Origin of the sequence: Marinifilum sp. RC60d5 (assembly GCF_052400665.1) — a bacterium.
Classification (GTDB): Bacteria; Bacteroidota; Bacteroidia; order Bacteroidales; family Marinifilaceae; genus JBQTGK01.
Genome location: NZ_JBQTGK010000003.1, coordinates 335,735 through 451,077, shown reverse-complemented (window position 1 = coordinate 451,077; position 115,343 = coordinate 335,735). Strand labels below are relative to the sequence as shown.

The following is a 115,343-nucleotide window of genomic DNA, read 5'->3' as shown; positions in this document are numbered from 1 at the left end:
GGAAAAATAAAACAGAAGTTTACGTTAGAGATAGTGGCAGAGGAATTCCTGAAAACCAAATCCCTAAACTCTTTAAATTAAATAATGGCAAATCTACACCTGGAACAAAAGGAGAAAATGGCAATGGTCTAGGTTTAATTTTATGTAAAGACTTTATTGAACGTCATAATGGAGAAATTTGGGTGGAAAGCGAAGAAAATATAGGTTCAACTTTTAGCTTTTCTATTCCTTGTAAAGAAGATTCAAAAAGCCTTAAAATGGTAGATTCTAAGGAAATCACAAACGATAAATTAAAGACCATGGCAAACTAATATTCCTTTTTATTAGGAAGTATCCTTTTACCATAAGTTTAAAGCTTTTTTTAAACTTAGCAATTAATCTGTTATTTTTTAGATAATAATTACTATTTTTGCGCCCTGAAAAATAGCAAATAAAGGATAACTTATATGATATCGGTTTCAAACTTATCAATTCAATTCGGAAAAAAACCTCTTTTCCAGGATGTAAATATTAAATTCACCCCAGGTAACTGTTATGGTGTTATTGGTGCTAATGGTGCTGGTAAATCAACATTCCTAAAAATTTTATCAGGAGATCTTGATTCAACAACTGGTAAAGTTATGATGGAACCAGGTGAGCGTATGGCTGTTTTAAAACAGGATCACTTCGAGTTTGATGAGCATACTGTTTTAGATACCGTAATAATGGGTCACGCAGAATTGTGGGCAATTATGCAGGAAAAAAATGAAATCTATGCAAAGCCAGATTTTTCAGAAGCTGATGGTATTAAAGCATCAGAATTGGAAGAGAAATTTGCCGAAATGGATGGTTGGAATGCCGAAAGTGATGCCGCCGAATTATTAAGTGGTTTAGGCATTAAAGAAGCAATTCACTTTAAATCAATGAAAGATTTAAGTGGTAAGGAAAAAGTACGTGTCTTACTTGCTCAGGCATTGTTTGGTAATCCAGACAACCTACTTCTGGATGAACCTACCAATGATCTTGACCTTGAAACTGTAATGTGGTTGGAAAATTATTTATCCAACTTTAACAATACTGTAATTGTTGTTTCTCACGACCGTCACTTCCTCGATTCTGTTTGTACTGATATTGTTGATATCGACTTTGGAAAAATTAAAATGTTCTCAGGTAACTATACTTTCTGGTACGAATCAAGTCAGTTAGCTGCTCGTCAACAAGCTCAACAAAACAAAAAAGCCGAAGAAAAGAAAAAAGAACTTCAGGAATTTATTGCTCGATTTAGTGCCAATGTTGCTAAATCTAAGCAAACCACATCCAGAAAAAAAATGATTGATAAGTTGAATATTGAAGATATTCAACCATCAACTCGTCGTTACCCAGGCATTATATTCCAACAGGAACGTGAAGCTGGCGATAAGATTTTCTCTTGCATGGACTTAAGTAAAAGCGCCGATGGAGATCTTCTTTTTAAAGACGTAGAATTTACCATCGAAAAAGGAGAAAAAGTAATATTCCTTTCGAAAGATCCTCGAGCAATGACTTCATTATTCGACATTATTTATGGCGAAGATAAAGCAGACAGTGGATCTTATGAATGGGGAGTTACCATTACACCTGCATATTTACCTCTTGATAACAGCAGTTTCTTTCAAGAACCAATTACTCTTATCGATTGGTTAGCACAATATTCCAGCGATACCAGTGAAGTTTATCTTCGTGGATATTTAGGTAAAATGCTTTTCTCTGGTGAGGATATATACAAAAAAGCTAACGTATTATCCGGAGGCGAAAAAGTTCGTTGTATGGTATCACGAATGATGTTGAAAGATGCAAATCTTTTGATTTTAGACACTCCTACCAACCACTTGGACCTGGAATCTATTCAATCGTTCAACAACTCACTAATAAACTTTGGTGGTACTGTATTAATGTCGTCTCATGACCACGAGTTCATTCAAACTGTAAGTACTCGAATTATCGAATTGACTCCAAACGGTATTATCGATAAATTAATGGCTTACGACGAATACATTCACAGCGAAAAAATTAAAGAACAACGCGAAAAAATGTATAAACTTTAGTCTATATAAACCTTCAATATCTTCTCCCCCTTGCGTTCGCGCCTGGGGGATTATTTTTAGACTTAAAAAAGCAATAACAATACAATTAATATTTTTAATTGATAATTATTAATTGATTACTATCTTTGTGCTACTACCTAGACAACCCATCATCTGTATTTTTCAAAATACATTAAAAAACACAACTTTATGATTCCAAAAATTAAACGTGCTACAATTGTAGTATTAGATAGCGCAGGTGTTGGTTATTTACCTGATGCTGAAGAATTTGGTGATGTAGGCTCAAATACCTTCGGAAATATCGCAAAACATTGCGGGGGTATGAATTTACCAAACATGCAAAAACTAGGATTAGGTAATATTACCGAAATAGAAGGTGTTGCACCTATTACAAATGCCAATGGCGCTTACGGTAAAGCTGCCGAAGCATCAAAAGGTAAAGATACAACTACTGGTCATTGGGAAATTGCTGGGGTAAAACTAGAAAAAGCATTTCCTACCTATACACATGGTTTCTCAGACGAAACTATTCGTTTGTTCGAAGAAAGAACAGGCAGAAAAGTAATGGCTAACAAACCAGCTTCGGGAACTGCTATTCTTGATGAATATGGCGAAGAACAAATGAAAACAGGCAATTGGATTGTATACACATCAGCCGATCCTGTGTTTCAAATTGCTGCTCACGAAGAAATAATTCCATTAGAAGAACTATACAAAGCATGTGAAATTGCTTTAGAAATTTGCTCACAACACGAACCTGTAGCACGTGTAATTGCTCGCCCTTATTTAGGAAGCGGCGAAGGAAATTTTGCACGTACTGCCAACCGTCACGATTATTCTGTTACACCACCTGCTCCTACTGTTTTAGATCGATTATCTAAAAATGGTTTAGATGTTATTGGTGTTGGCAAAACTAAGGATATTTTTGCCGGTCAAGGAATTACCGACTCTAGAGGTACTAACAAAGATAATGTTGACGGAATTAAAAAAACACTTGCAGCCTTAAAAGAAGACTCAAAAGGTTTAATTTTTACCAATTTGGTCGATTTTGATATGGTTTACGGCCATCGCAGAAATCCAGAAGGATACAAAGCTGCTTTGGAAGAGTTTGATCAATATCTTCCTCAAATTCAGGAAAATTTAAATGATGATGAGATCTTAATCCTTACTGCCGATCATGGTTGCGATCCAACATATAAAGGAACCGATCATACTCGCGAATATATACCAATAATGGTTTATGGCAAAAATATTAAACAAAATGTAAATATAGGAACAAGAACCTCTTTTACCGATATTGCAGCTACAGTAGAAGAGTTATTATTAGGAAATAAGAAAGAAGGTAGTTTTGCCAAAGAATTATACAATTAAAATTTTACTCAATTCATCAAATATAAAACGTGCCGCTTCAATTCAGAAGTGGCACGTTTTTTTTTACTTAATCTTTTATTTGCTTAATAATTTTAACAAATGCCCATATCAATAATTGACCTAAACCTGTTGTAAGAAAAGCCAATCCTTTCTCATCCGTTTTTTTACTTGCAATTGGATAAAATTCTGCATAATTGTACAAACCAAAATCAATACTTGCATTTTCAACTGCTTGTCCATTTTCATCAAGCGTTTTTACAACTATTTTTTTAACATCGGCATAATTTTCAACCACATTAATTTCTGCAAAATTCTCCGACCGTTTCACAACTTCATTATTCCCCCGATAATCTCCAAATACTTTGGTATGTACTAACATTGCACGTCGGGTAGGTTCAGTAAACCAACCCATATTTAAATCTGGTTCAGGTTCGCAAGCTCCCAGATATAACCATTTTCCATCGATCCAAACCTCAACCCAGACATGCTTATCATCATTATGAGCCCAACTTAGCGTATATACTTGTCAGGCCGGGATTCCAACAGCACGCAGAACCGTAACTGTAAATGTAGATACCTCTCCACATCGTCTCCACGATGTTCGTACTAAGCTTAGTGGTCCACTAGTTCAAATATCGGTAGGTATATAATTCACCTTTTCATGACACCAATGATTAACCTCTAAAGCTGCCTGTTTCATTGTCATTCCCTACAAACGAGGTTTCAATTCTTTTAGAAAAACAATTCTTGCCGAATCTAAATTTTCGTTGTTTACACGATAAGGCAACACAAAATGGCGAAACAATTCATCTGGCACTTTTTCACCCCACGCAAAAGTCTATCGCGCTGCAAACGAAGCTCTCACCTGCTTAAAAAAAACTCACCATCGTAATCAGCTAAATCACACAGTGGCATGTAAGCACACAAAAATTGCATAGCCTCTTTTCTTTAAGACCCAAATCCTACTTGAATACGTCAAATAACTAATGAGATCTGTTTTTTTTGCAAATTCCGTTCTATACTCGAAACGTTTTGAAACTTTAAACCGATAATTCGCGTCCTGAATAAAATGCGCATCTTTACAGCCAAAGAGAATACTAAGGCTAAAGAGAAGAAAAAGTAACTTCTTTATAGGTATATTTGTTAGTTAATGGTCCTCGGCTTTTAGGATAGATACAATCTTACGAATTTTTTGTGAATCGGCCTCGTAATATTCAAATTCTGGAATACTTTCCTCTCCTCCCATATTAATATTAGGATTGTGATATGACATTTTTCTATTCACTAAACTTTTTGCAGAACAGTGAAACTCTTTTGCTTTCATTATATCTAATAAAGACTGAATATTAGAATGATTTACTCCGCTACCAGGCATGATAATAATTCTATCTTTTGCTATTTCTACCAAGTCCTTCAATAAATTAGCGCCTTCATTGGCAGTTTGCATTCCTCCAGATGTAAGAATGCGATCGGCTCCAAGTTCTATTAATTATTCTAAAGCAAGAATATGATTTTCTACCATCCCAATGCCCTGTGAAAAGTAAAACTCAATGGCTTTGCAAGCTCAATCAGTTCTTTTGTTCTATCAATATCAATTCTACCATCTAGCAACAATAAGCCAGATACAATTCCATCAACACCAATACTCTTACAAATTTCAATATCCCGTTTCATACATTCAAACTCAATATTGGAATAGTAAAAATCAGAACCTCTGGGCCTGGTTATAACATTTAATGGAATTTTTAGTACCTTTTGGCAAATTATATTGCAACATACGAAGGAGTAATTCCTCCCTCATAAGCAGCTGTGCAGAATTCTATGCGATCGGCTCCCTCCTTTTCTGCTATTATTACCGATTGCACTATATAACAACATATTTCCAACAATACTTTACTCATTCTTTTATTAAATGTTAAATCCATTTTAAAAGTATCTACTTAAATCAGAATTAACAAAAATTTAATAGGAGGAAAAAACCAAGTTCATATTATTCTCTTAAAACCGTTTTGTAAATTTGAATTTCTCGATAATTTAAGGATATTTGCATCTGTATTTATCTAAAATATTTAGCAAAATTCAAATAAATGAAAGATAAAGTTCTTAAACTGGCAAAAGAAAAAAACGCTGTTATATTAGCTCATTATTACCAAACTCCCGACATACAGGAAATAGCAGATTTTAAAGGAGATAGCTTAGCTCTGGCTCAGAAAGCTACTGAAATAGATGCAGATATTATTTTATTTGCGGGAGTTCATTTTATGGCAGAGACTGCAAAAATACTGAATCCAGACACTAAAGTACTTTTGCCTGATTTAGATGCAGGATGTTCTTTGGCAGAATCATGCCTAGCCAGTGATTTTGCAAAATTTAAAGCTAAATATCCCGATCACATGGTGATTTCATATATTAATTGTTCGGCAGAAATTAAAACCCTCTCCGACTTAATATGTACCTCTGGAAATGCAGTACAATTAGTAGAAGCATTACCCAAAGATCAGAAAATTATTTTTGCACCTGATAAAAACCTAGGTCGATATATTAACGAAGTTACGGGTAGAAATATGGTGCTTTGGGATGGTACTTGCGAAGTTCATGATATTCTTTCATCAGAAAAAATCATGAAAATGAAAGTTGAAAACCCAGATGCTATACTAATTGCTCATCCCGAATGTGCTCAACCGGTTTTAATTCTTGCCGATTTTGTAGGTTCTACAACTGCCATGCTTAATTTTACAAAAAATAACGATGCAAAAAAGTTTATTGTAGCTACCGAAACAGGAATACTTCATCAAATGAAAAAAGATTCTCCAGACAAAGAATTTTTAATTGTTCCTGCCGACGAAACCTGCTCTTGTAACGATTGTGCTTACATGAAATTAAACACAATGGAAAAGATATATATGGCTCTTAAAAACGAACAGCCGGAAATTATTCTACCCAATAATATAATGGAAAATGCAAAAGCTCCTATTGTTAGAATGCTCGACATGTCGAAACAATTAAAACTATAGAGATTTTAATATTTATAAGGAAGCCAATTGACACGCATTCTCGAAATGCAACTCTTCCAAAGCTTTGTACAAAACTGCAAATGATGAACTAATCCAAATTATTGAAACAAAAACACCTACAATCATACAAATTAGGCCGAGAATAAAAATTAGAAAAGACAAAATTCCCATTCCAAAAATTGTCCAGAAATAACCTTTACTAAGATAATAACTAAGCTTAATAGCCTGTAAAGGGTCTACATTTTTATCCATAACTAAATAAGGAACAAATATTAATTTACAGGCAAGATAAATACCAGGAATAATAAAAAATAGAAAACCTAAGCCTACAATTCCTATTACTAATAAATGACTTAGAACTACGAGCAAAAATTTTCTGAATCCGAAAAGCAATTCCTCAAACTGTGGCTTATTTCTTCGTGCTGCCTGCAAAAAAGTCCAATCTACACCATAATTTACAGGAGTAACAATAAGCATATAATACGCAAAACCAAATAATCCCAAAAATGTATTCCCAAAAGAAATTGCTCCATCGTTCTGATCGAAAATATGATCATAACCCATTGGAATATCGATTAATGCTGCAAAAAAAACCGCGAGTAATAATAGTGAAAAATTATTTTTTAAGATAAGCCAGCCTTCCTGAAAACAACCTGCAATTGTAGGATAAACTTTAAGCACCATATCTTCTTTAGAGAAATCAACTTTCATACTGCTAATCTTATTTATCGTGTAATAGTAAATCTTATTCGATAAATATAATCCTTTTTATCAACTAGTAAAAATATTCTTACAATACTTAAAGTGCTCATTTTTAATTAGCTTATGCTAAGATTATTATTAATTTTCAAAAAAAAGAAAAAATAGAATAGGGTATTTTCATTTTTAAGCATCTTATGAATAGAAAGTGGAAATTTTACAAGTCTTATTTTATAAAAATTATAATAATAACTAAAATATATTGCCATGAAAACAAAATTCACATACAAACTAACAATTCTGATTTCGGCATTTTTACTTATATCAACATGCAGTTTTGCAGCCGAAGGAAATATCAGAAAGAAAAAAGAAAAAAACAAAGTGCAACAAGTTATTGACACTTTAAAATACAATGTTTATAAAGGAAAAATACAAGATAAAAAGAGCAAAGAGCCATTAATTTTTGCTACAATATCTGTTAAAGGGCTAAATATTGCCACAGTTTCGAATAACGAAGGCAAATTTTTATTGAAAATTGAAAAAGGACTTCCGGTAAATACTATTGAGGTAAGTTATATTGGATACAAAAATCTTAATGTACCAATTAGCACTCTTAAACCTAAAAAAAATATTTTAGCATTAGAATCTGCTTTTGTACCATTAGAGGAAATCAATATATACCCTCTGGATCCTGAACTTTTAGTTCGAGGAATATTAAAAAAAGTAGGTGAAAACTATTCTACAAGTCCAAATATGATGAAAGGTTTTTACCGTGAAACCATTCGAAAAAACAGAACTTATGTTGCAATATCCGAAGCTGTTGTAAACATACATAAAGCTGGATATAAACAAGCACGAAGAGATCAGGTACAAATTTTTAAAGGTAGAAAAAGTCAGGATGTTAAAAAAATGGATACCCTGCTATTTAAATTGCAAGGTGGCCCAACTACTGCTCTGTTATTAGATGTTATTAAAAATCCGTACAATTTATTCGCCGATGATTTTATAGAGAGCTACAATTTTAGCCTTAACTCCATTACAAGAATAAACGAAAAAATTCATTATGTAATAGAATTTGAACAAAAAAAGGAAATTGATATACCATTATACTACGGAATGCTTTATGTGGAAGCTGATAACCTGGCCTTATCAAGTGCAAAATTTAGTCTTAATTTATCCGATCCTGAAGAAGCCAGTAGCCTATTCATAAAAAGAAAACCAATAGGAGTAAAAGTAAACCCAACCTCGGCCGATTATCTTGTTAACTATTACGAAGATAATGGTAAATGGTACTTTAATTATGCTCGTGGAGAAATTAATTTTAAATGTAATTGGAAACGTAAATTATTTAATACCAACTACTCAGCCATGGCCGAAATTGCTATCACCGACCGAACAGAAGATGAGATTATAAAATTTAAACCTGCTGATAAATTTAAATCTAATCAGGTATTAATTGAGGAAGTAAATAATTTTGCAGATAAAAATTTCTGGGGAGCACATAACACAATCGAACCAGACCAGTCGATAGAATCGGCAATAAGAAAACTAAAACGCAAAGCAAAATAATAAAATTGCTTAACATTAGTTAAAATAATTAATTAGAATCAAAAAAACCTACTGTAAATTAATAGGGGAAATATAATTTCAATTGGTTTTTTTGATTCTTATCTACCACAAATCTTATTTAGCAATAAAGTAGAACTAAACTGAAGGGTTTAAAGCTAAAAATTCTATCTTAGAAAGAGTAAACTTTTTAAATAGGAATAACAAAGAATGTCAGAAAAAACAGATATATTATTACATAAAATTAAAAAGGGCGATTTAAACGAATTTGAAAAACTCTTTAAGCTTTATTACCCATTGCTTTGCTTTTATGCACTTAAATTTGTTCAAGATACTGATCTGGCAAAAGAAATTGTTCAGGATTTATTTTGTAAGATATGGGAAGATCGCGAAAGACTAAATATACACACCTCCTTTAAGGCATATCTTTATCGGTCAACATACTTAAACTGTTTACAATATTTGCGAAAAAGAAATTCAAAAAAACAGTACGAAGAGCACATAAAAAATAAGTCTGCAAACTATCATGTTAATAAGGAAATTGAAGAAAAAGAAATACAAATAATAATACAGGAAACACTTTTAAGCCTACCTGATCGCTGCAGTATTATTTTTAAAATGAGCAGGTTCGATGGTTTTAAATATCAAGAAATTGCAGACAAATTATCCATTTCGATAAAAACAGTAGAATCGAATATGGGAAAAGCGCTGAAAGAATTTCGTAAAAATTTAAAAGATTACCTTAGTATAATTGTACTATAAAATGACAAAGGAAACATCACATAACATCGAGTGGGAGAACATTTCAAAGTATTTAAACGGAGAAATGAACAAGGACGAAAAAATTTCGTTTGAGAAACTAATTGATTCAAATTCGGAATACGCAAAAATTGTAGCTGCTTCCGAAAAAGATCTAGACTTAGTAGAGCAGGTGTATAAAATAAGCAATGATTTTGATACTGAGAATGCATGGCATAAAGTAAAATCCAGAATAGAGCACAAACAATTGATCGAAAAAAAATCTACTCCAAACATCAAACTAAATAAATTGATGCAAATAGCTGCCATGCTGGCAATTGTAATTGGATTCAGTATATTTTCGTACAAAGGCTATCATAAATATTTTTCTACCCAAATAACTTTTGTATCTGAATTTCAGGAAAGTGGACAAAAAATCATTCTCCCCGATGGATCGAGCGTAAGCTTAAATGGAAAATCTAAGTTAACTTATCCCAGAAAATTTACAAATAAAGAACGCAAAGTAAGTTTAAGCGGCGAAGCATTTTTCGATATTGTAAAAAACCCGTCTAAACCATTCATTATTATCGCGGAAAATGCTGAAATTAAAGTATTAGGAACCTCTTTTAATGTAGTTGCTAAAGAAAATAAAGTAGAAGTACTTGTAGAATCAGGAAAAGTTCAATTCAAAGGAATTCAAAACCCTACAAATTCCTTAGTACTCGAAAAAGGTGATTTTGGTATTTTATCAGAAAATCATCTTCAAAAATCCATCCTCAAAGATGAAAATTATTTATCCTGGAAAACACATAGAATGATTTTTAAGGAAATGGAATTAAAAGAAGTTGCTAAGGTTATTGAGAGAACTTACCGCGTTAGCATAAAATTTGACAACGACAGCATTGCTAAAAATCATATCAATACAGCCTTTGATAACGATCCTCTAAATCGGGTTTTAAATAATATTTGTCTTTCCTACAATTTGATTTATAAAAAAAATGGAAACCAAATCATCATTAAATCAAGAAATTAAGCAACAATTAATATGTATCAATACTCTACAAAAATAAAATTAGTACAAGCAATTAAATATTTTTTGCTTGTAGCTTTTTTGTGTTTGATACATTTAAATTTAACAGCTCAAAATACAATTCTCAATAAAAAACTTAGCCTTAACTATTCCAACATAAGCATTGATGATGCCCTTGATAGTATTGCCAAAAAAAGTAGTTGCTATTTTACTTACAACTCAGACCTTTTTAAATCGCGTAATCACATTAATTTAGTTACTAAAAATCAGGAACTAAATGATATTTTACGAATAATAATTCCAGACTCTACTCTTAATTTTCATGCAGATGGTCCTCATATTGTTATTGTTCCAGTTAAATACGATTCTGCAAAAAATATTTCACAAACTATAATTCCTTATATCTCTTACCGAAATATTTCTGGTAAAATAGCAGCCTTACCGAACAAAAAAGCACTGCCTTACGCAAGTGTTGGCATTAGAGGAAAACATATTGGAACAATTAGCAATCAGGATGGAGAATTTTCACTAACAATTTCGTCGGATCATATTACAGATACTCTGGTATTTTCTTATGTAGGATATAAAAATACAGAAATCCCCATTTCTAAAATTACAAACGAGCCTATTCAAATATCTCTTAAAGAGGATTTTATTTCACTTCAGGAAGTTATTATCCGTAATAACGATCCACTTGCTTTACTTCACGCTGCAGTAAATAAAATATCCGAGAATTATCCTCAAAGGCCTACAAATTTAACATCCTTTTATCGAGAATCAGTTTTAAAAAACAGCAGGTATATGATATATCTGGAATCAGTTCTTGATATTTATAAAACCTCCTATTCAAATAAAAATTTAAAAGACAGAGTTAAGCTTTTTAAGAGTAGAAAAATTTACGATGTAACACGGTTAGATACCATTTCGTTTAAGCTAAAAGGAGGAATTCAAGCATGCATGCAATTAGATATTGCCAAAAATTTACCAGAATTTCTCGATCCGGAATTTATGAAGTTCTTTCATTATCGATTGGCCGACATTAGTACCTTCAACAACAACTCAGTATACATTATTGAATTTGAGCCAAAGCCAAATTTAGAGACTCCAATGTTTAAAGGAAAAATATTTATTGAAACCAATAATTTAGCAATTATACGTGCAGAATTTGGATACGAACGCAATCGATTAAGTGAATTGAGAAACCAATTTATTGTAAAGGGCAATGCCAAAACCAAAGTAAAACCTCTTATTGTAAACTATGTAATTGGTTACCGAAAAATTAATGAAAAATATTATTTTAACCATGCTTTGGGAAATTTAAAATTTAAGGTAAAAAACAAGAAAAAATTCTTCTCTAATAATTTCTCTACCTCTTTCGAAATGGCTACGACTAATATGCGTGAGCAAAATGTAGTAAAATTTAAATATCGGGAAACCATTCATCCAAGTACCATTTTCTCTAATCATAAAAGTACTTACGACCCAAACTTTTGGGGTGATAAAAACTACATTCAACCTGAGGAGAATATTAAAGATGCATTAAAAAGAATTAGTAACAGTATGCAGCAAATAGCCTTAGGAGAATTAGAAGAAAAATAAATATTAAAAGATTATTTAATGTATATTTCCAGCTAATAAATATTTTTTACAATGAGTTGGATATGCCCAAAATGTAAAAGAGTTCTGCCTGGACCCAATCAGTATCATTCCTGTTATGTTACAACTAAAGAAAACCACACTACTCGAATGAGCACTACAACATTGGAAACATTTGAACTACTACTCTCCTATTTAAATAGCTTCGAAAACATAGAAATTATCTATCTTAAAACTTGTATCCAATTTAAAATCGAAGCTACATTTTTATCAGTTTATCCAAGAAAAAACTATTTAAATCTAGAGTATCAGTTAAATAAAGAAGATGATCAGTTTCCTGTTCATAAATGCATCAGAATTTCTAAAAACAGAGTCTTGCATCGCCTAACCATTGCCGAATGTAAAGATATAGATGAACAACTTAAAATATGGATTAAGGATGCTTATTGGACAATAAGAAAAAAATAATTCTCTATTTTTGCATTCCATTACCATTATACATTACTTTATTGATATTGTCTTTTTATGAGCAAATCATTGAAAAATATCTTTCAAAATACAATTGGGATCCTTATTGGAGGATTATTCTTATTTCTAACCCTAAGGGAAAAACCATTAGCTCCTGTTTGGGAAAGTCTGGCTAATGCCGATTACTTTTTTATTCTACTTAGTTTCTTATGTTTATTCATGGTATTTTACCTAAGAGCATTGCGCTGGAAACTATTATTAGAAGAATCAGGCGAAAAACCTAAGTCCGATAAGGTCTTAACTTCTATTCTTATCGGATATTTTGTAAATAGTTTTACCCCAAAATTTGGTGAAGTATTACGTTGCACATCCTTACAAAAAAACTCTGGCATCCCTATTTCTAAATCTTTAGGAAGCTTAATGGCCGAAAGGGCTTACGATCTTTTAATTCTGGGAATAGGAGTTTTTACCTTATTTTGGATTGAATTGGATCGCCTACAAAGCATTCTAAATTCTACAATTGGTGGAATATCATACATTTACGGATATCGTTACCTTTATGTATTTCCTATTGTAATATTATTATTAGGTATATTATTTATTATTAGCCTTAAAAAACTTAAACGCTCTGAAAAACCAATTCTCAAAAAAATTGTTGGTTTCCTTCATACCATGTTCGAGTCGCTTAAAAGCGGATTACTTTTACAAAAAAGGGTAAAATTTATTACTCTTACCCTGTTAATTTGGATAAGCCTTGTCTTGCTAAATTACATTTACCTTTTGTGCCTGCCCGATACTTCCTCCTATTCAATATCCTTTGCAGTTGTAATATTATTTATTGGTGGACTGGGATGGGCATTACCCAGCCCGGGAGGAATTGGCACCACCCATTTCTTTTTATTACAGTTATTTTTAGCCTTTCAGCTAGATCCCAATGCAGGTATTAGTTTTGGTATTTTATCGAACGGACTTACGTTTATTGGTACAATAGGCTTGGGCGGGTATGGATATTTCAGATATTGGATTGAAATGAAAAAGGAGAAAAAATAAATCCTTTCTAATTAGGTGAATTTAACTCATTTTTTACAATTATCTTTGCGACAACAAATCAAGTGAAAAATCATGAAATTTAATCAATATAGCTTTTCTCCGGATATCAAGAAAAACCTTGAATCTCTCGGATTTAAAAGACCTACAGACATTCAGTACAAAGCCATTCCGCCAATTGTTAGAGGTGAAGATGTGCTGGCTATTGCACAAACCGGGACAGGAAAAACCGCAGCTTTCGCCATTCCTATTATCGATAAAATCCATAAAAGTAAAAAAAGCAAACGCAGCGTCGATATTAAGTGTGTGGTAATGGTTCCCACAAGAGAATTAGCCATTCAAATTACAGAAGTATTTCAGGAAATTGCAAAACACACAAAAGTAAATTGCATAAGCCTCTTTGGAGGAGTAGATCAAGATCCACAAATCGAAAAACTTCGCAATGGAGTTGATATTTTAATTTCTACTCCAGGTAGAATGTTTGATTTAAGTAGTCAGGGATATATTCATCTGGATAGAGTTGAAACTTTAGTTTTAGACGAGGCCGACCACATGCTGGATCTTGGATTTATTAAGGACATTCAAGATTTAATTAGATACTTACCTAAAAACAGACAAACTCTGTTTTTTTCTGCTACCATTACACCAAAAATTAAAAAACTAGCCTATTCGCTGGTACGAAAAGCAATTCGCATACAAATTTCACCTAAAGATCCTGTTTCCAGAAATGTAGAACATTCTTTAGTTTATGTAAATATGGACGATAAACGTTTCTTTTTGGAACGGATGGCCAAAGAACATGAAGAAAATAAAATTCTTGTATTTGTAAGAACAAAGGTACGTGCCGAAAGAGTACACAAAGCAATGGAACGTGTTGGAATTAAAACTCAGACCATTCATGGTGATCGTGAGCAAAAAGATCGCCTTGTTGCCATGAAAGCTTTTAAATCGGGCGAGGTGAAAATTCTTATTGCTACCGACGTTAGTGCACGTGGTATCGATATACCCAATGTAGACTATGTTGTGAATTACGATTTACCAGATGTTCCCGAAAACTATGTACACAGAGTGGGTAGAACAGGACGTGGAATTCAAAAAGGAATCGCCATCTCTTTCTGCTGTAAGGATACGGAAAAAGAATTGCTTGATGATATACATGAATTCTTAGGAGGCGAAATTCAGGTAATGGATATTGATCACAACGAATACTCTGCTACCATCGATTTCTCTGAAGATTACTCCAAAAGTTTAAAAGAACTAATGGATGAAGCTGAAAACTTCTTGGAAAATCCTAAAAAGAAAAAATCTAAAAAAAGAAAAAAATAACACTCAAAAACCTCAAACAAATTTAAGTTTGAGGTTTTTCTTTTTGCATTTTGCCAAAAAGAAAAATATATTCGTTACACACTATAAAAATACATTCCTATGCAATCTTTTATCTCTCCCGACAATAACATTGTATTGTTTTTTGTGATTACAGGAGCTGCAGCCTTTGGTATTTATTCTGAACACAAGAAATGGTTCGGTAAATTATCAGGGATTTTAGTTACCATGATTTCTATGTCCTTATTGGCAATGACAGGAGTTGTTCCTGTAGCCTCAAACCCAAATATTAAAGTAGAAGTATACGAACTTGTATTTTCCTATTTTATTCCTATTTCTATTCCAATGCTACTGTTTAGCTCTAACATTGTAAAAATTGTTAGAGAAAGTGGCAAACTATTAATTGCCTATATTCTGGGTGCAATTGGAATTGTTATTGGCTGTTTTATTGCATTCGGATTAATCGGATTAGGACCCGATTCAGGAAAAACAGCCGGCGTAATTGCAGCCACATTAATTGGTGGAAGTGTTAACTTTATTGCCGCTGCCGAAGCCCTTAATTTTAGTACAAATCCATTATTTACAGCTACCATTGCTGTCGATAATTTTGTATCTAACCTGTACACCTTATTTTTATTCTTAACTCCTACTCTCCTTTTTTTATCGAGATTTTTCGTTAAGCCTAAAAAAGAAAATCAGGTTGAGGAAGTGAAAAATGACAGCAAGACTTTTCCTATAAGCATAGAACGCATTGCTGTATCAGTATTTATAGCCGCTTTAATTGCAGGAATAGGAAGCCTTATTGCTCCTTTTCTACAAAATTTATTTCAAACCGATATTAATTTAAACATTCTAATTATTACACTTCTGGCAGTTTTAGCTGCCAATTTCTTCCCAAAACTACTACGCCCTCTTGAAGATACCGCATTCTCGCTTGGTTTATGGATGATGTATGTGTTTTTAGCAGTAATTGGAGCGGCGACCAATATTCAGCAAATATTTACTATAGGCCCTGCTGTTTTAGGTTTTTATCTTACAATAATGGTCTTCCATTTTGTATTTTTACTGGCCTTAGCCAAACTATTTAAATTAGATGTTTATGAAGTTGTTATTTCGTCGGCAGCAAATATTATGGGTCCATCTGTTGCGGCACCAATGGCTGCATCAATGGGACAAAAAAAATTGGTAACACCCGGAATTTTAGTTGGAATATTAGGATATGTAATTGGAACTTTTATTGGCGTATCAATTGCCTTATATCTTTCATAAATATTATAACTCCTTATTAGTTAAGGCTTTGCAAAATGCAAAGCCTTTTTTTATAATATATCTTACTTCGTTTTAATAAAAATAATAAACAAATTTACTTGCACTCTTTAATTACCAATACGAATGCATTCAGCTTAATAATGGCATTACCACCCTGCATACTCCAGTAGGATATAAATTCCTCGATACTAAACAAAATGAATATATTTTAAACAAATTATGGGGCAATCCACCAAGCAAAGTATTGGGTTTACTAATACCTAAAAACAATAATCCTTTAGATGACAGTTGAAATTACCTATTCAGAAGAAGGCTATATAAAAGATAATAACAACGAAAACATTGACTAAGAGAAGCTTTTGGAAGAAATGAAAGAAAAAACACAAAAATTAAATCCAGAATGAAAAAAACAAGGATATCCCGCAATAGAAATAATTAAATGGGCAACGCCACCCTATTACGATAAAAAAAATAATAAACTACATTGGGCTAAAAAATTAAAATTTGATAATTACAAAACCAATACTTTAAATTACAACATAAGAATTCTAGGAAGAAAAGAATTTTTTAATCTTAATGCAATTGGAAACATTAATATTTTGCCTAAATTACAGCAAAATGCAAATAACATTATTACTTCTATTAAATTTAACAAAAGGTATAAGTACAACGAATTTCATCCTGAAGCAGATAAAATAGCAGCTAGTGGGTAAAGCTCTTCCTAAAAGGATATTTTTGAATCAATAACAAAATTTTGGAAAATAATAGTAATTGGAGCTATCGGAATAATAGTAACTCTTAAAAAAAATATCTTTTCGTCGAAAAATAAAAACCAAATAAACAACATAAAATCTTTGATCATATTGTGAAAAAAAGCGAAATTATCGACCTGAGTCTAAAACTATTTGGAATTAATGTAATTATTACTGCTCTGTTATACTTTAAAGATATACACTATCTAAAAAGTATGTTCACTCCGTATAATTCTTCTTCAATAGATTATTTATCTATTATTTTATTTTTTGCAGGAGCACTTATCACTTTTCTTATTGGTTATGTTTTAATTTTTAAATCTTCTTCTATCACAAAAAGAATAATTAAAGAGGATACTATTATTAATTTAAACTTCGATACCAATTACAAGAATATTTTAGATGTAAGTTTGGTTATTATTGGTATTTCTATCCTGATTTTTCAACTATCAAATTTTATCTCAACAATCATTCGAGCTGCAGATTACTTTATAGACAGCACCAACATTAATCATTATATGGCTCATGATATTTCTATACTATTACAATACATTCTAGGATATATTTTAATTACAAATTCAAGAAATATTTCAAGATGGATTATAAAAATCAATCAAAAAAACACAAAACCTGTCAGCTAGGTTAATAAACACTTACAAATAAAAACCGAAGCCCTTAAACTTCGGTTTTCTTGTATCCGGATAATTCTAGTTTGATAAAATTTGTATTTTTTTCGAAATACAATACGTGTAACAAAAGTTTTAATTGTCTATTTATAGGAAAGGGTTTAAATTTCCTTTCTACATGATAAAAACAGCACTATTCATTTAAGGTCGATTTATTAAATGACACACACACAAGAGAACAATTCAGTAGAATTGCTTACAGAAAAAAGAATTGAAGAACTATTTAAAGAACATTATTCTGTTTTAACAGCCTATGCTCACAAATTTCTATCGGATCTGGATGATTCACGTGAAATTGTACAAAATGTTTTTGTTAATCTAATTGATAACAAAAATTCTGTAAAGATTCATACATCAGCAAAAGCTCATTTATACACCTGTGTTCGAAATGCTTGCTTAAATAGCATAAAACAGAAAAACACACATGCCCGACATCATGATAGTATCAGATATTTAAATTCGGATATTGGTATTGGAGCCGATAAAATACTGGAGCAAACAGAATTGGAGTACCAACTATATAAGGCTATTGATAAATTACCAGAACAATGTCAGCGTATTTTTAAAATGAATCGATTTAATGGATACACCAATCAGGAAATTGCCAATAAATTAGAAATATCGAAACGTACAGTTGAAACACAAATAAGCAAAGCATTAAAAATATTGCGCAATAAAATTGGTCCCATGTTAGCTAGCTTACTCATTTTATGGCTACTAAAAGAATTATGAGTTTTTTTTAAATTCTTAAGTACGTGTAACAGTAAAATTATTTGTCTTACTAACAGAAAAACGAAATGAAAGAAAAAAAACAACATATAAACGAACAAATATTAGTAAGCATTTTAAATCAAAAAGCTTCGGAAGATGAATTGAAAACATTCCAAAAATGGATGAATGCTAATCCTGAAAACAAAGAATCTTTTAAAAAAATGCAAAAAATTTGGGAAAAGAGTAAAAAAATAGAGGTCTTTAATCAAATTGATGTTGAAGCAGATTGGAAATCTGTAAAAGCCAAAAGTAACTCTTCTGTAACAACCAGAAAACTCAGTGTTTTTATGAGATATGCTGCTTCGATTATAATTTTACTTTCCCTGAGCTATATTTTCCTATATCAAACCACTCCAGGATTTGGGAAACTAGCTCAACAAAAAACGGAAATGCAGAAAGAAGAAGTGCTTTTAGCTGATGGCACACAGGTATATCTTAATAAGAAAAGTAAATTGGTATATCCAAATCAGTTTGATTCAAAAATACGAAATGTAAAATTGGAAGGTGAAGCCTACTTTCAGGTAAAAAAGAATCCTTCCAAACCATTTATAATTACTTCGGGAAATGCGATTATTAAAGTACTTGGTACCGCCTTTAATGTTCGCAACGATGAGAATGGAAGAACCATTGTTACTGTTAATTCAGGAAAAGTAAGTCTTACCAATCAAAAAACGAAAAAACTTGTTTACCTAACGAAAGGTGAAAAAGGAATTATACACGATTCAGTTATTAGCGAATCGGTAAACGATGAAGCTAATTTTGATGCCTGGAAGACTGGAGTTCTTAGATTCAGAAAAACACCATTGCCTTTAGTATTAAAATATATTGAAAACTATTATGGTATTAAAATCACTAATAAATGCGAGCGAATTAATACACTTAATTTTAACAGTACATTTAATAATGAAGGTATTGATAATGTTATAACTGAACTAGAACTACAACTAAATGTAAAAACAGTTAAAAGAGGTAAACATCTCATCATTTCTGAGAGAACAAACTAAATCTCATAAAGAAATAATGAAAAATAAAATTACACTTATATCTATTATTTTACTACTTGGCACTTCATTCGCAAATGCTCAAAAAACAGTAGTTAAAGCCAATTTACTTAGTCCTTTGGTGCGCACCGGATCTTTCTTTGTCGAACATCAGCTAAACGAAAATAGCAGTTTACAACTAGGACTATTATACACTGGAAAAACCTGGGATGATACTAAAATAAGAGGTTGGGGAATTACGCCCGAATATAGATTTTACCTTTCCGATTCGCCTGCTCCCGAAGGATTTTTTCTTGCTCCTTATGCCCGCTATTTACATTTTAATTTAGAAAATGAAGTTAAGGATAAAGCAAAAATGAATGGATTAGGAGCTGGTCTGATTATTGGTCAACAATATATATTTAAAGAACGGGTTAGTTTTGAATGGTTTTTTGGCCCAAGCTATACCAATATTAATTTAGATGTTGATTCGGATACAAAAGACGATTTTGAAACTGGCAGCTGGGATGGTTTTACCCTAAGAGCTGGCATCACCCTAGGCATCGCATTTTAAACAATCATAAAACATATTTAATAAACATTTATTATCCATTAGTTCGGGTTAACACCCAACTTATGCCTGTAAATAAAATTACCTATTAAGAATAATAAAAAAGTAAACATGAAAAAGTTATTAATTATTGCAGCTATTACATTTGGATTTCTCTCAACTTCAAACGCTCAAAAAATAGAGTATAAAGTAATTACCTCGATAGAATCAATTGTTCCTATGGGAATTGGACGTTCAAGAATTATTGAAGAAAAAGATCCTATCGAGGCTGAAAATTTCACTACCGAAAGAACCGATGGAAAAAAAAGTAAGCAAAAAGCCGTAAAAAGAGCAGATGCCAAAGTAAATCTTTTTTCAGAAACAAAATTGCTAAATTTCTATAGTATTGCAGGTATCAATTTCCAAAATATTGCTTCAAACGATGCACTATTATCCTCAAAAATTAATCAACTCACAAGTCAGGGTTGGGAGTTGGCTTTTGTAACAAGCGGTGTTGAAAGTGATAGTGGCAAAGGAGATGGTAAAGGAATTTTTATTACTCGATATATTTTTAAAAAACAGTCTGAAATCTAATCTATTTTAACCACCATTATTAACTTTAATTAAAATTAAGGAAGCCATTTGGCTTCCTTTTGTTGTTTATGATAACAATATGTAAATTTACACTCAAAACCAATCACATTTACTAATATATGGTAAAACATATTTTCACTCTATCCCTTTTAATCATCTCTTTTTCATCGTATTGCCAAAACATTAACTTGCAACAAGAAATAAAGCTTCCAAAATGCAATTTTTTGTTATCGGAATTGTTAGAGGAAATTACAAAACAGAGCAATGCCCAATTTAGTTTCACCAGCGAATTAAATACCAATAAATACATTCAACTTTCCGATTCTGTTGCTACAATTAAAAGTATTTTAAATCAATCGGTGAATAATACAACTTTTAAAATTCAATCAAAAGGATACAAAATATTTATTGTTTCTATCCCACCAAGCAAAAGAAAATACCGAATTAGCGGATACATTAGCGATGAAGAATCTGGCGAAATGCTAATAAATGCCACAATTGCAAATTTGAGTAACTTTACTGGAACAGTGAGTAATAACTTTGGCTTTTACAGTTTAAGCCTTAAAAACAACACCCATTTATTACAGTTTTCGTTTGTAGGTTACGAAGAAGTTTTACTGGATATTGAATTGCAACGGGATACAAGTATTAACATTGCTTTAAAACCTAAAACAATATTGCAGGAAGTTCAGGTAACAGCTACTAATAAAGCCAACAACATTAATCACTTATTTGTTAGTGCCAACACCATGCAGGGTAAAACTATGAAACAAACAGGTGTTTTTGGTGAGAATGATTTATTTCAAAATTTACTTCACCTTCCCGGAGTCCAAAATAGCAACGAAGGCTTAGGTGGATTAAATATACGCAATGGCTCTTCCGATCAAAACCTTATCCTTTTAGATGATGTTCCTGTTTACTATTCTTCTCACCTAATGGGATTATATTCAGTTTTTAATCAGGATGCCATTAAACAAGTAAAATTAATTAAAGGTGGATTTCCAGCTCACTATGGAGGTAGAGTTTCTTCTGTTTTAGATATCAGAATGAAAGATGGAAATACAAAGAAATTGGAAGGAAGTTATAGCTTAGGATTACTTACAGCAAAATTCAACCTCAATGGTCCAATTAATAAAGAAAAAACAACATTTAATTTATCTCTTAGAAGAACATATCTTGATCTGCTGGTGAATGGAATTTTAGAAATAGCAGATAGCGATGTTAAAGCAGGATACTATTTTGGGGATCTAAACTGGAAAATTGTACATCGATTTTCACAACGCGATAAACTGTATTTTAGCTCCTACTGGGGAGGAGATTTGGCCACGGTAAAAAATACCGAAGATATTTCATCTAATATTAGAGAAAAATCGAATAATAAACTGGGTTGGGGTAATTTCACAAACTCTCTGCGCTGGAATCATGTTTACAACAACCACTTATTTGGAAACACAAGTTTAATTCTAAGTAAATACACATTTTTACTCAAAAATAAACGAAACGAAAAAACCAATGTTTCTGATTATAAAGAAAATTACAATTACGAATTTAAATCAGGGATTAGAGATTTCTCGTTTAAAACCGAATTTGATTTTATTCCCGACTATAAACACTATATGAAATTTGGCTTGGAAGCGTCCTTGCATCATACAAAACCAGGCAGCGAATTTCTAAAAAATACAAGTCTTAGTAATACTAATATCTCAACCAATGAACTTATAAAATCGAAAGAAATAAATTTATTTGGAGAGTGTCAAATTAGGTTTGGTAAGAAATTATTGGTTAATATGGGAACTCGCTGGAGTAGTTTCATTGTTGAAAACACCTATTACTCTACTCTCGAACCCAGATTAAATTCACAATACTTTATTAATCCAAGATGGTCATTCACAGCTAGTTTTTCACAAATGACTCAGTATCTTCATTTGCTTAGAACAAGTACATTAAATTTACCAACAGACCTGTGGTTTCCTGTTACAAAAAAAATAAAACCCATCGATTCTTTTCAGTACACAGTCGGCTCACATTATGCCTTTAATAAATCTATTAAATTAAACATAGAATTTTACCACAAATTAAGCCGTAACTTACTAGATCTTAAAGAAACATCCTATTTACAGAATATCAGTGATGATTGGGAAAATAGGGTTGAAAATGGCAAAGGATGGAGTAATGGAATGGAAATCGGCTTAAGCAAAAGTCAAGGAAAAACAAATGGAAACATATCCTATACACTTTCCCGATCGAGAGTAAAATACAATGAAATAAATGGTGGAAAATCGTACGCTTCACCATACGATCGCCGTCATAATTTTTCAATTCAAGTCAATCAATTTATTAGTAAAAGAACCAAATGCTCGGCATACTGGACTTATGGAACAGGTGTACCTGCTACATTGTCTACATCTTATATTTCAACACTTTCTCCTTACAATCCTGCTGTAAGCCAAAGTAGACCAGTCTATTCAGAGAGAAACTCTTATCGACTTCCAGATTATCATAGACTAGATTTCTCAATTAGTTTCATTAAACAGAAAAAACATGGCGTACGATCTTGGGATATAAGCATTTATAATTTTTACAATCGAAAAAACACAAGCTATATGTATGTATCTGAAAGCGATTCATTTAACGATGATTATAAGCTAAAAAAAGTAAACCTCTTTTCGTTTATTCCAAGCATTAGTTATTCTTATAAATTTTAAATCTTTAAACATGAATTGTTTTAAATATCTAATTTGTTTATTCCTCTTTGTTTTGCTCTATTCTTGCGAAGAAGAAGAAAATGTACCACAAACCAAAGAAAAACCAATGTTAGCTTTAAATTCATTAATTGGAGTTGATAGTTCAATCCATGTTAATCTTACTATGAGTACTGATTTATATGAAGAAAGCCATTCTATTACAGACGCAATCATTACTCTTTATAAAAACAAACAGAGTTTAGGCCAATTAAATCACAAAAGTAATGGCAACTACGAATATCCAAACTATCACTTGGAAGGTCAGACAAACTATGAAATATCCGTTATTCATCCTGATTTTGCTGAAATAAAGGCCAGTACCATTTCTCCGGAAAAAGTTATCATTGATAAAGTTGAACAAATCAATAATTATAAAGATGGAAAAACTACTTTCACTCTAAACTTCTCAGACGATCCAACAAAAAACGACTACTATATGCTACTTGTAAAAGGTGTATCAGCAGATTTTAGTCAATTGCTCAACTATTATAGCAATGATATTGTATTTGAAGGAAACTTAGCTGTAAATGAAACTGATTTTGAACAAAACATGCTAGCAGGAAGTCGAAGTTTCTCTGATGAAAACTCTAAAAGTTCACAACTTACTATTTCTTTCTACTTATTAAATGATGAAATTTCCACTGATATTTCTGAATATAGAATTGAATTGTACCACCTCTCAAAAGATTACTACAATTATGAAAGGTCGTATGTAGCTATTGAAAACAGAGACAATTTACCATTTTATAATAAAACAAGACTTTACTCAAATATTGAAGGAGCTTTTGGAATTTTTAGCAGCTATTCCTTAGATCTTAAAACAATTTCGAAACAATAAAATAATGATATTGAAAGTTATTGAATCAGATCAATAAAATATCTAATAAAATCATTTATTTTTAATGATTCAAAATCAAATACGCTCCAATGTCAAGATATATAACATTCTTATTAATTCTATTTTTTACCTACACAACTCCCCTATTGGCACAACAAACCTACAAATGGGTAAGTGTAAAAAAAGGCGAAGGTCTTAATGCTTTTCTACTTCGAAACCAATTAAAACCTAAGCAATACACTCTTAAGTTTAAAGAGCTAAACAAAAATAGATTTACAAAATCAGGACATCTTATTGCTGGTAAAAAATACAAGGTCCCTTTGCTCTATCCAAATCACAAAATTTCTTTATTAGGATCTAAACATGAGAATATTAAACAAGTAGATAATGTACTAAGTGGAGCAGTAATTCATTTGTTGGCAGGTCATGGTGGACCCGATCCGGGTGCTGTTGGAAAAGTATCTGGGAATAAAATATGTGAAGATGAATATGCCTATGATATAGTTTTACGAATGGGCAAAGAATTAATTGCACATGGAGCAAAAGTTCATTTTATTATTCAGGATAAAAACGATGGAATTCGCGATGCTGCTTATTTAAAACCCGATAAAGATGAGTATTGCTTTCCTAATTTAGTTATTCCAAAAAAACAAACTCCCCGTCTAAGACAAAGAGCTGCAGCGGTAAATATGCTGGCAAAAAAAGAGAAAGCTGGAACTTATCAACGATTAATTGTACTGCACCTCGATTCCAGAAGCAAAAGCAATAGAACTGATGTCTATTTTTATCATCATGCAAGCAGCAAAAAAGGCAAAAAACTTGCGCTCACATTGCAAAATAAAATGAAGGCAAAATATGCCAAATATCAACCCAATAGAAAATATACAGGAACTATCGGAGCCAGAAGACTGTACGTTTTAAAAACTACAATTTCGCCATCGGTATTTGTCGAACTAGGCAATATTAATAATTATCGTGATCAGATAAGGTTTACCAAGGCTGGTAACAGACAAGCATTAGCAGAGTGGCTTTGCGAGGGAATTATTGATGATTATAAATCGAATAAGAAAAAGTAAGAAAAGAAAAGCACAATTTAAATTTTAATTATCTAATACATTTAAGCATAACACTTGTGCGTAAATTTTAAAACAGCGGGTTCAACGCAATTATGAAAATCTTCATACGATAGCATCAATAGCTCGGTATGAGTTCCTGCGTTAAAAACTATATCATCATCTTCTACTAAACTTTCAGACACGTAAACCTCTAAATCGTATAAATTACCAAATGGAGGCATTGCTCCTACTTCACAAGCAGGAAAAATATCTTTAAACTCTTGTTCATGCGCTAGCTCTACCTTTTTACATCCCAACATTTGTTTCATCAAATCAAAATCAATTAAATAAGAGGCAGGCAATACTGCCATTCCCATTCTTCCATCAATCTTAATCATTACTGTTTTTGCCAACATCTTACCCGGTACATGGGCCGATGCAGCAATCTGCTGAGCCGTGTAGGCTGATGAATGCCGAATCGTTACATATTTTATGTGTCTTTCATCTAAAAACTCTTTTAACTTACGAATAGGCATAACTTTTTGTTCTATGGTTTAAATTTGATTTGTACAGTAAGGCGTATAACCTTTAACCGGATTTTCCGATTGAGAGTTTTGTTTCCTTTTCTTCCTTTTCCGTTAAAAACAATACTTTAATATAAAATACAAAAAAAGCGGGAAATAACGAAAATTAAAGTCTAGCTAAAACGATGAAAAAGCCATATAATAGCCTAAATGTTACAAATTAACATTTAAATACGAAGATTTTCGTAATAACACTTTGAAGTACGAAAAGTTTCGTATACTTTTATCTACGAAATTAATCGTAGTTAAGAATTCACCACAAAATGCCAAAGAAGATTAAGCCAACCGACGCAGAACTTGAAATTTTACAGGTTTTATGGACTTATGGTCCGTCTACAGTTCGTTTTGTTAACGAAAAATTAAAGTCAGGAAGAGATGTAGGTTACACTACCACCCTAAAAGTGATGCAAATTATGACGGATAAAAATATGCTGCAACGTGATAAAAAGTCGCGAACACATATTTATGAGGCTATTGTGGAAGAAAGTGAAACAAAAAATCAATTAATTGATAAATTCATCTCTACTCTGTTCCACGGTTCTACTTCGGGAATGGTACTTCAGGCTTTAGGAAACAAGAAATGTAGTTCCGAAGAGCTTGATAAAATTCGTGAATTAATAGACAATATTGAAAATACAAATTCAAAACAGAGCGATGAATAATATAGAACTTCAACAATTAGTAATCGCAACAGGATGGACATTATTACACTCTGTTTGGCAAATAGCAATATATGGACTTATTATTTATTTGATATTCAGATTTGTATCAAAAGACAATGCTAAAACAAGATACGCAATATCTGCATTAGGTTTATTATGTATTTTTCTAAGTTCGCTAATCACATTTATTCATTATACCTATAAAACAGTACCCATTAGTGATACAGGCACAGTCATTTCATCAGATTTACTGCTGCGCTTGTTAAATTCAACTAACAATTCGGATGTTTGGAGTTTAAAAAATATAAAAATCGACAACTATATTCCTCTGCTGGTAAACGTATGGATTATTGGCGTTTGCGCATTATCCTTACAAATGACAGTTAGTTATTTAAAAACGCTAAAAATGAAAAAGTATTTGGCTTATCCTGTTTGCACAAAAACCAGGGTAATTGCTGAACAATTGATCAGAAAATTCAAATTAAAAAATAAAATTATTTTTAAGGAATCAGGTTATGTTCAGGTTCCTTCCCTTATCGGATATTTTAAGCCCGTTGTATTATTGCCGGTTTCCATGTTAAGTGGAATTCCCCATAATCAGCTGGAAATTATTATAGCTCATGAGTTGGCGCATATTAAACGTCACGATTATTTATTTCAGTTTATTCAAGGTATTCTTGAATTACTATTTTTTTATCATCCTGTTGTTTGGTGGCTATCTTCAGTGGTTAATACCGAAAGAGAACACTTATGTGATGATCTTGCGGTAAAGATTTGTGGTGAATCACTTACCCTAATTAAAGCATTAAATAATATGGAAGCAATTAGAAAAAAAAGGTTTGAATTGGTATTGGGTTTATCTGGTAAAAAAGATAATATTTTAAATCGTGTACAAAGAATTCTTCGCCCAAAAACAAAGCAATCTACACAGTTAGAAAAGTATCTTTTAAGCGGGTTATTTGTTTTTCTTTTTACAGGATTAATCTTTATTTCCAATTTCGCAGTATCAGGAAACCTATTTCCTGGAAAACAATTCTATTCCAATATCAATATAATCGATATGGAAAACTCACAAGCAAATTCGCCAAAAAGTACGCTTGCAATTCTAAACAATCGTAAAATTAAAAATGAATTTAATGATACAATTGTAAATCAATCAGAAATTAAATTAGATGTTGATATAAACACGCACGAAGATCGTTATCACAGTGATGTAGAAACAAACAAATCTAAAGATTCTTTAGATTTCAACGAAAATGTAAAAATTAAAGTCGATGAGATTATTAATGAGCAAATAAAAATCATTCAAAAAGCTCAAAAAGAAAGCAAAGAAAATGAGTTAGAACTGGAAAAAAGTTTAAAAACAATTAACTCGCAGGAATACCGGGAACAATTAGAAAATCAGTTAAAAGGAAATACTGATTCTGACCATATCTCTCCAAATATTTTTATTAAATCTGACCTAAGCGAAAAACATCCTATTATTATTGTGGATGGAAAAAAACAAGCTTATTCATATTTAGAAAATGTAAATCCCGATAACATATCAAGTATAAATGTTATAAAAGATAAATCGGCAAAGCTTAAATATGGCGATGAAAGCAAACATGGCGTAATCGAAATAATTACTAAATCATCAAGCTCGATAAATGAAAAATCTGCTAACAATGAGATAATAGTTGTAGGATATGGAAACATTAAAGATTCTATCGATTTTTCTCAAAAAAAAATAAGGAAATCTACTACGAAAATGCCCCTTTGTGTTATTAATGGAGAAAAACAATCGTATGTTTACCTTAAATCTATAGATCCAAATACAATATCAGAGATTACGGTTTTAAAAGATAAAAGTGCAATTGATATTTATGGTAAGGAAGCTGCAAATGGAGTAATTATAGTCACATTAAAACCTGATAATGAAACTGAAATAAGCAAATCAACAACAAAAATAGTAGTTGGTATGCCTGGTTCCAATAAAAAATCAAATTCCGATATTTTAAAGTGGAGTCATAAATCAATATCAGACTCTACTCATCAAATTTTTATTGTTAATGATAAAGATTTAGCCAACAAAACTTTGGATACAAGTAATGAAAATAATATTGATCGATTTTTTATGTATAAAGGGAAGTATACTCAAAAAATAAATGACGAAGATGAAGATATTTTTATAGAATCGAAAGATGATGATTCTCGAGAGTTTAGCACCAAAATCTGGCACAATAAAACAGAGAATCCTTTGCTTATTCTCGATGGCAAAAAAACTGATTTAAAATCTATGGATAACATGGACCCTGAATTAATTAAAAGCATAAATATTCTTAAAGATAAATCGGCAACTGCCATATATGGTAAAGAAGGAGAAAATGGAGTTATATTGATAAGATCTAAAAATGAAAAAACAGATATTATTAAGATTAAAGGTAAAGCCGGAAAAAATGCTCCTATTTATATCTTAAACGGCAAAAATATAAGTGAAAAAAAACTCAAAAAAATCGATAAAGACGATATTGAATCAGTAAATGTATATAAAGGAAAAATGGCAATTGAAAAATATGGCAAAAAAGCTAAAAATGGAGTAATTGTAATTACAATGAAAAAATAAATCGAGCCCTCCGATTAGAAAATGCCATATCTTAAGATATGGCATTTTCTATTTCAGACTTATTGATTTGCAAGCAGAGCAACAAATTTGTATCTTGATAAGAACCAAAATAAAATTAAAAACAATTGCCTATGCTTTACATTTGCACCATATTTATCATATATATTATAATTTGGTTTACTGCTAAATTTAATTCCCATCTGAGACAATTTACGAAAAATCAGCATTTACGTTTTTCATTTGGAATTGCAGCAATTCTTATTGGTGTCTTACATATTATGCTCCCCTCGTTTTTTAGCTACTTATTCTCCTCTATCTTTAAATCGACATATAATATAATAACCATCTCAGGATTTATTCAAATTATATGCGGTGTTGGTTTATTAATCAGGCGTGTACATCGCGAAGCAGCTATTTTTTTAATGATTTTGCTAGTCTTGTTTATTCCACTAAGTATTATCATGTTAACAAAATATATTCACGGTCCCCTCGGTCCGGAATATGAACCCGTTCTTGGTTATATAAGAATTCTTGCTTATCTATTTTTAATTTGGGTTTTATTTAAAGCATGTGACATGTCGCCCCGAAAAGGCCTGCAAGATAAACGTTTCGACATGGATATTTAATCCGGTATTTAAATCATATTTTTCTCAAGTTATATCAATCTAAATTTCAATCACATGAGCTACTACATAAGCCTTAGAACAAATTATAAATTCAACGAAGCTATAGAGCTTATTACAAAAGCTTTACAAACAGAAGGATTTGGTATATTAACTGAAATTGATGTAAAATCAACCCTAAAAGAAAAGCTAGATGTTGATTTTAAAAACTATCGTATTCTTGGTGCTTGCAATCCTACCTTTGCATACAAAGCTTTTCAGGTTGAAGATAAAATTGGCATAATGATGCCTTGTAATGTAACAGTTATTGAACAAGATAACGGATATGTAGATATTTCTGTTATGGATCCTACCATTGCTTTTGATGTAATAGAAAATGAAAATCTTCAGCCATTTGCCAACGAAATAAAAAAAAGATTAGAACGAAGTTTAGCCTATCTAAAAGAATAAATAACAGAAAAAATAATTAGCTTAAAATAATGATTAATAGGAATTTCCTTTTTCATCTACCATAGGCACAAAGCGAACAGATATTACATTTTGCTTGTTAATTTTTCCATTTTTCTTTTTTAGCAATACTAACTTTTTTACTTTATTTAAACCAACAGGAATTACCATACGGCCACCCTCTGCCAACTGCTCTATTAATGGCTCTGGAATTTCTCTTGGCGAACAAGTAACAATAATTGCATCGAAGGGAGCTTTGGCAGGCCAACCCAAATAACCATCACCCCATTTAACATGCACATTTTTATAACCAATAGAATCTAAGATATGAGCAGCACGATCTTGCAATGGTTTTATAATCTCAATACTATAAACCTGTCCGCATAACTCTCCCAAAATCGCAGCCTGATAACCCGATCCAGTGCCAACCTCTAAAATTTTCTCATGCTTATCAGTATCTATTAATTGTGACATTAAACCCACAATATAGGGTTGAGAAATGGTTTGATTATAACCAATAGGTAAAGGCCTATCTTTATAGGCATAAGCCTGCAAATCAAGAGGAACAAATAAATGTCGTTCAACCTTTTTCATTGCCTTTATTATATCAACATCTGTTATTCCTCTCGATGTAATCTGTTCAGCAATCATGTTTATGCGATTTTGCTCAAAATCCATATTTTTATTTTTCTGCCTCTGAGTAAATACAAAACCCAATAATATCACCCATAAACCGATGGTCAATTTTGCACCCATAAAAACATCTTGGTTTTTTATAAAGTTACGATATTATTATATAAAAGGCAGATAAAATATAACTTGCTAAATTTCCTGTAGAAAAGAAAAAATACTCAATACTGTCAATTAGCAATTAAATTTATTAATTTCAATTTACTGTAACACATTATTAATTTCTCCTGATTATGAATAGAGCGATATTTTTTTTTCTCTGCATTTTTATAAATGTCCAATTAATAGGTCAGAATGTAAATATTACCGAACTATCAAAAACAATATCAATAGATAATATTAAACAGGATTTAACAGAGCTTGCATCGGCAAAAATGGAAGGCCGTGAAACAGGTAAAATGGGTCAAAAAAGGGCTGCCGAGTATATCTACAAAGCCTTTAAACAAGCCAATATTTCAAATTTAGAATTAAATTCAGATAGCTTAAGCTATTTTCAGAATTTCAAAGTATATAAGGTACTTGTTCCATGTGCTAAAATCATATTTAACAATAAAATCTATAAAAATTATGAGCATTTTATGCTATCCGGATTTTCTGATTATCACAACGAAAAATTAAAACTCGAATTTATAGGAACTGCACAAGATAGCAGCTATATAGGTAAAGATTTTTCGAATAAGGCTGTTCTTTTTGTGACAAGAAATTTATATGCTGGAGCAATGAAATCGAACGATATAATAAGAGAAACAGGAAGCAAAATAATCTTTTTCTGCAATCCCGAAAATCCACATCAAATACAAAGTATAATAAAAAGACAACAAGCTGCTCTTTCCAATAGGTTAAAATTAAATCCGGATAAATTCCCTGTTAATAACCCCTTCGATTCGATTAAAAATCCTAAACATTATTCGATGTATAATAATGTTAGAAGTACACTACAAGGACCTATTGATGCAAAAATGGCTTCAGAAATACTCCAAATTAAATTAAAAGATCTAAAAAAATGTGCCATTAAAAACATTAATTGTGATAAGGCTGCTTCTGAGATTTCTATTGAGTTAAAATTTGCAGAACAATTTTCAAAAATACCTACCGAAAATGTATTAGCCTGCATTCCAGGCAATAACAAAAAAGATGAATTTATTGTAATATCAGCTCATTACGATCATTTGGGTATCAAAGGTAATAAAATTTATTTTGGAGCCAATGATAATGCCTCCGGAACAGCTGCATTAATTGAAATTGCCAGAAAAATTAAAGAAGCTGTTGACATGGGATTTAAACTTGATAAAAGTATCGTTTTTGCTGCTTTTACGGGAGAAGAAAAAGGTTTACTTGGCTCTAAATATTTTGTGGCTACAAACACAATTCCCATTCAAAAAATTAAAGCCAATTTAAATATCGATATGCTCGGACGAAAATCTGAAGAGCATACCGATAACAATTCAATTTATCTTTTAGGAACTAATGATTTAAATCCCAGATTCAAAAAGATATCCGATAGTATTAACGCTACTTATCCACGCTTAAATCTGGATTATAAGTTTGACACCCCCAACAATTTTCTATATTCTGCATCAGATCAGGCATCCTTTGTAAAACAGAACATTCCAGCTATTTTTTACTTTAATGGCATGCATAATGATTATCACAAAACAAGTGATACTGCCGATAAAATTAATTATGAATCGATAAAAAAAGCTTGTAGCCTTATCTTTCGAACAGCCTTAGAACTGGCAGGTGAAAAATAAAAAGACTGCGTTTATATTCTCCTTTAAAGGGAAATTTCAATTGTTTATTATTAAATATTAAACAAAAAACATAACATAAATTCTTTTTTTACGTATGTTTGTATTGTTCATGAATGAATTTTATAAACCCATAATTATGAATATTAAAAAATCTTATAATTTTTTTTGTATTTTATTGATTTTCACAGGAATAATATCCTGCTCAGAAAGCGAAAAGCATACCGGTTTTATTGATCAGAACCAGGAATTACTAGTCGGATTAAGCGAAGTAATAGGTTACGATCACACCTATAATTACGATTTTAATATATTACAGGAAAGGGAGAAAGTACAGTTTTATATTCCCACAAATTTATCCGAAGGTTTAAATAGGATTCCAAACGAAATGAAAGAGAAATTTAGTTTAATTTCAACATCAGATCTTCCTTTTGTTCCTGCTACAATAGAATCGAATATTGTTACGTCGTGGAATGCATTTAACAAACTGGTTTTTCAAATTCAATTTTCTTATTTAGAAAATGATGAAGGCTACGATACAAACTTTCAGGATTTTTTTATTGTATCCATTACTCAATACCCCGAAAATCCTTTCGAAAACATGACGGAAGATGATCTGGCCAATTTAGATGAAGATTTAGAAAAAAGAAAATATGAGATTCTCGAACTCACCGATGAATTATCATTGTATTACCTTCCAAAATCGATTGATAATTTTTGGCCAAGAATGTTCGATTATTACAACTATAACGAAGATGAAAAACGCATCTATAAAGAGTCTACCGGTTCGTATCAATACTATGCCTGGTACAATGGTTTAATTTTTAAGATAGGTTGTAATATGGATGTTGATTCTGTGAATCCGGAACCTCTGGTTCGAAAAATAATACTAGGAAATTAAACAAAAAAGACAGCAATAGCTGTCTTTTTTGTTTATACTAATTTTTCATCGATCGTAGAATATAAACTGCTTCTTTCTTGAAACTCTCATAATCTTCTTGCCGAGTATCTAATATAAATTCAATTCCAATTCCTTTTTGAATGGAATGGACTATAATTACTCTATGTTTATCTTTATTATCGTCTAAATAAGTTCCCAAATAGCCCATCGAATTTGGCAATGAAAATAAATTTTGCTCTCTGGTAATTACTTTATTAATATCAACCGATAAGCTTCTTCTGCGAAAAGAGGAATAATCTACCAAACTACTCTCCTTTCCTACAAACTCCAGGGAAAGAATACTGTTAGGAGTAAAACCTGTTTTTATTGCTTTGCTGGTCCCTCTTCTTGCAAAAGTAAAATTCATTTGACCTTCTTCCTTAAACTGATCTGTTAAGCACCAATATCCTTTGGGAAAATTTAGAGTAATATCAGGCCCTGCAATAAAAAAGCTTTCTCTGTAAACTTCCGAGGCTAACTCTTCTCCTTTCTCATTCCAATATCGCCATTTTCCAATTTTATATCCTTTTTTAAAGATTCCTTCCTGCGATATTTTACCATTGGTATGATAATATACTGCTGGACCATTTAAACTATCATTTTTAAAATTTACTGAATAACTGGTAATCCCATTATCAAAATATTCTAAATATGCTCCGTTAGCAATGTGATTTATTGCATTAAATTCGCGAATTAAATTCCCCGATTCGTTCCACTCTTTAATTGCTCCATTCTGAACACCTTTAAGATATTTAAATTGCCTTTTTTTACTACCTGTTAAATAATATTCGATACAATCTCCATTCTCTATGGCCGAATTCTGAAAACCTTCCTCGTACAATCTATTCCAGTCAATACTATCTGCCACGGCAACATAATTTGTTTCGGATAAAATCGTTCCATTTAACTGATAATCTTTAACTCGAAACTGTCCATCTTTCACCGGAAAAATCATACTGTAATATGTAGCATTCTCTTTATCAACCGAAAGCCATTTTTCGTTCAAATAAACAGTTTTCTGCGCTGAAAGCGACAAAGGAAACAGAAACAATAAAAAAATATAGGATACTTTCATGTTATGATTTTTTGTAATGGTAACAATAATTATTCCTAAAGTTGTATTTTATTTAGGATTCTTTCGTGCTTTCTCATGAAATTTTAAATGAGATAAACCATTTATAATTCCATTATCAGTACAATAATTCCAAAAAGTATCGAATCCATGCTCTACACCATGTAAAACTTCAAATTCATGATCCAATTCGATCTTATTTAAATATTCATGCAAGTCGAATATACATTTTCTATTTTTAGTTTGCACAAAACTATCTTCTGTACCAATTTCTAATCTTAAAACTTTAGCTTCTTTTCTAAGATCTGTTAAATTTTCTTTAGCCAGCAAACAATTCTCTGCTAAAGTATAATCGCTAACATATCCCATTGCCACAACCGAAGCAAACATTCCCGGCTTTTTCAGATAGTAATGAATAGCTCCACCAGCTCCGCGAGAATGTCCTTCCAATGAAATACTATTAAATTTCACTCCTGCCCTAAAATTTTGCTGACAAAAACCTACAAATTCACCAGACGAATCACCAAGCAGTAACTCTTGATTTTCCTTAGTATGCCATTGCACATTATCCCTATTGTTATCACCACGTACCCCAGCAATTACAAGTGGTTCTATCTTTCCTTCCAATATCCAACTATTCAATTGTTGGGCATCCACATACTTATTAAAAGTAGTTTCGTCGCCTCCCATACCATGCATAAATAAAACAAGAGGATACTCTTTAGAATAATCCCAGTTGGGAGGCAAATAAACAAAAAATGGAACCCAGGATCTGCTCTTGCTCTTAAATATCGAAAAACTTATTTTACCTTCACAATTCTTATAACTAGTAAGTAATTTTATATTATCAAAGGATACACTCATTTTAATTATCATTAATTTAAGGCTCATAAAAATTCCAATAAACACTAATAATCTAACGGAATACAATCAGTTTTACAAAACTAAAAATTATCCTTCAAAAAAACTTTACAACAAATCAATTCTAATGTTATTTTCAATAAGTCTGAAATACTGATTCTTCCATAATTTTAAATATCTATCATTAATTATCTCGATACTGATATAAAGATTATTGATTAATATAATTTGCGCTTTAGTCAAATCAATTCTACATTTGTATTAGTTCAAAAACAAAGAAAAATAAACTTAAAAAAATAAATAAGATGCAAACTCTAGTTGGAAAAAAAGCACCGTCGTTTCATGCTAATGCTGTTATTAATGGAAACCAAATTATAGAAGGTTTTTCATTGGATCAATTTGTAGGTAAACAAGAAGTTGTTTTCTTCTTTTATCCTCTTGATTTTACTTTCGTTTGTCCAACAGAATTAATTGCTTTTCAAGATAAACTTGCTGATTTTGAAAAAAGAAATGTAGCGGTTGTTGGTTGTTCTGTAGACTCAGAATACTCGCATTTTGCATGGTTAAATACCGAAAAAAATAAAGGTGGAATTCAAGGTGTTACTTACCCATTAGTTTCCGACCTTTCAAAAACAATTTCAGAAAACTATGGTGTTTTAGCATCCGAGTATGATTATGATGCAGAAGGAAATGCTACCTCAACCGGAGCTCCTGTTGCGTACCGTGGATTATTCCTTATCGATAAAAATGGAATTGTTCGTCATAGCGTAATTAACGATCTTCCATTAGGTCGAAATGTTGATGAAGCGATTCGCATGGTGGATGCATTGCACCACTTCGAAGAAAATGGAGAAGTTTGTCCAGCAAATTGGACACAGGGAAAAGATGCCATGAAAGCTACTGCCGAAGGTGTTGCTGAATATTTAAGTAAATAAAAATTACAAAAAATAAATTATAATAAACTTTAAAAATATAACAGATGAGAATTAATAAATATCAAGATATTAACACCATTGACGGAGAAGCTAAAAAAGATTATATCGACAGACACTCAGCATTCATTCACTGTGATGAGACTGCCAAAAAAGGTGAAAAATTTAAGGTGAAAGTAAAAATTGGTGATGCTTATGCGCATCCTGATGATTTTGACCACTATGTTGCCTGGGTTCAACTTTGGGATGGTGAAAAAATGTTAACTCAAGCTAATTTTTCTACTGGAATTTTGGGTGGTGAAGCAAATCAGGCTGAGGTAGATTTTTATGTTGTACCAAGTCGTAAAATGAAATTAACCGCTACAGCTTTTTGTACAAAGCACGGTCTTTGGCACTCTGATGAAAAATTAGTGGAAATTTCAGAATAATAAGTTTAAAAATTAGAAGAGAAGCCATTGGGAATGCACTTCTCTCTTTTATTTCATACAAAATGCCGCGAAAGTAATTTTCGCGGCATTTCTTTTTATTAGCATCTATTTATTGTTCTGTTTTTTTAGATATTTATCCAGAAAACTTACAATTTGTCCATATCCCTTTATTTCATTCTCTTTTTTCCTAAATCCGTGTCCTTCATCATCGAAAACAATATATTCTACCGGCACATTATTTTTTTTAACTGCTTCAACTATTTCATCCGATTCAGCTTTTAAAACACGCACATCATTTGCTCCTTGCAACACCATTAATGGTTTATTTACTTTATCTGCAAAAAACAATGGCGATTTATTATAAAGTGCTACCGAATCAATCGTTGTTGGGTCGCCCATTTCGGCATACAATGCTTTACGAAACGATTCCCAATAAGGAGGTATTGATTTAAGTGTTCGCAACCAATTGGTTACACCAAAAATATTAACCCCTACTTTAAACTCTTCGGGAGCATAAGTTAAAGCAGCCATTGTCATATACCCGCCATAAGAACCACCAATAATTCCTATTTTTTCTTCATCGACCACACCTGTACCAATCAAAAACTTCTTTGCCCAAATACAATCTTTTAAATCAACATCACCATGTTTTTTATCATCCATCGCAAAAAATTGCTTACCATAACCACTGCTACCACGATTATTAACAGCTAAAACAGCATATCCCTGATTTACCATGTACTGAATTAAAGAAAAATAGCCAACACGAGATTGTCCACCTGGTCCGCCATGAACCCAAACAAGTGCAGGTACTTTATTTTCTTTTGATGCAAGAATTGGCTGGTAATAAATTGCAGGAATCTGCAATCCATCATAAGATTGATACCTAACAACTTTAGCATTCACTAAATTTTTAGGATTAATTTCAGGATTTAAGGTTTCTGTTAATTTTTTAGCTTCCTTATCACCCATATCGAATACATATATGTTATTTGGCGATACTGACGTGCCTACTACTAAACGCACTCTCTGCTCATCTTTAGTAAGGCTTACCGATTTAATATCTCCCCCTTTTATTATAGGAAGTTCAACTTCATTCCCGCTTAGTTTTTCGATCACTTTAACCACAGTTTTTCCATCCTGATTGATTCCAATTATGCGATAATTTTCCAAATAACTATCATAAGCATACCAGATATCCCAATCGGTTTTGTAAACCATCTCTTTCTCGCCAGTTTCAATATTATATTTGCTTAGATAAACAAAATCAGAATCTTCGTTACACAGATAATACAAAAACTTATGATCTAAACTAAAAAACTGTGGCATATACTTAGCATCACCGACATGCTTAGAGATGTGTGTTTTCTTTCCTCTTTTAAGATCGTATAAATACATCTCATTATTATTGCTTGTAATACTCTGAGTAAGCGCTAAATATCTATTGTTTTTACTTTTAGATACTACATCGAATCCATCGTTATTTGCATATAATAATTTTGCTTTAGGTGCATCTGCTAATATCAACTTAACACGTAACTGATACAAATCCATATACTTAGAATTCCTTTTATTACACTGATAATAAAGCGACTCCTCATCACGATCCCAACCAAAAAAACTTGCTTTAGCACCTTCATAAGGAGTTAAATCGGTAATATTTCCGTCCTCGTCTCTCATATAAATGTGACTATTCTCATTTCCACCCCTATCAGCCGAAAACAAAACCTTATCGCTATTTGGTAAATAAGAAATTGCAAAAAAAGATTCCTTTTCCGAAGAAGTAAGCTGTTTAGCTGGCGATCCATCTACAGGAATTTCAAATAAATTGTAAATACCTGTTTCATTACTACTTACAAGTAATTTAGATTTATCACTTGAAAATGAACCACCACTAACACTTTTATTCTTATAAAACTGCTGTATTGAATAGGATGGTATTGTAATGTTTTTCTTGGACGGCTGACATGCAGCAAGCACAAACAAAAAAATAATCAAAATAAAATGATTACGTGTCATAATGCTGTTTAATAAAGGTTAGAATTACTTTATGAATTAAACATGGAGAGTGGTGTCACTCATAAAGTTAAGATTTTGAGCCTGTTTTGCAAAATCTATCAACAAAATTAGAATCAGTATTTTATTATTAATACTGATTATTTAAAAGATCACTTTTACAAAAACAGCTCTTAATTCTTCGAAAACCTATATATTTGCCAGATCTTTAAAAATCATTTTATACTTATCGAGATGTTATGTCCTTTCTCGATAATAGAAACAAAAATTATATGAAAGATTCTGTTGTTATTTTATGTGGTGGTGGTCCGGCTCCAGGAATCAATACCGTTATTAGTAGTGTTGGAAAAGTATTCTTAAGAAATGGATATAGAGTAATTGGATTGCACGAAGGCTACAAAGGCCTATTTTCTGAAGACAGAAATATGGAAGATCTTGACTTTGCTACACTTGATAATATATTTACAAAAGGTGGTTCTTATTTAAAAATGAGTCGTTTTAAACCTACCGATAAAGATTTTTCGACTAAATTCTTTGTTGAAAATAATGTAAAACTTTTAGTAACAGTAGGAGGAGATGATACAGCTTCTACCGCTAACAGAATCAGTAAATATCTTGGCGACAACAATGTAAATATCTCAAATATTCATGTTCCTAAAACCATTGATAATGATTTACCATTACCAGAAGGAACACCTACTTTCGGATTTCATTCGGCTAAAGACGAAGGTGTAAAAATTGCAACTACTGTTTACGAAGATGCCAGAACATCTCAAAATTGGTTTGTGCTAGCCGCAATGGGACGCGAAGCCGGTCATTTGGCTTTTGGAATTGGTTCTGCCTGTCATTTTCCAATGATTATTATCCCTGAGATGTTTAACAAAACAAATATCTCAGCCGATAAAATTGCACAATTGGTTATTTCATCAATAATTAAACGCAGAATATTAGGCTTAAACTATGGTGCTGCAGTTATTAGCGAAGGTGTTTTCCATTTTATGAGCGATGAAGAAATTAAAAGTACTGGTGTTAACTTCACCTACGATGCTCATGGTCATCCTGAATTATTTAACGTAAGTAAGTCGCACGTTTTCAACATGTTGATTCAGCGTAAAATAAAATCATACAATTTAAATATTGGGACTCGTCCGGTTGAATTAGGATTTGGATTGCGTTGCTGTCGACCAATTGGTTTCGATTTAAATCTTTGTACCCTACTTGGAGATGGTGTTTACACCTTATTTAAGCAAGGGCATTCCAAATGTATGGTTACTGTTGATCCTAAAGGCGATGCTTCTCCACTGTTCCTGAAAGATGTGGAAGATAAAAATGGAAAAGTGAGACCTCGTTTGGTTGATGTAAATAGTCAGAAAGTTCAGTCTATCGTAAATTACAATCTTCATTATTTAACTGAAGATGATTTGGAAGCCGCTCGAAAATATCTACCGGATGCAGAAAACTATTTATTTAAGAAAATACTAAACTGGTAATAATAGAATAGTTATTTCTATAAAACATAATTAAGCAGTCAGAAATAGTTTTGACTGCTTTTTTATTAACTGCTAAAATATGAATAAGCTAAAAAAAGAATCTTTTGTAAATATTATATATTACTATAAAATTTCTATTTTTGTATTTCACACCTCAGTTCTAACGGACAATTCGTTAATTTTAAAATATCAATGGAAAACTTAAAAGTTTTTCTTTTAATTGTAAGAATATGTCTGAAAATAATACAAATGCTTTTTTGCTTTTTACCTGTCCCGATAAAAATGGAATAGTTGCTAAAATAACTCAGTTTATATACGAACATGGTGGCAATATTATCGATTTAGATGAACATGTAAACCAAAATCAGAAGTTTTTTTCGCTTCGTGTGGTTTGGAATATGTCAAATTTTAAAATTCCAGTTTCGCAATTACATGAAACTTTTGAACCTTTGGCAAAAGAGTTTAATGCTCACTGGAAAATTGAATTTTCAGGTAAAAAACAACGAGTTGCTATTTTTGTATCGAAATACGACCACTGCCTTCAGGAAATTCTTTGGCGGTATAATATGAATGAATATGATATTGAGATTCCTCTTATTATTTCGAATCATCCCGATTTGGCACAAATAGCCGAAGCTTATAAAATTCCATATCATGTGTTCCCAATTACCAAAGAAAATAAAGCCGAACAGGAAACCAAAGAAATTGCTCTGCTAAAAGAATACGATATCGATTTAGTAGTATTAGCGCGTTACATGCAGGTGCTTTCTCCTACCTTTATCGATGCTTATAAAAACAAAATTATCAATATTCACCACTCTTTCCTACCGGGATTTGTAGGCGGAAATCCTTATAAGCAAGCTTACGAGCGAGGAGTGAAAATGATAGGTGCCACCAGTCATTTTGTAACTGAAGATCTTGACGAAGGACCAATTATAGAACAGGATATTATGCGTATAACGCACAAAGATACAATTAAAGCCTTAATCCGTAAAGGAAGAGATTTAGAGAGAATTGTACTGGCCAGAGCATTGACCTACCAATCCGAACATAGGATTATTGTTGATGGTACACGAACAATTGTATTCGATTAACTTTATTCCTAAAAACTTTTCTCAACTGATTCTATCATTTAAAGTGACAGGATTAGTTGATATATTTTTAGCTAAAATAAAGGGTGAAGAATAATTTATTACACCTTACACTCAGAAAATTAATTAATATCCTACTCTAAATGAGAGCAAAAAATTATTTTCTCAAACTAAACACTTGCCTGCACATTAGTTCATCCTCATAAATAATCTCAAATATCCATTCGCCCAACTGCATTTCCCAGTCAAACTCAAATGTGTAGAAATCATTGCCTAACTCATTGCTGTAACAATCTTTTGCCTCTGTTGTCTCTATAAATTGTTCTTTGCTTATTGGATTCACCAACTTTGGATGCCTAATTCTACACACAAAATCAACGAGTTCTACTATTTTAGAATCATTTTCGAACTGATAGCTTATTCCAAAACTCATTCCTACTCTGGGATAAATAATATCGGTGGTTTTCAAAAACTCCATATCATCAGAATGCAAAAAATATCCTGTCGCACTATCCGGAACAAGATCTTTCTTCGTCTCTCCAATCGGCCTGCATATTCCGTAATCAACTATTTTTATTTTCATTATTATTGTTATAATTTCTTAACAACCCTATTCTATTAATATAAAATTATTAATTGGTATTTTTATTTTAAGTAAAGATACTTATGCCGTTTATTTTCAATTTAATTAACAAAATAATTTTCTAGTTTACTATCCATTTCCTTCGATAAGGCAAGCGCTTCCTTTATTAATTCATCAGGATAGTTATTAATTTGTAATATTTTAATTGCATTTCTATTTTTTAACTTCCCCTCTTTTAATAAATAATCAAAATCGACATATTTATTATTTACAAGTTCACTAAAATGATACAGTTCGTATTCTTGTTGCAATAAATCAGTCAACTCTATATCGTGGGTTGAAACAAATACAATATTATTATTTTTTGCCAAGGCTGATAAAACTGATTTTCCAGCAGATATACGCTCAACAGTATTTGTCCCTTTAAATATTTCATCAAGCAAAAATAAATTTATATTATTATCCGAAGCTTTATCAATCATTTCTTTAATACTCAATACTTCTTCGAAATAATAACTCTTATCGTTCATTAAGTCATCACTAATACGAATAGCAGAATAAATACGAGTACGCGGAATTATTATCGAATCGGCAAAGCAAGTATTTAAAGTTTGTCCTGTAAGTATATTAATACCAATGGTTCTGATAAAAGTGGTCTTACCCGACATATTTGAACCTGTTAACAATATCGATTTATCATTTACTTTGATATTGTTTGCAACACAATCGACAATTAACGGATGATATATTTTTTCTGTATCAATCACATTATTAAGCTCATCAATTTTAGGAATGCAGCATGGCCTGCACCCTTTTCGTAAGGAAGCAATTGAAATTAGACTATCAATATTTCCTACAAAAGAAAATATCGCGTCAATATCCTTTCGCTTTGTTTCTAAACGTTTAATCACAGCAAATAACAAAAGTGGCTCTATTAAAAATAGGATTTTAAACAACTCCAGAATCGACCAAAATATCACTTGAAAATCACCCTGAATATTAGAATCTAACTTGAAAAAGCGCATCCTATTTTTTATTTTATCCATTGATTTAAAAGCATCAGGTAAATCTGAATTTAAACAACTTAATTCTTTATATTGATACAACTTTTTTGCAACATCAAATAAAATCAATAATTGAGGAATAGAGTCGATATACTGAGATAAATTTCTCTTATTCCATAAGTGAAAACAAATATTAATTACAAAAATAAGCAGAAGAACAAAAGCTAATTGTGGATTAAAGGGTAATAAAATAAGCGAAAAAATACTGGCGAAAGAAAGCATTTGCATTACACCAAACCACTTTGGTAGCTTTAAAGTCTGCTCCTGAAACAATGCTCGTATGTAATATGCTTCTCGCTGATTCAATTTTTCTAAAAGCACCTGAATTTTAATTCGAAAATCAACATCATTCGTAAATTGTGAAATTAATTCTTCTTCTAAAACCAGATTATCGGAATTATCTGGTATTACTCTTAGTTTATTATATAAAAATTGTTGTCCGGGTTTTGAATTTGTCCGATCTACAAACATCATTAACTCCTCAAAATCGATGTCATTACAAGTTTTTTCGGATAATACTTGCAAACAATTGGAATGATTTTTATTCTGAAAATAAGTTTTAATTAGTTCAAAATTATAGGTGGTATCTTTTATTTTACCAAAAGCATTTAATAACCGCTGCCTTTGTTTTTCATTCTTTTTAAAAATCATTTTTCTACTTTAATAACTATATCAGATGGGTAAAGTTTGAATAAATTAAATCTTAATTACATAAATTTCACTGGGTATTCCTGGCAGACTCCTTGGCCAACTGATGACAGAAATCTTGTTTCTCATTACCCGAATGTCCTTTTATCCATCTAAACTCAATAATTTTCCCATCGCAGAGGGCATTAATTTGTTTCCAGTATTTTGCAAATTTTACTTCTTGGCCGTAAGCAGTTTGCCAATTATTATGCTTCCAAAAATGAACCCATTGCACAAGTCCTCTTATTACAAAACGACTATCGGTATTCACTTGTATTTTGTTTACACTTTTTAACTGTTGTAAACCTTCCATTACTCCAAGCAATTCCATCATGTTACTACTTCCCTCATTAAATGTCTGCTTATATATTTGCTGTTTTCCATCTGGTGTTTCAATAAAGCCAGCATAAGCCGATTGTCTGGTTTCACAAGTATGCGAACCATCGGCGTATATTTTATGAATATTCTTCGTTCCAGTTTTACTAGTAGTAATATCCAGTTTTTCATTACGCCTGTCAACACGAATGTAATTTCTGTAATCAATATCGTTTAGAAAATTAAAATTTTCTATAAAAACACAACTCACTCTCTGATTAACAGTTAACTTACCTTTAATAGCCGATCGCATTACTTTTTCAAACTGAAATTGAATTTTCCGAATAATCTCAGTAAAATGATTTTCTTCATCAAAAACAATATTGCCCTTATCGGCACAATAAATTAAGCTAACACTCTCGTGCTTATCAGACAGCAAACATTTAATTTTAGAAGCATTAATAGCTTTTATCTCTAAAGTAATTTTAAGTATTTTCAATTTATTCATAATATTATAATGCAATTTAGTTCTTATTCACGAATCATTCGTCTTATACAGAATTAAAATGCGAACAAATACTTATTTTATATAAATAATTTAGGTTACGCCTTATCTATTTTCAGATATTACAAAAGTCAATATCTAAGTAAGTTACTAAATTGGATGTGAATTTTTATTAACAATAAAAAACAAAACCCATTAAAATAAAAATTAAATCTCACTATAAATCAAACAATTATATTGAAAGTCTGTAATAAAAAAGTATCTTTGCGATCTATGGAATTAAAAGTAAGTAAACTTCATAACAAAAGGAATACCAGAATCTACAGCTTTAATTTTCTTATTTTCAGAAATCTGTCCGATAAATTCCTTCCTCCATCTTATAATTAACTCACATACCTAAATATCCGTTTTAATACGGACAATTAATTACATGTAGTCAGTATTCTGCATGTCATATTCATTTAATTTACATTTATGTTTTATTTAAAAACGTGGCTGGGAGTTTGTTTCCTTATTGCCACTATTTCAGTACAAGCGCAAGAAAAACCAAGTGTTGAAATCGGAGGTGCTTTACGATTTAATTACAATTATTCAAGTTGGAAAGATGCACAAAAAACGCGTGGTGGCGATTTTGGCTACGATGTTTTCCGATTAAATGCTAAAGCTAAATACAAAGGTTTAAAATTAAATGCCGAATACCGATTTTATTCCGAAGATTTTGGAGGCTATATGTTAAAACAAGGCTGGATTGCTTATGATTTTAATAAAAATAACGAATTGCAATTCGGTTTAACTCAAGTTCCTTTTGGAATTACAAAATACAATTCAAACTCATGGTTTTTTAGTTTAAATTATTATGTTGGCTTAGAAGACGACCATGATATGGGTCTTAAATTTACTCACTTAGGTGAAAAATGGGATTATAATATAGCCTTCTTTAAAAATGCTGAAGAATTGCGTTTTGGAGGAAATTCGGATGTTTCCAATAGCCGCTATTCTTACGATGTTGGTTCAATTAACTTGGGTGGTGATGATAAATTGAATCTTAGAAATAAAGAGGTAAATCAATTGAATGGAAATTTATCTTACAAAATTAATAATGACAATGCCAAGCATCGCATAGGAGTATCAGCACAGTATGGAGGTTTGTTTAATTTAGATACTGAAAAAAACGGTGATCGTTACGCTCTTGCAGCTTATTACGAATTAAAAGCTGGTAAATTTGGTGTAAAAGCACAATTTGCCAATTATAAATACAATCCGGAAAATCCAGATGGTGAACGCGATGATGTTGTTGCTATGACCGCTTATGGTGCTCCTTATTTGGTAGCTGCCGAGGCAAGCATATACACTCTTGGCTTAAGTTACTCTATACCTCTTGAATGGGGACCTGTATCAAATGTTGTTATATACAACGATTTTGGATACATAAATAAAGCCAAAAGTAATTTTGAAAGCTCTATGATGAATGTTACAGGTGCTATGTTTACTGCCGGTAATATTTATACCTATTTTGATTTTGCTGCCGGAAAAAATCAGCCATGGTTAGGATCAGAATGGACCAATGCTTTGGCAGAAGGAACTCCTGATGCCGACTGGGAAATGCGTTTTAATGTTAATGTAGGCTATTACTTTTAATCTCTAAAACTGCCCGAGGCACGCCTCGGGCAAATAAAAACATTATAAATGTTCATAATGTTTTACAAAAGTATGTTCTAACCAAATACTTAAGAGGTGTTCCTCTTAAAAACGCATATCTCACAAAAAAGAGAGATACCTTTAAATACTTCCTGGGTCTGCCCAGGTTGTTTATTAGAAAAATGAGACGCTATGGCGGATAAAAGAAAAATAAAAATTAAGGTTGAGGACTTAACCTTAATTTTCGGGAAACGCAAACAAGAAGCTCTTACCCTGCTCGAAAAAGGAATTTCAAAAGAAGAAATTTTAAAAAAAACAAAATGCACTGTTGGGGTCAACAAGGTTAACTTTGAAATTAAGGAAGGTGAAATTTTTGTAATCATGGGTCTATCTGGTAGTGGAAAATCTACTTTAATCCGATGTTTAAATCGCCTTAACGAACCTACAGCGGGCAAAGTTATTTTCAATGAACATGATATTACTCGTGAATCGAATAAAGAATTATTGGAAACCAGACGAACAGAAATGAGTATGGTATTTCAAAAATTTGGTCTTTTACCACACAGAACGATTCTCGAAAATGCAGCTTTTGGATTAGAGATTAGAGGAGAAGAAAAGCTGGAAAGAGAAGGAAAAGCTCTAATAGCACTCGAAACAGTAGGTTTAAAAGGATACGAACATCAATTTCCATCGGCAATGTCGGGAGGAATGCAGCAAAGAGTAGGTTTAGCTCGTGCCTTAGCAAACGATCCGGAAGTATTGCTTATGGACGAAGCATTTTCGGCACTCGATCCGCTTATTAAATCGGATATGCAAGACGAGTTGCTGGAAATACAAAATAAGCTCAAAAAAACAATCGTATTTATTACTCACGATTTAGATGAAGCCATAAAAATTGGTGATCGCATTGCTATTATGAAAGATGGTGTTGTTGACCAAATTGGAACCGCCGAAGAAATTCTAACATCGCCAGCAACAGAATATGTTGAAGCATTTGTGCATAAAGTAGATCGTAAAACTATTATTACAGCCGAAACTCTTATGTTTAAAAAGAATACGCTGGTGCAAATACCCAAAGATGGTCCCAAAGGAGCCATTCGTAAAATGCGCACAATTGGAACCGATGTTCTTCCTGTAGAGGACGAAAATAAAGTTTTTCTAGGTTATGTTTGGTTGCAGGATCTTTTAAAACTAGAAAAGGAAAAAGAACTTTCAATTGAGAAAGCGCTTAAAACAAATGTACCTAGTGTATATAAATCCTATTCAGTAGAAGATATGTTACCTCTTATTACCGGGGTTAAATATCCTTTAGCAGTAATAGGAGAAGAAACAGGTAAACTACTTGGTTTAGTATCTCAAACCTCGTTAATTATTGAAGCTACACGATTTGGCAAAAAAGAAATAAGCGAACTAAAAGAACGAGCAAACGAAATGTAATATGGAAAAATTAATTGATCTTGGCACATATATAGAATCGGGCATTAATAAACTGGAAGAAAATTTTTCCGGATTATGGGAAGCTATTGATGAAGCAATTTCGTGGACCGTTAATAGTATGAACGACCTACTGCTTGGTATTCCTTTTTATATCATTATAATACTAGTAAGCTTTGGGGCTTATTATGCCAATGCCGGAAAAAATACATTTAAAATTGAAGGATTAAAAAAAGGAAGTGCACTAGCAGCATTTGTAATTTTTGGTTTATTATTGGTTTACGCAATGGATTATTGGGAAGAATCTATACAAACAACCACCTTGGTTATTGTTTCGACCCTAATTGCACTTTTGTTTGGTATTCCATTGGGTATTGTAGCAGCCCGAAGCAAAGTTGCCGATGTAATTATTCGCCCTATACTTGATTTAATGCAAACAATGCCAGCCTTTGTTTATCTTATTCCAGCTATTTTCTTTTTTAGTGTAGGTAATACTCCAGGAGTTGTAGCTACTGTAATTTTCTCTCTTCCTCCTGCCGTACGTTTAACTAGTTTAGGAATTAGAAACGTTCCCGAAGATGTAATTGAGGCGGGAAGAGCATTTGGAGCAACCGAAAAACAAATACTATTTAAAATTCAATTACCTTTAGCTATGCCAACTATTCTGGCAGGAATTAATCAGGTTATATTACTGGCTTTATCAATGGTGGTAATTGCATCGATGGTAGGAGCTAAAGGCTTGGGTAGTATTGTTTATCAGGGAATTCAACAAAATGATATTGCAAAAGGTTTTGAGTCAGGATTAGGCATTGTGATATTGGCAATAATTCTAGACAGAATAACACAAGCTATTGCAAAAAAATAAATTTAATCAATAAATATAATTATGATGAAATTAAAAAACTTAGCAATTTTATTATTTGTTGCAGCATTAACTATTTCGCTTAGTTCTTGCAACAACAGCGGAAATAAAAAAGCAAAGAGTGAAACTAAAAAAGAAGTTAACATCTTTTATCCGAATTGGACAGAAGGAATTGCGTTTACCTATCTGGCGAAAGCAGCATTAGAAGCAAATGGTTATGCTGTTGAGTTAACTAATTTAGCACCAGGTATGATTTATGGAGAATTATCAAAAGATAACTCAAAAGGTGATGTATTTCTTGATGCATGGCTACCAAATACGCATAAAGACTATTGGACTAATTATGGTGATAAACTTGTAAAGTTAGGCGAATCGTTTAGCGAGGGAACCACAGGATTGGTAGTTCCTGCCTATGTTACCATTAATTCTATTGAAGAATTAAATGCCAATAAAGATAAATTTAATGGAAAAATTATTGGTATTGGTGCTGGCGCAGGTATTCATACCAATACTCTAAAAGCAATTGATGCTTATGGCTTAGATTTAGAACAAGTTACATCAAGTGGTCCAGCAATGGTGGCAAGTCTTGAAAAAGCAATTAAAAAACAAGAATGGACTGTAGTAACAGGATGGAAACCTCATTTTAAATGGGCTAAAAACGATTTAAAATATTTAGAAGATCCTAAAGGTATCTACCCAAAAGATGTTTGTACAATTATCTCGCGAAGAGGATTTGACAAAGACCAACCTGAGGCAGCAAGATTTTTCAAAAATTTTAATCTTAAAGAAGCACAATTATACGCATTAATGACAGCTATTGCTGATAAAGGCGAAGAAGCAGGTGCTACACAATGGTATACAGCTAACAAAGTAATGATTGATGCATGGATGAAATAATCCGGAGATACAAGCATTAAATTATAGGTAAAAAGGAGCCAGATTGTAATAATCCGGCTCCTTTTCTATGTTTGGGACATATCAGTATTCTTATTGAATTCCCATATCTGAATTTTACTATTTTCTTTAAAAAAGACTACAAAAAAGCCAACTCAATTTCTTGAGTTGGCTTATATTATTATATACACTATTCATTCGAATACCTGTATCTGTATTAAATACCTACCAAATTTGGGCTCTTTGTTCTTCGTTACGATACAAAGGATCGGTTTCAGATATATTGAATGCTTCGTAAAACTCAGGAATATTAAATAATCCACCGTTTACTCGATACTCTCCCGGAGAATGAACATCTTCTTTAATCAACTTTCTTAAATATTTATCTCTAACATTACCACGCCACACCTTAGCATAAGCAAGAAAGAAACGCTGCATGTGGTTAAAACCATCAACATCAGCAGGTTCTTTTCCATTTAAAGCCATTTTATAAGCTTCTAATGATATTGTTAGTCCACCATAATCAGCAATATTCTCCCCTAAGGTCAATTTACCATCAACGTGTAAATCATCAAAAACCTGAAAACCATTAAACTGATCGACTAATTTTTGAGCTCTTGCATTAAACTTATCAACATCTTCAGGAGCCCACCAGTCTCTCATGTTACCCTCTTTATCGAATCTACGACCATTATCATCAAATCCGTGAGTCATTTCATGACCAATTACAACACCAATGGCACCGTAGTTTACAGCATCATCACCATTCATATAGAAAAATGGAGGTTGAAGTATTGCTGCTGGAAAAACAACTTCATTTAATAATGGGTGATAGTAAGCATTTACAGTTTGCGGAGTCATTCCCCATTTTTTAGTATCAACAGGTTCTCCTAATTTGGCAACATTTTTCTCAAAACCAAAACGAGCTGCATTCCAAAGATTCTCAACATAAGAATTTGTGCCAACTACCAATTTAGAATAATCTTCCCATTTTTCAGGATATCCGATTTTTACACCAAAAGCATCAAGCTTAGCCAATGCTTCTTTTCTTGTTTCATCGCTCATCCATTCTAGTTTCTCAATTCTTCCGCGCAAAGCAACTTTTAAGTTGTTTACCAACTTATCCATTCTCTCTTTTGCTTCTGGTGGAAAATATTTCTCAACATATAATTGTCCAACAGCTTCACCTAAAACCGAACTTGTAACTCTAGACATACGTCTCCAACGCTCCTGTTGCTCGGTTGCTCCTGTTAGTACTGTTGTATAAAAAGCAAAATTTTGTTTCTCCAATTCAGATCCAACTGCAGCAGCGGCATCATCTAAAACTTTCCATTTTAAATACAATTGAATATCACTCATTTTCTCTTCAACCAACATTTTATTCAATTCGGCCATATAACGAGGATGAGTCGTAATAACATATTCCTTAATATCGGCACCCATTTCTTTAAAATAAGTTCCCCAGGCAAAATTTGGATATTCCTTCTCTAAAACTTCAACTGTTTTAGGGTTGTACATTGCAGGATAGTTTCTATTCTCAAGGCGAGTATTAAATTTTTCGGCCATGCGAGTCTCAAATCTCATAATTCTATCTGCACTCTTCTTCGCTACTCCTGCATCATCACCAATTAGTTCAAACATTTTCGCAACATGCTTCACAAATTCTTTACGGATATTTTCGCTGGTTTCATTATCAGCAACATAATAATCACGATCCGATAAAGACAAACCGGCTTCTCCCAAATACATTCTATTTACAGAGGTATTTTTCATATCCTGCTCAACTCCTGCGCTAAAAAAAGCACTTACACCCATTTTATGCAGGTGAATTAATTCTTTCAACAAATCATCAGAATTAGTAAGAGCAGCAATTTTTTCGAACTCTGGCAATAATGGTTTAATACCAACTTCATCAATTTTTTCCACATCCATTGCGGTGGCATAAAAATCCTGAATTTTCTTTAAGTTACTACCCTCTTCTGCATTATCGCTTGTAGCAGCTTCCTCTAATATAGAATGAACAGCCTCGTTAGCACTTTCTCCTAAAATATCAAAAGCTCCATATCTACTTTTATCTGCAGGAATAGGAGTATTTTTCATCCATGTTCCATTAGAATATTCAAAAAAATTGTCTCCTGGTTTTACGGATAAATTCATATCCTCTTTTTTAATCACACCAGTTCCTTTAGGCGCCTGCTGAGAGCATCCCGAAGCAATGGTCAAAGCCAAACCAAGACCTAAAATACCACTTGTTAGTTTTTTCATGTTTAGTTATTATAAGTATTTATAAATTCACTTAATGAGTACGAAAATAGTAAAAACCTTAAAAAACCATCTATTTATTCGATAAGCACACAAAATCTCAAGATAAGTAAGCTTTGATTATCTCATCGAAAGAGATATGTTTTGAATAGGAAAACCAAACAATAATAAATTTAAACTACTTCTGATTGTCGAAATTATACGTCAGTTTTAACATTACGGATGGTTTATCTCTGTAATTATCCACAAAAATAAAGTTATTGCCTTTAGTTGTGTATTTGTATTTTATGCTATTAAATACATTTTTAACTGATAGTAAGATCTGCCACCGATCATCCTTCATCGTTTTTTTTAAGGCCATATTTGAAAAAACATAAGCTTCACGCTCCGATTGTGCAGATACATAAGGACTCTTATATTTCAAATCCCATTTAAAGGTGAAATTATTAGGTAGTGTAATAATGTTATTCAATCTGGAATCGACTTTTAAATGTTCCTCTTTTGAATTTTGATTTTCGTAGTCAACATCTAATCGATAATGATACATACTTGTTGAAAGGTTTATATTCCACCAGGAAGATAAATCTACACCCCCCATAAATCCGCATCCTATACTTAATGATTTTCCAATATTGTCTTTCGAAGAAACACTTACATAATCCGATTCTAATCGATAATATTCCTGTATTACATCAGATGTTTGATGCACAAACAATTCAAGTCCAATAAAATCTTTATTCCATGATTTTTTATAATTCAGTTCGAACGAATTGGAATAAGATGGCATTAAATTTTCATTTCCTTCCGCATAAGAATAGCTATCTTCATAGGTTCTAAAGGGCGCCAAAGGCCAGTAGTTGGGTCTTTGGATACGTCGCGAATAACTAACTCCAATTTGATGTTCATCAGTAAAATTATATAACAAATAAACACTTGGAAAGAAATCATAAAAATTTTTACTCGAAGGTTTCTCAATTCTTTCTCCTTGTTGATTGGTATATTCGTAATCCGATTGTCGATAAGTCGATTCGGCTCGGACACCCAACTTATATTCAAACTTTCCGATCTTACTTTTAAAAGTAGCAAAGCCTGCATAAACATCTCTCTTGTACACCACCTCCTGATCTATCGGATCATTATAAATAGAAGTAATCACATCCTTCAAATTGTATGTTCCATTTGTAACTGTCATTTTTGGAATATGATCCGTATCTACCTGTCCTCCAATTTCAAAAGAGGAATTTTTACTCAGGATATTTGCATAACATAATTTTAAACTCACAAAAGTTTCGTTATTTTCCGTATCCTGTGAGCCTATTTTTTCAATTCTTTCATCATATATTTTTGTATCAATTACCTGCCCTATATATTGATGCAAATAGGTAGAATAATCGGCATAAAAAGACAATAAATGATCTTTATTTTTTGTAAAACTGTGCTGGTATTCAAATGTTGTACCCAGATATTGATATTCACTCTTGTTTCTATTTATCAAATCATACGCTTCATATTCAATTTCATTTCCATCCTGTAAAGTTTGTTCCATAAAATGTCCATTCGCTTTATGATCATTACCTAACAATAATGGATTTACATTAATGTTGAAATCAACGCAATCTTTATCTGTAACATCATAATTAAACCCAAATTCGAGGTATCCATTACTTGCTGATTGTTTTCGATCTACATGATAGTCAACCATAAATTGCTGATCCTCATAATTGTAGATTTTACTGCCTTCAACCTCTATATCACTCCAGTAATATTTACTGGCATTCCCATTAATATACCATCCCCCTTTTTCCGATTGCTTATCAATGGATAATGAAAAATTTCTGGAATCATTGGTAGATATCTGAGCACTAGTTGTAATCGCATAACCTTCCAATCGATTCTTTTTTAAGATAATTTGAATAATTCCTGCTGTTCCTTCAGCATCATACTTTGCAGATGGATTTGTAATAACTTCAATTTTATCAATTTTAGATGCATCGAGTTGTTGCATTTTTTCCACTCCATTTCTTACTGGATGTCCGTTAATAAATACTTTAAAACTACCATCGCCACGGTAGGTTAATTCTCCCTCAAAACTAAGTTCTAAAGATGGAACATTCTCCAAAAGGTCTAAGGCAACACTTGCTTCAGGAAAACTGGAAGCATTTATCACCTTACGATCTACTTTATAACAAAGAGGCGATTTAATAGACTTTACACTTACCTCATTTAAATTTTCACTTAATACTTTTAAGCCTACTGCTCCAATATTTAAAGTTCCTTTAGACACAATTACATCCTTAAATTCAATAGATTGATAGCCTATAAAACTCAATGCTAAATTATATTTTCCTCTTTGTATTTTTTCAATTGCAAATTTTCCTTTATCATTCGTAACTGCTCCTAACAAAATAGTGGAATCACTTAATGAAGTTAAAATTGCGTTAGCATAAGGAAGTGGGCTTAAATTTTCCTCATCAATTATTTTTCCAATAATTTTATAATCCTGAGCATAAATATCTTGCATAAATAAAAGGAAAATTATTAGTAGCACGATGCTTTTCATTTCAATTTAGGGTTTAATTGTTTTTTTAAACCACAGGCTTTTCCGAATTGTCTATCTCTTATCTTTTTCTGATATTTGGCGATTCTTAGGCCTGCAATTTTTTAATTACAAAATCAAGACGAATGATTCCTTTAAAAAGTTACAGGTCAAAATAATAACTTATTATAGATATAGAATCTACTAAATTTTCATTGCATGCATAATGTAAATACGACAAAAGGAAAAATAATTTTAGGCATGAGTGGAGGAACCGATTCATCGGTAACAGCTATGTTATTAAAAGAGCAAGGTTATGAAGTTATAGGAGTTACCTTATGGTTTTATACTCACAGTCACTCTTACGCAGCTAATGATTCTTATCCTGAATTTATTCATGAAGCTAAAAAGCTAGCAAAAGAACTAAATTTGGAACACCATATTATTGATGCACGTAAAGAATTTAGAGATACCATTATACAATTCTTTTTAGATGAATACATGGCTGGTAGAACTCCAAGTCCTTGCATTCAGTGTAATCCGAATTTAAAATGGAAATTGCTATGTGCTAAGGCCGATGAATTAAATTGTGAATATGTAGCCACAGGTCACTATATTAAAATCGTAAAAGAGGACAATTACTATTACATAAAAAAAGGAAAAGATTTGGTTAAAGATCAATCCTATTTTTTATGGAATTTAAAACAGAATATATTATGTAGAACCCTTACTCCGCTTGGTGAATATACAAAAGATGAAGTTCGTAAGCTTGCAAAATCATTTGGTTTTGCAAGAGTGGCTACAAAACCGGAAAGTATGGGAATTTGTTTTATGAACAGAATGGATTACCGCGAATTTCTTCAGGAAATGATTCCTGATATCAACAAGAAAATTGGGAAAGGAAAACTTGTAAATACACAAGGAGAAGAAATAGGCACTCACGATGGATATCCTTATTATACTGTTGGCCAAAAACGAGGCTTATCGTTAAAAGAAAAATCGGGCTTAATGGTTAGTAAAATCGATAAAAAAAATAATATTCTTACTTTAGAAAAAAAAGATGATTTAAATAAACTACACATTAATGTTTCTAACTATTATTTTCATAATATTAAGGATATTAATACCAATAATATCACCACTTTGGTTCGAGGCTTAGGCAGAAATCCTAAAGGTTTTTCAAAAATTACAATTATAAACGAAACAGAACTTATCGTAAATTTAGAAAATCCTGCATGGGCAATTGCTCCTGGGCAACCTGTTGCATTTTATATTGAAGACAAACTTATTGGCGGGGGATTCGCCGAAAACAATAAATAATATCTTAAACAAATGGATCAGTCAAGCCCCAACAAAGCAGAAATGAACGAGGCATTAATAAAATTAATTCAGATGAGAATGCCCTTTGGAAAATATAAAGGACGTTATTTAATCGATTTACCAGAAACTTATTTGGTATGGTTTAGAGAGAAAGGTTTTCCTCCTGGAAAATTAGGCGAAATGATGGCTTCTATGTATGAAATAAAATTAAATGGACTGGAAGGTATGCTTCGCCCTTTATGTAAAAAATATCAATAGTAAAATTGATATTTAATATTATGCCAGCTTGCTTATTTTCATCAGTTTTTCCATATCTAAAATAGTTACATTAGCATCAGTCACACTTATTATTTTATCGTTCTCGAAGCTTGTCATTTGTTTGGAAACACTTTCCCGACTAGCTCCTATCATAGATGCAATTTCCTTTCGATTTAAAGGCAAGTTAAACTCTTCTGAATCGAAAATAATTTGTGAAAAATATAACAAAGCATCAGCAACTTTACCAAATATTTTCTTGCGATCCTGATCAATAAAATAAGAGTATGAATTTAAAGTAGTATTACAAATCATAGATAGAATTTCGTATCCAAAACGACCATTTTCTTTGATAAGTTGAGAAAATACCGACCATTCTATATAACAGGCGTGCACAGGAGTAAGAGCTTTGTAATAAAAATGATTTGCCGAATCGTTAAACATAGAATATAAGCCCAAATAAGTGTCTTCTTTTACAATTTGTAATATATATTCCTTATTATTTTCTGTTTTTGTAAATTGTTTAACAAGACCTTCACGCAAATAAATAATATGCGATTTCGATGATGATTCTGTTAATATCTCATCGCCTTTATCAAAGGTAACTTCAGTACAACTCCGGCCCAGTTGTTTTATCTCGTGAGTCATAAGGTTCTTTACCGCACAAGATTTATCATCACAAATTTGACAATTAGGATGTATTTTATTTACAGGTTTTAATTGCATAACAGCATAAATATAATATAAATACAGCACATAAAATCACTCAATTTTAGTCTTTCAACCTTAGAATATATTGGTTAATAAAAATATTATCTACATCTTACTGATTACGTAAAGTGACAGGACAAAAATAGCAATTAAAAACACTAGTATTTTAAGAATATATGATGAATGATAATTCACTAAAAATTTTAATTATACTTCAAAATATACTTATGAGCCTAATATCTTTCAAAAAAAAAGCTATACATATTGTATAGCTTTTCTATAACCATTAAAATTTAAGCTTATAAGCCCAAATTCTTATTTTTTATAACTTCATCCTGAAGTTTTCTGGCTAATTTCTGTTCGCGAACCAATGCATTTTTTCGATGCGTATCGAATTCTTCTCGAACTTCTTTCAGTGTATTTTTAGTTTCTACCGTTACGGAATTACTTCTTTTAAATAGCAAGAAACAAATAGCAGCTAAAATAAGCGACACAAAAATAATAGCCCACATAATGGTATTGTATGTCCCTTTGGGTAGCTCAACACCTAAAAACTTCATACTGTCTTTCGATTTTACTGTAGCATCCAATTGACTTTGAAGACTCTTCATATCATCTTTCAGCTTTGTAATCTCAGTATTTTGATTATTCAATAATGTTTTCGAATCTTTCAATTTAGTTCTGAAGAATATTAGCGAATCCTGCACGTTTGATCCAAACTTTCGAATAACAGGGTTCTTTATTACCTCATAATCTTGCCAATTATTCGATCTTTTTATCATGTAATCAAATTGACTTTTAATGGTTCCCTTATCAAGAGATATTTTCACCTCCCTCTTAGCTCTTGAAGATTTTTGTGCAGAATCTTGTTGGGAATTTTGTTTAGTATCCTGAGCACTTAAACTTAAAGACAAAAAAAAGATTAAAATAAAAGAAAGAATTGACTTGTGCATGTTTATTGATTTTCTAAAATTATTATTTACTAATTACAAAGGAAACGATAATTTGTTTCTAAAATTGTTAAGGAGATAAATTTCCTTAAACATTTTTTTAAGCAGAATTGCGACTAGCATTTATGTTACCATAAAGCGACCGTATAACTAACTTCTGCAATATACTGTATTTTGTATGCTTTGTTTCATTATTTTGTTCTAATGCACGAATTTTTATCAATGCATATTGTTGAATTGTAATTAATGGTAACACCATCTCTTCTCTTAGTTTTATAGAGTCTTTTAAAACCAACGACTTCTCTAATAATTGAGACTGATTTGATACTTTCACTAACATTTCTATACTCAATTGATATTCATCGTAAATCCATTTCCAAAATGTCCCAAATTCACTATCTCTTTTCATGTATTGGGTTAACTTAAAGTGAGATTTACTAATAGATTGCATACTATTTTCGACCAGAGTCCTAAAAAATAAAGATTTTTTGTATAATTTTTGGCAAGCTTCAAACTCCCCCTCTTCCTCAATTCTTTTTAATGAACTTCCTACTCCAAAAAATCCAGGAACATTTTGTTTCATCTGACTCCAGGCTCCAACAAAAGGAATTGCACGTAAATCTTCAAAGTTCAGTTTATCAGATTGGCTTCGCTTTCCTGGCCGACTTCCAATATTTGCTTTCCCATAATATTTAAGCACACTCATTTTTTCCAGATAAGGTACAAACTTATCTGAAGTTTTAAAACGCTCATATTCCTCTAGACTGTAGCCAGACAATTTTTCCATTATCTGTCTGTCCTGTTTATTTAATTGTTTACTCTCATCGTTAAACAGACGATTTTCGAGACCTGCCGAAATCAATCGCTCCTGATAAAATTTTGCAGAATCCTCGGTTCCGAATTTTGAGCTGATTGTTTGTCCCTGAATGGTAACCTGAATATCTTGATTCTCGATATTATTACTTAATGACGAATAGAATTTATGGGTATTTCCACCACCTCGGGCCGGTGGTCCTCCTCGACCATCGAAAAAGGCTACTGTGATTCCCATTTCTCTGGAAAGTTTAGTGATATTTTCTTTTGCCTTATAAATATTCCAATTGGCAGAAAAGTATCCTCCATCTTTAGTACCATCCGAAAAACCTAGCATTATGGTTTGTTTATTATTCCTGCTCAACAAATGCTTTGCATACTCTGGATTCTCATACAGTTTCCGCATTGTTTTATCGGCTTGTTCTAAATCATCAATGGTTTCAAACAATGGAATTATATCCATCGGTACTTGATTTTGCCAGGCAAGCATTTTACTCATCGCAAAAACACGTGCAACATCGTCGGCAGCTCGACAATTACTAATTATAAATCGATTACAGGCAGCCTCGCCGTTACGTGATTGAATTTTCTTTATACTCTGAAATATATTTAAAGTATCACTAAGAACATTATCATCGGTTTTAAAGCCAGATACTTTAGTTTTAAGCTTTGTAAGTTCCTCAAAAGTAAACTTGATATTCGCATGTTTTAGTTCCGGTGCAGTTTCGCACAATAAATCAAATGCTTTTTTAATAATTCGGCTATCCTGCCTTATATCAATACAAGCAAAATGAGTTCCGAACAGTTTTATTTTATTTCGAAAATCTCTCAATAAATCAACAAAAAATCCATCGTGATCCTTTAAAAGTAATTGCTCTATCTCACTTAAGGAATCAAGTATTTCTTTTTCGTGAAGTTGTTTAGAAGAATCGGTAGTATTTAGGGATTCTAAAATTTTTTCTTCTAGATCCAGAACTAATTCATATACTCCTTTAAAGCTCAATCGTCTTCTTAAAACCCGAATATCCTTGTGATAATTAGAAAACAATATGTATCGTAAACGATCTGCCACAGCCAATGTTGTATCGGTATTCACAAAAGGATTTCCATCACGATCGCCACCAGGCCAGAACCCAAAGGAAATTACGTTTCCGGTATGCTGTTCCGGATCATCAACCTCTTTCATTAACTTTGAATAAAGATCTGATGCCGAATGATAAAATATATTCTCTAAGTACCATGTTAAACTTTTGGCTTCATCGTAAGGCGTTGGTTTTTCTTTTTTAAAGAAAGGAGTTTTTCCCAACTGTGTTAACAATAATTTAATTCGCAATAAATCGTTTACCTGTATGGCTTCAATTAAATCATTAATAATTGCTAATACAGCACTTGGATAAAACTGTGTAGGATGCGCTGTTAATACAATACGAACACCTATACTTTTTAAAGCCTCACTCATTTTCGACCTGCTTTGTTCTCCCGAAAGTCGGTTTCTGATAGCTTCCAATTTTCCTCTTCCCTCGGGATCATAAAGTTTCAGAAAAGCAGCATCTTCTAATGCATCCAAAAGCACAACTTGTCGTTCTATATAACTAATTACCCGAAACATAAAATCGGTCTGCTCTTTTTCTGTCGTAAACTCGGTTTGTTTCGAAAAAAACTGATCCAGAATCTCGACAGGAGACTTGCCCTCATTCAGGCCTTTGGCACATTCATCTTTAAGTAAAGGAATTAAAATTCCTGTATCATGAATTTTCTCCAATGGCAAAGTAAGAAATATGCTGTTGTATAATTTGTATTTTAGCTCAACTTCGTTTTGAAATTTTTCTGATCGCATAAAAACTAATTTTTATCCTTATTGAGAATAAAGATACTTGTAAGCCTTTAGATAATAAAATGTAAATACAATTAAATATCAATTACCATAAGAATATAATTAAAAATTATATTTCTAATGCTTTCTACATCTCAGCTTTGCTATTACTGGCAGATGATCAGAAGGATAACGCATATCTATTTTATCATCAATTATTCTATTGTTTTTTACAGCAAATTTATCATGGGTAAATATGTAATCGATACGGTCGGTATCTTTTTACGTGTGCTTAAATACATTAAACGTTCCCATAGTCGCATTTTTTTACTCTTAATAGTAGTATCAAACATCTCGGCAAATAGATATTTAATCACCTTATTATCAATATATAAATTCAGATTCTAAACTCTCGGTGAAACGAATATTTAATGATATTACCAATAAATCGTACATATTGCAAGCTCCTGTATTAAAAAAGATGTGTATGACTAAAACCTGCAACTGTAGAATCGAGCCAAAAATAGCAAGTTATTCTATCCCATCCAGATAATCCGTTATCGGGACTCAGCTAAACCATACCAAATAGAGCAGCTGCACCGGGATAGGTATTTTCTGGTCCATCGGTTCCTACAATTGGGTTTACATATTGAGATAAATTCTTTTGCTTTTTACTTGCTTATCACTACAACCAAAAAGACCAATCATCTCCAAACAAACGGCTAATAATCTCATAATAATTACTAATTTAATTTCTGCATATTTAAAAGCAGAAACAATAAATTAAAATTTGGTTTTTGGTGATAATTTGGATCAAAAGATGATTGACTAGAGGTTTATGTGGGGAAAAACAAAAAGGACCGGCAAAGCCGATCCTTTAGATTATCCATTATCTTAAACCAATAAAACCCACCAACTTATCTATTAATTAAATGATAATGGATAAAATATGTAACTACTAACTAACAATTTTATTTTTTCCAAAGTTTTTGCATGTCTTCCAAAGACCTTCCTTTGGTTTCGGGTACTATTTTCCATACAAATAGTGCAGATAAAATTCCCATTGCACCATAAATCCAATATGAAAATCCATGATTGAACATACCGGTTAACCACGAATTATCATTCATCATTGGGAATGTCCATGAAACTGCCATATTTGCCATCCACTGAGCAGCAACTGCCAACGACATTGCACTACGAATAGAGTTCGGAAATATTTCAGAAAGTAGAACCCAGGTAACTGGTCCCCACGACATTGCAAAGAATGCAACATATCCTAACATGGCAAACAGAGCAACTAAGCCTAATTGATCCATATAAAAAGCGGTACCCAAAGCAAACATACAAATTCCCATTCCTACACCACCAATAATCATCAATGGCTTACGACCAAATTTGTCTACAGTAAATATGGCAAGTACGGTAAATATCAAATTGATTGCTCCAACCAAAATGGTCTGAAGTAAAGAAGAATCTGTATCATTACCCATATTTCTGAAAATTTCAGCGGCATAATACAAAACCACATTAATACCTACAAATTGTTGAAATACAGATAGCAAAATTCCTATTACTATAATCAAACCTCCAAAAGATAACCATGGAGCATTATTTTCTTTCAATGACTCCTTAATTTCAGCCAATAGCTGAGAAGCTTTACTAGTTCCTACTATTTTATTCAATATCCCTTCAGCTTCCTTTTCGCGCGATTTCATAATTAAATATCGTGGCGATTCAGGAACAAAATACAACATCACTAAAAAGAGAATAGCTGGGATAGTTTCAGATGCAAACATGTATCTCCATCCTGTTTCATTCAACCAATTAATATCTCCGGTTTGGGAAATGGCGTAATTCACAAAATAAACCACCAACATACCAAACACAATTGCAAACTGGTTAGCAGAAACCAATGTTCCACGATATTTTGCAGGTGCAATTTCGGCAATATACATAGGTGAAAGCATAGATGCGATTCCTACTCCAATACCACCTATAATACGATAAAAGATAAAAGCACTAATGGTACTGGTTCCGAAAAAGTTCAATATCTCAGGAATTGAAGACCCAACTGCTGAAATTGTAAATAGAACTGCGGCTAAAATCAATCCTCTTTTTCTTCCTAGTTTCTGACTAATAGAACCACATATTGAACCTCCAATAACACAACCAATTATAGCACTTGAAATTGTGAATCCATTAATCGAATTCAAGGTATTTTCGGTAAGTTCGTTTACGGATACCCAAAATTGAGTATACCAAATTACAGCGCCTATAAGAACGATTAATGCACTATAAATAATTCCCTTTTGTTTTCCATACATGCGAAACATGAAACTTGAAACCAAGGAGGAAACAATTATAAAACAAAGAGAAATAATAATCTTATATTCTCCCAGAACTTGTAATGCAAGTGCACTATCAGATTCTAATGGAGTAACAAAAAATACTTTGAGGGCTTCAGTAGCACCACTAATTACGGCAGTATCGTAACCAAACAGCAATCCCCCTAGTGTAGCCACTAAAGTAATTCCTATTATAAACAATAAGCTCCCTTTTGATTGGGTTTGAGTCATGGGTTTGGAATTGAATTAAAAGTGAACTCCTGCAGAATAATCTGCAGGAATTTGTATTAAGTTTTAAATATACCAATTTATTAACTGTTCTAACATTTCTTGTTTTCCACTAATTTGAGCTGGCTCTCCAACTTCTTTAGCAATCTTTCTAAGATCTTCTAGAGAAAGATCACCATTAGCAAAAGCTTTTCCGTTGCCAGATGCAAAAGAGGCATAACGATCTTTTTTCAATTGTAGATACTGAGATTCTGTTCTGATTTTATCAGCAATAACCAAAGCACGAGCAAATACATCCATACCACCAATGTGTGCCATAAAAATATCATCTAAATCTGTTGAATTACGTCTGGTTTTTGCATCAAAGTTGATACCTCCGTCAGTGAATCCATCATTCTCAAGAATTGGCAACATAGCCTCAACAGTTTCGTAAATACTAGTTGGGAATTCATCTGTATCCCATCCATTTTGGTAATCTCCTTTATTAGCGTCAATGCTTCCTAACATATTATTATCAACGCAAGTTTGTAATTCATGCGCAAAAGTATGTCCTGCTAAAGTTGCGTGATTTACCTCAACATTAATTTTAAAATCATCGGCCAAACCGTATTTATTTAAAAATCCCATTACAGTTGCTGAATCGAAATCATACTGATGTTTAGATGGTTCCATTGGCTTAGGCTCAATTAAGAAAGTTCCTGTAAAACCATTCTTACGACCATAATCGCGAGCCATAGTTAGGAATTGTGCCATGTGATCCAACTCTTCTTTCATGTTTGTATTCAAAAGAGACATGTAACCTTCACGACCTCCCCAAAACACATAACCTGTTCCACCTAAAGCTATTGTTGCATCTAATGCATTCTTAACCTGAGTACCAGCATTTGCCACTACATTAAAATCTGGATTTGTAGAAGCACCATTCATATAACGAGGGTTAGAGAATACATTTGCAGTACCCCATAACAATTTAACTCCCGAATCGGCTTGCTTTTGCTTGGCATAATCAACCATGGTAGTTAATCTCTTCTCGATTTCAAAAACAGAAGCATCACCTACCACATCGGTATCATGAAAACAATAAAAAGGAGCTCCCAACTTAGTAATGAACTCAAAGGCAGCATCCATTTTAGATTTTGCAGCGTCAATAGCATTGGCTTCTGTTCCCCAAGGGAATTTTTGTGATCCTGGTCCGAATGGATCTCCACCATCGCCACAGAATGTGTGCCAGTATGCTACCGCAAAACGCAAATGCTCTTTCATTGTTTTACCTGCAACAACACGATTTTCATCGTACCATCTAAATGCTAAAGGATTTTTTGATTCTGGTCCTTCGTAAGCAATCTTTCCAATTCCTGGAAAATACTCTTTGTCTCCTTTTAAAATAGTCATGATGTTCTATCTTATTAAATTATAATTGTTTTTTTGCTATCTCTATAAATTCTTTTGCAATTCTTTGGTCCAACGCGCATAAGCTTCCTGCATTTCTTCACGAAGATTTTCATCTGGTTTAATGGTACTTATTTTTTCTAAACCTGAAAAAGCCTCTTCCAATGATGAATAAATGGCAGCTCCATATCCAGCTCCACGCGCTGCTCCCAATGCTCCATCGGTATCGTACAATTCAATGGTTGCTCCCGAAACAGTAGATAAGGTTTTTCTGAACAACGGACTCAGGAACATGTTTGCATGTCCGGCACGAATTACCTTAGCCTTCACTCCAATTTCCTTCATTACTTCCATTCCATAAAAAAAAGAAAATGCTATTCCTTCCTGAGCTGCTCTATAAATATGAGCATCGGTATGTCGGTTTAAATTTAAATTGGAAATTTGAGCACCAACTTCGCGATTGTTTAAAACTCGCTCGGCTCCATTTCCAAAAGGAAGAATTGTAATTCCATCAGATCCAACAGGAATCTCCATGGCCTTTTCGTTCATTTCAGCATAACTTAGTCCTTTTGCAACATTATGGTTTAACCAGGAATTCATAATTCCTGTTCCATTAATGCAAAGTAAGATTCCTAATCGCTTATCTTTTTCGGTATGATTTACATGAGCAAAAGAGTTAACTCTCGAAAACGGATCGTATTTAACCTCATCGCTTACCCCATAAACTACACCCGAAGTTCCTGCTGTTGTTGCAACTTCTCCTGGTTTTAGCACATTTAAAGATAATGCATTGTTAGGCTGATCTCCTGCACGATAAGAAACTATTGCTGAGCTTGAAAATCCTAATTCCTCAGCCATCTCAGGAAGAACTTGTCCCTGATTCGAGAAAGTATCTACAATATTTGGAAGTAAATCCTTATTAAATCCGTAAACATTAAGCACCTCTTCGGAAATTGTATTGTTCTTAAAATCCCAAAAGATACCTTCTGATAATCCGGAAACGGTAGTGCAAATCTTACCAGTTAATTTCATAGCAATGAAATCTCCTGGCAGCATAATTTTATAAATTTTTGAATAAGTCTCTGGTTCATTTTTCTTTACCCAAGCCAATTTACTCGCTGTAAAATTTCCTGGCGAATTCAATAAATGAGAAAGACATTTATCTTTACCCATTTCAGAAAAAGCCTCATCGCCTACTGAAACAGCTCGGCTATCACACCAAATAATTGAAGAGCGTACAGGTTCTGAATCTTTATCGACACAAACCAAACCATGCATTTGATAGGAAATACCAATGGCTTTTACCTCTTCCTTATCAACATTTGCAGTTTTCATTACGCTTTTAATGGCCAGCTTTAAGTTTTCCCACCACATTTGTGGATCCTGTTCTGCCCAACCTAACTCGTGAGCTGTAATTGCCATTTCTTTTTTTGGAAAAAAATCAGTTGCAAGACATTTGCTAGTCTCAGCATCTAATAAGGATGCTTTAACTGATGAACTTCCTATATCTAATCCGAGTAAATACATTTTATTGTTTTTTATTCCGTTCTGCTCTGTTCTGTTCTGAGGCAAATATATAAATGTTTTTTAAATAAAAAAACATAGCATGAAAAATTATAGAGAACTTCTTTCGATTAAACTTGTAGAAATACAGCAAGACTCAACATTAGAGCTTGTTATAAATTCTGCCATTTTTTTTCCCATTAAATAAAAATCGGTAGAAAGAACAGTAATTCCTTTATCGATATACTTTTTCATGGGAGTTTCGTTATATGATATTAGGCCAATATCCTTACCAAATTCTAATTTTTTTTCTCTCGCTTTATCCAAAATCTTAACCATAGCCCTATCGCTAACCGATAAATAGACAGTATTCTTTTTAACATCTATTGCATCAGAATCAGTTATAATTGAATGCTTTATTCCGTTGACTTTACAAAATCGAAGGAAAAATTCAACCGTTTCATAAGGATGATAGGTATAATCGGGATAAACAAAACAAAAATGTTTATATTTCTTAATTTTCTTCACTCCCGTTTGTAAGGCATTCTGCACAGATTGGCCAAAATCCTGAAAAATTTGCAAATGCTGGTCCTCAGCATTTATGTTCCAATCGACAATTAATACCTTTTTTGGATCAAGTTGTTTTAGAGTAGCAGCAATTTCTGAATTATCGAAACTCATAATTATATATTTGCTGTATTTACCTGCACTCTCACGAACAAGGTTTTTAAAAACTTCGATATTATAATGGTGAAAATGCAAGTCAACAGTCACATTATCAGGAAGGCTTTTCCGGAAACTATCGTACAAAACCTCTTTGTAAGCTTTAAAAGTGTCTAAAAACAAGAATACTCTGGTAATTTCACCAGCCACAAAATATCCTTTATTAGGAACCGATTCTATTACATTCCTCTTTTTTAACTCTGCGTAAGCTTTAAAAACTGTATCACGCGAAAGCGAACACTCCTTGCACATCTGATTTACCGATGGTAAAACATCACCAGGCTTTAGTATTTTTTGACTGATAGCATCCTGAAACGCCTGTATTAACTGTTGGAATTTCGGTACTGGGCAAGTACTATCGGGAGTAAAATTAAAAGCCTTCATGCACAATATTAATTACGTGTTCTGTTCTGTTATGGCTCAAATGTATAAATAATATTTTAATCATTAATAAGAGAACAAATAAATTAGTAAATTGAAATACTTAATCAGAAAATACACAATAAGAATACAAATCACAAAATACATGTAAATGAAAAAACGCGTAACTGGAATAGGTGGCATCTTTTTCAAATCTAAAGATCCAAAAGCAAGCAGAGAATGGTATCATAAACATTTAGGCATTCAGTGTCCAGATGAATATGGAGGAATGTTTGAGTGGAGAAAAACAAGTAATCCGGAAGAAACAGGATTTACAGTTTGGTCTCCATTTGAAGAAAAAACAGAATACTTTCAGCCTTCGAAAAAGGATTTCATGTTTAATTACAGAGTAGAAAATCTGGAAGAACTACTAAAAGTACTAAAAGAAGAGGGCGTTGAGATTGTTGGAGAAATGCAGGAATTTGAATATGGAAAATTCGGATGGATTCTTGATCCTGAAGGAAATAAGGTGGAACTTTGGGAGCCAATCGAAGATTCTTTTAGCGATATGTACAAAGGAAAATCTACCTCAGAATAATTAAAAAACAAATGAATCTACCAATTGTTAACTTTTTAAATACACTTAGTATTCCTGAGCATGACCTCACCTACTCTATTGTTTGTTCACGCTATCGAAACAAATGGGTTTTTGTTCGTCATCGCTTAAGAAAAACATGGGAAATGCCTGCCGGACATATTGAAAATAATGAAAGTGCATTACAAGCAGCCCGCCGCGAACTATATGAAGAAACTGGAGCTACTGAATTTTCGCTACGCTTAATTGCCGACTACTCCTGCAATTGGCAAAATGAAGTGAAGTATGGACGCATTTTCTTCGCTAATATTCTACATTTGGGAAATTTACCTGAATCTGAAATTGCAGAAATTCGTTTTTTCAGAAACTTACCTGAGGATTTAACTTATCCGGATATTCAGAATGTGATATTTGAGAAAGTAAACAAATATAGGCAGCAAAACATTAAGCTTTAAAAACTAAAACGCAAAAATTATTATCCAAGCTTTGCGTTTTCTTTTTTAAACTTTGCGATCTTCGCGTAATTTTTAATTCTTTAATTATGTCGCAAATTCACTTCCACTCCGATTTCTACCAAACCATTAAAAATGGTAGTAAAAGACAAACCACCCGAGTCGATGAGTCTGTTCCCAATCTGGGAAGAGGCGAAGCTATTTTTAACAATCTACCTTCAATTCCAATTAAAATCACGAAAGTATATCACAAATGTTTTAGCAGCTTAAGTCTGAGAGAAGTACAAAAAGATGGGTTCGATTCGAAAGATGAATTGTGGTCTGTTTTACAGGGTTTTTATCCCGACCTACAGAAAACAGACCTTTTAATGCTAGTTGAATTTGAAGCTATTTAACAGAAAAAACTAAAATATAAATATCATATTTTACTTTCCAATCTATAACTTAAAAACCTATTGCCGAAAAAGAATACAAACTGGTTTAGGCGCTGCCACCTCATCTACAAAAGTGAGCAAACCCGTTTTAAAGTCTCTTTTAAAACATAGTAAATTGTTAGTGTTTTGGTTGGCTACAACTAAAAATTTTTCATCAGGACTTAAGCTGAAGTTACGAGGATGATCGCCACGAGTGGATTCATGAGCCAACAGCTGTAAGTTCCCATTATCCGATACCGCATAAATAACAATGCTGTTGTGTCCACGATTCGATCCGTATAAAAATTTTCCATCCGATGAAATGTGAATATCTGCAGTAGCACTATTCCCCTTAAAATTATCAGGAAGCGTTGTGATATTAGACTCTAATTTAAACTTATTATCGAGTAAACTAATTGTGCTGATTGTATTATTCAATTCGTTAATAACATACATATATTTTCCATTTGGGTGAAAAACTAAATGTCGGGGACCCGCACCATCGGATAATTTTAGACGATTATTCTCTGCAGCAACAAATTTATTCTCTTCAATTTTTGAAATCCACAATTCATTGGTTCCCAAATCAACACCAATTACTTTATTTGAATGTGGCTGAAACCAAATACTATGTGCATGCGCTTTATCCTGACGACCTTTGATTACTCCCGATCCCTGATGTTGATTTACATCGAACAATTCGGATAAATTCCCTAATGAATCGATTCTTAATAAACCTGTATTTCCTCCTGTATAATTAGCGGTAAGTACAATTCCCTTATTGTTAACAGTTACAAAACACGGATGAGCTCCCCCGCTCGATTTGCGACTTATCAGCTCTAGCTTTTTACCAATTTTATAGCTCTCTACACTCCCAACACCACTGTAGGTATTTATTTCGTTAACTGCAATTAGGTATTTTCCACTATTTGCAAAACTTAAATACGAAGGATTTTCTGTTTCTGCCTGTAATTGTAATTCTCCAAACTTACCCGATTCATCCATTTGTATTTTATAAATACCTTTTGAATTGGTATCTGTATAAGTTCCTAGATAAAAAGAGTAAAAATTTGTTCTATTCTGTTTCTTTTGTGTTGGATTACACGAGGCTGTAAGAACAAGAATCATCAGCAATAAAAATATAGTTCTAATCATGATTATTATATTTAATTGCCTAAAGATATACGAAATTAAAAACAGAATCTAATTTTCTTAATCCACTATAATAATTTTTCGCTTCACTTTTTTATCAAGGTATTTAATAATTAAAAAATACACACCTGCTGTGAATGTACTATAATCCAAATCGGCACGATTCCCTAAATTACTATGCTCATGCACCTTTCTTCCCACAGAATCAAAAGTACTAATCGTAAACTCTTTAATTTCGCTATCGTTTATCAGCACAATAAAATTACCCGTATTCGGATTTGGATAAACCTTCACCTGACCATCGCTCTCATCATCGGGTTCGGGTGCTGGATCAGGTTCTGGATCGGTATTCGGATTAGGATCCCCAGCCACTGTATCGCGCACAACAAGAGAATGCTGTCCTTCACCCAAATCTACGGTAAGTTCAAAAATACCAGATGAATTAGACTCACCCGTTCTCTCCAAAACATCATCAACAAAAACGCCAAAAGATGTATTACTTTTCATATCTAAAGCAAAAATTTTTATTCTTCTGTTTCCGTCAAGCGGGTTAACACTATAAAAAATAGCTGCAGTATCTCCTTTGGCATGAAACAGATACAAATTATTTTCCCAATCGACTCCAATTGTATTTTCATTCCTAAGCAGCTTTCCTCCTGCATTTGCTAGATTTTTATCATCACCTATTTTAAGGGTGTGCAAAAAAACAAGGTTTTCCACTACCTCTACTGGCTCAACCTCAATTCGCCACGATCCTGGGTGTAAATTATCAAAATCTATGTCCGCATCGGGAGGATAATTAGTTCCATTAACCCAATATTCATAAGCACTCCCGCCAATAAGTGTAGTAGTTGTAGATTCAGGCAATAATGTTCTAACAGCGATACTTCCTTTACCATTTACCGACTTATAATCCTGTCCATTATAAGTCATAATTTTATCGGCCACAGCCGAATTAAGAAGCTTACCGCTGATATCGGGTCTGTTTGCAAAATGATTAACGTACTTGGCTTTCCGCTCTTTAGAATTTATATTTAAAAGATGTAAATGATCTAAAACCAGCACCTTATCAGGTTTATGAAACAATAATCTTCGTTCGAAACGATCTAACTTATTGGAAGCATAAGAATCAGCAGCATCAGAAATATGGTAGACATAATCCTCGCCCGAAGCATAACGAATCCATTTGCCACGAATGTGATCCTTATCAAAAACCTCGTATAAATTCTCCAGTCTGTTCGTCTCTATTTGTCCTCCATCGTTAGAAGCAGATCTACCAAAATTCCCATATCCCTCCGACTCATCGAACACACAAATTGTATTGTGAGCAATGGTTCGCGAATAATAATTGTTGTAATGCGATGATCCATAAGAATCATAATAACCTGCATCGAGAATTAAAGGTTTGTCTTTTATAATGGTAAACGTATTGTTATCGCGATGTTCGTGATCGGCTCTTTTTGCAGGTGCGCAATAATACCAAAGCATTGTAGCATCATTGTTCCAGGAAGTTCTGCTTACCGCCAAACCGGTTTTATCGGCCCACCAGTTTAAAGGTGGCTGTGGATGCTTTACATTTGCTGCCTCAAAATTCTGATAAATTAATTTATTAAACACCAGAGCTGTATTGTGCACATAAGGATAGTTGGCATATATCTGCACCAAATACTGACTTCTCGGATCGGCATATTGTGCCGCATTTCGATACATTCCTCTGTCGGCCTGATCTCTATCAACAATTGCATCGCCCAAATGAATGGTATAATTATCTGGCCGATAAAAATACCAATACTGGTTTATAGATTCACGTATCCAGTCTTGTTCCTGATAATAATTTTTGCCTGTAGCATAGAGCATATCATCAAAAAGCTGATACTGATCGGGCAAGCCAAAAGTAGCATAGGCAGCTCCCCAGTTCCATCCACCATCATCATCACGAAAGTAAGCAAAAGCAGGTAAAATTCCATTCTCCCACTTATCAAATAAGACTTTATACCAGGAATCTACATCCGCTTTTTGAGAAGCAGAAAGACCTTCGGCATTATGCAAGGCCAAAGCTGCTCGCATGGTAAGCACACAATTGTAAATATTATGACTTGTTACGTAACTATTTCCAGAGCTTGTAAGTACATAATTATCCATAAAATATTCAAACACCCGAAATAAAGCTATGGCTAAATCCTGTTCTTGTTCCTCCGGAATATCATTATAAGTCCAATCTAAAAGTACGCTTCCGTAATCGCAGTTTGTTCTTAGTAGATTCTCCCTTGTATCGCCAGTATAATCATCAAAATTTAATTGATTTAAATATTCAATATACCTTGCAATAATATATTCAATTCGCTTTTGTGCTAATCCGTCGGTGCCCATTTTCAAAAGAAAAGCTGTCATTTTCGACATTCGAAATGCATCAATAGAATTAAATTGAAAATTCCATTCTGATTCATCGGAACCAACCAGATACATTGTTGGATATGTTACCCAATCTCTATCGTAACTACTTTTAAAACGAGTATATGTTTCTTCACATTCGCCAAAAGAGATATTCTCTTTTAACCAATCGAAACGATTTTGGCTCAATTCTATTCGGGGATGATTATTATTTACAAGAGGTACATCCTGCGAATAGCAGCCAAAAAGAAGAAAGAAAAATAGAAAAACCAATACACTCCTCATCACATCCCTTTATTTGTATTGATATAAATTACAAAATTTAAAGGGATTGACTACGATAAATTTGTACTCTATTCTTAATTTAGAATAAAATTAACAGTTGGTGAAATTTTAAGAGAGAGCTATTTTTGTGTTCAATTTCTTAAATTCCCAGATAATAAAAATAGCCGCTACAATTGCCGAACCAATATCAGAAATAGGTCCTGCGTACCAAACCCCATTCAAACCCATATAATTTGGAAGAATGAATAAGATTGGAATTAATAAAATAACCTGTCGCATTAATGTTAACAAAGCAGAAATTCCTGCTCGCCCGATAGATTGAAAATAATTTCCCACAATAATTTGAAAACCCACAATAGGAAGCGCAATCATAAACACTCTTAAACCTTTGGTTCCCACCTCGAGCAATTCTTTATTGTTACTATTAAAAGCCAGAACTAAAGCTTCCGGAAACAATTGAACAAGAATCCAGCCAATTACAGCAATAACTGTAGCTGCAAACATACTAATTTTTAAAGTCTCTTTTACTCTCGAGAAGTTCTTTGCTCCGTAATTAAAACCAAAAATAGGCTGTGCTGCCATATTTATAGCAATAATGGTCATAACAATTAACATTGCTACTGAATTTATAATTCCCATGGCAGCGATAGCTATATCATTACTAAATTTCACCAGTTGTATATTGTATAGACCTTGCACAAAACTTCCTGCAAGCTGCATAGAAAAAGGAGCAAATCCAATGGTAATAATATAGATCACAATTTGTCCGTTAGGCTTAAAATTACTAGCTCTTAACTTTATAACCGATCTTGAACTTCGAAAATGTTTAATTACCCAAATACATAGTATAAACTGAGATATAATGGTTGCCCAAGCTGCGCCTGCTACTCCCATATTTAAAGCAAAAATAAAAATAGGATCTAAAATGATATTTGTTCCTGCACTAATTAGCATTGAATACATGGCAATTTTAGCGTTGCCCTCTGAACGAATTAAATTATTCATCGAGAATCCAACAACGTTAAAAATTGCACCATATAAAATTATATTAAGATATTCGTTGGCAAACATCATGGTATCTTCTGCTACACCAAATAAATGTAAAAGAGGATCTTTAACCGCAAATCCAATGGCTGTAATAATTACCGATACAATAATCATTAATATAAATGAATTTCCTAAAACCCATTCGGCGCGGGAAAAGTCTTTCTTCCCTAAATTAATAGATATTCGAACTCCGGCACCCATTCCTATAAGCATACCAAATGCCATTAAAATTAGCATTATTGGAAATACTGCACTTAAGCCCGAAAGTGCATTCGCACTAATTCCCTGGCCAATAAAAATACGATCGACAACATTATACAAAGAGTTAATTACAACACCTGTAAATGCGGGCAGAAAGTATTTCCATAGTAAGCTGCGAACCTTGGAATTTTCTAATTCGTATACGTTTTTAGTATTCTTGTCTGTATTCATAAAGTGGCGCAAAGGTATTAATTATGCAGCCTAATAAACATGAATCCTCTTTTAAATATCTTAAAAATAGATGAAACATGAGTACTTGCAGGTAAAAACGCAAAACATATCTGTAAAAAACACTTTTCAAAATTACTGGTAAATAGAAAATCTTAGCAGCTAAAATAAAAAACCTCGCCATTTGGCGAGGTTCATGTTTCAAGTAATATTGCTTATATATCCATTTCGGAATGTCGCATTCCTGATTTTTTAGGTTTGGCCCTTAAAATACCATATCGTTTCCCAAAATAATATCGGAAACTAAGTTTTGCAATCTGCGTTTCCCGATATAGAATCTCTTTATTATAAAATTCGGAATCGGAAGAGTGCACCTTAAATCTGAAAGTATTAAAAATATCATTTGCTGTAAACGAGATAACTCCCTTTCCTTTTAAAACTCTACGACTCATACCTAAATCCAGATAATATAAATTCTGATATTTTCCCTGAGCTGTTAATATTTCCGATTGATATCTGAAGCTTGTCTGCAATTTAAACAATTTTTTAAAGTTCATCATTGAAGTAATTTTCCCTTCAAGTTCCCACATATTAGAAAACCCAAAATTAAAATTGTCTCCCGGATCTATTTCTTCATATATACCAGCCACATAAGCATTTAAACTCCACCAATCGTTTAATTTTGTAGATGTTTCAAACTCCAGAGCCGAAAATAATTTAGATTCGAAATTACCATAAGAAACCACTGCCTGTCCCTCATCATTTATACTTCTATACTGATTAATTAGCTTATTATAATAATTAAAATAAAGTGTTGTTTTATAACTGATTTTATCCCTGTCAAATGCCATCGACATTTCAATATTATCATTGTAATAAGCATTAATACTTTGGGAACCCAAACGTTGATTTTCGGGATCTCTTAAATTCTGAAAAGGATTTAACATGCCTGAATTGGGACGATAAATCATTCTATCGTAAGCCAGTTGAAATTGTTTTTTATCAGAAAATGCATAAGATAGATGTACACTTGGAAACAAATCAAAATAATCATCCTGAAAATCACTATTGGTTTCTATGTCAGAGTACTCGGCTCTTACTCCTAGTTCATATTCAAATTTACCTGCTATTCCTGTGTACATAGCATATAAACCATGAATATTTTCTTTATAATTAAATGCCGTCGATAAATCATACTGGTCTTCGTAATCAATTTCATTGGATCTATACAAATATCCTGTTTCAAACTTTCCATTATCGCCAAAAGGATGTACATAATCGATTTGACTAAGTGTCTCTTTCCTTGCTGTTTTATAAAAATCAGATGTGGAATTACTCTTATTTTCAGGGCTTCCATCGAACCAATAATAATCCCCACTATTGTCTGCTCTATTGTCGGTATGAGCAAAATCAAGCGATAGACTTTGACCTTTTTTAGTAAATTTATGGATATAAGATGCATTGTAAACCCATGATTGCAAATCGAGATCAACAGCGCTTGTTCTATAGCTTAAATTGGGAATTGCACTACTCAGCAAATCCTGATTCACATAATCATAAGTTCCATTCCAATTCTGAAGAATATCACGATAAGTTGCCGAAATAGTAAAAGTATTATTATTATTAATTAGGTAATCCATCCCCAGTTTCCCAACATGATAACGATTACCAAAATCAACATCCGCATTTTCCGTCATCAATGTATTCTGTTTATAAATTAGTCTCTCTACATGATAATCACGGTTGGCCCAATCTGCTTTGTAATTGTAAGCCCCAAAAAAATTTACTTTTCCGGTACGCATGTTTGCACTAAAACTCCCCGATTTCTTATCTTTTGTACCAATAGTTGCAGAAGTGCTTCCATTAAACCCTTTTGTTCTATTTCTCTTCATAATAATATTAACAATACCTGAAGAGCCAGAGGCATCATATTTTGCCGACGATGTACTTATTAACTCAACTCTATCAACATCGGATGCAGATAAAGTACTTAGTACCTCGGATGGATTCATTCCTAACAGTCCACTTATTTTTCCATCGATTAAAATTTTCACATTTGAACTACCTCTGAACTGAACATCGCCATTGGCATTTACACTTAGCTTAGGAATTGTGGTAAGCACTTCGGTAACTGTTCCTCCATCAGCCAAAGGCGATTTAGAAATATTATAAACTGTTTTATTCAATTCTACACGAGCAAATTCTCTTTGTCCCTGCACAGTAACTTCCGACAGAGCTTCTGTATCAACACTTAATACAATAGGGGTCTGTAATACTCTTTTCTCTACGCCGTTTAGAGTAAAATTCTCGCCTACGAAAGAATTAAATCCGATGTATTCGACCTTCAGAAAATACTCACCAGCTTTAAGCTGATTGATCACAAACACTCCTTTTTTATTACTTATTGCACCTTTTATAAAAGAAGAGTCTTTTACTGAATAAACAGAAATAGTAGCAAATTCGAGTGGCTTTTTGTGTTGACTTTCGATAATTTTACCTTGAATTATCGAAGTTTGAAGCTTTTCGGATTGATAATTAGCAAAAGCTGTACTTGAAGTAAAAAAACAGCCTATTATCAGGATAAAAGCACCTAAGACATAATTAAATTTAAAATTCATTACGATTTTCAGATTAGGATTAGGATTATAATGTAGTTGGGCCTGACAAATATATGATATTATGTTGATATAGCAATGTGGAACATAAAAAAATATCACAACATTAATCACAAAAATAACCTAATATATCCTACATAATAGGTATTTCATTCATTTTTTCACACTTTATAATTTTTGTATTTTGATTAAAGAACTACAAATAACACATCACACAAAAAGCCATTCATCTAATGTAGACTAATGGCTCTTATCCCCATATTTCATCCTAATTATAATTCCAATTGTTTTTTTAAAAGTTTAAACCCATTGCGGCTTACCTTTAAACTCTCACCACTTTTTAGAACAACTACCCAACTATCTTTTTCGTAGGGTTGCAATTGTGATATTTGATCGATACGCAAAAGATAAGATCGATGAATTCTACAAAAATCTTTAGGATTAAGATGAGTTTCGAAATATTTCATTGTTTTTTGCTTTAAATATTTCCCCTGACTTGTGTAAATCATCACATAATCATCCTGAGCTTCGAAATACTTAATTTTATCAACTGCAATAACATCTATTTTATTTCTCGATTTCACAACCACTCTATTAATCAGTTGACTTGAAGAATCGTTATGAGACTTTATTTTTTCTATTTGCTTGTTGGAATCTGCACTTTTTATTCTCTCTTTGGCTTTGCTTAGTGCGTTTTTAAATCGATCGCCCGAGAATGGCTTCAATAAATAATCGATAGCATTGTGTTCAAAAGCCTTAATTGCATATTCGTTATAAGCTGTTGTAAATACGATATTACAGGGCTTATCGAGAAGCTCAAGCATTTCAAAACCGGTTAACTTTGGCATTTGCACGTCTAAAAAAACAAGATCAGGATTCAAATCATTAATTGCTTTTAAGCCCTGAAAACCATCGGAATATTCTCCGAGTATTTCTATTTCCAATTCTTGACTAAGAAAAGAACGTACTAATTCTCTTGCTAATGCTTCGTCATCGATTATAATTGCCTTAATTGTTTCCATTGCTATTTTATTTGAGGAAATTCCAGATAAACAATAAACTTATTTTCGGTCTGATTTACTTTCATTAGATCGTTACGACCATAAATTAAACTTAAACGTTCTTTTATATTTCGTAATCCTATTCCATTTCCTTCTTGTGGCACCGAATCAGGATCAAAATTATTACTTATTTCAATTTTTAAATTATGCTTATCGGAAGTACAAACTGTGCTAATTGTTACAGGTTCGAGACTTTCGTGAACTCCATATTTTATAGCATTTTCGTATAATGGCTGTAATATTAAATTAGGAATTTTTAAATTCTCGCAACAAGAATCCATATTAAATTCTAACATTAACCGGTCACCAAACCTTACCTTTTCAATCTCTAAATACAAACGAATATTTCTTATTTCGTTAGCCAAACTATTTAACTCTTTTAAATCCTGATCTAAAGAATACCGAAGAAACGAAGACAGCTTAACAAGCATCTCTCTAGATTGTTCTGGCCTTGATAAAGTTAATGAACTAACTGAATTTAAACTATTAAATAAAAAATGAGGATTAATTTGAGATTTTAAAGCCGTTAATTCAGCCTCTTTAACCAAATTTTTCAATTCCGATTCCCGCAATAGTTTATCTTTAAAATTTTGATAATAAATAATTAGGTAATAAACCATTACCAAATAATCGTAGACAAAAAATGTAAATAAAATTTGCCAGTGAAGCGGAACTATATAATAGTCTTGCTCTGCCCCAAATAAACCAGTTCTTATTTGATAGGCACTGGAAACCCAAATTCCGACTACAATAATCCCTGCTGCTAAATGGTGTAAAATAAAACCTAAAATACCTGAATCTTCGATGCTCGTATAGCGAACCACATACCACACACAAGCACCTAAAATTAATAAAGGCAAAGAAAAACTCAGCGAATTTATTAATGCAATAGAAGCAGAACTTCCTTCGAAGTACCAATCAACAAAAAATAAAATTGTCACAAATAATCCCCACAGGGAAATATAAATAAGAAATCCGTTTCGATGCTGAAGTAAAGGATGTTTCATTTCTATTATTTATACGATTTAATTTCACATCCTCCTAAGGCTACAAATCCTTTTATAACAAGCTCTTTTTTGGGCTCAACAATATAATTTGTTGTAGGAATACGTTTATCCGCAACACCTCCCAGCACAGCTGATACTTCTACTCTCACATCCCAATCCGAAGGAATAATTAGCACACAACCACCAAACATAGCAAAAATATCAATCACATTTGTTCCTTCGGCCAGATCGGCATGAGTTAAATTTAATTCTGTTCCTCCAAACAAGCAAGTAATTTTACCACCTTTAAAATCTTTGGTATTAATCATTTTCTCACCTCCACCAAAAACATTCAACTCATCTATATAATCCAATTTATTATCTGTTCCTTTTTGATGATTTGGCATGTTCTCATTTCGTCTTCGGATAATAAATACACCTACAACAATAAGTATAACCGGCCAAAATAGCCCTCTCCAATGAAATCCCCAATTAAATAGTAAGGGCAGCAAAAATATGCCTCCAACTGCCATAAGAACAAATCCGGTTGTTTTATCTTTTTTACCAACATAGAACAATGCGCCTAAACCAAACAATAATGCTGGCCAGGAGAATAGTACAGCTTCCATATAATATGGAATAAAATCCATATTTTTTAAAACCAATAAACATCCAAATACGATAAGAAAAATACCAAATACAATTCGATTACTTTCCTTGTTTTTATTTTCAGATTCGTGATGATGTCTCATATCAATATATTTTATAATGTTATTTACAATTTATTTATCAAGCTTTTTCGATTGAGGCTGAAAAATATAAGCTATTCCTCCTAAAATTAGAACTCCCGGAAGAAACCACATTTCCCAATTGTCAGGTAAAAAATACAATTCATCCATTAAAAAATAAGCTCCAAATGCCACTGCAGCTAAACCTCCAAAAATATTTCGTCGGACTATAATCATTAACAAACCCACTAAAATTAATGCAGACTCCCATCGGTACAACCAAATTGCAATAAAATCGGAATTAAAATTAAGACGCTCTAGTAAAACAATCAAGCCTACTACTATAAGTCCGATTCCAACAAACAAACTTTTATTTCTTTTATTTTCATCCATTATTATCAAATTTTAAAAAGTAACTACAATAATCATTTATATTACACCACTAAAGTATCTAAAAGTAGATTTTTATAATACAGATAATCGGTTAAAGACAAGTTTAAATCGGTAAATGGAGAATTAAAAAGTTAATCACCTACGAATAACTACTAAATAAAAATGGCGAGTTTGTAGCATTAACAAACTCGCCATTTTAATATTAGTATAAATTTTTATAGAGCATTCAAATCATAACTTAACACAGTACCACTTTTTTGCATGATATCAATATTAGGATATTTTTTTGATTTTACATTGCTATCCATTGTAGGCATCCAATATAAATAATTAGTTGCAGGATCGATATTATAGCTTGTTCCAGTTCTACTTTGTTTCATAGGAATAAAGCCTTTAATTTCACCATCTATTTTAGATACAATAGCAAGACCTACTCCACCTTGTTCTTTATTATTAGTCATAAGAACAACATATTTTTTAGTGGCTTTAGAATTTTTGAAACGTTTTGATACACGTCCTATTTCTACTCCAGCCTCAAGAGAATTAACAAATCCCATAGCGGCAACATTTGCCATTTCTTTATTAACCTCGTCTTTACTTTCATCTAAAAGCTGATCCATTTCTTTCGAATCTCTTTTCCAATCGGCATAATCCGTAGCAGACATTTCACCTAAAGCAACCATTTCATCGGCTTGCTGATCCATTGCTTTCATTCCATTCTGAGCACTTGTAGCAGCAGCATCGTAAGTCGTTGCTACAGCTGCCGAAGCAGCCATCTGTGCCAATCCTCCCAACATACTAAATGAAGCTTTTAAAATCGCTTTTGTACCCGCTCCAGGAGCTTTATAATATTTTTGGAATTTAATATTACCATCCCAATCCAATTTTACAATGTTTTGAGCTGAATAAATAACGAATCCATCTTCAAACTCAGTAATTCCGTCGGCAGAATCGCCTCCTTTTAGCTCAATTTTCGCCTTATTTAACTGTTTAACTTTTAAGTTAAAATGATTTAAAGTGAACACATTTCCCTTTGTACTTGAGTAAAGGTAACTTAATCCATTTCTATCAAATCTGCACAACTTAGCTCCTTTACCAATTTTTAACTGATTGTCGATTGACATCTGCTTGCTTTGATAATTGTATAAATTTGCGCCATGATCTGAAGTAATTAATATACCACCTTTAACTTCAGATATTTTATAAGGACCTTCGAATATTTTAATCGGCTTTTCCAACTCAAACTTACCCGATTTCATATCAATGATATTGAAGTAATGTGAGTTATTCATAAACGACTTAGTAATAAAAACCATACCTTTTGAGCAGAAAGATGACTGTACAAAACCACCTTTAACTCTCAAACTCTTCTCTCCAAATTTTGGAGTACCTGTAGCATAATCAATAGAATTAATATAAGCCTTTTGCATAGCAGTTTTTGGCTTTGGTATTAAAGTCATTCCATCTTTTTCGAAAATAATATTTTCAACAGGAGCAAATACTTTTACTGGCTTAGTCCATGCAAGTCCACCATCTGTTTTTCTGTGACAAGACATATACGAACCACTAAAAACATATAAAAACTTACCCGTCTGATCAGGAATTATATTGTGAAAATCTACACCCGATGATTTGAAAAATCCTTTTTGATCTCCAAATTGAGAAGGATACTCAATATCCCAAACTGTATTTCCGTCTTTATCAATATTCATGATTCTATCGTGAAAAGCAACAAAAACACCACCTTTACCATCTCCAATAGGATCGCAATGCAAAACCATTTTCGAAGCATCTTCAGCCATTTCTATACTAATACCTGCAATGCTCTTTTTCTTTGCAAAATCGAATTCTCTTTTCCATCTTAAGCTACCATCCTTAAGATTAACCATCCAAAACTGTTCTTTATCTCCCATTTTGGTATAAAGCAAGAAACCATTTCCTGCACGAACTGGATAATGTGAATTAATATCTGATACACCAAGCGCTTTAGAATCACATACTAATTCTCCATTAATTGGATCTAAAATTTTTATCCCTAAATTATCATTTTCCCAATATACGTAACTTGTATTAGGTAAGATTGAAAAAGCACCATACTCAAATGATTTTTCCCATATTATTTTACCTGTTGAAGCATCCATTGCTACAGTTTTACCACCTGTGGTTCCACAAATAAGACTACCATCAGGAGAAAACTTATTCCACTTAATAGCCGATCCTGCTTCTGCCTTCCATTTTTCTTGCATTTGAGCTTCTACAAATAAGCCACAATAAAACACAAGTGTTAAACACAATAAAATTTTCTTCATAATACTTTTTTTAAGGATTAAAATTTCAAATTATCTCATGAATATTCAGCAAATCAATCATACTTTACAATATCATTACTTAAACAAAATTCAGGTAAATATAAAAACATTTAATCAATAATAATATTATAAAATGATTACTTTATTAATATTTAAACAAACTAAATTACAACATCATAAACATGTAATAAAAACAAGTATACCTAGATAAAATATATTATACCAATATGTTTTTATTCAACATTATATATTAGTAAATATATTATAAGCACAATAAATATACACGTCTGAAATCTTTTTTTAATAATATACATAAATATCAAATAAAAGTATAGTTTTAATGACTTTTAAATTTGCTAATAATTATATATTGTAAGTTATAAAACTTAAAATCCCTTTAAATATACACATCCATGAACAATAAGAACATATTAAGCCTATGAAATATGTTTAATTTATTTTAACCATTATCCCCTATAACAAACATTTAAAATATTTCTCAAAAAGACTTACGAAATCAAAACAAGGTTTACTATTTTTACAATTCGAGGAATTTTAAGATTAAAATCCTTGATCTACACCATATAGCATACTTTACAAGTTATGAATCAAGAAGAAGCAAAAAATAGAATTTCACAATTGCGTGAACAATTACATAAACACAACCATAATTATTACGTATTATCGCAACCAGTAATTAGCGATTACGATTTTGACATACTATTAAAAGAACTTATAGATCTGGAAAAAAAATTTCCGGAATATAATGATTCAAACTCCCCCTCGCAACGTGTTGGTAGTGATATAAACCTGGAATTTAATCAGGTAGAACACAAATACCCAATGCTCTCCCTGGGTAATACTTATTCAGAAGAAGAAATTCGGGATTTCGAAACCAGAATCAAAAAATTAATTGAAGAAGATATTGAATATGTTTGTGAATTGAAATATGATGGAACATCAATTTCGTTAAGCTATAAGGATGGAAAACTAATTCAGGCTATTACACGTGGCGATGGAGTTAGAGGTGATGATGTAACGGCAAACGTAAAAACAATTCGTTCAATTCCACTACAATTAAATGGTAGTGATTATCCAAATGAATTTGAAATTCGTGGAGAAATTCTAATGCCTTTTGCTGTTTTTAACGAATTAAATAAAGAACGAGAAGATATAGGAGAAAGTCCATTTGCAAATCCAAGAAATGCTGCTTCGGGGACTTTAAAAATGCAAAATTCGGCTCTCGTGGCTAAACGCAAACTCGATTGCTACCTATATTACCTATTGGGTAAGGATATTTCTTCTGACAATCACTATGATAATTTGCAAAAAGCAAAAAAATGGGGATTTAAAATTCCTGCCAATACAGCTTTATGCAAAAACATAGATGAAGTTATCGATTTTATAAAATACTGGGATAAAAAAAGAGAAGAACTTCCTGTACCCATTGATGGAATTGTTATTAAAGTAAATTCGCTCGATCAGCAGGAAGAGCTTGGCTTTACTGCAAAATCGCCTCGCTGGGCCATTTCTTATAAATACAAAGCCGAACGAGTAGCTACCAAATTAGAACATGTAAGTTATCAGGTAGGAAGAACAGGATCCATTACTCCTGTAGCAAACCTTTATCCAGTTCAATTAGCCGGTACTACAGTAAGAAGAGCATCTTTGCACAACTCAGACATTATTAAAAATTTAGACCTGCATGAAAATGATACCGTTTTTGTAGAAAAAGGTGGAGAAATAATTCCTAAAATAGTAGGTGTTGATACTACCCAACGAACCCATAGTGCCAAACCTATAGAGTTTATTACAAACTGCCCGGAATGCGGAAGCGAACTAGTTAGAAATGAAGGTGAAGCCAACCATTATTGTCCCAATGATATGGGATGCCCTCCCCAGATAAAAGGCAAAATAGAACATTTTATTAGCCGCAGAGCAATGAATTTGGATGGATTAGGCGAAGAAACCATCGACTTACTTTTTCAAAAACAATTAATTAGTAATATTTCCGATCTGTACAAGCTTAAAAAGGAAGATATTATTCCATTAGAACGTATGGGCGATAAATCGGCAGAGCGTATTTTAAATAGCATACAAGAATCCTTAAAAATTCCTTACGAAAGAGTTTTATATGCTTTGGGTATTAGATATGTTGGCATTACCGTTGCAAAAACACTTGCAAAAGCAATACCATCAATAGAGAAACTTGCCAGCTCAAGTGTTGAAGAACTAATCGAAGTTGATGAAATTGGGAGTAAAATTGCAGAAAGCATTGTTGAATACTTCTCGCTCGAACACCATAAATTACTTATTGGTCAGCTAAAGAAATATGGCTTACAGTTTGAAACAATCGAAATTGAAAAAGAAGGTAGCAGTAAGATTCTTGATGGTTTATCAATTGTAATATCCGGAAGTTTCTCAAAATACTCTCGAAACGAATTAAAAGAATTAATTGAATTACACGGTGGAAAAAATGTTGGTTCCATCTCTAAAAAAACAAGTTTTTTACTGGCTGGCGAAAAAATAGGCCCCAGCAAACTGGCTAAGGTTGAAAAATTAGGTATTGATATTAAAAGTGAAAATGATTTTTTACAAATGATAGGACTTTAAAAAACGATTTAAAAAGAAAGGAGCACGCATATTTAAGTTTACTTCTTTCTTTTTTTACATCTCACCTTTATAATCAAGCAAATATTAAAATAAAATGAATTTTACCGCTATCGATTTTGAAACCGCAAATGCCAAGCGCAATTCCGCATGCTCTTTAGGATTAGTACGTGTTGAAAATGGAAAAATTATTGAAAGTAAAGACTGGTTAATCTCTCCTCCCGACATGTATTTTCATCCAATAAATGTAAGTATTCATGGCATTAGAGAAAAAGATGTTGAAAATAAGCCAAGCTTTAACTATATCTGGGAAGAAATAGAAAAATACATCGAGGGAAATATAGTAATTGCACACAACGCAAGTTTTGATATATCTGTATTAAGAGCATGTATGGAAACTTATGGCATTCCCCTTCCCGAATTTGATTATCTGTGTACGGTACAAATCAGTAAAAATATTTGGCCAGGCATGCCTAATCATAAACTAAATACATTAGCACATCTGTTTGATATCTCACTAAAACACCACGATGCACTGGAAGATACATTAGCTTGTGCAAAAATTGCTTTAAAAGCGTGCCAAACAACAAATTCGAAAAATTTAAATGAATTAGCTAAGCAATTAAAAATAGCACCGGGAAAAGTATTTTCTGATGGATATAAAGCACCAAAAAAATTTAAATAAGCATAATTTGAATTACAAAAATGAAATTTTTCATAACTTGTGAACACAAAGAACAAGGCCCATTCAGCTAATATTTTATTATCCTGTAATTTAACTGTTAAAAATTGAAATGAGTTTTTTCAAAAACATAAAACAAAAACTAGCTCTTAATCTAATTAAGGGAAAACAGAAAAAAATATCTCGTAAAAAAGAATTCCATAATTTAGAAAGTGCAAAAAGCATTGGAATTATTTTTGACACAGAAGAAAATAAGAATTACTCTATTGTTAAAAAATTCTCTGAAGATTTAAGCAATAAAGGATATAAAGTAGATACTATTGGATGGGTAAATGCAAATGAATTGCCCGACTTTAGCGTAGGACAAAAAATCATTTTCTATACCAATAAAGATATAAAATGGAATGGAAAGCCAATTGTACCAGAGCTTAACGAATTTGTAAATAAAGAATTTGATCTTCTTTTTGTATTAACAGAATCGGAGCACATATCAGTGCAATACATTACAAAATTATCTATAGCTGCCTGTAAAGTTGGCTCCTTATCAAAAAACAAAGAAAATCTCGATTTAATGATAGATCAATCTAAAAATAAATCGATAGAAAATTTAATAAAAGAGAGCTTAAACTACCTTACACTAATAAAAAAGTAATTACGAATGAACAATAAAAAATTTGCAGGTACAGGAGTTGCAATAATAACACCTTTTAACACCGATAAAAGTGTTGATTACAAGTCTCTGGAACAACTGGTAAATTTCCAAATAGATAATGGAGTTGATTATTTAGTTGTGTTGGGAACAACGGGAGAAGCTGCAACATTAACAAAATTTGAGAAAACAAAAGTTATTGAGCTTGTATGTAAAACCAACGCCAAAAGAGTACCTATTGTAATCGGTTTTGGGGGAAATAATACATCTCAAATAATTGAACAGATAAATGAGTTCGACAAATTTTCAGAAATTGACGCAATTCTATCTGTTGCACCCTATTATAATAAACCCAGTCAGGAAGGAATATTCCAGCATTATAAATTAATTGCAGAGGCTAGCCCTGTTCCTCTTATGATTTACAATGTTCCGGGAAGAACAAGTGTAAATATTAATGCCGATACGGTAATTCGTATCGCCAATAAAATTGAAAATGTAATTGCTATTAAAGAAGCTTCGGGCGATATGCAACAAATAATGCAAATTATTAAAAATAAGCCTAAAGATTTCATGCTAATATCAGGAGACGACGCATTAACATTTCCTATGATACAGTTAGGTGCTTCAGGAGTTATTTCGGTTATTGGAAATGCTTTTCCAAAAGAATTTAGCCAAATGGTTAGAAATGCACTTTCGGGAAATAATAAAGAAGCTTTAGCAAGTCACTATCAAATGTATGATATCATTCAAAATATATTTACAGAAGGAAATCCTGCAGGCGTTAAAGCTATTTTACACCAAAAATCACTTATTAAAAATGAATTACGTTTACCCCTTACTCCTGTTAGTAAATTACATTATAAAAACATGAAAATGATGATTGCAAAAATGCTATAGAATGGCATAAATATTGTTAAAAAAGAAATATATGCCTTAAGGCACACAAATTTTGAAATAATTAAACAAAAATGATTGAAAATATGAAATACTCATTTCGCCTATTCGTTGTTGCACTTGTTGTATTAAGTTTTGCATCTTGCTCACGACAAGTTACAAGAGTTTCTCCCGACCAGCAAATTGATTTAAGCGGACGTTGGAACGATTCCGACTCTAAGCTAGCTGCCGATGCTCTTATAGATCAAGTTCTAAACCAGGGATGGATTGGAAATTTTAAACAGGAATTCGACAGAAAACCTGTTGTAACAGTTGGATTAATAACTAATAAAAGTTCTGAACATATCGATTCTGATACTTATATTAAAGACATTGAGAAAGCTATATTAAATGATGGTCGTGTTCGTTTGGTTCAGGCTGGTGCAAAAAGAGAAGAACTTCGCCAGGAAAGAGCCGATCAGCAAGATTTTGCTTCTAAAGAAACCATTAAGAAATGGGGACGTGAACTTGGTGCTGATTTTATCCTTCAAGGAGATATTACCTCTATTATAGATAGCTATAAAAAAGAAAAAGTAAGATATTATCAGTTAAATCTTGAATTAACAAACCTTGAATCGAATGAATTGGTTTGGATGGGTGATAAAAAAATTAAAAAATACGTTAATCGATAATTATACATCTTGGGAAGTCTAAATGACTTCCCTCCTTTCTCTGATCATTATTCTTATGAAGAATAGACAATTAGCAAATATACTTGCACTCTCAATTGCAATTTTATCTGGTTTTATACTCACAAGCTGTGCAACTTACTATGCCCAAAACGAAGCTTTTAACCAGTATTTCCTTAATGGAGATATTGTAAATGCTGAAAAAACTTTGGATAGTGATCCCAAAAGTAATCGCAATAAAAATAAATCCTTGTATTTGCTAAACAAAGGGACTTTAGCCTGGATGCAACAAGATTACGTAAAAGCTACCGACTATTTTAATCAGGCTGATTTATTTATAGAAGATCAAAGAAAGAATATTGCCAACGAAGCATTAGCTTTGTTAACAAATCCGGCTACTAAGCCTTATGTTCCTGAAGATTTTGAAAATGTAATGCTTAATTTCTACAAAGCATTAAGTTATCTGGAACTTGGTAATACGCAGGAAGCACTAGTAGAATGCAAACGAGTAAATGAAAAGCTTTATGCTTTAAATGACAAATACCCCAGAAATTATCAAAATAGATATAGCGATGATGCCTTTGCTCACACCATTATGGGGTTAATATACGACTCATCGGGCGATTCGAACAATGCATTTATTGCATACCGAAATGCATATAATATCTACGAAAACAATTACCTGAAAAATTTTAATACACCTTGTCCACATCAATTAAAAGAAGACTTATTGCGAACTGCATATGAAACCGGACTGAGTCAGGACTATGAATTTTACAAAGAAAAATTTGGCTTTGATTTTTCTAAAACTACGAAAAACCAAGGTGATTTAATCTTAATTTGGTTAAACGGATTGGGACCTGTAAAAGATGAATGGAGTATTAATTTTAGCACACTTAACAAACGGGATGGATATCTAACCATTGTAAATGAAAACGAAGACATTAGCTTTCCTTTCTTTTTAGGTGATTTAGATAGTAGAACAAAGTCTTCTCTTAATGATCTGGAATTTGTACGTGTTGCTTTCCCAAAATATTCCGAACGCATACCTTTTTACACTTCGGCATCAGTACAAATCGATTCTAAAATTTATAAACTCGACAAAGGTGAAGATATCAATGCAATTGCATTTAAATCTCTAAAAGATAGAATGCTAAGAGAAATGGCTACTTCTCTGCTTCGCTTAGCAACTAAAAAAGCAATTGAAAACTATGCGCGTAGTAAGGATGATAATATTGGTATGCTAATTGGGATTTTAAACGCCGCTACAGAAAAAGCCGACACTCGAAACTGGCAGACTTTACCTCATTCTATTCATTACACAAGATTACACCTAAACGAGGGTGAAAACACTATTAACCTTCAGGTTAGTTCTCCTACCGGATCTGTAAAAAATCAGAATATAAGTGTTAGCATAAAAGCAGGAGCGACTAGCTTTTTTACATTCCATAATATGGAATCAAACTAGCTGTATCCTCAATAAAATAGCCTAAATCATATCATCTTTAAAATCTGATTACAACTCAGTTTTATTCAGGGTATGATTTTTAATTTCATTTATCAGTTTTTTCATTGCCATATATTTTTGCTCATAATCCCAACGTCCCATATCTTTTTTATGGGCTTCTTCATAAAATTCCATGGCATTTTCGGGTTTATTTATGGCTTCATAAATTTCACCAACATAATAATATGGCTCTGCCTTATTGGGATAGTTAATAAGAGTGTATTTTAGAAATAATAAAGCATTCTGAAACTTTTTTTCCTGCTTTAGCTGTAAACAAACACTTTCCAATAAGGAATATGGTAATTTTTCATTTCTACCATAATTTAACATGATATCGCGCTGATATCTTTTAGCCTCCTCGACTCCTTTATTTGCTAAAGACTGAATATCTGGATACTTATAATTCTTGAATACATATTCCATTCCTTTCATTAAGCTCTTTCGATACAAACTGTAATGATCTTCATCAGGCATCCAATCGCACTTCCAATTTAAATCACCTGGTGATTTTTCTTCCAAAACATTGGTTAATCCTTTACATGCTTCTAGCATATTTTTTGCTTCCCTGGCAAAGCTTATAAATAAGTGCTTTCGTAAACTCGATTTTTCAGATAGATATTTCTCCATATCGTGCAGAACAGCAGTTCCATTCCACCAAAGAATAGGGCTAAAAGCCATATATTTATCAAATAAATCCGGTTCGTTTATAAAAGCATGAACCGATAATAAACCACTATAGTTATGTCCAATAATCATTCGACGTTTATTAGTGCGATAATTTTTGTCTACATAGGGTATAATCTCATCCTTTAATACCTTAAGAAAGGAGTCTGAACCTCCTCTTGTTGGAAATATTGTTTTACTTAAAACACTATCCACAGGAGTCATATCCCGTAAACGATCTGTATTCACAACTCCAACCACCAAATGAGGAGGTATAAAATGATTATCCATTAAAAAACTTAATACCTCAACAGCTGTACTAAAGTTAATTTCGGCATCTAATATGTAAATTGAAGGGTAAGTAAAATAAGTATCATTAAACTCGCTTGGGAGTAGAATTTGCAGTTCCCTATTTTCTTTAAGAATTGAAGAATAAACAGTACCTCTTTTAATATTATTAGGGTTTACTTTAGCATTAACAACGCCAAAAATTATGAATATAGATAGCATGGTAAAAATACTCCGCTTCATAGTTGAATGTGATTTAGGATTTAAAGCTTTATTAAAATACAATTATTTACAATAAGATCAAAAAATTCCCTTATCAGCAGATATTTATACTCCTTTAAATATTAACATCCATCACAAAAAAAACCGGATTTATGCAAACCCGGTATCACTTTATCAATTAAATAATTTAACGTAAATACAAGTCCAAATTTAGCTCAAAATCATCATAAATTGTTTTGTCGCCCAAATTTTCGAAAAATGTACCCGAACCATAGCGAATGTTAAACTTACTTCTATCGATAATCACTTTTCCGTTAATATGAATAAGATCTGCATGAGCATGCAAATTAACCTTAAACTCTATTGGCTGCGTAATTCCTTTTATGGTAATATCTCCCTTAATTTTATAATTACCATCATTTAGATACTTCGAATCATCAATTACAAATTTAGCCTGAGGAAACTTCTCTACACCAAAAAAGTCTTCCGATTTTAGATGTCTTTCCAATTTAGCTCTAGATCCCTCACCCTTAATATCAGTATTAATTATACTTGTCATATCAACAATAAAACTTCCTTTTTCTATTTTATCTCCATTTAAAACAATACTGCCTTCCTTAACTTTTATAGTTCCGGAATGTTCTCCAGTAACTTTTTTACCTAACCATTCTATCTTACTTTTTTGATGATCTATTTTTTTTATTCCATTATCTGCATATAAAGTATTAACAGATAGAAAAACGATAGCAATTAGTACAACTCCAGCATTAATAATATTTTTTTTCATAAGTTTCGCATTTTAAATTTCTAATTCTTAATTGCCTTTACATTCTAAAAAAATCGATTGATTATACTTCTAATTCTGTTCCACAAATAAAAATTTATTTTGACACAGACAAAAACATAGATTTATCTACAATTTAAGCAATTATTTATTTAAACTAAATTTAAATAAAAAAATACTGAAGTCTAGAAATAGCATTGTTAAAGGATTGTTAATTGTGCCAAAACCATTTGTTAAAACCAGACTTTCGTCGTTTTTTAAGAATTCTGATATTTTTTTTACATCCTAATTTTCTACCAATAAACACATTAGCATTTTTTATGTTGTTATATAAAAAATAATTGCAAAAACATTTGCACTTCACATCCTAAAACCCCTATATTTGCAGCGTCTTTAAGAGATATGGACGCGTAGCATAACTGGATAGTGCACCACGTTACGGCCGTGGAGGTTGGGGGTTCGAATCCCTCCGTGTTCACATTAAAGAGCTTGCTTAGACTAAAGGGGCTTCCACCCTCTAAGTTAAGAGATCGCTACCCTTCATCCGGTAGCGATTTTTTATTTCTGATTTAAAAATTGGAAAATTAAATAATATTTCTGGACGCGTAGCATAACTGGATAATCCAGAATATAATGTAGGCAACTTCAAGTCCAATAAACAAGAAGACTATTATACTTGTCCACAAAGCCAAAACTTACCTATTTAAACGATACACCACTAAGGCTTAAAGGTAAAGGATCAATACAGTAAAGCTGTTTGAGGTAGGGCTACTCAACGAAGCAAACATCAGAATCTCATCGGCAAAAACAAACAACGGGTAAATCAGAATCAGAGCTATTACAAAAAACGGCAAGCCATAGTCGAGCATCCCTACGAAACCATAAAACGACAATGGGGTTTCAATCACATTATGACAAAAAAGGAATTAGAAGAGCTAGTGCAGATGTGGGCTTTATTATGACAGCCTATAACTTGCGTCGTTTAATCAATATTACTGGAGTGGAAACACTTATGAAATATGCAATACAGCATTTATTCTCTTTTCTTGAAATAATGATACTATTTGAGTTGAAACTAGCCAAAATAAAAGCCTCAATTCTACTTCAAATTAAAAGTGTTTTCAATTTTTATGTATCCTCAAAACCGCTATATTTAAATTTTAATTACGCAGTTTTCTTAGCTTTTAGACAAACTGCCATTAAGCTTCATACAGTACAAAAAGTCCCACACTATTAATACATGCATCTAATTTTGTATTTTGGTGCAAATAAAAGGAACATGGGACAAAATGCACCATATAAAAACTGAAAAGCTTCCTCCTTTAAGAGAAAAGGTAGAAACTATCGAGGTACTTCGACAAACGAACAAGGCAACTGCTGCCTTGGCAGAACTGGTGGAATTACAATTAGAAAGTATTAATGTGCTTGAATCTCAAAAAGTAGGACGAGAAACCCTATATGTGAATAGAGAATTGATCGAAATACAGAAGCAATAAAGCACGAAAGCCTAATCAATTAGGTAGCCGCTAGGCTATTAGCCTAGCGGAGAATCTTTCACATCAAACACCTCGAAAAGCTCAGCATAAACCAAGCGGGTCTTCCCGATAAAATCGGGACAGGAAATAGTCTGTCCCAACAATCGAAATTAAATTATGGGGAATAAAGAACCTCGTCTAAGCTATAGCTGTCCTAAAACCTCTATAAATCGAGATTCAGCTTTACTCCTACTCTTAGCCATCTGCCTGGCTGAGTAATATTACCTCTATCATAATACTCCTTATCCAGAACATTAGACGCCTCAGCATATACTGTATACTTAGGTTTTTGATAATAAATACGTGCATCCATTAGCCAGAAAGGAGAATAACTACGCTCCTCGCCGTAAGTGCTATTGGCCTTGTCGTAATAAATATATCCACCTTCGCGATTCTGATAAGAAATAGTCCATGAGGTTCCCAAATTATCCCAAATCCTGTAATCGGAAGTAAGACTCAGTTTGTGTTTCAGATTATCCAATACATACAAAGAGATAAATTCATCGGAAGATTTATCCATATTCAGGTAAGCATAAGTCATTTTCAGACTTTTTAAAGGAAAATCCTTACCCCAAATTGCTTTTGGATACAATTGAGCAGAAAATTCCAGTCCTAAAGTATTTATATCAGTTAAATTCTGGCTTTGCCACTTATCTTCTGCATTCATTTTTACCCAATCAATCATGTTTGTTCCCTTACGATAAAAGATGGAAGCATGTGCTCTGAACAAGTGATTATTATATTTAAACCCACTCTCCCAAGTGGTTGCTTCTTCGGGTTCAAGATCTGCATTTCCAATATTTGTAGGTCCTGCATAGTAAAGATCTGTAAACGTAGGCATACGCAAAGAGTGATTAAGCGATGCATACCATTTTAAATTCTCTTTTAGCTGATAACTCACATCAACACCTGGATAAAAGTTAAAGTCACGACCCAAATCGGAATTCCAATTTGCCATAATTCCTGCAGAAATAGTCAATCTATCGAGATAAACATTATGCTCCAGAAAATAGCTCATGTTGGTACGAGTATGCTGCTTGGTAAAAAAAGCTCCTCTCTCTCCTGGCACTTTCATAGGTTCATCCATCTCCTCACCCAATACATTACTCCAGATATTCTCCGATCTAAATTCTACACCTGTGGCACTCTTTCCCAATGCCCAGTTAAAACTGGTATTCAGGTTTGTACCATAAACATCGGTTAAATGATAATTATGCGAGGTATACCATGAGGCAGGATTGTCACGAAATAATTCGAAACGATCCTGATGACGACGCCAGTATACTACTGGAGTAAATTTTACCTTCCCCTTGGTTGAAAATCGCAAGCTGGCGAATGTAGTTTTATTTTCCTCGTACTGATTTGGATAGGCTGGCGTATAAAAACTATTGGCCCCAAATCCCTTGGTATTATATCCCACCTGAAGATCTAAATCACCTTGAGAAGTAGATAATTGTCCCTGATAAAAAAGATTTGTAGATATAAAATCGGTATTTTCGATATACCCATCACTGGCTTTACGACTTAGGGCAACATAAGATTTAAGAGAACCTGTAAGGTAAGTTGCTGCTGCAGATACGGAATAAAACCCATCTTCGCCTGCACTGGCAGCAAGTTTAATGTTATTTTTTCTTTTGGTGCCAGTAATAAAATTAATGGCTCCACTAAACGCATTGGGACCAAAAACTCTGGCGCCAGGTCCGTGAAGAATTTCAACACGTTCAATACTTTCCAGATCTACCGGTAAATTCATACTCAAGTGACCTGTCTGCGGATCGGTAATGTTTACACCATTTAGCAAAATCATGGTTTGATCAAAGCTTCCTCCGCGAATACTCACATCGGCCTGCACTCCATGATTTCCTCTTTGCCGCACATCCACATTCAGCAAATGTTCTAAAAGATCCTGTACACTTTGTACTGGTGTAGCACTAATTTCCTCTCTCTCCATTACGGTTACCACTCTGGCAACCTGAGAGTACGTTACGGGTGTTCTCTGAGCACTCACAACCACCTCATCCAGTTTCTGATCCTGGTTTACATAGATAGTTTCGGTTTGTGCACTTGCTTTTTCAATGGTGGCGGTACTTAAATAAGTTGCAACAAGACAACCTATAGTAACCTCATGTTTCAGACTTTGAAACACGCCAAAGCCTTTACGACTCCACCTTTTGAAACGAGACACCTGAGAACGTCTCTCCGACACAATTCTCAATTGTTCCATTGTTTAAAAAAATATTAATAATGATATAAATACTATTTATTCTTCCTATTAATTCAGACAGAAAGAATAAAAAACAAAGATATCTTAATTTAAATTTCAGACAATACGTTTAAACTATTCTATAGCATAAAAAAGCAGGTTATAGAACCATTTTTCGACATATTACTTTTACTACCATTCTATTTTAGCACTTATTTATTCCATTTTATTTTAGAAAAAAAATCACCAAGCCTACAATTAATTCTCTTTGCCACCACATAAATAGAAACTTTGTTCTCACGGAATTTATCAAGCAATTACAATCCGTTTTTATAAAAACCTCTTAAATTATATATCTTGCAGTATTCTTAAAACTAAATATAGAAAACATGAATTTCTATCAAAGCATATCTACCTATTACGAATACATCTTTCCTCTGAATAAAATTCAATTGGAATTCATACAAAAATCACATTCTAAATCAGCATCAGAACTATCTATTTTGGATATTGGCTGTGCAACCGGAAATTTATCTGTGGAATTAGCAAAAAACTACAAAAAAGTAGTTGGAATAGATTTAGATAAAGCAATGGTAAAAAGAGCAATGACGAAAACAAATGCAAAAAAAAATTTAAAGTTTAAATTTGAAAACATGCTTAATATTGGCTCCTCTTTTGGTGAATCGAATTTCGATATTATTGCTTGTTTTGGCAATACTTTAGTTCATTTAGAATCTGAAGAAATGGTAGCCGATTTTTTTAAAAAAGCACAAATGGTTCTTAAATCTTCAGGCAAGCTACTATTTCAAATTATTAATTACGATAGAATCATCGATCAGAATATTACTTCTCTGCCAAGCATTGAAAATAAGACTATTAAATTCGAGAGAAACTACAATTACTTGCAAAAAGAAAACAAAGTAGAATTTGAAACGATCCTAACAATTAAAGACTCTAAAAATAAAATTCGTAACTGTATTCCTCTGTTAGCTCTAAGAAAACAGACAATTGAAAAATTACTTCTCGAAACCGGTTTTTCTAAAATTAAATTCTATGGCAATTTTAAAAGAGAAGAATTAACAAAAAACAGCATGCCTTTAATTGTTGAAGCAAGTTTCTAAATAATTTAGATTTTTTGTACCTTACTTAGCAACAGTACATTTCTATAATTAAAATTCAAAAGATCTTTATGAAATACTCCCTTGAAGTTGAAATCAATAAACCCATTGATGAAGTTGTAGCACTTTTTAAAGATGAAGATAAGCTGTTTAAATGGATGAACGGCTTGCAGTCTCTTGAACATTTAGAAGGTAAACCTAGAGAAAAAGGCTCAACAACAAAAATGCTTTTTAAAAATGGTAAAAGAGAAATTGAAATGATAGAAACTATTTTAAGCAACAATCTCCCCGAAGAACTTATTGCAAGCTACGAAGCAAAAGGAGTTTATAATTTGGCTAAAATCAGTTTTGTTTCAATTTCTGATAATAAAACAAAATACTTTACAGAACAGGAATTTCAACTGAAAGGGTTCATAAAAATATTTAGCTGGATAATGCCAGGAGCATTTAAAAAACAGAGCTTAAAATACCTAAATATGTTTAAAGAATTTGCCGAAGAACAATAACAAAAAAGCCATTTACATTAAACAGTAAATGGCTTCTTTTTATCTTTTTAATTAATTAGAATCCCAAACCAAATTTCCCCCAATATTTATTCTCCAGCTCTTTCCAGCGAAGCATAGTTGCACCAGTAAAATCACGGGTAAATTTGTTTAGTAATACTTCAGCTTCCTCTTTTTTACCCTCTTTTAATAAGCCTTTAACTTTAGCCTCTACATACTCAGCATCCGAAAAACCCTTATTTTCGAAATAGGTCACTTCTTCCATCATCCCTTTACGAGTAGTTTGCCATTGTAATGTAGCCAGTTTGTTGGCTTTACGATATTGCCAAATAGCAGCATCTTCTCGATAACGTTTCTGTCCACAAAACTGAAAGCTTTCTGGCAATTTTGTAGTTCCCGAATAAATAGGAATACGAGGACTCTGTGCTGGATTATCGAAAGAAAACCAGGCTCTACCACCAATTTCATCGGGTAGCCAGTCTCTTAACTGAATAATGTGAGAATATGAACACCACGAAACAGCAACAGTTCTTTGATACTCAACACTGCCCTCTTTCAGATAATTTCGCAGATTACGATGATCTCTTGTTGGCCATGGATGAGCATTTGGCGCAATTAAAGTATCGACACCTATTTCCTCTTTTCTATCATTGTATTTTTTCTTCAAAACCTTCAGATCCTGAGTCATATCATACTCAGTTCCCTCATAAGTTTCGCGATAAAGAGCAATTACATCACGAACCGACACCTTATGATCTGGCTTAACCGAAAAAGGCAATTCATCGGCTTCAAAAGCTAATTGTAATGATGGAGCCAAAGCATTTAAAATAAAAAACTCCCGAATTTTAAATGGTTTTTCCACTTTTCCGTAGGCCTTCCAGAATTTAAACTCTCCTTTTCCATCCCAACGATTTAACTCTTTTGCAACAGAGAAAACATTGTCCGAATACATAAAATAATCTTTGTTCTTTTTATCGATTACCCCAATTCTAGAAATATTTGCCGACACACCTACATGATCGTCAGGAATACGCTGAGCAGCCCATACACCACCAATTTTATCTGGCCCTTGGCCAAAAATTTCAAGCTGCCACACCTCTTTTTTATCTGCAATGGTAATACATTCTCCCCAATCGCCATAGCCATAATCTTTAATTAACTTGCCAATTAATTTAATTGCATCACGGGCAGTAGAACATCGTTGCAAAGCAATACGCTCCAACTCTTCAATCAAGAACATTCCATTTTCATTTACCAGTTCCTTTGGTCCAACAATGGTAGTTTCGCCCATAGCCAACTGCTTTTCATTTAAACATGGATAGGCTGTATTTAAAAATGAATACGTTTCTTTTGCCTGAGGAATTTCTCCTGCAACAATCATTTTTCGTCTGTCCCAGGCAGTTTCTGTTTTTAATGTTCCCTTATAAATCTTAGTAGTCGTATCTTTTGCAAATTTCTCTGCTTTTTCAACTTGCAGCCATGTTCTGTATCGCCCGTCGCAAGTGTGGCTGGTAATTACAGAACCATCGACCGATGCTTTTTTCCCAACCATAATACTTGTACAACTCTCTCCAAAAAAAGGATCATTAACTTGCTCTAAAACCCCTTGAGCAAAAGAACTTTGACAAAAAAATGCCGTCGTTGCAAACATTGCAATTATTAATTTCTTCATTCGTTTGTTGATTAAGGTAATTGTCTATCTTAAAATTGAGCCCTAATATAGTGTATTCCAAATGATTTATAAATCGATCTGCTCTATTTATAAACAGTACACAAAACGCTTAAAATTCCACACAAATTAAATTTTATAAAAATTGAATATTTACCTTTACACTTTCAATAAAACACTCATCCTAAAAAAAATATTGTGAGATATTTCTTCCACATAGGCTATAAAGGCAGTTCATACCGGGGTTGGCAAAAACAAGTAAATGCAAAAAGTGTTCAGGAAAGCATCGAAGATGTACTAAGTAATTTCCTTAAGCAAGAAATACATTGCATAGGTTGTGGCAGAACCGATGCTGGTGTTCATTCTTCACAATACTATTTTCATATTGATATAAAGGAGAAAATCGAAGATCATCTTTTTTTTCCATTAAACCGAATGCTTCCGCCTGATATTGCAATTTATCATATCACTAAAGTGGATCATAAAAATCATGCGCAGAACAGTGCAACTGAACGCACTTATAATTATTTTATTCACACCCGTAAAAACCCATTCTTAAGCAAGATTAGTGCCCTTTATCATATTACTGATTTGGATGTTAAAAAAATGCAGGAAGCTGCTAATTATTTGCTTGGCAAAAAAGATTTTCGAGCATTCTGCAAAACTCCAGACAGGCACAATCATACCGAATGCGACATCAGAAAAGCTCAATTTTACATCGATAAAACGGGTAAGTTTATTCGCTTCGAAATACGTGGAAACCGCTTTTTAAAAGGTATGATTCGAATTCTAATGCATGAACTCATTGAAGTGGGAAAAAATAAAATAACCCTTCAGCAATTTCAAAATTGCTTACTCAGCAAAACACCGCCAAATCCACTAAACTTGGCATATCCCCAGGGATTATATTTATCTGAAATAAGCTATCCCTTTTTAAAGCAACAGGCATCCGAAGAGTTTTGTCCCATGCTAAAAATACACCAATGGCGGGCAATTAAAATAAATTAATGTTTATAGTAAAATTTAAGCTATTCGTCATCAATATATTGCAGATAATACAATAAAGACGACTCGTTTTTTACTTACAATTATTATATTTATTAACTATTTTTACCATATACCTGCAATAAGGATATAATCTTTAAGCATATTCTTCGTTATTTAGATAACAAATTCAGCAATAATTAGAATGACCAAAACAAAAAAAACAGCAGCTAAAAAAACTCGTGCACGAAAAAAAAGTACAAGTAAAAAGAATTCAAAAAAAAACTCATTCAAACGAATTGCAATTAAATTCACCTTACTGGGTATATTTTTACTAGCTCTGGCTATTGGTGTTCTTTTCTCTAGTGTTTATATTGGCCTTTGGGGAAAACTTCCTGATTATTATACCTTAAAGAATATTAAAAATGCCGATGCCTCTGAAATTTACTCGGAAGACGGTATTTTATTGGGTAGAGTTTATGCCGAAAATCGTACCAATGTAAATTTTAAAGATATCTCTCCTAATGTAATCAACTCATTAATTGCTACCGAAGATGCAAGATTCTATGAACATCAAGGAGTTGACCAGCGAAGCCTTTTGCGTGTGCTGGTAAAATCACTAATCATGCGCGATCGAAGTTCTGGAGGAGGAAGTACTTTAAGTCAGCAATTGGCAAAAAACCTATATCCACGAAGAAATTTTGGTGCTTTTAGCATGCCTGTTAATAAAATAAAAGAGGCAATAACAGCATCGAGATTGGAAAAAATATACTCCAAAAAAGAAATTCTACAGTTATATTTAAATACCGTTTCTTTTGGCGAAAATGTTTTTGGAATAGAAAGCGCATCCCGACAATTTTTCAGCAAACCTGCATCAGCATTAAAAACTCACGAATGTGCTGTTCTTATTGGTATGCTTAAGGCGCCTACCTACTATAATCCCCGTCTGCACCCCGAAAGATCGAAACAAAGAAGAAATACGGTTTTGGGACAAATGGCGAAGTATGATTTTATTTCAGATAACAAAGCTGATCAACTTAAGAAATTACCTCTTGAGCTAAGGTATCAGAAACAATCATCGAGAAGTGGTATTGCAGCTTACCTAAGAGAAAAAATAAGGATTCAAGCCAATAATATCTTAAAAGATTATCCCAAAGAAGACGGAAGCTTTTACGATATCTACCGTGATGGTTTACGAATAAAAACAACTCTTGATTATAAGTTGCAGAATTATGCCGAACAATCGGTATCGGAACATCTAAAAAGGTTACAGGGATTATTTAAAAAACACTGGGGAAATACAGCTCCCTGGTCTGGACATAAAAATCTTATTGAGGAAGCTAAAGAAAAATCTCCACGCTATAAAAAGCTAAAGAAAGAGGGAAAATCGGAGAAAGAAATCACCAAAATATTTAATACCAAAGTGGAAATGAAAATTTTCACCTGGAATGGAGAAAAATCTGTTAAATTAAGTCCCCTCGATTCAATTAAACACTATGTACAACTTTTAAATACAGGTTTTTTAGCAATGGAGCCCAAAACAGGTAAAATTAAAGCCTGGGTTGGAGGTATTGACTTTTCACATTTTAAATACGACCATGTAACTGCCAAACGACAAGTTGGTTCAATATTTAAGCCAATTATATATGCGGCAGCTTTACAGGAAGGTATTTCACCTTTCGAATACTACCCTAACGAACGCAAGGTGTATGAAGAGTACGATAACTGGTCTCCAAGAAATGCCGATAATTTATATGAAGGAAGCTATAGCATGGAAGGTGCTCTTGCCGAATCGGTAAACACTATTGCTGTTGATATTTTACTTGAAACAGGAATTAGAGATGCGATAGTTTTAGCCGAAGAAATGGGGATCAACAGTAATTTACCTAAGGTTCCATCTCTGGCTTTGGGTACTGCTAATATTTCATTACTGGAAATGATTGAGGTTTATGCAACCCTGGCCAATAGAGGTGTACATGTTGAACCCTATTACCTGAGCAGAATTGAAGATAAAAGAGGGAATCTTATTGTCGATCTTTCCAAAACACGGGAAGAAAATCGCTATGTACTTTCTCCACAAAATGCCGATATTATTAATCAAATGCTGCAAGCGGTTGTAAACGAAGGAACGGGAAAATCGCTACGCAATACTTATCGCTTAGAAGGTGATTTAGCTGGAAAAACTGGAACCACAAACTCTCAGGCTGATGGCTGGTATATTGGATACAACTCGAATTTAGTGGCCGGAGCATGGGTTGGTGCCGATGATATGCGTATTCATTTCAGATCATTAAGCTTAGGTCAAGGTGCAAGTATGGCTTTGCCAATATATGGTAGATTTATGAAAAAACTAAGCTCTAATGCTAAGTTTAATAATTACTCTTTCTCTTCAATTGCAAAACCCGAACCCGAGGTGCTTGCAAAATTAAATATTCCTCATTACCTATCGAAAGATAACAGCTTTTTCGAGAATATTTTTGGCGTAAAAACCAAAAAACAAGACAAGTTAATGAAGAGAAAAGCACGTAGAGAGAAACGTAAGACTGAGAAAAAATCAATCTATCAAAAAATTAAAAACATTTTTAAGCGAAAAAATAGAAACTAATATTTTAAAAAATGAGTAAGCATTTGTTGTTTAAATTTCTTGCTTAAGATATTTTTCTCGCTTCTATTTTTATTTTTTATTTCGCGAACTAAAGATTTGAATTCGGAATTTGGTGCCATTGCCTGTATTGTTCCCAGTTTTTGCTCCAAAACGTCTCTATCGTGCCAATTTCCAAGAATTGATTCTGTTTCATTAACAATAGAAAGCTCATTTGCTAATTTATCATCAGAATTTAAGCTAAGCAACAAGTTAAGAATCGATTTAATAATTTTAAAGAATTTTCTCATTTCATGATAATTTTCCTCACCTCTTGACGATGCCCAAAGTTTATAAATTAAATCCAACTCATCATGAATAATTTTATCGGCTGCTTCTCTAATCTCACTCTTATTTATTTTACTAAGAGCAACACCTAATTTTTCTACCCTTTTTTGAAATTTATCAATCTTAAATTTTCCAACAAGCCCATTTAGATCTTTACCAACTTGCTGTTTATTTTCTTCCAGGCTTTTAACCACCTTTTTATGGCCAACAATATTATCTTGCTCCACAATGGCCTTACAAACCTGAATTAATCGCAATCTACCCGAGTATTTAAAGACAGAACGCATTTGTTTTAGAATCTTAGCTATCAGTCTTTCTTCAACCCCTAAATCATCGGCCAATAGAAGTAAACTTCTTATATTTTTAATATTCACACGTAATTTGTGAATATCCTCTTCATTCATTTCTTTTGCTTTTGATAAGTAAAACAAAAAAGAATCAAATTTTTCCTTGTAAAACGAGCTTAAATTATTCATATCTTTTTGTACCTCCCCTTTATTTAATAACAAGATACACAAAATCAGGATATTAGCGAAATAAAGATTCACAAATCCTATTTAAATTACAGTAAACATCTCTTTTGCTTATAGTTACAATTTTAAAACATAGATTCTTAATTTATTTTTCTATTGATAAACAAGAAATTACGATCATAAAAAAAGGCACCTCGCTGAGGTGCCTGAAAATTATTTTCTTAAAATTACTTAGAATTTATAAGCTACTTTGGCTATAATTGCACGACCAGGCATATTATATCCGTCTTTTTCTGAGTAGTTTTCATCGAACAAATTAGTTACTGTAAGCCCAACACTATAATTATCATTTATATTATAGTTTGCACTATAATCAAAAATATAATAAACCGGGTGGCGTAATACATCTTCGTTAATTAAACTAGCTCTAACCTCTTCACCTTTATAATTTATAGGAGCTCTAGTAATATTTGGCCAATTCGAATAATCAGCTGCATACATGTAATTATCTTCATAACGATGACCAACATATCTGCCATTTAATCGAGTCGAGAAACCTTTTAAATTATCAAATTCGATTCCAAAAGATGCATTATTATCTCTAACATAGAACATTTGATCTTTCAAATAAGATCCATCAAATTGCTTACTTTCGACAGTTGCATCTATAATATGAGTGTAATTTAAATAGATACGAAGAGAATAATCGTAATCAGATAAAGCTCCAAAATCATAAGAAGCAAGAACTTCAAATCCATTCATATCTGCTTTATCAGCATTTGCGAATGTTTTATCTCCATTATCTAAATAATCATTTACAATTTTATCAGTATGATGAGTATCAAAATAAGTAAAATCGAAATTGATTCCTTTTTTAAAGTTTTTAAATGCAAAACCTAAATCCCAGGTATTTGATTTTTCTGGGTCTAAATTTGCTTTTCCTACTGTTTTACCAAATGCTGTTTCGTACTCACCAGCTACTTGGAATGCACTTGGTGCAAGAAAAGCATCACCCCAACTAGAATGAACCGATAATCCTCCAACAATATTATACTTTAGACCGATATTTTTTGTAAACACCCAATAATCTTCAGAGCTGGAATTGTTACCAAAAAACTCATTTGCTTTGGTTTTAAACTTTACATTATCACCACGCATACCTATAGAAGCATTCAACTTACCCTCTAAAAATTTCATTTGAAATTGAGAGTATATGCCTGTTGCAATATTATTATAATCTGGTTGAAATGGAGATTCCAAAGTACCTTCGGTAGTATAATTTAAACTCTCATATTTTTGAACATTATTATCAACCCCAATTGCTAAAGTATGATCATTAATCTGAATAGCATCATTCAACTGAAATCCATAATTCTTATAGGTATATTTTGTATCACCATAAGCATCATTATCCAAATCTTTATTTGTTTCATCCTGATTTGAGAAATAAGGAGAAAAAGTAAGATTATGAATACCAGCCTGTCCTTTTACGTCAAACCCTAAAGTATATCTTTTCAAATCTTTAGAGTCCATACCATAAACATGCCAAAAAGAACCTGGTGTTTCGATATCATTTCCGTTATAGTAGGATCCGTTAAGGTTCAATTTCCAATCCTCAGCAAGCTTAATTCCAAGTCTAGCATTTAAACTATGCTTCTGAAATTTAGTGTTTTCCATTCTCTCACCATAAGTTGTAGCATCCAATATGGTTTTTGCATAATCCTCATCGTAAAGATTATTATCACCAACTTTATAATCTTTTCCCTGATTATGGAAAGCATAAGAAAAATCAAAATCTACACTCTCGGATATAGATCCTCCTACGCTAACATTCGCTTTAGAAGTCTGAAAACTTCCATATTCAAGACCAACAGATCCTCCTATTTCTCCATTACTTTCTTTAGTAACAATATTCACAACACCTCCCATGGCATCAGAACCATATTGCGATGAAAAAGGTCCTTTTAAAATCTCTACTTTCTCTACATTATTTAAATCAATACTTGCAATATTCTCGGTTCCTGCAGGTTTTCCATTAATTAAAATAATTGCGTATTTACTTGATGTTGATGCAGCAAAACCTCGAATACCAATACCAGCATTAATCCCCGAATATTGCTGAATATCAACTGATGAATTTCCTTTTAATAAATCAGCAATATTAGCTGCCGGCGAAGATTCAATTATTCTCTTAGTAATTACATCTACTTTTTGCGGTAAATCTTTCATTTTTGCATTCACCCGTGATGCATTTACCTCAACTTCAGAAAGATTTAAGTGTTTTACAGTTGTTGTATCGTTTACATTTTCTGGATTTTCATCAGCTTTAGCTTTAAAACTGAAAATCGAAAGCAATGCAAAAGCTGTTACAATAGTTTTTTTCATAATAGAAAATAAATTAAAATTGATAAACTTATGCAAAACAATCAGGGAGTACTAAAAGAAAGAAATATAGACATCTATGCCTTTAAAACAAATCCTTTAATCTGTTACTCTTGTCCCGAAAGTAATGACTTATGGTTTGCATTGGCAGGTCTTCTGACTTACTCTGCTTTTTCGGCCTTCCCATCCCAGTTTGTTAGGAACAGTGGCATTGTGGTAAAAAAGCATTATTCTGAGCTTACAGCTACGGGAACAGCTCCGGACTCTCACCGGATTCCCTTTTCATCTCAATCTGAAAAACAGATTACAGAGAACCAATCGCGGTGCAAATGTATAAAAAAAACAAAAGCAAGTTTAGAAATCTTGTAATTTAGAATCTATTATATAACATCTAGGATAAAACACTCACAAACAAGAACTAAAGTAAGTCTATTTTACATTCTAACTCTAAATTATTTTTATTTGATATTGGCAAACAAATTTACTTTACTCGTAGTTTTTACGAAGAAGCGATAATAATGCTTTAATACTGTTACATGTACTCGTATGTCCATTAATTACAAGCTCCCAGTTCATTTTTTCTTCTTTCAATATTACCTTACAAGTCTTAACCTCTTCGCAAGTAACAGAATATCCTTCGCGGGATAAAGCTCTTTGTGTCCAAAAGCCCATTACGTCGTTTCCAATAAGCTGAATATTTTGTTTTTTCTGATAGTTCATGATAAAATTACCAGTCTTTCTATCAAAATTGAAGGATTTATTATGGAACGTCTCTTCCATACTTCCATTCAACACCAAATCTTCAGGAGCTCCCACTTTTATTGGCTGATTTAAGGCCATTAACCAAATTAAATCGGCAGCCTGCAAAGCTAAATCCAATTCGTGAGTAGAAAGAAGAATCGCTTTATTTGTCTCTCTGGCCAAACGATGCAACAAACGCATTATCTCCACACGATTAGGTAAATCGAGATGAGCTGTTGGCTCATCAAGCATTATCAATGGTGTATCCTGCGCTAAAGCTTTAGCAATCAACACCCTTTGCCTCTCTCCATCGCTTAACTGATTGACAAAATGATTTGCATAATGCAGCAAACCAACTTGCTCTAATGCCCACTTTATTTTATCATTATCTTGCTGCGACAATTTTCCCATCCACGAAGTATACGGATGACGTCCCAATGATACAATGTGGTAAACCGTAAGGTTTCCTACATCAATTCGTTCGGTTAAAACAATACTAAGAAGTTGAGCTATTTCCTTAAAATTTCTATCCTTAATGGGAGTTCCTTCTACCAAAGTATATCCAGCCAATGGAGTCTGAATTCCTGCAATGGTTCTCATTAAAGTCGATTTTCCTGCTCCATTTGGTCCAAGAAGACAAACCATTTCTCCTCTGTGAATGGTCAAATTTATATCAGAAAGTAAGCACAGCTCTTTTTTTTTCCCTTGCTTGTATCCAATAGAAAGATCCTTTGTCTCTAATATGTTATTTTTTTCTGTTTTCATAAGTTAACCTATCCGCCAAAGGATGCTTTTACGTTTCTACTTCTCATTATCACCCAAATTACTACTGGCCCCCCAAATAAAGCAGTTACCGAATTTATAGGTAATGTATTTTGATTTCCAGGTAACTGAGAAAAGATATCGCAAATTAACATAATTGCAGAGCCTATTAAAACCACAGCAGGCATTAAAACTTTATGGCTTGCGGTTCTGAATATCGCTCGTGCAATATGAGGAATTGCAACTCCTATAAATGCAATTGGTCCTGTAAATGCTGTTAATGTTCCGGCAATTAATGCGGTACTAATAATTACAGCAATTCTAGTTTTATTTACTGATATGCCAACTCCCCGTGCATAGTTTTCTCCCAACAACAAGGCATCCATAGGTTTAATCAATAAAAATGCCATTATTAACCCCATAAAAACAATGGGGCCCATAACTTGCATTTCGTTCCAGGTAACACCAGCCAAGGACCCAAAAGTCCACACTATAAAACTTTGAATTTGTTCTGGATCGCTAAAATATTGTAAAATATTAACCACAGCTCCGGTAATGGATCCAAACATGATTCCAATAATAAGTAAAGAAACACTATCGGATATTCGAATGGAAGCCAGAGCAACTAAAAAGAAAACCAATGAGGCTCCTGCTACTGCTGCTGCTACCAATGCCCAACTACCTAAAAAAGCTGAGATTGTTCCGAAAAGGACAGGAACAATTGCCGAGGCCATAACCATTAATGCAACTCCTAAACTAGCTCCCGAACTAATTCCCAAAACATAAGGTCCGGCCAATGGATTTCGAAATAATGTTTGCATCATTAAACCTGTTACCGATAATCCTGCACCTACAAAGATGGCAGTTAAGGCTTTAGGCAATCGAAAGTTTAAAACTATATAATTCCATGAATTTTTCACATCTCCACCAAAAAGTATGGCAAATACTTTCTTAAATGGAATATTTACACTGCCAAATATCAAATCCAATAAGAAAACACTTACTATTAGCAGAAATAACAGACCAAATAGTAATGAAATCAGATTTTTACTTTTGTTAACTGTCATTTTTTATTTTAATTTCTGATAAAAATACAATTCATGATCTTGTAAAAGCTCAGGATGTAATATTTTAATCACATCTTTAAGCACCACATCTGGTTTCATTATTCCCGATTCGTACCAATCATTTGCTCCCCTATCATTCATGCGTTTGGTATAACAATAAACTTCTTTGTTTTTGGAAGCCTTAAATAAAGCATACCTTTGATCTAAATCTATTAATTCTTTCATTGTTCTACATTGTCCGGGACCAAACCATATATCAGCATCGCTTTGTTTATCAAAAACGACTTCAAAACTTAGGGGAATACTACCACTTGATTTATCGGAAAACCAGCAATAATCTGCTTTTGCATCGCGCAGCAACTGTGCAATATATGATTGCCCACCGGGCATATACCAGGTTCCTTTAAAATTATAGCCACATAGAACAGTAGGCCCAATATTTATGTTTGTGAGCAAATTTTGTGAGTCATTATAGCGCTGTTCTATTTTATTAAAAAGTTTTTCGGCTTCGGCTTCTTTGTTAAAAAAAGCTGCAATAAATTTTGCCCATTCGGCTCGTGCTAATGGCGATGATTCCATCCATTCTATATTATAAGCTACCGGCAAACCTGCTTGCATTAATTTTGTTTCTCGCTCGGTAATTTTCATGAAACCAGCTACCATTACCAAATCAGGATCTAACTCAACAATTTTTTCAAAATTAAGAGTCTCGGCATGTCCAACTGTTTGTATTATTCCATCCTGCGCTTTTTTATTCAGTTGCTCATCATAAATTCTATCTTTTAGTGAGATAGCAGCAATTTTATCTTCCACACCTAAGAATTTAAGAATTCCTATTTGTGTACTCGACAATGCTGCAATACTTTTAATGGGTACATCGACCAGAAGACCATCTTTAGGAATTTCTGTTTTTAAAAGCGAGCCTTTGTTTTTCAAATAATATTTTTGAAAAATTTTTCCCGGATTCCAGGGATCCCAAACAATCAGTTCTTTTAAACCATTATCCAATAGTTTTACCTGAAAACCTTTGGCATACTTTAATTTTGTTTGATGATAAAATAAAGAATCATTAAAAGATTCCTGACTAACACTTTCATTTGTTTTAGCAGATTTACCTGACTGACAAGATGAAAATCCAATTAGAATTAAGAATCCGATTCCTAAATAAAAAGATCTTACTAAATTCATTTTCTTCCACAATAATTGTGGGGAAAGTTGACCGAAAAATACAATTTTCAAAATCATACTTTCGTTACTCAGTTCCCCGAAGTTACGAAACATCTTATTTATCAGGCAGGTATTCCGACTTAGCTTGCATATTCATGAAAGCATTACGGCTGCGGGGACAGTTTTGGGTTTTCACCAAATTCCCTTTTCATTCCTCAAACAAGGAAACCTAATTGCTGCAAATCTATGTATTATTTTGGACATAACAGATAGAATAAAATATCATATAATAATGATGCAGTAACTTTTTATCTATTTTATACAGACTTAAAAAATTCTTTCTACAACAAATTATTCATTTGAATATTTAATTTCTCAGAAAATTCATCCATATTTTTAGTAATAAATTCGTGAATTACAATATCTGGCTGAAGCTCGGATACGATTTCCTTTACTCTGGAAGTTTGAAAAGGTAAATGCTGATCAATTTTTAGAACATGATTTCGTGCACTTGAATATTTCTCAGAAAAATTAAGGTCTGACCAATTTTCAGGCAAGCCTTTTTGCACTTGATTAATCTGATAATTGCCCGACAAACTGCAATTTAAATGCAGACTCTTAATTCTTTCCTGCACATCTTTAGACAAACGAGATACTCTATCAAGAACAAAATCAATAGCCTCATCTTCACAACGCAAAGCAATGTTTGTATTCATTAAATGACCAGTATCAAGTAAAAAATTCCAGTTCGAAAAATTTAACCTTCCTGCGAAATCATCTACTTCTGCAGGAAATAAAAAATCTAAACCAGGCCACCACAAATTCTCTATTGCAAGAGTAACTGGAGGTTCTCCATTTGGAAACTCTTGTACTGTCGTGTTCAGCATATCAGCAAAATTTGCTAATACCTCTACATTTTTGTAGGTAAAATCACGAGTGAATGCATGTTCTAATTCCACATGTGCAGCATGCAAAACAGCATGTGCAGGATTAAATATGCTAGCATGTTCCCACAATTGCTTTTGACAAGCAATCATTTCCTTTTTATTATTACCCCCACAACAAAATTTTAAATCCTTAGAAGACATTTCGGGAAAATAAGATTTTACTGCTGCTTGTCCTTTTCTCCAAACATCTAACCAGGTAACCCAAAATGGCAAATGAACACTTTTTACAATTTGTTTCGGAATCGCTTCATCAGGAAAATCATAACCAATTAAAAGTTCAACACCATCTAAGTTTTTCTTTTCTATATATTCTGTTAATCCTTTCCAGGCATTCTCAAATTTATTTAAATCTGGTGGATAAACTGAAAAATCAATCAAATTTTGGTACTTCATATATAATAGTGTGTTTTTCCCTCTTATACTAATTTAAAATAGGGTGTAAATAAAAATTCAGTCAAAAATAGTCTTAATAGAGCACATTTACACCCACCCTATTCTATAAATTTGATCACTTTTTTCATGCCAGGAGTAAAAAAATGACGTTTTGGGCATTTTCGAAAAAAATCGAAAACGTTATCATAAAATTAAAAATGCCATTTTCATGTTAATAATGATAAAATTCTTTATTAAATCTGCGTAACGCAAACAATTTCGGGACATAGCGCAACCGTTATAAGTTGATTTTTCTGTTAAAAAGTGAATTTTAAGGTTTTTTATTTAGATCATTTCTAAGAAAAATACATAGATTTACAATATCAGTTTACAACAAAACAACAAACTGATTTTATTAACATTAAAATTTTATCACATGAGAACAAAAAGTTTAAAATTAAAAGGAATTGTATTGGGAGTAATACTTTTCTTAGGAGCTAATTCAGTTTTTGCAAGTGGCGACATTAAAATTAATCCTTATTTGGACACCGATTTTTCAATTGTATCAATCATCAATCCAACCGAGTCAAGCTTAAAAATGAAAATTTTTGACACAGATGGAAATTTATATTATTCGAAAAAAGTTAGCAGTGAAACTACTGATCAAAAAATATTTGATTTTTCTTACTTAGAGAATGGAACTTACAAAATCGTTTTGTCTGGAGAAAAAGAAATTATTGAAAAAGAATTTAAAATTGCTGACAATAGACTTATTGCTGATAAAACAGCAAAAGTTGCTGAAAAAACACTATTCAGAACAGAAGAAAACAGTTTATTTGTTACCTATTTATCGTTTGATAATAACAACTTTAATCTTTCTATTCTTGATGCATTTGGAAATGAAGTTTTTGAAGAATCATACGATTCAAAGCCTACTTTTTCTAAGAAATTTAATGTGGAAGCATTGCCAAAAGGAGAATATAAAGTACGCCTAATTTCGAACGATAAAGAGTACAATTATGCCTTCAGAAAATAGTGAGCAAAGTGAGTCGTGCGACCAGATGATTCAAAAGAGTCATTCATATTTAATAAGTGTATCCCATGAGAAATCAGAGATGCACTTATTTTTTTATGACTAAATTCGAAAAATTACTTATTGCATTCCCACTCTTTCTTTACTTAAAAAATCATAATAAGGTAGATTATAATCTTTTACTTTAGCAAATAATTCCTGAGCTTTTTCTTTATCGCCTATTTCTACATAAGTTTTTACAAGAATTGCATTTCTTAACAATTCTATATTTTCATCTACAGCATTTACAGAATTAATATCCTTTAATCTTTTTTTAGGGTTCTTATTCAAACTAGCTAACAATTCAACTTTTTGAGACAGCTCTTTATTTTTATTTTTTTTCAACTTCTTAAGTCCTAACTTAAAATAATGGTTACTTTGAGTTCTCATTAAAAACCTAGTCTTATACTCAGTTTTCTCATAAATTTCCTGATAACTCATTGCCAATTTTAGAATTTCGTTGATATCATTATCATCCTCACGAACATTTTTTTCAAGTTTGTAAATATCTTTACAATCAAACATAAATTCATCCAAAACTGTTTTCATAGTATTTAAACGTTTGTAGCCAGTATAATTCTGATATTGATGATTCCATGCATCCACAACAAAAACTTTTGGAATAGCATTTATGGTAAAATCAGGATTTGCGAAATCGCTACTAACATCTATCTTAACAAAAACATATTTATCGGCATAAGAATTCATCGCCTCATTATCCCAAACATCACTATTCATTCTTTCACACGGACCACACCATGTAGCCCAACAATCCACTATAATTAATTTATTCTGTGCTTTAGCTATTTCTTTAGCTAAGCTAAACGAATCTAACCATTTAATTTGCGCATGACTATACACACCTGTAAACAAAATTAAGCTTAGCAATAAAATTCCTTTTGATACTTTCATAGTTTTTATTATAAATTTTACAATCTAACAATACATTACAGCAAGAATACAAACTAAAGACTACACTCTTACAATGTAATAGTTAATATAATGAGAATATATTTTTACAAATTCCATCTTATAATAAAGTTATTCAATGAACAACATAACACATTAAACTTAATAATTTATTTTTAAATGTCAAGCTTAAATTACAAAATTATGCTAAACTTTTATTTTACATTATAAGAATATTCTCGATTCATTAATTTGTAAAAGAAATTCAAAGAATAGTACATTAAAATATTACTTGTTTTTGTGTAGAGGAAAAGATATATTCACACCAAATTAAACAGATTATTCAACCCTTTTAAGGATATTAAAAAGTCAATATGAAAAAATTATTGTTTGCAATTGCGATCTGCGGATTCGTTTTAAGTTCATGTGGAAACAAAACAAAAACAGCTTGTTCTGATGATAAAGACTGTTGCTCTAAAGAAAAAACAGAAACCAGTATCAATCTTGAAAAAAAATCTGAAGAAGCATGTTGTCATGACTGTTCTAACTGTTCTCATACTGCAAAAACAGAAGAAACAAAAAAAGAAGAGTGTTGTTCCAAAAAAGAAGAAACAAAATCGGAATGCAAAGGCGATTGCTCTAAAGATTGCAACAAATAATCTTTAACTAAAATACTTTTTACAAAAAGCCATGAGGATCTTCATGGCTTTTTTGTTGAAAAATCCGAATCCGATACAGTAGACATGATAAATGAGTAAATTCAAATGTCGCAACACCTAAAGAAGTACAACAAATAATTCAATACTTCTCATTTTAATTTACTCCCTCAAAAAAAATAACTTTCTCTTAAATTTTAAATCCCATGATATTTATTTAAGCATTAATAAAAAATATTTTTCACTTTAACACAGACACTCACAACTACATATACCTCTTCATAATAGACAGTTACAGGTAATGCTTATTAATAAATAGCTTTAATATTTATTCTAAAATAAAACTTAAACACCCCAAAACTATAGCTAAAGGCCTCAAGTTTAAACTATAATTTTATTTGGATTAACTTAAAATACCATATTTTATAAAACCTTTTTGAAACATGAGGCGTACAACATGCAAAACGATTTCCGTTTTTAAGGTTTAAAGTGAATAGATAGAAGAGGATGGAGTGGTTACCATCCTCTTTTGTATTTTATAAATCTGTCATTTTAGACAATTTTATGCTTTTAAAAAAATACAAACAAAACTTTATTACCTCTAAATCCCTATAATTGAGCATAAAAGAACATCTATAATTAAAATTTATTAAACTTTTATTGAATATAAAATCATAATTCATATATTGTAAGTGAATTTTCTACGGAAAATTCAGGTTTTAAAGTGAATATGAAAAGGACGGAGTGGTTGCCGTCCTTTTTCGCATTTTCTTAATTCAAAGCCTAAACCTGATTAACAAAAATCATCCTGACAAGAAGAATATAATCATTAACTCCATTATCTATTTTTGGATTGACTAAAAATAATAGACAAAAAAAGCGAAGAGTGAATCTGACTCTCCGCCTTCTACCTTATTATATTCTTCTCTACTTAAATAGCTTATTCAATAGATCTTTTCCTTTTTTCTCCAATTCCTTTTTGGCCTTACGCTCTAACTCTTTAGCTACAGCTTTCTGTGCCTGCTTAATAGCTTTAGACAAATCAGGTTTTACAACTGGATCATCAACAGTTCCGGTAATTTTAACAGCAACATCAAAAGCAGGAACATTTTTTAACCCCGGTAAAGCCTCAAAATATTGATTAATTTCTTTGCCCAATTGCTCCTTAGGCAATTTCATATCCATAGTAAAATCTAACTTTCCATCAACAGATTGAGTTCCGTAGATAGTAGCTGAATTACCCGCTACTTTAGTTTTAAAAGGTTTAACTTCCACATTTCCATTTGTAATTACAAAATTCATATCAAATTGAGTAACAGAAATACGTTTGTATTCATCATTCTTTAAAGCCGCAGCTAATGCATCAAAAGCTTTATTTTCGTTAATGATAATCTCACGCGAACTTAGTGTGCCTTTTCCATTAATACTTGCTGGAATTGGGTTCATTTCCTCATCTAATAAAGACGAAATCGTAAGGTCGGAAGATATTTTTCCTGTACAATTCATTGCAATAGGCATCATTTTCTTAATCATGCTTAAAGAATGATATGCCGAATTGATATCAAAATTATTAATATCCATGGCAAAATTGGTAGTTGGCTTTTTAATATTTTTGGTGTTATAAGCTCCATTCATTGTTAATTCGCCTTTCAACATATCCATTGACAAATTGGTAAGCTTTGCTGCAGAATTACGCACTTCAATTAATCCTTTTACATTTTTAATATCCATTTGATCGAAACGAATATTTTTAAATGCCGAACTTAATCTCAAATCTAAATTTGCAGGAATTTCGATAATCGAAAGCGGAATTGTATCTTCAACATTGGCTTCTGATTCGTCATCTTCGGTCATAAATTCATTCAAATCCAATGAATTTGAACTTAAATTAAAAGTTCCCTTTAAGGTTTCATTCTTCATTGCATAAGGAATAAAATTTTCGATCCTACCTTTTAATTGAATATCCGATTTGCCAATTCTGGAATCGAATGAATTTAAACTAATATATGCAGGCGTAAATTTCATTACTGATTTAATAATTTTAATTCCCTGAGGAAAATCTGGTGTCGTAAACACAAAATTATTTAAGCTAACATCTCCCTTTGCAGTAAATTTTTCATATTCCTCTTTCTCTATAGATGAATATCTGCCATTAAAAGAAATGTCTGATGTTACCAGACCAGCAATATTTACGCTATCCATGGGAATAGCATGTTTAATTTTCTCAAAATCAATAACACCTTTAAATAAACCGCTTAGCAAAGGATCACTAATTGGATTTTTCACATGAAGCTCTGCATCGAACGGATTATTAGCCACTTCGAAATGAAAGGTATTTACATCAGCACTTAACAAATCTAAATCACCTCCAGGATGATTAATGTGAGCATCAATATTTATTGATTTTACTGATTCTGGAAGATCTGCATATTTTATGTTAGCATCGCTAACTTTTAAGTTTGCTCCAAATGATGGATAAATATTCTCTCTGTATTCTCCTTTAACAAAGGCATTTAAATCGAGACTGCCAGAAGTTTCCAATCCTTCCATTTCCGATTTAAAAACATCTGGAACCAACGCCAGTAATGATTTAAAATCAGTTTTATTGGCTTTCAATTTTAAATCTAAATCGTAGGCATCCTGAATTATTCCGAGTTTGCCATCAATGGTAAAAGCCAAATCGTTTATACCTAGTTTATTTTCCTCAAAAGTAAAAATCATATCTTCAAGATTAGCTGCAATAACTGCCTCTAAACTTAAACTCCCATTATCCACATATCTAACATCCTCAAAATCAAAATCAATTCCATTAGCTGTACTTAAAATATTCAAATTAGTCGATTTTGCGGAAAAATCACCACTTAAAGTCAGGTCCAAATCTGCAAGAGAAAACACTGTTTTTAAACTTGCATCATCATATTTTAAAGCAAAGTTTTCCACTTTCACCTCATCAAAAATCACTTTAAAATCGGAAGCTTCACCTGTTTCCTCTTCAACGGGCTCATCTTCTGTTGTTGATTTTACAATATCCCAATTGGCTTTGCCCGATTCCAATACTTTTGCATTTACCTTCGAATTTGCCAGTACAATGGTACCTACCTCTATTTTACTTCCCGACAAGGCTGATGATAAATCAACGGCAGTATAAAGACTGCCAACAAATGCCAAAGTATCTTGCTGAAATTCATCTTTTCCTGTAAGTCTCAAATTTTCGAGTTCAACATATAAGTTAGGAAAGTTTTTAATCATCGATAAGGATAAATCTCCAATTTCCACATTAGCATCCAAAGCATTATCCATTTCGGTTTGAACACGTTCAAATATTTGATCCTTAAAAAAGTAAGGCAATACTATTAAGAGTGCTAAAAGGACAAGAATAAACCCGCCAAATATTTTAAGAAATTTCTTCATTTTATATATTTTTATAATTTTACATAACAAAAATAGGAAATAGTAAGGATATTTACCTTTTTACAGATAAAAAATAAGCCTATT

At 32.5% G+C, this 115,343-nt stretch carries 96 protein-coding genes, 1 tRNA gene, 1 pseudogene and 2 riboswitches (1 of these 100 cut by a window edge); of the genes and pseudogenes, 55 read left to right on the top strand and 43 right to left on the bottom strand.

Annotated features, from left to right (window positions below; translation table 11 throughout):
- From ACT3CE_RS09425 to ACT3CE_RS09415, 3 genes are all read left to right on the top strand, one after another.
- Positions 1-311, top strand: the 3' end of a protein-coding gene (locus ACT3CE_RS09425) for a tetratricopeptide repeat-containing sensor histidine kinase (RefSeq protein WP_444709516.1). Its footprint begins 1,774 nt before the window's first position; the window shows 311 of its 2,085 coding nt (coding positions 1,775-2,085); its start codon lies off the left edge, out of view; its stop codon occupies positions 309-311.
- Positions 312-446: 135 nt separating this feature from the next.
- Positions 447-2,063 carry an ABC-F family ATP-binding cassette domain-containing protein gene (locus ACT3CE_RS09420; RefSeq protein ID WP_444709515.1) on the top strand — a complete coding sequence of 539 codons (1,617 nt, stop codon included), beginning with the start codon at positions 447-449 and terminating at the stop codon, positions 2,061-2,063.
- A 189-nt stretch (positions 2,064-2,252) separates the two neighbouring features.
- Positions 2,253-3,434: a phosphopentomutase gene (locus tag ACT3CE_RS09415; RefSeq protein WP_444709514.1), complete on the top strand. Its 1,182-nt coding sequence runs from the start codon at positions 2,253-2,255 to the stop codon at positions 3,432-3,434.
- A 67-nt stretch (positions 3,435-3,501) separates the two neighbouring features.
- Here the strand turns inward: ACT3CE_RS09415 and ACT3CE_RS09410 are convergent, their stop codons facing one another.
- From ACT3CE_RS09410 to ACT3CE_RS09395, 4 genes are all read right to left on the bottom strand, one after another.
- Positions 3,502-3,846, bottom strand: coding sequence for a hypothetical protein (locus tag ACT3CE_RS09410; RefSeq protein ID WP_444709513.1), 345 nt, complete (start codon positions 3,844-3,846; stop codon positions 3,502-3,504).
- A gap of 735 nt (positions 3,847-4,581) precedes the next feature.
- On the bottom strand, positions 4,582-4,920 hold the full coding sequence (locus tag ACT3CE_RS09405) for a copper homeostasis protein CutC (RefSeq protein WP_444709685.1): 339 nt from the start codon (positions 4,918-4,920) through the stop codon (positions 4,582-4,584).
- Between the two features lie 29 nt (positions 4,921-4,949).
- The gene (locus tag ACT3CE_RS09400) at positions 4,950-5,177 is read right to left on the bottom strand and encodes a copper homeostasis protein CutC (RefSeq protein ID WP_444709684.1); all 228 of its coding nucleotides are present in this window, start codon (positions 5,175-5,177) and stop codon (positions 4,950-4,952) included.
- A 20-nt stretch (positions 5,178-5,197) separates the two neighbouring features.
- A complete protein-coding gene (locus ACT3CE_RS09395; RefSeq protein WP_444709512.1) occupies positions 5,198-5,359 on the bottom strand; it encodes a copper homeostasis protein CutC in 162 nt (53 codons plus the stop codon).
- Between the two features lie 162 nt (positions 5,360-5,521).
- Between ACT3CE_RS09395 and nadA the strand changes: the two genes are divergently transcribed.
- Positions 5,522-6,448 (top strand): quinolinate synthase NadA, encoded by a 927-nt coding sequence (gene nadA, locus ACT3CE_RS09390; protein ID WP_444709511.1) that lies wholly within the window; start codon positions 5,522-5,524, stop codon positions 6,446-6,448.
- 12 nt (positions 6,449-6,460) lie between these two features.
- Here nadA and ACT3CE_RS09385 read toward each other — a convergent pair whose 3' ends face one another.
- Positions 6,461-7,159 (bottom strand): hypothetical protein, encoded by a 699-nt coding sequence (locus ACT3CE_RS09385; RefSeq protein WP_444709510.1) that lies wholly within the window; start codon positions 7,157-7,159, stop codon positions 6,461-6,463.
- 255 nt (positions 7,160-7,414) lie between these two features.
- Here ACT3CE_RS09385 and ACT3CE_RS09380 point away from each other — a divergent pair, with 255 nt between their 5' ends.
- The 18 genes and pseudogenes from ACT3CE_RS09380 to ACT3CE_RS09295 all read left to right on the top strand — a co-directional run bounded on the left by ACT3CE_RS09380 (position 7,415) and on the right by ACT3CE_RS09295 (position 25,175).
- Positions 7,415-8,716 (top strand): carboxypeptidase-like regulatory domain-containing protein, encoded by a 1,302-nt coding sequence (locus ACT3CE_RS09380; protein WP_444709509.1) that lies wholly within the window; start codon positions 7,415-7,417, stop codon positions 8,714-8,716.
- A gap of 207 nt (positions 8,717-8,923) precedes the next feature.
- Positions 8,924-9,475: an RNA polymerase sigma-70 factor gene (locus tag ACT3CE_RS09375; RefSeq protein WP_444709508.1), complete on the top strand. Its 552-nt coding sequence runs from the start codon at positions 8,924-8,926 to the stop codon at positions 9,473-9,475.
- Position 9,476: 1 nt separating this feature from the next.
- Positions 9,477-10,484 carry a FecR family protein gene (locus ACT3CE_RS09370; protein ID WP_444709507.1) on the top strand — a complete coding sequence of 336 codons (1,008 nt, stop codon included), beginning with the start codon at positions 9,477-9,479 and terminating at the stop codon, positions 10,482-10,484.
- An 84-nt stretch (positions 10,485-10,568) separates the two neighbouring features.
- Positions 10,569-12,080, top strand: coding sequence for a carboxypeptidase-like regulatory domain-containing protein (locus tag ACT3CE_RS09365; RefSeq protein WP_444709506.1), 1,512 nt, complete (start codon positions 10,569-10,571; stop codon positions 12,078-12,080).
- Positions 12,081-12,131: 51 nt separating this feature from the next.
- On the top strand, positions 12,132-12,545 hold the full coding sequence (locus ACT3CE_RS09360; protein WP_444709505.1) for a DUF5655 domain-containing protein: 414 nt from the start codon (positions 12,132-12,134) through the stop codon (positions 12,543-12,545).
- Between the two features lie 57 nt (positions 12,546-12,602).
- Entirely contained in the window at positions 12,603-13,595 is a 993-nt protein-coding gene (locus ACT3CE_RS09355; protein WP_444709504.1) for a lysylphosphatidylglycerol synthase transmembrane domain-containing protein, read from the top strand.
- Between the two features lie 72 nt (positions 13,596-13,667).
- Entirely contained in the window at positions 13,668-14,918 is a 1,251-nt protein-coding gene (locus ACT3CE_RS09350) for a DEAD/DEAH box helicase (RefSeq protein ID WP_444709503.1), read from the top strand.
- A gap of 99 nt (positions 14,919-15,017) precedes the next feature.
- Positions 15,018-16,184 (top strand): DUF819 family protein, encoded by a 1,167-nt coding sequence (locus ACT3CE_RS09345; protein ID WP_444709502.1) that lies wholly within the window; start codon positions 15,018-15,020, stop codon positions 16,182-16,184.
- A gap of 154 nt (positions 16,185-16,338) precedes the next feature.
- On the top strand, positions 16,339-16,476 hold the full coding sequence (locus ACT3CE_RS09340; RefSeq protein WP_444709683.1) for a DUF2167 domain-containing protein: 138 nt from the start codon (positions 16,339-16,341) through the stop codon (positions 16,474-16,476).
- Between the two features lie 124 nt (positions 16,477-16,600).
- Positions 16,601-16,897: pseudogene (locus tag ACT3CE_RS09335) on the top strand (DUF2167 domain-containing protein); the annotation flags it as partial.
- A gap of 152 nt (positions 16,898-17,049) precedes the next feature.
- Positions 17,050-17,577 carry a hypothetical protein gene (locus ACT3CE_RS09330; RefSeq protein WP_444709501.1) on the top strand — a complete coding sequence of 176 codons (528 nt, stop codon included), beginning with the start codon at positions 17,050-17,052 and terminating at the stop codon, positions 17,575-17,577.
- Positions 17,578-17,781: 204 nt separating this feature from the next.
- Entirely contained in the window at positions 17,782-18,354 is a 573-nt protein-coding gene (locus ACT3CE_RS09325) for an RNA polymerase sigma-70 factor (protein ID WP_444709500.1), read from the top strand.
- A gap of 65 nt (positions 18,355-18,419) precedes the next feature.
- Positions 18,420-19,397 carry a FecR family protein gene (locus ACT3CE_RS09320; RefSeq protein WP_444709499.1) on the top strand — a complete coding sequence of 326 codons (978 nt, stop codon included), beginning with the start codon at positions 18,420-18,422 and terminating at the stop codon, positions 19,395-19,397.
- A gap of 16 nt (positions 19,398-19,413) precedes the next feature.
- Entirely contained in the window at positions 19,414-19,947 is a 534-nt protein-coding gene (locus tag ACT3CE_RS09315) for a DUF3575 domain-containing protein (RefSeq protein WP_444709498.1), read from the top strand.
- A gap of 108 nt (positions 19,948-20,055) precedes the next feature.
- Positions 20,056-20,517, top strand: a complete 462-nt coding sequence (locus ACT3CE_RS09310; protein WP_444709497.1) for a hypothetical protein — start codon at positions 20,056-20,058, stop codon at positions 20,515-20,517.
- A gap of 224 nt (positions 20,518-20,741) precedes the next feature.
- Complete coding sequence (locus tag ACT3CE_RS09305) at positions 20,742-23,222, top strand: TonB-dependent receptor (protein WP_444709496.1); 2,481 nt, start codon at positions 20,742-20,744, stop codon at positions 23,220-23,222.
- Between the two features lie 10 nt (positions 23,223-23,232).
- Positions 23,233-24,099 (top strand): DUF4249 domain-containing protein, encoded by an 867-nt coding sequence (locus ACT3CE_RS09300; protein ID WP_444709495.1) that lies wholly within the window; start codon positions 23,233-23,235, stop codon positions 24,097-24,099.
- 89 nt (positions 24,100-24,188) lie between these two features.
- The gene (locus ACT3CE_RS09295) at positions 24,189-25,175 is read left to right on the top strand and encodes an N-acetylmuramoyl-L-alanine amidase family protein (RefSeq protein ID WP_444709494.1); all 987 of its coding nucleotides are present in this window, start codon (positions 24,189-24,191) and stop codon (positions 25,173-25,175) included.
- Positions 25,176-25,216: 41 nt separating this feature from the next.
- On the opposite strand, the gene ACT3CE_RS09290 is transcribed toward ACT3CE_RS09295, so the two are convergent.
- Positions 25,217-25,690, bottom strand: a complete 474-nt coding sequence (locus tag ACT3CE_RS09290) for an aminoacyl-tRNA deacylase (protein WP_444709493.1) — start codon at positions 25,688-25,690, stop codon at positions 25,217-25,219.
- A gap of 311 nt (positions 25,691-26,001) precedes the next feature.
- On the opposite strand from ACT3CE_RS09290, the gene ACT3CE_RS09285 reads away from it, so the two are divergent.
- The 4 genes from ACT3CE_RS09285 to ACT3CE_RS09270 all read left to right on the top strand — a co-directional run bounded on the left by ACT3CE_RS09285 (position 26,002) and on the right by ACT3CE_RS09270 (position 30,078).
- Positions 26,002-26,400, top strand: coding sequence for a BlaI/MecI/CopY family transcriptional regulator (locus tag ACT3CE_RS09285; protein ID WP_444709492.1), 399 nt, complete (start codon positions 26,002-26,004; stop codon positions 26,398-26,400).
- Positions 26,393-29,005 carry a M56 family metallopeptidase gene (locus ACT3CE_RS09280; RefSeq protein ID WP_444709491.1) on the top strand — a complete coding sequence of 871 codons (2,613 nt, stop codon included), beginning with the start codon at positions 26,393-26,395 and terminating at the stop codon, positions 29,003-29,005. Before ACT3CE_RS09285 ends, ACT3CE_RS09280 begins: the two co-directional genes overlap by 8 nt.
- Before the next feature lie 131 nt (positions 29,006-29,136).
- Positions 29,137-29,631 carry a hypothetical protein gene (locus tag ACT3CE_RS09275; protein WP_444709490.1) on the top strand — a complete coding sequence of 165 codons (495 nt, stop codon included), beginning with the start codon at positions 29,137-29,139 and terminating at the stop codon, positions 29,629-29,631.
- Positions 29,632-29,685: 54 nt separating this feature from the next.
- Positions 29,686-30,078, top strand: a complete 393-nt coding sequence (locus ACT3CE_RS09270) for a DUF302 domain-containing protein (RefSeq protein ID WP_444709489.1) — start codon at positions 29,686-29,688, stop codon at positions 30,076-30,078.
- A gap of 33 nt (positions 30,079-30,111) precedes the next feature.
- On the opposite strand, the gene ACT3CE_RS09265 is transcribed toward ACT3CE_RS09270, so the two are convergent.
- Positions 30,112-30,831, bottom strand: a complete 720-nt coding sequence (locus ACT3CE_RS09265) for a protein-L-isoaspartate(D-aspartate) O-methyltransferase (RefSeq protein WP_444709488.1) — start codon at positions 30,829-30,831, stop codon at positions 30,112-30,114.
- A 167-nt stretch (positions 30,832-30,998) separates the two neighbouring features.
- Here ACT3CE_RS09265 and ACT3CE_RS09260 point away from each other — a divergent pair, with 167 nt between their 5' ends.
- Together ACT3CE_RS09260 and ACT3CE_RS09255 are read left to right on the top strand one after the other, a co-directional pair.
- Complete coding sequence (locus ACT3CE_RS09260; RefSeq protein ID WP_444709487.1) at positions 30,999-32,516, top strand: M28 family metallopeptidase; 1,518 nt, start codon at positions 30,999-31,001, stop codon at positions 32,514-32,516.
- Positions 32,517-32,652: 136 nt separating this feature from the next.
- Complete coding sequence (locus ACT3CE_RS09255; protein WP_444709486.1) at positions 32,653-33,414, top strand: hypothetical protein; 762 nt, start codon at positions 32,653-32,655, stop codon at positions 33,412-33,414.
- Positions 33,415-33,451: 37 nt separating this feature from the next.
- On the opposite strand, the gene ACT3CE_RS09250 is transcribed toward ACT3CE_RS09255, so the two are convergent.
- Both ACT3CE_RS09250 and ACT3CE_RS09245 read right to left on the bottom strand, forming a co-directional pair.
- On the bottom strand, positions 33,452-34,528 hold the full coding sequence (locus ACT3CE_RS09250; protein ID WP_444709485.1) for a toxin-antitoxin system YwqK family antitoxin: 1,077 nt from the start codon (positions 34,526-34,528) through the stop codon (positions 33,452-33,454).
- 48 nt (positions 34,529-34,576) lie between these two features.
- Complete coding sequence (locus ACT3CE_RS09245; protein ID WP_444709484.1) at positions 34,577-35,389, bottom strand: alpha/beta hydrolase; 813 nt, start codon at positions 35,387-35,389, stop codon at positions 34,577-34,579.
- Positions 35,390-35,691: 302 nt separating this feature from the next.
- On the opposite strand from ACT3CE_RS09245, the gene ACT3CE_RS09240 reads away from it, so the two are divergent.
- Positions 35,692-36,321 (top strand): peroxiredoxin, encoded by a 630-nt coding sequence (locus ACT3CE_RS09240; protein WP_444709483.1) that lies wholly within the window; start codon positions 35,692-35,694, stop codon positions 36,319-36,321.
- Positions 36,322-36,365: 44 nt separating this feature from the next.
- Positions 36,366-36,746, top strand: coding sequence for a desulfoferrodoxin family protein (locus ACT3CE_RS09235; RefSeq protein ID WP_444709482.1), 381 nt, complete (start codon positions 36,366-36,368; stop codon positions 36,744-36,746).
- A gap of 105 nt (positions 36,747-36,851) precedes the next feature.
- On the opposite strand, the gene ACT3CE_RS09230 is transcribed toward ACT3CE_RS09235, so the two are convergent.
- A complete protein-coding gene (locus ACT3CE_RS09230) occupies positions 36,852-38,765 on the bottom strand; it encodes a prolyl oligopeptidase family serine peptidase (protein ID WP_444709481.1) in 1,914 nt (637 codons plus the stop codon).
- A gap of 269 nt (positions 38,766-39,034) precedes the next feature.
- On the opposite strand from ACT3CE_RS09230, the gene ACT3CE_RS09225 reads away from it, so the two are divergent.
- Positions 39,035-40,252 carry a 6-phosphofructokinase gene (locus tag ACT3CE_RS09225; protein ID WP_444709480.1) on the top strand — a complete coding sequence of 406 codons (1,218 nt, stop codon included), beginning with the start codon at positions 39,035-39,037 and terminating at the stop codon, positions 40,250-40,252.
- Between the two features lie 230 nt (positions 40,253-40,482).
- Entirely contained in the window at positions 40,483-41,346 is an 864-nt protein-coding gene (gene purU, locus ACT3CE_RS09220; protein ID WP_444709479.1) for a formyltetrahydrofolate deformylase, read from the top strand.
- 154 nt (positions 41,347-41,500) lie between these two features.
- On the opposite strand, the gene ACT3CE_RS09215 is transcribed toward purU, so the two are convergent.
- The 3 genes from ACT3CE_RS09215 to ACT3CE_RS09205 form a co-directional block, all read right to left on the bottom strand.
- Positions 41,501-41,926 carry a DUF3859 domain-containing protein gene (locus ACT3CE_RS09215; protein WP_444709478.1) on the bottom strand — a complete coding sequence of 142 codons (426 nt, stop codon included), beginning with the start codon at positions 41,924-41,926 and terminating at the stop codon, positions 41,501-41,503.
- 101 nt (positions 41,927-42,027) lie between these two features.
- Positions 42,028-43,641 (bottom strand): MutS-related protein, encoded by a 1,614-nt coding sequence (locus ACT3CE_RS09210; RefSeq protein WP_444709477.1) that lies wholly within the window; start codon positions 43,639-43,641, stop codon positions 42,028-42,030.
- Positions 43,642-43,708: 67 nt separating this feature from the next.
- Positions 43,709-44,500: a ribonuclease H family protein gene (locus ACT3CE_RS09205; RefSeq protein ID WP_444709476.1), complete on the bottom strand. Its 792-nt coding sequence runs from the start codon at positions 44,498-44,500 to the stop codon at positions 43,709-43,711.
- A 471-nt stretch (positions 44,501-44,971) separates the two neighbouring features.
- Between ACT3CE_RS09205 and ACT3CE_RS09200 the strand changes: the two genes are divergently transcribed.
- The 4 genes from ACT3CE_RS09200 (at position 44,972) to ACT3CE_RS09185 (ending at position 49,328) form a co-directional block, all read left to right on the top strand.
- The gene (locus ACT3CE_RS09200) at positions 44,972-46,135 is read left to right on the top strand and encodes a hypothetical protein (RefSeq protein ID WP_444709475.1); all 1,164 of its coding nucleotides are present in this window, start codon (positions 44,972-44,974) and stop codon (positions 46,133-46,135) included.
- Between the two features lie 192 nt (positions 46,136-46,327).
- Positions 46,328-47,572, top strand: a complete 1,245-nt coding sequence (locus tag ACT3CE_RS09195; RefSeq protein WP_444709474.1) for a quaternary amine ABC transporter ATP-binding protein — start codon at positions 46,328-46,330, stop codon at positions 47,570-47,572.
- Between the two features lies 1 nt (position 47,573).
- Entirely contained in the window at positions 47,574-48,434 is an 861-nt protein-coding gene (locus ACT3CE_RS09190; protein WP_444709473.1) for an ABC transporter permease, read from the top strand.
- A gap of 21 nt (positions 48,435-48,455) precedes the next feature.
- On the top strand, positions 48,456-49,328 hold the full coding sequence (locus tag ACT3CE_RS09185; RefSeq protein WP_444709472.1) for a glycine betaine ABC transporter substrate-binding protein: 873 nt from the start codon (positions 48,456-48,458) through the stop codon (positions 49,326-49,328).
- 222 nt (positions 49,329-49,550) lie between these two features.
- Here ACT3CE_RS09185 and ACT3CE_RS09180 read toward each other — a convergent pair whose 3' ends face one another.
- A complete protein-coding gene (locus ACT3CE_RS09180) occupies positions 49,551-51,590 on the bottom strand; it encodes a M13 family metallopeptidase (RefSeq protein WP_444709471.1) in 2,040 nt (679 codons plus the stop codon).
- A gap of 175 nt (positions 51,591-51,765) precedes the next feature.
- Entirely contained in the window at positions 51,766-54,108 is a 2,343-nt protein-coding gene (locus ACT3CE_RS09175) for a TonB-dependent receptor domain-containing protein (RefSeq protein WP_444709470.1), read from the bottom strand.
- A 234-nt stretch (positions 54,109-54,342) separates the two neighbouring features.
- Here ACT3CE_RS09175 and mnmA point away from each other — a divergent pair, with 234 nt between their 5' ends.
- Complete coding sequence (mnmA, locus tag ACT3CE_RS09170; RefSeq protein WP_444709469.1) at positions 54,343-55,443, top strand: tRNA 2-thiouridine(34) synthase MnmA; 1,101 nt, start codon at positions 54,343-54,345, stop codon at positions 55,441-55,443.
- Between the two features lie 12 nt (positions 55,444-55,455).
- Positions 55,456-55,701: a DUF3820 family protein gene (locus tag ACT3CE_RS09165; RefSeq protein WP_444709468.1), complete on the top strand. Its 246-nt coding sequence runs from the start codon at positions 55,456-55,458 to the stop codon at positions 55,699-55,701.
- A gap of 18 nt (positions 55,702-55,719) precedes the next feature.
- Here the strand turns inward: ACT3CE_RS09165 and ACT3CE_RS09160 are convergent, their stop codons facing one another.
- From ACT3CE_RS09160 to ACT3CE_RS09130, 7 genes are all read right to left on the bottom strand, one after another.
- Positions 55,720-56,424 carry a Crp/Fnr family transcriptional regulator gene (locus tag ACT3CE_RS09160; RefSeq protein WP_444709467.1) on the bottom strand — a complete coding sequence of 235 codons (705 nt, stop codon included), beginning with the start codon at positions 56,422-56,424 and terminating at the stop codon, positions 55,720-55,722.
- Between the two features lie 284 nt (positions 56,425-56,708).
- Entirely contained in the window at positions 56,709-57,362 is a 654-nt protein-coding gene (locus ACT3CE_RS09155) for a hypothetical protein (RefSeq protein WP_444709466.1), read from the bottom strand.
- Positions 57,363-57,459: 97 nt separating this feature from the next.
- Complete coding sequence (locus ACT3CE_RS09150; protein ID WP_444709465.1) at positions 57,460-60,009, bottom strand: phosphoenolpyruvate carboxylase; 2,550 nt, start codon at positions 60,007-60,009, stop codon at positions 57,460-57,462.
- A 947-nt stretch (positions 60,010-60,956) separates the two neighbouring features.
- Positions 60,957-62,564 (bottom strand): D-xylose transporter XylE, encoded by a 1,608-nt coding sequence (xylE, locus tag ACT3CE_RS09145; protein ID WP_444709464.1) that lies wholly within the window; start codon positions 62,562-62,564, stop codon positions 60,957-60,959.
- A 63-nt stretch (positions 62,565-62,627) separates the two neighbouring features.
- Positions 62,628-63,953: a xylose isomerase gene (gene xylA / locus ACT3CE_RS09140; RefSeq protein ID WP_444709463.1), complete on the bottom strand. Its 1,326-nt coding sequence runs from the start codon at positions 63,951-63,953 to the stop codon at positions 62,628-62,630.
- A 42-nt stretch (positions 63,954-63,995) separates the two neighbouring features.
- Positions 63,996-65,477, bottom strand: coding sequence for a xylulokinase (locus tag ACT3CE_RS09135; RefSeq protein ID WP_444709462.1), 1,482 nt, complete (start codon positions 65,475-65,477; stop codon positions 63,996-63,998).
- Between the two features lie 87 nt (positions 65,478-65,564).
- Entirely contained in the window at positions 65,565-66,560 is a 996-nt protein-coding gene (locus ACT3CE_RS09130; RefSeq protein WP_444709461.1) for a GntR family transcriptional regulator, read from the bottom strand.
- Positions 66,561-66,708: 148 nt separating this feature from the next.
- Between ACT3CE_RS09130 and ACT3CE_RS09125 the strand changes: the two genes are divergently transcribed.
- From ACT3CE_RS09125 to ACT3CE_RS09115, 3 genes are all read left to right on the top strand, one after another.
- The gene (locus ACT3CE_RS09125) at positions 66,709-67,134 is read left to right on the top strand and encodes a VOC family protein (RefSeq protein ID WP_444709460.1); all 426 of its coding nucleotides are present in this window, start codon (positions 66,709-66,711) and stop codon (positions 67,132-67,134) included.
- Positions 67,135-67,145: 11 nt separating this feature from the next.
- A complete protein-coding gene (locus tag ACT3CE_RS09120) occupies positions 67,146-67,586 on the top strand; it encodes an NUDIX hydrolase (protein ID WP_444709459.1) in 441 nt (146 codons plus the stop codon).
- Positions 67,587-67,672: 86 nt separating this feature from the next.
- Entirely contained in the window at positions 67,673-67,978 is a 306-nt protein-coding gene (locus ACT3CE_RS09115) for an ASCH domain-containing protein (protein ID WP_444709458.1), read from the top strand.
- Positions 67,979-68,035: 57 nt separating this feature from the next.
- On the opposite strand, the gene ACT3CE_RS09110 is transcribed toward ACT3CE_RS09115, so the two are convergent.
- The 9 genes from ACT3CE_RS09110 to ACT3CE_RS09070 form a co-directional block, all read right to left on the bottom strand.
- Positions 68,036-69,151: a lactonase family protein gene (locus ACT3CE_RS09110; protein WP_444709457.1), complete on the bottom strand. Its 1,116-nt coding sequence runs from the start codon at positions 69,149-69,151 to the stop codon at positions 68,036-68,038.
- 57 nt (positions 69,152-69,208) lie between these two features.
- Positions 69,209-71,824 (bottom strand): heparinase II/III domain-containing protein, encoded by a 2,616-nt coding sequence (locus tag ACT3CE_RS09105; protein ID WP_444709456.1) that lies wholly within the window; start codon positions 71,822-71,824, stop codon positions 69,209-69,211.
- A gap of 108 nt (positions 71,825-71,932) precedes the next feature.
- Positions 71,933-73,303, bottom strand: coding sequence for an MATE family efflux transporter (locus ACT3CE_RS09100; protein WP_444709455.1), 1,371 nt, complete (start codon positions 73,301-73,303; stop codon positions 71,933-71,935).
- Positions 73,304-73,515: 212 nt separating this feature from the next.
- On the bottom strand, positions 73,516-75,918 hold the full coding sequence (locus ACT3CE_RS09095; RefSeq protein WP_444709454.1) for an outer membrane beta-barrel protein: 2,403 nt from the start codon (positions 75,916-75,918) through the stop codon (positions 73,516-73,518).
- Between the two features lie 269 nt (positions 75,919-76,187).
- Positions 76,188-76,937 (bottom strand): LytR/AlgR family response regulator transcription factor, encoded by a 750-nt coding sequence (locus tag ACT3CE_RS09090; protein ID WP_444709453.1) that lies wholly within the window; start codon positions 76,935-76,937, stop codon positions 76,188-76,190.
- Positions 76,938-76,939: 2 nt separating this feature from the next.
- The gene (locus ACT3CE_RS09085; RefSeq protein ID WP_444709452.1) at positions 76,940-77,983 is read right to left on the bottom strand and encodes a sensor histidine kinase; all 1,044 of its coding nucleotides are present in this window, start codon (positions 77,981-77,983) and stop codon (positions 76,940-76,942) included.
- A 5-nt stretch (positions 77,984-77,988) separates the two neighbouring features.
- Positions 77,989-78,714 carry a LiaF transmembrane domain-containing protein gene (locus ACT3CE_RS09080; protein WP_444709451.1) on the bottom strand — a complete coding sequence of 242 codons (726 nt, stop codon included), beginning with the start codon at positions 78,712-78,714 and terminating at the stop codon, positions 77,989-77,991.
- A gap of 30 nt (positions 78,715-78,744) precedes the next feature.
- Positions 78,745-79,083 (bottom strand): LiaF transmembrane domain-containing protein, encoded by a 339-nt coding sequence (locus ACT3CE_RS09075; RefSeq protein WP_444709450.1) that lies wholly within the window; start codon positions 79,081-79,083, stop codon positions 78,745-78,747.
- Positions 79,084-79,298: 215 nt separating this feature from the next.
- The gene (locus ACT3CE_RS09070; RefSeq protein ID WP_444709449.1) at positions 79,299-81,392 is read right to left on the bottom strand and encodes an outer membrane protein assembly factor BamB family protein; all 2,094 of its coding nucleotides are present in this window, start codon (positions 81,390-81,392) and stop codon (positions 79,299-79,301) included.
- Positions 81,393-81,995: 603 nt separating this feature from the next.
- Between ACT3CE_RS09070 and ligA the strand changes: the two genes are divergently transcribed.
- The 6 genes from ligA to ACT3CE_RS09040 all read left to right on the top strand — a co-directional run bounded on the left by ligA (position 81,996) and on the right by ACT3CE_RS09040 (position 88,363).
- Positions 81,996-84,005: an NAD-dependent DNA ligase LigA gene (gene ligA, locus ACT3CE_RS09065; RefSeq protein WP_444709448.1), complete on the top strand. Its 2,010-nt coding sequence runs from the start codon at positions 81,996-81,998 to the stop codon at positions 84,003-84,005.
- 94 nt (positions 84,006-84,099) lie between these two features.
- A complete protein-coding gene (locus ACT3CE_RS09060; protein ID WP_444709447.1) occupies positions 84,100-84,687 on the top strand; it encodes an exonuclease domain-containing protein in 588 nt (195 codons plus the stop codon).
- A 109-nt stretch (positions 84,688-84,796) separates the two neighbouring features.
- Positions 84,797-85,336, top strand: coding sequence for a DUF6913 domain-containing protein (locus ACT3CE_RS09055; RefSeq protein WP_444709446.1), 540 nt, complete (start codon positions 84,797-84,799; stop codon positions 85,334-85,336).
- A 6-nt stretch (positions 85,337-85,342) separates the two neighbouring features.
- The gene (gene dapA / locus ACT3CE_RS09050; RefSeq protein ID WP_444709445.1) at positions 85,343-86,230 is read left to right on the top strand and encodes a 4-hydroxy-tetrahydrodipicolinate synthase; all 888 of its coding nucleotides are present in this window, start codon (positions 85,343-85,345) and stop codon (positions 86,228-86,230) included.
- A gap of 83 nt (positions 86,231-86,313) precedes the next feature.
- Positions 86,314-86,898, top strand: coding sequence for a penicillin-binding protein activator LpoB (locus ACT3CE_RS09045; protein WP_444709444.1), 585 nt, complete (start codon positions 86,314-86,316; stop codon positions 86,896-86,898).
- Positions 86,899-86,953: 55 nt separating this feature from the next.
- On the top strand, positions 86,954-88,363 hold the full coding sequence (locus ACT3CE_RS09040) for a COG3014 family protein (RefSeq protein ID WP_444709443.1): 1,410 nt from the start codon (positions 86,954-86,956) through the stop codon (positions 88,361-88,363).
- Between the two features lie 48 nt (positions 88,364-88,411).
- On the opposite strand, the gene ACT3CE_RS09035 is transcribed toward ACT3CE_RS09040, so the two are convergent.
- Both ACT3CE_RS09035 and ACT3CE_RS09030 read right to left on the bottom strand, forming a co-directional pair.
- Entirely contained in the window at positions 88,412-89,596 is a 1,185-nt protein-coding gene (locus tag ACT3CE_RS09035; RefSeq protein WP_444709442.1) for an alpha/beta hydrolase-fold protein, read from the bottom strand.
- Between the two features lie 166 nt (positions 89,597-89,762).
- A complete protein-coding gene (locus tag ACT3CE_RS09030; RefSeq protein WP_444709441.1) occupies positions 89,763-90,362 on the bottom strand; it encodes a YceI family protein in 600 nt (199 codons plus the stop codon).
- A 401-nt stretch (positions 90,363-90,763) separates the two neighbouring features.
- Between ACT3CE_RS09030 and ACT3CE_RS09025 the strand changes: the two genes are divergently transcribed.
- A tRNA-Arg gene (locus tag ACT3CE_RS09025) sits at positions 90,764-90,837 on the top strand.
- 811 nt (positions 90,838-91,648) lie between these two features.
- Positions 91,649-91,855 (top strand): hypothetical protein, encoded by a 207-nt coding sequence (locus ACT3CE_RS09020; protein ID WP_444709440.1) that lies wholly within the window; start codon positions 91,649-91,651, stop codon positions 91,853-91,855.
- A 202-nt stretch (positions 91,856-92,057) separates the two neighbouring features.
- Here ACT3CE_RS09020 and ACT3CE_RS09015 read toward each other — a convergent pair whose 3' ends face one another.
- The gene (locus ACT3CE_RS09015) at positions 92,058-94,118 is read right to left on the bottom strand and encodes a TonB-dependent receptor plug domain-containing protein (RefSeq protein ID WP_444709439.1); all 2,061 of its coding nucleotides are present in this window, start codon (positions 94,116-94,118) and stop codon (positions 92,058-92,060) included.
- Between the two features lie 368 nt (positions 94,119-94,486).
- On the opposite strand from ACT3CE_RS09015, the gene ACT3CE_RS09010 reads away from it, so the two are divergent.
- Positions 94,487-95,218, top strand: coding sequence for a class I SAM-dependent methyltransferase (locus tag ACT3CE_RS09010; RefSeq protein ID WP_444709438.1), 732 nt, complete (start codon positions 94,487-94,489; stop codon positions 95,216-95,218).
- A gap of 68 nt (positions 95,219-95,286) precedes the next feature.
- Positions 95,287-95,721, top strand: a complete 435-nt coding sequence (locus ACT3CE_RS09005; protein WP_444709437.1) for an SRPBCC family protein — start codon at positions 95,287-95,289, stop codon at positions 95,719-95,721.
- Between the two features lie 55 nt (positions 95,722-95,776).
- Here the strand turns inward: ACT3CE_RS09005 and ACT3CE_RS09000 are convergent, their stop codons facing one another.
- Entirely contained in the window at positions 95,777-97,390 is a 1,614-nt protein-coding gene (locus ACT3CE_RS09000; protein WP_444709436.1) for a dipeptidase, read from the bottom strand.
- A 195-nt stretch (positions 97,391-97,585) separates the two neighbouring features.
- On the opposite strand from ACT3CE_RS09000, the gene truA reads away from it, so the two are divergent.
- Both truA and ACT3CE_RS08990 read left to right on the top strand, forming a co-directional pair.
- Positions 97,586-98,395, top strand: a complete 810-nt coding sequence (gene truA, locus ACT3CE_RS08995; protein ID WP_444709435.1) for a tRNA pseudouridine(38-40) synthase TruA — start codon at positions 97,586-97,588, stop codon at positions 98,393-98,395.
- A gap of 181 nt (positions 98,396-98,576) precedes the next feature.
- The gene (locus tag ACT3CE_RS08990; RefSeq protein WP_444709434.1) at positions 98,577-100,976 is read left to right on the top strand and encodes a penicillin-binding protein 1A; all 2,400 of its coding nucleotides are present in this window, start codon (positions 98,577-98,579) and stop codon (positions 100,974-100,976) included.
- Here the strand turns inward: ACT3CE_RS08990 and ACT3CE_RS08985 are convergent.
- The 6 genes from ACT3CE_RS08985 to ACT3CE_RS08960 form a co-directional block, all read right to left on the bottom strand.
- A complete protein-coding gene (locus tag ACT3CE_RS08985; protein ID WP_444709433.1) occupies positions 100,973-101,776 on the bottom strand; it encodes a CHAD domain-containing protein in 804 nt (267 codons plus the stop codon). The genes ACT3CE_RS08990 and ACT3CE_RS08985 overlap by 4 nt on opposite strands.
- Positions 101,777-102,004: 228 nt before the next feature.
- Complete coding sequence (locus tag ACT3CE_RS08980) at positions 102,005-104,158, bottom strand: TonB-dependent receptor (protein WP_444709432.1); 2,154 nt, start codon at positions 104,156-104,158, stop codon at positions 102,005-102,007.
- Positions 104,159-104,284: 126 nt separating this feature from the next.
- Positions 104,285-104,489: riboswitch (cobalamin riboswitch) on the bottom strand.
- A 152-nt stretch (positions 104,490-104,641) separates the two neighbouring features.
- Positions 104,642-105,661 (bottom strand): ABC transporter ATP-binding protein, encoded by a 1,020-nt coding sequence (locus tag ACT3CE_RS08975; protein ID WP_444709431.1) that lies wholly within the window; start codon positions 105,659-105,661, stop codon positions 104,642-104,644.
- An 8-nt stretch (positions 105,662-105,669) separates the two neighbouring features.
- Positions 105,670-106,725, bottom strand: a complete 1,056-nt coding sequence (locus tag ACT3CE_RS08970; RefSeq protein ID WP_444709430.1) for an iron chelate uptake ABC transporter family permease subunit — start codon at positions 106,723-106,725, stop codon at positions 105,670-105,672.
- Positions 106,726-106,728: 3 nt separating this feature from the next.
- Positions 106,729-107,913: an ABC transporter substrate-binding protein gene (locus ACT3CE_RS08965; RefSeq protein ID WP_444709429.1), complete on the bottom strand. Its 1,185-nt coding sequence runs from the start codon at positions 107,911-107,913 to the stop codon at positions 106,729-106,731.
- Positions 107,914-108,000: 87 nt separating this feature from the next.
- A riboswitch (cobalamin riboswitch) is annotated at positions 108,001-108,140 on the bottom strand.
- Positions 108,141-108,233: 93 nt separating this feature from the next.
- Entirely contained in the window at positions 108,234-109,232 is a 999-nt protein-coding gene (locus ACT3CE_RS08960; protein ID WP_444709428.1) for a hypothetical protein, read from the bottom strand.
- Between the two features lie 415 nt (positions 109,233-109,647).
- Here ACT3CE_RS08960 and ACT3CE_RS08955 point away from each other — a divergent pair, with 415 nt between their 5' ends.
- The gene (locus ACT3CE_RS08955; RefSeq protein WP_444709427.1) at positions 109,648-110,247 is read left to right on the top strand and encodes a hypothetical protein; all 600 of its coding nucleotides are present in this window, start codon (positions 109,648-109,650) and stop codon (positions 110,245-110,247) included.
- A gap of 117 nt (positions 110,248-110,364) precedes the next feature.
- Here the strand turns inward: ACT3CE_RS08955 and ACT3CE_RS08950 are convergent, their stop codons facing one another.
- Positions 110,365-111,195: a thioredoxin family protein gene (locus ACT3CE_RS08950; RefSeq protein ID WP_444709426.1), complete on the bottom strand. Its 831-nt coding sequence runs from the start codon at positions 111,193-111,195 to the stop codon at positions 110,365-110,367.
- 371 nt (positions 111,196-111,566) lie between these two features.
- Between ACT3CE_RS08950 and ACT3CE_RS08945 the strand changes: the two genes are divergently transcribed.
- Positions 111,567-111,851, top strand: coding sequence for a hypothetical protein (locus tag ACT3CE_RS08945; protein ID WP_444709425.1), 285 nt, complete (start codon positions 111,567-111,569; stop codon positions 111,849-111,851).
- Positions 111,852-112,775: 924 nt separating this feature from the next.
- Here ACT3CE_RS08945 and ACT3CE_RS08940 read toward each other — a convergent pair.
- Positions 112,776-115,259, bottom strand: coding sequence for a hypothetical protein (locus ACT3CE_RS08940; RefSeq protein WP_444709424.1), 2,484 nt, complete (start codon positions 115,257-115,259; stop codon positions 112,776-112,778).
- Positions 115,260-115,343 lie beyond the last annotated feature (84 nt).

Bases quoted from the DNA above. Each gene is read 5' to 3' on its own strand.
- ACT3CE_RS09420 (WP_444709515.1), top strand. From the start codon at position 447: ATGATATCGGTTTCAAACTTATCAATTCAATTCGGAAAAAAACCTCTT.
- ACT3CE_RS09415 (WP_444709514.1), top strand. From the start codon at position 2,253: ATGATTCCAAAAATTAAACGTGCTACAATTGTAGTATTAGATAGCGCA.
- ACT3CE_RS09410 (WP_444709513.1), bottom strand. From the start codon at position 3,846: ATGGGTTGGTTTACTGAACCTACCCGACGTGCAATGTTAGTACATACC.
- ACT3CE_RS09395 (WP_444709512.1), bottom strand. From the start codon at position 5,359: ATGGATTTAACATTTAATAAAAGAATGAGTAAAGTATTGTTGGAAATA.
- nadA (WP_444709511.1), top strand. From the start codon at position 5,522: ATGAAAGATAAAGTTCTTAAACTGGCAAAAGAAAAAAACGCTGTTATA.
- ACT3CE_RS09385 (WP_444709510.1), bottom strand. From the start codon at position 7,159: ATGAAAGTTGATTTCTCTAAAGAAGATATGGTGCTTAAAGTTTATCCT.
- ACT3CE_RS09380 (WP_444709509.1), top strand. From the start codon at position 7,415: ATGAAAACAAAATTCACATACAAACTAACAATTCTGATTTCGGCATTT.
- ACT3CE_RS09375 (WP_444709508.1), top strand. From the start codon at position 8,924: ATGTCAGAAAAAACAGATATATTATTACATAAAATTAAAAAGGGCGAT.
- ACT3CE_RS09370 (WP_444709507.1), top strand. From the start codon at position 9,477: ATGACAAAGGAAACATCACATAACATCGAGTGGGAGAACATTTCAAAG.
- ACT3CE_RS09360 (WP_444709505.1), top strand. From the start codon at position 12,132: ATGAGTTGGATATGCCCAAAATGTAAAAGAGTTCTGCCTGGACCCAAT.
- ACT3CE_RS09355 (WP_444709504.1), top strand. From the start codon at position 12,603: ATGAGCAAATCATTGAAAAATATCTTTCAAAATACAATTGGGATCCTT.
- ACT3CE_RS09350 (WP_444709503.1), top strand. From the start codon at position 13,668: ATGAAATTTAATCAATATAGCTTTTCTCCGGATATCAAGAAAAACCTT.
- ACT3CE_RS09345 (WP_444709502.1), top strand. From the start codon at position 15,018: ATGCAATCTTTTATCTCTCCCGACAATAACATTGTATTGTTTTTTGTG.
- ACT3CE_RS09325 (WP_444709500.1), top strand. From the start codon at position 17,782: ATGACACACACACAAGAGAACAATTCAGTAGAATTGCTTACAGAAAAA.
- ACT3CE_RS09320 (WP_444709499.1), top strand. From the start codon at position 18,420: ATGAAAGAAAAAAAACAACATATAAACGAACAAATATTAGTAAGCATT.
- ACT3CE_RS09315 (WP_444709498.1), top strand. From the start codon at position 19,414: ATGAAAAATAAAATTACACTTATATCTATTATTTTACTACTTGGCACT.
- ACT3CE_RS09310 (WP_444709497.1), top strand. From the start codon at position 20,056: ATGAAAAAGTTATTAATTATTGCAGCTATTACATTTGGATTTCTCTCA.
- ACT3CE_RS09300 (WP_444709495.1), top strand. From the start codon at position 23,233: ATGAATTGTTTTAAATATCTAATTTGTTTATTCCTCTTTGTTTTGCTC.
- ACT3CE_RS09295 (WP_444709494.1), top strand. From the start codon at position 24,189: ATGTCAAGATATATAACATTCTTATTAATTCTATTTTTTACCTACACA.
- ACT3CE_RS09290 (WP_444709493.1), bottom strand. From the start codon at position 25,690: ATGCCTATTCGTAAGTTAAAAGAGTTTTTAGATGAAAGACACATAAAA.
- ACT3CE_RS09285 (WP_444709492.1), top strand. From the start codon at position 26,002: ATGCCAAAGAAGATTAAGCCAACCGACGCAGAACTTGAAATTTTACAG.
- ACT3CE_RS09280 (WP_444709491.1), top strand. From the start codon at position 26,393: ATGAATAATATAGAACTTCAACAATTAGTAATCGCAACAGGATGGACA.
- ACT3CE_RS09275 (WP_444709490.1), top strand. From the start codon at position 29,137: ATGCTTTACATTTGCACCATATTTATCATATATATTATAATTTGGTTT.
- ACT3CE_RS09270 (WP_444709489.1), top strand. From the start codon at position 29,686: ATGAGCTACTACATAAGCCTTAGAACAAATTATAAATTCAACGAAGCT.
- ACT3CE_RS09265 (WP_444709488.1), bottom strand. From the start codon at position 30,831: ATGGGTGCAAAATTGACCATCGGTTTATGGGTGATATTATTGGGTTTT.
- ACT3CE_RS09260 (WP_444709487.1), top strand. From the start codon at position 30,999: ATGAATAGAGCGATATTTTTTTTTCTCTGCATTTTTATAAATGTCCAA.
- ACT3CE_RS09255 (WP_444709486.1), top strand. From the start codon at position 32,653: ATGAATATTAAAAAATCTTATAATTTTTTTTGTATTTTATTGATTTTC.
- ACT3CE_RS09250 (WP_444709485.1), bottom strand. From the start codon at position 34,528: ATGAAAGTATCCTATATTTTTTTATTGTTTCTGTTTCCTTTGTCGCTT.
- ACT3CE_RS09245 (WP_444709484.1), bottom strand. From the start codon at position 35,389: ATGAGTGTATCCTTTGATAATATAAAATTACTTACTAGTTATAAGAAT.
- ACT3CE_RS09240 (WP_444709483.1), top strand. From the start codon at position 35,692: ATGCAAACTCTAGTTGGAAAAAAAGCACCGTCGTTTCATGCTAATGCT.
- ACT3CE_RS09235 (WP_444709482.1), top strand. From the start codon at position 36,366: ATGAGAATTAATAAATATCAAGATATTAACACCATTGACGGAGAAGCT.
- ACT3CE_RS09230 (WP_444709481.1), bottom strand. From the start codon at position 38,765: ATGACACGTAATCATTTTATTTTGATTATTTTTTTGTTTGTGCTTGCT.
- ACT3CE_RS09225 (WP_444709480.1), top strand. From the start codon at position 39,035: ATGAAAGATTCTGTTGTTATTTTATGTGGTGGTGGTCCGGCTCCAGGA.
- purU (WP_444709479.1), top strand. From the start codon at position 40,483: ATGTCTGAAAATAATACAAATGCTTTTTTGCTTTTTACCTGTCCCGAT.
- ACT3CE_RS09215 (WP_444709478.1), bottom strand. From the start codon at position 41,926: ATGAAAATAAAAATAGTTGATTACGGAATATGCAGGCCGATTGGAGAG.
- ACT3CE_RS09210 (WP_444709477.1), bottom strand. From the start codon at position 43,641: ATGATTTTTAAAAAGAATGAAAAACAAAGGCAGCGGTTATTAAATGCT.
- ACT3CE_RS09205 (WP_444709476.1), bottom strand. From the start codon at position 44,500: ATGAATAAATTGAAAATACTTAAAATTACTTTAGAGATAAAAGCTATT.
- ACT3CE_RS09200 (WP_444709475.1), top strand. From the start codon at position 44,972: ATGTTTTATTTAAAAACGTGGCTGGGAGTTTGTTTCCTTATTGCCACT.
- ACT3CE_RS09195 (WP_444709474.1), top strand. From the start codon at position 46,328: ATGGCGGATAAAAGAAAAATAAAAATTAAGGTTGAGGACTTAACCTTA.
- ACT3CE_RS09190 (WP_444709473.1), top strand. From the start codon at position 47,574: ATGGAAAAATTAATTGATCTTGGCACATATATAGAATCGGGCATTAAT.
- ACT3CE_RS09185 (WP_444709472.1), top strand. From the start codon at position 48,456: ATGATGAAATTAAAAAACTTAGCAATTTTATTATTTGTTGCAGCATTA.
- ACT3CE_RS09180 (WP_444709471.1), bottom strand. From the start codon at position 51,590: ATGAAAAAACTAACAAGTGGTATTTTAGGTCTTGGTTTGGCTTTGACC.
- ACT3CE_RS09175 (WP_444709470.1), bottom strand. From the start codon at position 54,108: ATGCAAGATATTTATGCTCAGGATTATAAAATTATTGGAAAAATAATT.
- mnmA (WP_444709469.1), top strand. From the start codon at position 54,343: ATGCATAATGTAAATACGACAAAAGGAAAAATAATTTTAGGCATGAGT.
- ACT3CE_RS09165 (WP_444709468.1), top strand. From the start codon at position 55,456: ATGGATCAGTCAAGCCCCAACAAAGCAGAAATGAACGAGGCATTAATA.
- ACT3CE_RS09160 (WP_444709467.1), bottom strand. From the start codon at position 56,424: ATGCAATTAAAACCTGTAAATAAAATACATCCTAATTGTCAAATTTGT.
- ACT3CE_RS09155 (WP_444709466.1), bottom strand. From the start codon at position 57,362: ATGCACAAGTCAATTCTTTCTTTTATTTTAATCTTTTTTTTGTCTTTA.
- ACT3CE_RS09150 (WP_444709465.1), bottom strand. From the start codon at position 60,009: ATGCGATCAGAAAAATTTCAAAACGAAGTTGAGCTAAAATACAAATTA.
- xylE (WP_444709464.1), bottom strand. From the start codon at position 62,564: ATGACTCAAACCCAATCAAAAGGGAGCTTATTGTTTATAATAGGAATT.
- xylA (WP_444709463.1), bottom strand. From the start codon at position 63,953: ATGACTATTTTAAAAGGAGACAAAGAGTATTTTCCAGGAATTGGAAAG.
- ACT3CE_RS09135 (WP_444709462.1), bottom strand. From the start codon at position 65,477: ATGTATTTACTCGGATTAGATATAGGAAGTTCATCAGTTAAAGCATCC.
- ACT3CE_RS09130 (WP_444709461.1), bottom strand. From the start codon at position 66,560: ATGAAGGCTTTTAATTTTACTCCCGATAGTACTTGCCCAGTACCGAAA.
- ACT3CE_RS09125 (WP_444709460.1), top strand. From the start codon at position 66,709: ATGAAAAAACGCGTAACTGGAATAGGTGGCATCTTTTTCAAATCTAAA.
- ACT3CE_RS09120 (WP_444709459.1), top strand. From the start codon at position 67,146: ATGAATCTACCAATTGTTAACTTTTTAAATACACTTAGTATTCCTGAG.
- ACT3CE_RS09115 (WP_444709458.1), top strand. From the start codon at position 67,673: ATGTCGCAAATTCACTTCCACTCCGATTTCTACCAAACCATTAAAAAT.
- ACT3CE_RS09110 (WP_444709457.1), bottom strand. From the start codon at position 69,151: ATGATTAGAACTATATTTTTATTGCTGATGATTCTTGTTCTTACAGCC.
- ACT3CE_RS09105 (WP_444709456.1), bottom strand. From the start codon at position 71,824: ATGAGGAGTGTATTGGTTTTTCTATTTTTCTTTCTTCTTTTTGGCTGC.
- ACT3CE_RS09100 (WP_444709455.1), bottom strand. From the start codon at position 73,303: ATGAATACAGACAAGAATACTAAAAACGTATACGAATTAGAAAATTCC.
- ACT3CE_RS09095 (WP_444709454.1), bottom strand. From the start codon at position 75,918: ATGAATTTTAAATTTAATTATGTCTTAGGTGCTTTTATCCTGATAATA.
- ACT3CE_RS09090 (WP_444709453.1), bottom strand. From the start codon at position 76,937: ATGGAAACAATTAAGGCAATTATAATCGATGACGAAGCATTAGCAAGA.
- ACT3CE_RS09085 (WP_444709452.1), bottom strand. From the start codon at position 77,983: ATGAAACATCCTTTACTTCAGCATCGAAACGGATTTCTTATTTATATT.
- ACT3CE_RS09080 (WP_444709451.1), bottom strand. From the start codon at position 78,714: ATGAGACATCATCACGAATCTGAAAATAAAAACAAGGAAAGTAATCGA.
- ACT3CE_RS09075 (WP_444709450.1), bottom strand. From the start codon at position 79,083: ATGGATGAAAATAAAAGAAATAAAAGTTTGTTTGTTGGAATCGGACTT.
- ACT3CE_RS09070 (WP_444709449.1), bottom strand. From the start codon at position 81,392: ATGAAGAAAATTTTATTGTGTTTAACACTTGTGTTTTATTGTGGCTTA.
- ligA (WP_444709448.1), top strand. From the start codon at position 81,996: ATGAATCAAGAAGAAGCAAAAAATAGAATTTCACAATTGCGTGAACAA.
- ACT3CE_RS09060 (WP_444709447.1), top strand. From the start codon at position 84,100: ATGAATTTTACCGCTATCGATTTTGAAACCGCAAATGCCAAGCGCAAT.
- ACT3CE_RS09055 (WP_444709446.1), top strand. From the start codon at position 84,797: ATGAGTTTTTTCAAAAACATAAAACAAAAACTAGCTCTTAATCTAATT.
- dapA (WP_444709445.1), top strand. From the start codon at position 85,343: ATGAACAATAAAAAATTTGCAGGTACAGGAGTTGCAATAATAACACCT.
- ACT3CE_RS09045 (WP_444709444.1), top strand. From the start codon at position 86,314: ATGAAATACTCATTTCGCCTATTCGTTGTTGCACTTGTTGTATTAAGT.
- ACT3CE_RS09040 (WP_444709443.1), top strand. From the start codon at position 86,954: ATGAAGAATAGACAATTAGCAAATATACTTGCACTCTCAATTGCAATT.
- ACT3CE_RS09035 (WP_444709442.1), bottom strand. From the start codon at position 89,596: ATGAAGCGGAGTATTTTTACCATGCTATCTATATTCATAATTTTTGGC.
- ACT3CE_RS09030 (WP_444709441.1), bottom strand. From the start codon at position 90,362: ATGAAAAAAAATATTATTAATGCTGGAGTTGTACTAATTGCTATCGTT.
- ACT3CE_RS09020 (WP_444709440.1), top strand. From the start codon at position 91,649: ATGCACCATATAAAAACTGAAAAGCTTCCTCCTTTAAGAGAAAAGGTA.
- ACT3CE_RS09015 (WP_444709439.1), bottom strand. From the start codon at position 94,118: ATGGAACAATTGAGAATTGTGTCGGAGAGACGTTCTCAGGTGTCTCGT.
- ACT3CE_RS09010 (WP_444709438.1), top strand. From the start codon at position 94,487: ATGAATTTCTATCAAAGCATATCTACCTATTACGAATACATCTTTCCT.
- ACT3CE_RS09005 (WP_444709437.1), top strand. From the start codon at position 95,287: ATGAAATACTCCCTTGAAGTTGAAATCAATAAACCCATTGATGAAGTT.
- ACT3CE_RS09000 (WP_444709436.1), bottom strand. From the start codon at position 97,390: ATGAAGAAATTAATAATTGCAATGTTTGCAACGACGGCATTTTTTTGT.
- ACT3CE_RS08990 (WP_444709434.1), top strand. From the start codon at position 98,577: ATGACCAAAACAAAAAAAACAGCAGCTAAAAAAACTCGTGCACGAAAA.
- ACT3CE_RS08985 (WP_444709433.1), bottom strand. From the start codon at position 101,776: ATGAATAATTTAAGCTCGTTTTACAAGGAAAAATTTGATTCTTTTTTG.
- ACT3CE_RS08980 (WP_444709432.1), bottom strand. From the start codon at position 104,158: ATGAAAAAAACTATTGTAACAGCTTTTGCATTGCTTTCGATTTTCAGT.
- ACT3CE_RS08975 (WP_444709431.1), bottom strand. From the start codon at position 105,661: ATGAAAACAGAAAAAAATAACATATTAGAGACAAAGGATCTTTCTATT.
- ACT3CE_RS08970 (WP_444709430.1), bottom strand. From the start codon at position 106,725: ATGACAGTTAACAAAAGTAAAAATCTGATTTCATTACTATTTGGTCTG.
- ACT3CE_RS08965 (WP_444709429.1), bottom strand. From the start codon at position 107,913: ATGAATTTAGTAAGATCTTTTTATTTAGGAATCGGATTCTTAATTCTA.
- ACT3CE_RS08960 (WP_444709428.1), bottom strand. From the start codon at position 109,232: ATGAAGTACCAAAATTTGATTGATTTTTCAGTTTATCCACCAGATTTA.
- ACT3CE_RS08955 (WP_444709427.1), top strand. From the start codon at position 109,648: ATGAGAACAAAAAGTTTAAAATTAAAAGGAATTGTATTGGGAGTAATA.
- ACT3CE_RS08950 (WP_444709426.1), bottom strand. From the start codon at position 111,195: ATGAAAGTATCAAAAGGAATTTTATTGCTAAGCTTAATTTTGTTTACA.
- ACT3CE_RS08945 (WP_444709425.1), top strand. From the start codon at position 111,567: ATGAAAAAATTATTGTTTGCAATTGCGATCTGCGGATTCGTTTTAAGT.
- ACT3CE_RS08940 (WP_444709424.1), bottom strand. From the start codon at position 115,259: ATGAAGAAATTTCTTAAAATATTTGGCGGGTTTATTCTTGTCCTTTTA.